The 98,416-nt window shown below is 62.6% G+C and carries 77 protein-coding genes, 3 tRNA genes and 2 pseudogenes (1 of these 82 only partly in view); 60 read left to right on the top strand and 22 right to left on the bottom strand.

The genetic code is table 11. The features are described from left to right. On the bottom strand, positions 1–5,159 hold a 5,159-nt coding region (locus RCO24_RS13535), incomplete at its 3' end, for a S8 family serine peptidase (RefSeq protein WP_308962801.1). 684 nt (positions 5,160–5,843) lie between these two features. On the opposite strand from RCO24_RS13535, the gene RCO24_RS13530 reads away from it, so the two are divergent. From RCO24_RS13530 to RCO24_RS13520, 3 genes are all read left to right on the top strand, one after another. Beyond that, on the top strand, positions 5,844–6,347 hold the full coding sequence (locus tag RCO24_RS13530; protein WP_308962799.1) for a sigma-70 family RNA polymerase sigma factor: 504 nt from the start codon (positions 5,844–5,846) through the stop codon (positions 6,345–6,347). A 95-nt stretch (positions 6,348–6,442) separates the two neighbouring features. Then, positions 6,443–7,396 carry a FecR domain-containing protein gene (locus tag RCO24_RS13525; RefSeq protein ID WP_308962798.1) on the top strand — a complete coding sequence of 318 codons (954 nt, stop codon included), beginning with the start codon at positions 6,443–6,445 and terminating at the stop codon, positions 7,394–7,396. A 182-nt stretch (positions 7,397–7,578) separates the two neighbouring features. Next, on the top strand, positions 7,579–10,242 hold the full coding sequence (locus tag RCO24_RS13520) for a TonB-dependent receptor domain-containing protein (protein WP_308962797.1): 2,664 nt from the start codon (positions 7,579–7,581) through the stop codon (positions 10,240–10,242). A 136-nt stretch (positions 10,243–10,378) separates the two neighbouring features. Here the strand turns inward: RCO24_RS13520 and RCO24_RS13515 are convergent, their stop codons facing one another. Next, positions 10,379–12,334, bottom strand: coding sequence for a hypothetical protein (locus tag RCO24_RS13515; protein WP_308962796.1), 1,956 nt, complete (start codon positions 12,332–12,334; stop codon positions 10,379–10,381). 271 nt (positions 12,335–12,605) lie between these two features. Beyond that, on the bottom strand, positions 12,606–13,631 hold the full coding sequence (locus RCO24_RS13510) for a transporter (RefSeq protein ID WP_308962794.1): 1,026 nt from the start codon (positions 13,629–13,631) through the stop codon (positions 12,606–12,608). A 1,025-nt stretch (positions 13,632–14,656) separates the two neighbouring features. Between RCO24_RS13510 and RCO24_RS13505 the strand changes: the two are divergent. The 4 genes and pseudogenes from RCO24_RS13505 to RCO24_RS13490 form a co-directional block, all read left to right on the top strand. Then, a pseudogene (locus RCO24_RS13505) lies at positions 14,657–15,565 on the top strand (formylglycine-generating enzyme family protein); the annotation flags it as partial. A 234-nt stretch (positions 15,566–15,799) separates the two neighbouring features. Then, on the top strand, positions 15,800–16,306 hold the full coding sequence (locus tag RCO24_RS13500) for a hypothetical protein (protein ID WP_308962793.1): 507 nt from the start codon (positions 15,800–15,802) through the stop codon (positions 16,304–16,306). Next, positions 16,303–16,782 (top strand): DUF202 domain-containing protein, encoded by a 480-nt coding sequence (locus RCO24_RS13495; protein WP_308962791.1) that lies wholly within the window; start codon positions 16,303–16,305, stop codon positions 16,780–16,782. Before RCO24_RS13500 ends, RCO24_RS13495 begins: the two co-directional genes overlap by 4 nt. Before the next feature lie 99 nt (positions 16,783–16,881). After that, positions 16,882–18,459, top strand: a complete 1,578-nt coding sequence (locus RCO24_RS13490; RefSeq protein ID WP_308962790.1) for an arylsulfatase — start codon at positions 16,882–16,884, stop codon at positions 18,457–18,459. 64 nt (positions 18,460–18,523) lie between these two features. Here the strand turns inward: RCO24_RS13490 and RCO24_RS13485 are convergent, their stop codons facing one another. After that, positions 18,524–18,742, bottom strand: a complete 219-nt coding sequence (locus tag RCO24_RS13485; protein ID WP_308962789.1) for a hypothetical protein — start codon at positions 18,740–18,742, stop codon at positions 18,524–18,526. Between the two features lie 145 nt (positions 18,743–18,887). Between RCO24_RS13485 and RCO24_RS13480 the strand changes: the two genes are divergently transcribed. The 11 genes from RCO24_RS13480 (at position 18,888) to RCO24_RS13430 (ending at position 30,142) form a co-directional block, all read left to right on the top strand. Further along, on the top strand, positions 18,888–19,832 hold the full coding sequence (locus RCO24_RS13480) for an HAD family hydrolase (RefSeq protein WP_308962788.1): 945 nt from the start codon (positions 18,888–18,890) through the stop codon (positions 19,830–19,832). Between the two features lie 10 nt (positions 19,833–19,842). Further along, a complete protein-coding gene (locus tag RCO24_RS13475; RefSeq protein ID WP_308962786.1) occupies positions 19,843–20,211 on the top strand; it encodes a DUF1622 domain-containing protein in 369 nt (122 codons plus the stop codon). A gap of 31 nt (positions 20,212–20,242) precedes the next feature. After that, positions 20,243–20,842 carry an HdeD family acid-resistance protein gene (locus RCO24_RS13470; protein WP_308962784.1) on the top strand — a complete coding sequence of 200 codons (600 nt, stop codon included), beginning with the start codon at positions 20,243–20,245 and terminating at the stop codon, positions 20,840–20,842. 270 nt (positions 20,843–21,112) lie between these two features. Then, positions 21,113–22,576 (top strand): DUF1254 domain-containing protein, encoded by a 1,464-nt coding sequence (locus RCO24_RS13465; protein WP_308962782.1) that lies wholly within the window; start codon positions 21,113–21,115, stop codon positions 22,574–22,576. Between the two features lie 37 nt (positions 22,577–22,613). Continuing rightward, positions 22,614–24,968: an arylsulfatase gene (locus RCO24_RS13460; RefSeq protein WP_308962780.1), complete on the top strand. Its 2,355-nt coding sequence runs from the start codon at positions 22,614–22,616 to the stop codon at positions 24,966–24,968. 51 nt (positions 24,969–25,019) lie between these two features. Continuing rightward, the gene (locus tag RCO24_RS13455) at positions 25,020–26,099 is read left to right on the top strand and encodes a DUF1254 domain-containing protein (protein WP_308962779.1); all 1,080 of its coding nucleotides are present in this window, start codon (positions 25,020–25,022) and stop codon (positions 26,097–26,099) included. 3 nt (positions 26,100–26,102) lie between these two features. Continuing rightward, on the top strand, positions 26,103–26,348 hold the full coding sequence (locus tag RCO24_RS13450) for a DUF3302 domain-containing protein (protein WP_308962778.1): 246 nt from the start codon (positions 26,103–26,105) through the stop codon (positions 26,346–26,348). Beyond that, on the top strand, positions 26,345–27,286 hold the full coding sequence (locus RCO24_RS13445; RefSeq protein WP_308962777.1) for an efflux RND transporter periplasmic adaptor subunit: 942 nt from the start codon (positions 26,345–26,347) through the stop codon (positions 27,284–27,286). The genes RCO24_RS13450 and RCO24_RS13445 overlap by 4 nt, the downstream gene beginning before the upstream one ends. A gap of 176 nt (positions 27,287–27,462) precedes the next feature. Beyond that, positions 27,463–28,584, top strand: a complete 1,122-nt coding sequence (locus RCO24_RS13440; protein ID WP_308962776.1) for a patatin-like phospholipase family protein — start codon at positions 27,463–27,465, stop codon at positions 28,582–28,584. A 26-nt stretch (positions 28,585–28,610) separates the two neighbouring features. Next, the gene (locus tag RCO24_RS13435) at positions 28,611–29,369 is read left to right on the top strand and encodes an acetoacetate decarboxylase (protein ID WP_308962775.1); all 759 of its coding nucleotides are present in this window, start codon (positions 28,611–28,613) and stop codon (positions 29,367–29,369) included. Continuing rightward, complete coding sequence (locus RCO24_RS13430; protein ID WP_308962774.1) at positions 29,366–30,142, top strand: 3-hydroxybutyrate dehydrogenase; 777 nt, start codon at positions 29,366–29,368, stop codon at positions 30,140–30,142. Before RCO24_RS13435 ends, RCO24_RS13430 begins: the two co-directional genes overlap by 4 nt. Before the next feature lie 21 nt (positions 30,143–30,163). Here the strand turns inward: RCO24_RS13430 and RCO24_RS13425 are convergent, their stop codons facing one another. Continuing rightward, the gene (locus RCO24_RS13425) at positions 30,164–30,847 is read right to left on the bottom strand and encodes a hypothetical protein (protein WP_308962772.1); all 684 of its coding nucleotides are present in this window, start codon (positions 30,845–30,847) and stop codon (positions 30,164–30,166) included. Between the two features lie 471 nt (positions 30,848–31,318). Here RCO24_RS13425 and sseA point away from each other — a divergent pair, with 471 nt between their 5' ends. Both sseA and RCO24_RS13415 read left to right on the top strand, forming a co-directional pair. After that, complete coding sequence (gene sseA, locus RCO24_RS13420; RefSeq protein WP_308962771.1) at positions 31,319–32,191, top strand: 3-mercaptopyruvate sulfurtransferase; 873 nt, start codon at positions 31,319–31,321, stop codon at positions 32,189–32,191. Positions 32,192–32,307: 116 nt separating this feature from the next. After that, positions 32,308–32,994 carry a VWA domain-containing protein gene (locus RCO24_RS13415; protein ID WP_308962770.1) on the top strand — a complete coding sequence of 229 codons (687 nt, stop codon included), beginning with the start codon at positions 32,308–32,310 and terminating at the stop codon, positions 32,992–32,994. A gap of 21 nt (positions 32,995–33,015) precedes the next feature. Here RCO24_RS13415 and RCO24_RS13410 read toward each other — a convergent pair whose 3' ends face one another. Continuing rightward, positions 33,016–34,569 (bottom strand): glucan biosynthesis protein, encoded by a 1,554-nt coding sequence (locus tag RCO24_RS13410; protein ID WP_308962769.1) that lies wholly within the window; start codon positions 34,567–34,569, stop codon positions 33,016–33,018. Between the two features lie 339 nt (positions 34,570–34,908). On the opposite strand from RCO24_RS13410, the gene RCO24_RS13405 reads away from it, so the two are divergent. The 22 genes from RCO24_RS13405 to RCO24_RS13300 all read left to right on the top strand — a co-directional run bounded on the left by RCO24_RS13405 (position 34,909) and on the right by RCO24_RS13300 (position 55,813). Then, positions 34,909–36,057 carry an efflux RND transporter periplasmic adaptor subunit gene (locus RCO24_RS13405; protein WP_308962767.1) on the top strand — a complete coding sequence of 383 codons (1,149 nt, stop codon included), beginning with the start codon at positions 34,909–34,911 and terminating at the stop codon, positions 36,055–36,057. A gap of 64 nt (positions 36,058–36,121) precedes the next feature. Beyond that, positions 36,122–39,307, top strand: a complete 3,186-nt coding sequence (locus RCO24_RS13400) for a multidrug efflux RND transporter permease subunit (protein WP_308962765.1) — start codon at positions 36,122–36,124, stop codon at positions 39,305–39,307. A gap of 330 nt (positions 39,308–39,637) precedes the next feature. Beyond that, a tRNA-Leu gene (locus tag RCO24_RS13395) sits at positions 39,638–39,722 on the top strand. A gap of 85 nt (positions 39,723–39,807) precedes the next feature. After that, entirely contained in the window at positions 39,808–41,163 is a 1,356-nt protein-coding gene (tig, locus tag RCO24_RS13390; protein WP_308962763.1) for a trigger factor, read from the top strand. A 243-nt stretch (positions 41,164–41,406) separates the two neighbouring features. Continuing rightward, positions 41,407–42,054: an ATP-dependent Clp protease proteolytic subunit gene (locus RCO24_RS13385; protein WP_308962762.1), complete on the top strand. Its 648-nt coding sequence runs from the start codon at positions 41,407–41,409 to the stop codon at positions 42,052–42,054. A gap of 419 nt (positions 42,055–42,473) precedes the next feature. Beyond that, positions 42,474–43,727, top strand: coding sequence for an ATP-dependent Clp protease ATP-binding subunit ClpX (gene clpX / locus RCO24_RS13380; RefSeq protein ID WP_308962761.1), 1,254 nt, complete (start codon positions 42,474–42,476; stop codon positions 43,725–43,727). Positions 43,728–44,017: 290 nt separating this feature from the next. Next, the gene (gene lon / locus RCO24_RS13375; protein ID WP_308962759.1) at positions 44,018–46,441 is read left to right on the top strand and encodes an endopeptidase La; all 2,424 of its coding nucleotides are present in this window, start codon (positions 44,018–44,020) and stop codon (positions 46,439–46,441) included. Positions 46,442–46,797: 356 nt separating this feature from the next. Next, on the top strand, positions 46,798–47,160 hold the full coding sequence (locus tag RCO24_RS13370) for an HU family DNA-binding protein (RefSeq protein WP_308962758.1): 363 nt from the start codon (positions 46,798–46,800) through the stop codon (positions 47,158–47,160). Between the two features lie 70 nt (positions 47,161–47,230). Further along, positions 47,231–47,992, top strand: coding sequence for a DUF4253 domain-containing protein (locus tag RCO24_RS13365; protein WP_308962756.1), 762 nt, complete (start codon positions 47,231–47,233; stop codon positions 47,990–47,992). A gap of 271 nt (positions 47,993–48,263) precedes the next feature. Next, positions 48,264–48,338: transfer RNA gene (locus RCO24_RS13360), tRNA-Val, on the top strand. 159 nt (positions 48,339–48,497) lie between these two features. Continuing rightward, a complete protein-coding gene (locus RCO24_RS13355; protein ID WP_308962755.1) occupies positions 48,498–49,013 on the top strand; it encodes a DUF1993 domain-containing protein in 516 nt (171 codons plus the stop codon). 53 nt (positions 49,014–49,066) lie between these two features. Next, positions 49,067–49,606, top strand: coding sequence for an AAA family ATPase (locus RCO24_RS13350; RefSeq protein WP_308962754.1), 540 nt, complete (start codon positions 49,067–49,069; stop codon positions 49,604–49,606). Between the two features lie 167 nt (positions 49,607–49,773). Next, positions 49,774–49,850, top strand: a tRNA-Asp gene (locus tag RCO24_RS13345). Positions 49,851–50,199: 349 nt separating this feature from the next. After that, positions 50,200–50,565 carry an NADH-quinone oxidoreductase subunit A gene (locus RCO24_RS13340; RefSeq protein WP_308962753.1) on the top strand — a complete coding sequence of 122 codons (366 nt, stop codon included), beginning with the start codon at positions 50,200–50,202 and terminating at the stop codon, positions 50,563–50,565. Beyond that, entirely contained in the window at positions 50,556–51,134 is a 579-nt protein-coding gene (locus tag RCO24_RS13335) for an NADH-quinone oxidoreductase subunit B family protein (protein ID WP_308962751.1), read from the top strand. The genes RCO24_RS13340 and RCO24_RS13335 overlap by 10 nt, the downstream gene beginning before the upstream one ends. Before the next feature lie 71 nt (positions 51,135–51,205). After that, positions 51,206–51,802 (top strand): NADH-quinone oxidoreductase subunit C, encoded by a 597-nt coding sequence (locus RCO24_RS13330; RefSeq protein ID WP_308962749.1) that lies wholly within the window; start codon positions 51,206–51,208, stop codon positions 51,800–51,802. Next, positions 51,799–52,233 (top strand): hypothetical protein, encoded by a 435-nt coding sequence (locus tag RCO24_RS13325; RefSeq protein WP_308962747.1) that lies wholly within the window; start codon positions 51,799–51,801, stop codon positions 52,231–52,233. Before RCO24_RS13330 ends, RCO24_RS13325 begins: the two co-directional genes overlap by 4 nt. Next, positions 52,230–52,685 carry a thioesterase family protein gene (locus RCO24_RS13320; RefSeq protein WP_308962746.1) on the top strand — a complete coding sequence of 152 codons (456 nt, stop codon included), beginning with the start codon at positions 52,230–52,232 and terminating at the stop codon, positions 52,683–52,685. The genes RCO24_RS13325 and RCO24_RS13320 overlap by 4 nt, the downstream gene beginning before the upstream one ends. A gap of 2 nt (positions 52,686–52,687) precedes the next feature. Then, on the top strand, positions 52,688–53,128 hold the full coding sequence (locus tag RCO24_RS13315; protein ID WP_308962744.1) for a GFA family protein: 441 nt from the start codon (positions 52,688–52,690) through the stop codon (positions 53,126–53,128). A gap of 2 nt (positions 53,129–53,130) precedes the next feature. Next, positions 53,131–53,562: a GFA family protein gene (locus tag RCO24_RS13310; protein ID WP_308962742.1), complete on the top strand. Its 432-nt coding sequence runs from the start codon at positions 53,131–53,133 to the stop codon at positions 53,560–53,562. Between the two features lie 11 nt (positions 53,563–53,573). After that, a complete protein-coding gene (locus RCO24_RS13305; protein WP_308962741.1) occupies positions 53,574–54,764 on the top strand; it encodes an NADH-quinone oxidoreductase subunit D in 1,191 nt (396 codons plus the stop codon). A gap of 194 nt (positions 54,765–54,958) precedes the next feature. Further along, a complete protein-coding gene (locus tag RCO24_RS13300) occupies positions 54,959–55,813 on the top strand; it encodes an EAL domain-containing protein (protein ID WP_308962740.1) in 855 nt (284 codons plus the stop codon). Between the two features lie 11 nt (positions 55,814–55,824). Here RCO24_RS13300 and RCO24_RS13295 read toward each other — a convergent pair whose 3' ends face one another. Together RCO24_RS13295 and RCO24_RS13290 are read right to left on the bottom strand one after the other, a co-directional pair. Then, entirely contained in the window at positions 55,825–56,586 is a 762-nt protein-coding gene (locus RCO24_RS13295) for a glycerophosphodiester phosphodiesterase family protein (protein ID WP_308962739.1), read from the bottom strand. A gap of 151 nt (positions 56,587–56,737) precedes the next feature. Continuing rightward, entirely contained in the window at positions 56,738–57,205 is a 468-nt protein-coding gene (locus tag RCO24_RS13290; protein WP_308962738.1) for a RidA family protein, read from the bottom strand. Positions 57,206–57,388: 183 nt separating this feature from the next. Here RCO24_RS13290 and RCO24_RS13285 point away from each other — a divergent pair, with 183 nt between their 5' ends. After that, on the top strand, positions 57,389–58,279 hold the full coding sequence (locus tag RCO24_RS13285; protein ID WP_308962736.1) for a cell envelope integrity EipB family protein: 891 nt from the start codon (positions 57,389–57,391) through the stop codon (positions 58,277–58,279). 18 nt (positions 58,280–58,297) lie between these two features. On the opposite strand, the gene RCO24_RS13280 is transcribed toward RCO24_RS13285, so the two are convergent. Then, positions 58,298–59,218: an ROK family protein gene (locus tag RCO24_RS13280; protein WP_308962734.1), complete on the bottom strand. Its 921-nt coding sequence runs from the start codon at positions 59,216–59,218 to the stop codon at positions 58,298–58,300. Continuing rightward, positions 59,211–59,516: a DUF3572 family protein gene (locus RCO24_RS13275; RefSeq protein ID WP_308962733.1), complete on the bottom strand. Its 306-nt coding sequence runs from the start codon at positions 59,514–59,516 to the stop codon at positions 59,211–59,213. The genes RCO24_RS13280 and RCO24_RS13275 overlap by 8 nt, the downstream gene beginning before the upstream one ends. 185 nt (positions 59,517–59,701) lie before the next feature. Between RCO24_RS13275 and RCO24_RS13270 the strand changes: the two genes are divergently transcribed. Then, positions 59,702–60,109: a response regulator gene (locus tag RCO24_RS13270; protein WP_308962732.1), complete on the top strand. Its 408-nt coding sequence runs from the start codon at positions 59,702–59,704 to the stop codon at positions 60,107–60,109. 50 nt (positions 60,110–60,159) lie between these two features. Next, complete coding sequence (locus tag RCO24_RS13265; protein ID WP_308962731.1) at positions 60,160–61,530, top strand: PleD family two-component system response regulator; 1,371 nt, start codon at positions 60,160–60,162, stop codon at positions 61,528–61,530. A 752-nt stretch (positions 61,531–62,282) separates the two neighbouring features. On the opposite strand, the gene rpmG is transcribed toward RCO24_RS13265, so the two are convergent. From rpmG to RCO24_RS13230, 7 genes are all read right to left on the bottom strand, one after another. Further along, positions 62,283–62,450, bottom strand: a complete 168-nt coding sequence (gene rpmG, locus RCO24_RS13260; RefSeq protein WP_020087301.1) for a 50S ribosomal protein L33 — start codon at positions 62,448–62,450, stop codon at positions 62,283–62,285. A 186-nt stretch (positions 62,451–62,636) separates the two neighbouring features. After that, positions 62,637–63,422: an NUDIX hydrolase gene (locus tag RCO24_RS13255; RefSeq protein WP_308962729.1), complete on the bottom strand. Its 786-nt coding sequence runs from the start codon at positions 63,420–63,422 to the stop codon at positions 62,637–62,639. Positions 63,423–63,442: 20 nt separating this feature from the next. Further along, positions 63,443–63,862, bottom strand: coding sequence for a DUF983 domain-containing protein (locus tag RCO24_RS13250; RefSeq protein ID WP_308962727.1), 420 nt, complete (start codon positions 63,860–63,862; stop codon positions 63,443–63,445). 127 nt (positions 63,863–63,989) lie between these two features. Next, complete coding sequence (rnr, locus tag RCO24_RS13245) at positions 63,990–66,317, bottom strand: ribonuclease R (protein ID WP_308962726.1); 2,328 nt, start codon at positions 66,315–66,317, stop codon at positions 63,990–63,992. Between the two features lie 3 nt (positions 66,318–66,320). Then, the gene (locus tag RCO24_RS13240; RefSeq protein ID WP_308962725.1) at positions 66,321–67,043 is read right to left on the bottom strand and encodes a hypothetical protein; all 723 of its coding nucleotides are present in this window, start codon (positions 67,041–67,043) and stop codon (positions 66,321–66,323) included. 96 nt (positions 67,044–67,139) lie between these two features. Beyond that, entirely contained in the window at positions 67,140–69,884 is a 2,745-nt protein-coding gene (topA, locus tag RCO24_RS13235; RefSeq protein ID WP_308962724.1) for a type I DNA topoisomerase, read from the bottom strand. Between the two features lie 364 nt (positions 69,885–70,248). Next, positions 70,249–70,515 carry a hypothetical protein gene (locus RCO24_RS13230; protein WP_308962723.1) on the bottom strand — a complete coding sequence of 89 codons (267 nt, stop codon included), beginning with the start codon at positions 70,513–70,515 and terminating at the stop codon, positions 70,249–70,251. A 436-nt stretch (positions 70,516–70,951) separates the two neighbouring features. Between RCO24_RS13230 and RCO24_RS13225 the strand changes: the two genes are divergently transcribed. Beyond that, positions 70,952–73,033, top strand: a complete 2,082-nt coding sequence (locus RCO24_RS13225) for a methyl-accepting chemotaxis protein (RefSeq protein WP_308962722.1) — start codon at positions 70,952–70,954, stop codon at positions 73,031–73,033. A gap of 65 nt (positions 73,034–73,098) precedes the next feature. Here the strand turns inward: RCO24_RS13225 and RCO24_RS13220 are convergent, their stop codons facing one another. Next, positions 73,099–73,785, bottom strand: coding sequence for an HAD family hydrolase (locus RCO24_RS13220; RefSeq protein ID WP_308962721.1), 687 nt, complete (start codon positions 73,783–73,785; stop codon positions 73,099–73,101). A gap of 154 nt (positions 73,786–73,939) precedes the next feature. Here RCO24_RS13220 and rpiA point away from each other — a divergent pair, with 154 nt between their 5' ends. The 3 genes from rpiA (at position 73,940) to RCO24_RS13205 (ending at position 76,973) form a co-directional block, all read left to right on the top strand. Further along, entirely contained in the window at positions 73,940–74,665 is a 726-nt protein-coding gene (gene rpiA, locus RCO24_RS13215; protein ID WP_308962719.1) for a ribose-5-phosphate isomerase RpiA, read from the top strand. A 101-nt stretch (positions 74,666–74,766) separates the two neighbouring features. Next, entirely contained in the window at positions 74,767–76,134 is a 1,368-nt protein-coding gene (gene gor, locus RCO24_RS13210) for a glutathione-disulfide reductase (RefSeq protein WP_308962717.1), read from the top strand. Positions 76,135–76,217: 83 nt separating this feature from the next. Further along, positions 76,218–76,973, top strand: a complete 756-nt coding sequence (locus tag RCO24_RS13205; RefSeq protein ID WP_308962715.1) for a glucose 1-dehydrogenase — start codon at positions 76,218–76,220, stop codon at positions 76,971–76,973. A gap of 39 nt (positions 76,974–77,012) precedes the next feature. Here the strand turns inward: RCO24_RS13205 and RCO24_RS13200 are convergent, their stop codons facing one another. Further along, the gene (locus tag RCO24_RS13200; RefSeq protein ID WP_308962714.1) at positions 77,013–77,207 is read right to left on the bottom strand and encodes a hypothetical protein; all 195 of its coding nucleotides are present in this window, start codon (positions 77,205–77,207) and stop codon (positions 77,013–77,015) included. Positions 77,208–77,682: 475 nt separating this feature from the next. On the opposite strand from RCO24_RS13200, the gene RCO24_RS13195 reads away from it, so the two are divergent. Further along, a complete protein-coding gene (locus RCO24_RS13195; RefSeq protein WP_308962712.1) occupies positions 77,683–78,687 on the top strand; it encodes a neutral zinc metallopeptidase in 1,005 nt (334 codons plus the stop codon). A 128-nt stretch (positions 78,688–78,815) separates the two neighbouring features. After that, positions 78,816–79,502, top strand: a complete 687-nt coding sequence (locus tag RCO24_RS13190; protein WP_308962711.1) for a class I SAM-dependent methyltransferase — start codon at positions 78,816–78,818, stop codon at positions 79,500–79,502. A gap of 84 nt (positions 79,503–79,586) precedes the next feature. On the opposite strand, the gene RCO24_RS13185 is transcribed toward RCO24_RS13190, so the two are convergent. Then, positions 79,587–80,069, bottom strand: a complete 483-nt coding sequence (locus RCO24_RS13185) for a cupin domain-containing protein (RefSeq protein ID WP_308962710.1) — start codon at positions 80,067–80,069, stop codon at positions 79,587–79,589. A 187-nt stretch (positions 80,070–80,256) separates the two neighbouring features. Beyond that, positions 80,257–81,162 (bottom strand): hypothetical protein, encoded by a 906-nt coding sequence (locus RCO24_RS13180; RefSeq protein ID WP_308962709.1) that lies wholly within the window; start codon positions 81,160–81,162, stop codon positions 80,257–80,259. 312 nt (positions 81,163–81,474) lie between these two features. On the opposite strand from RCO24_RS13180, the gene glmU reads away from it, so the two are divergent. The 4 genes from glmU to RCO24_RS13160 all read left to right on the top strand — a co-directional run bounded on the left by glmU (position 81,475) and on the right by RCO24_RS13160 (position 87,293). Further along, positions 81,475–82,830 carry a bifunctional UDP-N-acetylglucosamine diphosphorylase/glucosamine-1-phosphate N-acetyltransferase GlmU gene (gene glmU / locus RCO24_RS13175; protein ID WP_308962708.1) on the top strand — a complete coding sequence of 452 codons (1,356 nt, stop codon included), beginning with the start codon at positions 81,475–81,477 and terminating at the stop codon, positions 82,828–82,830. A 119-nt stretch (positions 82,831–82,949) separates the two neighbouring features. Then, on the top strand, positions 82,950–84,770 hold the full coding sequence (glmS, locus tag RCO24_RS13170) for a glutamine--fructose-6-phosphate transaminase (isomerizing) (RefSeq protein WP_308962707.1): 1,821 nt from the start codon (positions 82,950–82,952) through the stop codon (positions 84,768–84,770). A gap of 109 nt (positions 84,771–84,879) precedes the next feature. After that, positions 84,880–86,331: an SPOR domain-containing protein gene (locus RCO24_RS13165; protein WP_308962705.1), complete on the top strand. Its 1,452-nt coding sequence runs from the start codon at positions 84,880–84,882 to the stop codon at positions 86,329–86,331. Between the two features lie 152 nt (positions 86,332–86,483). Then, positions 86,484–87,293, top strand: a complete 810-nt coding sequence (locus RCO24_RS13160; RefSeq protein ID WP_308962704.1) for a DUF502 domain-containing protein — start codon at positions 86,484–86,486, stop codon at positions 87,291–87,293. Between the two features lie 4 nt (positions 87,294–87,297). On the opposite strand, the gene recG is transcribed toward RCO24_RS13160, so the two are convergent. After that, the gene (gene recG / locus RCO24_RS13155) at positions 87,298–89,412 is read right to left on the bottom strand and encodes an ATP-dependent DNA helicase RecG (protein ID WP_308962703.1); all 2,115 of its coding nucleotides are present in this window, start codon (positions 89,410–89,412) and stop codon (positions 87,298–87,300) included. 183 nt (positions 89,413–89,595) lie between these two features. Here recG and RCO24_RS13150 point away from each other — a divergent pair, with 183 nt between their 5' ends. The 5 genes and pseudogenes from RCO24_RS13150 to RCO24_RS13130 all read left to right on the top strand — a co-directional run. Beyond that, a complete protein-coding gene (locus tag RCO24_RS13150) occupies positions 89,596–89,865 on the top strand; it encodes a succinate dehydrogenase assembly factor 2 (protein WP_308962701.1) in 270 nt (89 codons plus the stop codon). Between the two features lie 67 nt (positions 89,866–89,932). After that, the gene (gene mfd, locus RCO24_RS13145) at positions 89,933–93,412 is read left to right on the top strand and encodes a transcription-repair coupling factor (RefSeq protein WP_308962700.1); all 3,480 of its coding nucleotides are present in this window, start codon (positions 89,933–89,935) and stop codon (positions 93,410–93,412) included. A gap of 195 nt (positions 93,413–93,607) precedes the next feature. Next, positions 93,608–95,131, top strand: a pseudogene (locus tag RCO24_RS13140) (arylsulfatase); the annotation flags it as partial. Between the two features lie 350 nt (positions 95,132–95,481). Continuing rightward, entirely contained in the window at positions 95,482–97,881 is a 2,400-nt protein-coding gene (locus tag RCO24_RS13135; RefSeq protein WP_308962698.1) for an arylsulfatase, read from the top strand. Between the two features lie 93 nt (positions 97,882–97,974). Next, positions 97,975–98,416 carry the beginning of a DUF4239 domain-containing protein gene (locus RCO24_RS13130; protein ID WP_308962697.1) on the top strand. 449 nt of this gene lie beyond the right edge of the window, so 442 of the gene's 891 nt are visible here — the first part of the coding sequence; the start codon lies at positions 97,975–97,977; its stop codon lies off the right edge, out of view.

Here is a 98,416-nt window from a genome sequence, read left to right as displayed (position 1 = left end):
TTGGTTCCCAACCCGTCGTCGGTCAGCACGATGTCCGCCACCTTGACGCGCGAGGCGGTCGAGGTGTTCTCCGCGATCGACAGGAGCGTGTTCGCAAGCGACACCGTCGGCGCGGTGTTGTCTACGAGCGCAAGGGTGATGTCAGAGAAGCGGGCCCACTCGATGTTGCGGATCGTATCGACGCTTCCGTCGCGGGTGTCGACCACTGAGATCTCGCCGTTCGCTCCTTCGGTGAGGGTGTAGTCAGTCGAGGCGCCAGAGAAGACAACGGTATCTGTCCCTTCTCCGCCGTCCAGAATATCGTTACCCGCGCCTCCGTCGAGCGTATCGTTTCCGGTGCCGCCCGTCAGTTCGTCGTCGCCGGCGCCTCCCGTGAAAGTCACGGACTGAGCGGTCTGCGCGATAGCCTTCACGCCACCAGCCGCGCCGTACCCGCTGACACCAGAGGCGTCCAGTCGAGTGACTTGTCCGATGTCTGTCCCTTCGACGGTAAAGTCCCAGCCGGTTTCACCCGAAAGCGTGACCGACGTTGCCGCATCGAGATCGAGCACCTGGTGGAAGGGCTTGGTCGGCTCCCACACCGGCAACGTGGCATCGGCGGTGTAGACATCCATATCCTTGGCGTCAGTGGCGATGTTCACCGTCGCGGCGTTTCGCACATTTATGGTGCCGGTGTCATAGCCATCCGCTTCGAGGCCGACGAATGAAATCGTCAACTCACCGCCACTCTCCTTGAGATCGAGGCGGACCGTTCCGAAGTCGTTCCCAAACGGCTCGTAGGCAGAATACATCTGGCTGGCACCGTTTACGACCAGGCGATCGGAGCCCATGCTACGGAAGGTGACAGTCGAGCCGTCGAGAATATTCACAACGGAATTTTGGCCCGCACCTGAGTCCGTTCCAGCGATGTCGATGCGCGAAAGATTGTCGAAGTGCGATACATCCGCCGACTGGCCGTCGAGTGACGTGATATCGAGCTGCAGAACTTCGAAGTTCGAGATGTGATCGGAGATGTTGCCAATTACGTTGGCGACACCGAACGTCATACGGATGACGTCCGCCTCGGTTTGCCAGGATTGCACCCCGATACCGCCATCGACTGTGCCACCCTGGAAGGCGCCGGATCCGAGCACGCGGACCTCGTCGACACCCTCACCCAGTCGGATAACACCTCTGAGCCCGAGCCCGGAATTCATGGATGCGTCGTCGCCAGACGTGCCATCATTCGATGCGTTGACGTCGCCGAGATTGCCGAAACGGACGATTTCGTTGCCGGCAGATCCGAAACCGTTCGATGGATCGATCGCGTCGGCCAGGAACTTGTACTCGGCCGATCCGCCTGCAATTGCGAAGAGTGCATCGTCGAGCGCGGTCTCGATCGCCAGCGTACCCTGATTGCCGCCGCGCGTGAGATGTGTCACCTCCTCGAACGCCTCAAAGTAGATGTTGATCGTCGTAGCGTTAGGCACATACCATTTGATGGTCATGTCGCCGATGTCTTTGAAGCGGATGGACGTCGCAGAATCGAAAGCAAGATTGTAATCGTCGGCAGCAGCGCCATTGAGCTGATAGATGCGCGACAGGTCTGTCGAGATCGACACAGACGTCGCCGTGCGATCGATAATCTTTCCGTCGGCACCGAGATCCGCAATGACGAACATGAGTTCGAGGTTGCGCTCGCCTGCAGCAGCGATGAGTTCCGCCGTTCCTTGGTAGGCTTCATAGACAAACTGGAATGTATCGTCCCAGTAACTCTTTCCGGGCGCCTGGAAAAATACAGTTGAGAGCGCGTCGCTGCGAACGGTGACGTCGCCTTCAACGTGCCCCAGGAAGACCGCTTGCAGTCGGTCCAATCCGCCGGTCTCGGCGCCAGTATCGGTGATGTCGACGGTATTGGCATAGTCGACCTGCACGCCCAGCTCGTAACCGCTCACCGTCACTTCGATATCCGACAGCTGCGCGAATGGGCTGCCTCCATCCGAGACGATGAGGGGCCGGTCGAGCGCAATCGTCCCGTCGGCGAATTCGAGATATTCGACGTCCTGCCAGCGGATCGCCGTGAATTCGCGATCATCACCCGTAGCATCGAGGCGCTCGAGCCAGATTTCGTTACTCGTCAGGAAATCCGCAGAGAAGAAGAAAAAGCGGTAATCCTCGATCTTGCCAGATAACACTGCAGTGTCGACGCCGGCGCCGCCCGAAATGATATTGCCAAGGCCGCTCCCGCCATAGAGGCGGTCATCGCCCGCGCCGCCGGTAATGGTATCCGCGCCCGTGCCGCCGTATATGATGTCGTTCCCGTCCCCACCATCCAGAATATCGTCGCCGCTCAAGCCAAAAATCTTGTCGTCGCCATCGCCGCCGAAGATGACGTCGCCGCGCGCGCCAAGATACCGCCAGGAACCGTTGTCCGGTTGCTCGCTTCCGGTGAGGATATCGTTGCCGTCCTCGCCGTAGATCGTATCGCCGTAACGTTCCGGAGAACCGCCGCCAACGACGATGTCGTTGCCGTCACCGGCCATGATGAGGTCGACATCTCCGCCACCATCGATGTAGTCATTGCCGGCTCCGGCAACGATAGTATCGATTCCGTCCATACCGAAGATCTGGTCGTCGCCATCCTTAGTGCGGATATCGTCGTTGGCGTCGGTGCCGAATATCGTCGTATCCCCGCCGAGCACCTGGTCGACATCCGTATATTCCACCACTGGAGGCGTTGAAGCTTCGCGATCTTCCACTGTTACGATAGGCGCTTGCGTTTGATCGACGACCACGAAGTCGTCGAACGAAAGATCGGCGACGCCGTTCAACGTCGCGAATTGGATTGCGGCATTTGCACCGCTTCCGTCGGCGTCGAAGTAGAGCGCACCGGTGGCTAAGTCATAGAGAATGCGATCGAGTGCGCTGAGCGGCCCGGAGCCGAACACGAAGAACGCATCGAAGTCGAGCTCACCGAACGCAAGCCCGGTGAAGATCGATGCATCGAGCCAGATCGTGTCGTCGATGTGCGAAAAATCGGTGATGGTGTCGACGTTCGTCAGGGCATTGAGGGCGCGATCGAACAGGAAAATGTCCGCTCCGGTGCCGCCCGTAAGAGTGTCGTTTCCGGTGCCGCCTGAAAGGAGGTCGTTGCCCGCTCCGCCATTGAGCGTATCGTTGCCGCGCATGCCGTAGAGCTTGTTGGCGAGATCGTTACCGGAGATCTGATCGTTGCCATCTCCCGATACTGCGTTCTCGATGTTGGCGGAACCGCCGAGTGTCAGGAACGCGGCGCCGTTGGAGGTCGATGTCGTGCCATTGACCAGTTTGACGACGAGGTTCCCCGTCATCGCGGCCATGTTCAGCCAGTCATTTCCGCCGCCATCTGTTAGACTCTGCCGCGAGCCATCACGAGCGAGCGTCACGAACACCTCGTCGGTGTAATGATAGACGTCGTCCTCAAGATTGACCTGACCTCCGTCGCGGCCATGAAGCGTGATCTTCGCCGTGTCGACGAACCCTTCGTCGCCGATCCACGCGTCGACGATCTTCAACGTCCACGTGCCGATGCCGTTCTCGCCACGAAAGCCTTGGGCGTTGAAATCTGAGAACCACCCAGCCGACGCGTCCTCGACCGCCTGATCGCGTGAAAAGTCGGCGAGCGTCATCTCGGTACCGTCCGGCGAGACGAGCACGATCTTGAGATCTGACAGATAGGTGTCGACGATGACAGGGTCGATGAAAGCGAAGCCACTCAGGGTAAACGAGACATCGACCGTATGTGATGAGTGTCTGAGACTGAGCGATATCCCGACGTTCTCGACATCGAACTCCGTACCGTCAAAGGTAAACTTGATCTCCGTGTTCTTTTGATCCTGGATGGCGATATCTGTCGCCGTGCTGGAGTACGAGGTTTCATTGGTGCTGGCTTGCGGCGCGTTAAATAGGCTCCAGACCTCGGCCATGCGCACGGCACTGAAAGCATCCACCGATCCGAAGCCGTAGTCCTCGGAATAATGAAGCCCGCCGCCATTCCAGTTGCGGGCGCCGTTGTAACGCCAATCGTGATCTTCGTCCGCGCGCCGCTCGCCACCGACTCCGCTGCCGACCTCGTGGGCCGAATAGGCGAGAATGTTCTGCACGTCGCGCCAGCCGAGGTTCTCGTTGGCATCTAGCATGAGAGCAATGACACCCGTGACGATTGGGGTCGCTGCCGACGTGCCGCCGAAGTCGTTCGTATAGTTGCCTTCGACCGGCACGCCCTGATCGTTGATCATGTCGTAACCATTCAGCGTGCCGACGATATCAGTCGTGACGACGCCGCGATTGTTTTCCGCGCCACTCGAAGGCGCGGACACGAGCAGATTGACGCCAAAGCTCGAATAGTATGCCGCATCTCCGTCGTCGTCGTATGCGCCGACGATGATCGTTGCGCGTGACGCGTTAGCGCCGTCGCCGCTCGCGTTCATATTGTGGTTGCCGGCTGCCTTGACCTGTATGGTGCCAAGGCCGCCACGACCCAAATCGAGCGCTTCTAGCCATTCGTCAATCAGCGCGCCATCATCGTCAAGAACGCCGCCCGTCTGCCAGAAGCCCGGGTAGCGGCCCCAGCTGTGATTGATGACGTCGAAATTTTCGGACTGGTCGACGGCCTGCAAAAAGCCTGCGAAATTTATATTCATATCGGCAGGGCCCTGGGAGAGCACTGCGACGCCGGTGATGGACGCGCCCCAGGCAACGCCGGTTGTCCCGAAACCGTTGTTGCTAGCAGCAATTAGCCCCGCAACGGATGTGCCGTGCGGGTGGCCTAAGTTGGCGTCATCGTCCGCATTGAGAATCTCGCCATCGATGATGATCTGTAGCGTGGTGTCGTAGTTTCCTTCGAGGTCGGGATGCGAAGCTTGAAGACCGTCATCGTAAATGCCGACGTGAACGCCCGAACCGTTGAATTCCTCCCAGATTTTTGCGATGTCGCCGATGAAATCAAAATGCCATTGGTCGCTGAAATACTCGCCATCCGGAACTGGCGTGTACGGCGGCGCCTGAGGCTCTGGGTTCGGCATCGTGCCAGCGTCCGGAGAGATTGATTGCAGCGTCGTCGTTTGATCGGGGAGATTGAGGGATTTTTCCCGCTCGCCATCGTTCAGCGCCGAGGCGCTGCTGGTCACGGTCGACGCCATGCAAATTCCTCCCCAGGAACATCTCGCTATGTGGGCAGGCAGCCTCCCTACAACGAAGGGGACCTACCTAGGGCGGCATTTTTTCCGCCTCCAATAGGATTTCTAGGGAGTGAAGATCTTTCCGCGCAATGAGGGTTTTTTCCCGATCTGGAGGGATCGCAGGGAGCAATTCCCGTCTTGGTCCGGCATTAATACACTTTGTCACCGAAGCTGCCGCCAGATCACCTAGGGTATCTCACGTCTGCTCGATATACGTGGCCGCGTCATCGCGAATAAGCCCGCCTCATCACACTATTCACGAAACTTGTTGCCGAAGCAGGCGTCAGCGATTGGTACACCTTACGTCGTGACGATGGGGCCGAGACATCTGCTCTGGATTGAAGAGCACGCGGACGCCGGATCAAAGCGCTTCGCGCTCGACGTTGCGGTCTAGCAACACAAATGCCGGAATGTGCCTGACGCCTTGCGTTCTGGGCTGCAGTTGGATCGGGCGAGGCAAGCCACTGAAATTAAACGGTAAGTATATTTTAAAAGTATAGTATATTGCGACGTCGGGACGGGCTCCCTGGATTCGATCTAAATTATTGCAGTTGCGGTATAATTTTGGCGGACATAGGTAGATTGGAGTTTCAATCTCCCTGCCATCGCGGGTCAGCGACAGGGATAAAAAAGTGGCCGTGAGCGTTGTCGTGGGATCTTCAAAAGCTGTTCGAGGCGCATGCAGGTGAAATCATGCGCTTTTTGCAGCGGCGCGGCTCATCCGCGGATCTCGCTGCCGACCTGACGCAAGATGCCTTCGTGCGGCTGATGACATCCTCGCCGTCGGGTCCGATCGAGAACTCCTCGGCTTATCTCTTCCGCGTGGCGCGCAACCTCGCGATCAACCATGATCGCCGCCAGCGCATCTTGTCTTTCGCGAGTGATCCCGAGGCCGCGCTGCTCGATCTGGCCGATGACGCGCCCTCGCCAGAGCGCGTGCTGATGTCGCGCCAGGAATTGGCGTTGGTGAAGTCGGTGCTCGACGAATTGCCGCCGCTGCAGCGCCAAGTGTTCATTCTCTCACGCATTGAAGGGCGCACCTTTGCAGATATCGGCCAGACCCTTGGCCTGTCGCCACAGACTGCGTTCGGGCACATGACCCGCATTCTGGTGCGCCTGAAGCTGCGCCTCGACGAGGCGCGCTCCTAAGGGCACAGTCTCAGAAATTATCGGATTTCGATTGTCATCCTCTAGTAGGAGGAGAAATTCCTCATCGCCGGATGGTCGACAGGAAAGCTCAACATATGGCGGATGCGCCCGACGACAATGACGCTGCGCGGCGCGAGCATGTTCGGATCGTGGAACAAGCCGCCGCTTGGTTCGCCAAGCTCAATGACGGCAAACCCAAGCGCCACCACCAGGCCGAGTTCGCCGCCTGGCTCGGCGCCGATCCGCGCCATCTCCCGGCGTATGAAGACATCCAGCGTCTCTGGAACAGTGCGGGTGACCTGCCCGAGCTCAAGCAGCACGAAGCCTCGATCACCGCGCGGAAAATCACGCGCCGTCAACTCGGGATCGGCGCCCTCGCGCTAGCCGGCGGCGTCGGGGCGCTTTATGCGACGAGGCGCCCACACGCCGACTACGAAACCTCAACAGCAGAGCGGCGGACGATCACGCTGCCGGACGGCTCGGTGGCCGACCTCTCAGCTCAGACGCGTATCACGCTCGACTACGAGCCCGCGGCAAGGCGCATCAACTTGCTCGAGGGCGAAGCTTTCTTCACGGTCGCAGCCGCTCCGGGGCGTCCTTTTGTGGTCGAGGCGGGAGCGGCCCGCGCGACGGCACTTGGAACCGCGTTTTCCGTTGCCAACAACGGATCGGCGGTGCGCCTGCTCGTGACCGAGCATACCGTGAGCTTGAGCGCGGGAGCCAGAACTGCGCGCATCGACGCCGGCAATCGCGTTCTCTACGACGGCCGTTCGATCGGGCCTGTCGAGCCGGCGGACAGCGCGGCCGATCTTGCTTGGCGCGATGGAAGACTTGTCTTCACTCACGCTCCCTTCAGCGAAGTGGTTGCGACGATCAATCGTTGGCGTCCCGGCCGTATCGTCGTGGTGGGAGAGGAACTCGCGCGCCGTCCCGTCACGGTGATCGCCGAGATCGAGCGCGTCGACGAGGTGGTGACCCAGCTCGATCAGATTCTTCCTGTCAGATTGCTTTCCCTCACGCCCTGGCTGACGCTCGCGCTCCCTGCATAAAAAATTTTAGGGCCGGCCTCAGAAATCCGATCGGCTGAGTTGTCTTATTCCTCGGGGAGCCAAGACATGCCTTGGCCACGAGTAGGGGTGAGTGCGTAATGATCGAGTGGGCGTACGGTCGGCAGGGACCGAAGAATTTTGTGCGAACTGTGCGGACTCGGCGGGCGCAGCTGCTCGCTACGGTGGCGCTGGCGGCCGTCGCGCCGGCGATGTCTGCATCGGCTCTGGCTCAGACAAGCACGCCGACAAACCAGAGTGCCGCGAACAAACACTACAGCTTCAAGATTCCAAGCCAGCCGCTCGGATCAGCTTTGGCGGCGTTCTCACGTGTGACGGGCCTCAGCGTATTGGCTGGGGGCAGCGTGCCGGGTAGCGTGGTGTCACCGGGAGTCACGGGCTCGCACAGCCCAGAGACAGCTCTTCAGCAGCTTCTCTCCGGAACGGGTCTAACTTACAGCGTCAGCGGCAGTACTGTGCACGTGGCGGGCCCAGGCGCCGGTGCCAACGATGGCGCGGCGACACTTCCCGGCGCGATCGCCCTCGACACGATCGACGTTGGCGGCAGTGCATCCGGCGCCGGCTTTCAGGGCACGCCGGACTGGGTGTACGAGACGCCATCTTCGGCCGGTGTGGTCACGCGGGAGGCCCTCAAGAACGTACCCGCGCGCAATACGCGCGATGCCATCACCACGGCACCGGGCGTGTATGCCGGCGAAGGCAACGGCAGCTTCCCGACCATTTCTCCGAACATCCGCGGTCTTCAGGATTCGGGGCGCATCGTGGTCTCCATTGACGGCGCGCGCCAGAACGCACAGCGCGGGTTTGGTTCCGGGGCGAGCGGTTATCAATCTAACTCCGGCCAAGCTTACGTCGACAGCGCATTTGTGCGCGAGGTCGACATCAGCAAGAACCCGGATGCGAAGGCCGGCAGCGCCGCGTCTCTCGGTGGCGGCGTGAACTTCCGCACGGTCGGCGCTGACGATTTGATCCCGGCAGGCGACACCTGGGGCATGGAAGCAGACATCACGCGCGGCACCAACGAGTACAACTTCCAGGGCTCGGCGCTCATGGCGACGCGCATCGGCGAGGCTTTGTCGCTGACTATGGGCGTGAGCAAGACCGAGCTTGGCGAGTACAAGCCGGGCCAAAATGGCGGCGAGGTTGCGTCTTCGGGCTCGTTCAAGGGACGCGATGCGTGGTCGTCGTTCCTCAAGCTGGAGGGGGCATTCGGAGACGTCAAGACGTCGCTCTCCTGGATGCATCAGGAGAATGAGTTCCAGTATGGGGCCAATGTTTATACGAACGACGAGGACGCGAGCAACGACAGCGTCACCGCGAAGGCGTCCTGGAACCCGGACAACCCGCTGATCGACGTAAATGCTAGCCTCTGGCTCAGCGACACCAACTTGATTGAGTTGCGCGCCGCGCGTACCGGATTTTATCCCGAGACGGAGATCGACAGCGGCTTTCTGAGTTTCGGCGGCGTGCTGGAGAATACGAGTCGCCTGGATACGGCTGTAGGTGCGCTCAAGCTCAATTATGGTGTCGAGGCATTTCGCGACAAGGGGACTGCGTCTGCCTGGAGTCCGCTCATCACGCAGAATCCCACCTGGGAAAGCGCATTCTTGTCCTTTACCCCGGAAGGTGAACGCGACGTGGCGAGCACATTCTTCAATGGCGAGATCAAGCCTGCTAGCTGGGTCACGATCTCCGGCGGTATCCGCTACGACTGGTCCAGGCTGAAAGGATCGCCCACATACTACGAACGTCGGCCTGCTACATTCACGAACGCCAAATGCCTGGGCAGCTACTATGACTATCTCGTCGTATACAACCCCGCAATCTTGAGCAGTGTGCCTCCCCCCTTGATCAACATTTTCAAAACGCGATGCGGTGAGATCTATGCCGGGAAATTCTATAATGCGGGCACTTCTATCGACGAGTTATCAACGCCCCAGCAAGACGTCGGCCACACCCTCGAAATAGACCGCACAGACAGCGCGTGGCTGCCGTCGGCGATGGTGGAGTTCAAGCCCGTTGAATGGTTCCGGCCCTTCGTCAGCTATGGGCACAGCTATCGCCCGCCGGGCGTGCTGGATGCCTTCTTCACCGGCAGCCTGCCCGGCAACGACCTCCCACAAGCGTTCGCACCCAATGTCCAACTCCAGGCAGAGCAGGCTCGCACGTGGGAGATCGGTGCCAACATCATTCGCGACGGTTTGCTGACTGAGACGGACAGCTTCCGCATGAAAGCGGTCGCCTTCCACCGCGAGATCGACGACTTTATCGTGCTCGGGCGGATCGCCACGGCCGAAGCGACGTCGCCAGACAAGACCTACACCAGCTTCGTCAATCTCGACGACGTGACCACCATGCGCGGCGTCGAAATTGAAGCCAACTATGATTTCCGTGTCGCCTGGATCGGTGCAGGCTTGAGCCTGCTCGATACGGAATGGCCGAAGCGAACGGACATCTTCTCCAACGGCGTAGTAACGACAGACGGGCAGGTTATCGCCGTGCCCGGCGCGGTGCCGCCGGAGTACAAGCTGACGCTGGACGGCGGCGTGCGTTTGCTCGACGAACGGTTGGTGCTTGGAGCGCGCTACACCCGCATGGGGCCGACCAACGTAAATACGGTCGATCTGAATGTCGGCGGCGATCTGGTGATTTCCGAAAACTCAAAGGCCTACAGCCTGATCGATCTCTACGGATCGTTTGCTTTCAGCGAGCACACGGCGTTGCGCTTCGCGGTCAACAACCTGATGGACATCAACTATGTGCCTGCCACGGCCGCTTACAACGCGCCGGGGCGAACGATGAGCGTCGGATTCCAGATCAAATATTGAAGTTGGGAGCGTCGCGTAGGAAGGCTTACAGACGGCGCATATGTGCACGGGGGCTTGCAAATGGCGCCGTCGTAATGTCCGCGCGGACAGCGAACAGAACCGCGACAATGTTTGTTCTTGGTGGGACAATCATGGTCTAGGGGCGTGGCGGGCGGCGCCGCTCGCGGAACCAAACGCGATAGTCGCCGTCCATTTTAGCGCGCTGGGCGGCGGATGCGCGCCGCTTGCAAGTTGCGCTCTCGTCGGTGCTGGCCGGAGCGCCCCAGCGAAGCTCGACGCAATCGTTGACGTTGTAGGCCATCTCCAAAGTTTCGGTGCGGTCGGTGACGTCCTTGAGGGTCAGCGTCCATGCGGAGCCGTCGGTGCGTGTGTAGGAGAACTTGCGCGCGGCGAGCTCGCTGGCGAGCACGCCTTCGAGCTGGGCTTTCACGTCGGCGACGCTCTTGTCCTTAGGCATCGCATAGCGCTCGGAGCGCCGGGCGACGCGATCCGGGAAACCGCGGACGACGTCGATGGCGATGAGGAGGCGCAGATCGCGCGAGGGGGTTGCGAAATCCTCCCAGGCGCCTGTTGTCTCGAAGATCGACGCGCCATCCGGGATCGCAACCTCGGCGCCGCTGCCAACCTGATATTTGCGTCCGTTCTCGACCGAGTTGACGCGGGTGTTGACCTGCTCCTCGAGTGAGGTGATCGCCTCTTTGATCGCGCGTTCGGGATCGAGCGGCGCCGGCGACATCACCTCGTCCATCCGGTCGTAGAACTCCTCCATGCCGAGCTTCGATTGATCGAGCGAGAAATCGCCGTACTCGGGATGCCGCGCGATCTCGGCGTTGGCGAGGCGCCGCAGGCTGCCCTTTTCACGCAAGACAGGCCGGAAGCGCTTGAAGCCAGGACTGCCGAGTGCCGGGTCCTGCGCGAACAGGAAATTGCCGCGCCAGAAGCGTTTGCGCGCCACGGTGCCGTCCGGCTGCCCGTCGACGGCGAGGAAGACGCCAGCGCCGGCTTCGGTCTGGGCTATGCGCCGGGTCAGGACGAGCAGGTGCCCGTAGGGATCGGCGTAGACCGTGCCGGGGCGGAGGGCGTCCTGCGTGAGCGGCACGGGATAGTAATCCGTGTCGTCGTCATCGGCCGCTGTGCGTCCGTTGCCGGAATGGACGGCGTTGGCGACGGTGGTGCGCAGGTAGTAGCCGAAGCCCGGTACGAGGCCTTGCGGCTTAGGCGGAAGTTTGAGCGCGGAGGGCGGGGCGGCCGGTGCATCGAAGATCCCGAACAGTCCACCGCCGGAGGCGACTTCCTGCGGAGGCGGCGCGGGCGGTGGCTCCTCCTTCTGGATATTCCACCATTGGGTGCACTTGGGCGCCTTGCCGCCGCTGCCACGGGTGCACTTCGTGTATCCGAACGGCAGACCCATCTTGAATGAGAAGTAGGCGCGGAGGAAATAGGGGAGGTCAGCGCAATCGGGGCGGATGATCAGCCCCTTCTCGTCCTCGCGCAGGCCGAGATAGTTGAACAGGAGATTGCGCGAGCGATCGCGGAGAACGTCATGCAGGGCGGGCCATGACAGCGCCTGCTCGACCGGCGCGTCGAACAGTTTCTCGATCCATGCGGAGTAGAGGTTCTCCGTCGTGCGGTTCCAGGCCAGGCGGATCGGCCACACGCTTCCGGCTGCCTGGCGCGGCGCGGCGGCTTGCGTGCGGCGCACTTCGATCTCGCGGGTGATCGCGCGGCATTCCGTGGGAGCCTGTTCGCGGGTGAGGGTTGCTTTCCATTTTCCGGCGGCGGGCTGCGCGACCTCGACGATCCAAGAATAGGGTGGGCCACCGAGTTGTTCGGTCGATTTGGCGGCGACGGTTCCGTCCGGTGCGATCAGCGACAGCTCACCCTTGTGCGCCTTGTCGGTTGCGACCAGCACGCGCAATGGCGCGCCTTTCCATGGCGCAAGGGGAGCGGACAGAACGGCGAGATCGGCCGCCAGCTCGCAGCCGTCGGAGGGATCTTTGGCTTGCGCGGTATCGATGGAGACGAAAGCGCTCCCCGCGGCCAGAAGAAGGAGGGCCGTGATAGCGGCAGCGGCTTGGCGCGCGTGAAGCAATCGAGCCCCCGATGGCCTTTGTTGGTCGGCGGAGCATAGCCCGGAAACGTCGGGCCAAAAGATGGCAAAATTCGTTTTAGGCAGCTCGCGGTGCAACAAAAGTGCGGCAGGCCGCGGATCGGCGCCGAGGCCTGCAAGGGGTGCGGCCAGATTTCCCGTCAGGGCGACGGTGGCTCTCGGTCACCAAGCAGGAGCCGGAGAGGATTATTAGGAGCGGCCGCGCGACTTTTGCGGGGCGACTGCGCTTCGGGCCAATTGGGCTGAAGGGTGATCAATGACCGATCGACAGGGGTATCGAGATGTTGAGCAGGCCCATGTCGCCCTCGGCGCGGTTTTTGACATCGAACTCGTGCATCCATTCGAGCTGGGTCGTGACCGGGATTTTTCCGCACTCGAAGGTGTAGGTCATGACCGGACCGATGGCGGTCACACGACCTTCGAAGTCGCCGAGCCTCGCGCCTGAGCCGCTGTCGCCGGTGACTTGCTGATAGTGGTAGCCGGAAATGCCGATCGTGAACGTCTTCGAGAGGTGCTGGATCAGCGCCCATTCGACGTGGAACTCGGTTCCCGTCCGATAGTCTGTCGCCGGGTTCTCCCAGTTGAACGTGAAGCCTGCGGCTACGGAGATCTCGTGGCCCTTGGCGGGATCGAGCCAGGTTACGGCGGCAGTGGTATCGAGACCCCAGTGATTGAATGAAAGATTGGTGATGCTGTCGGTGTCCCATTGGCCGATCGGCACGTTGAGGAGGGCACCGACCGTCCAATGCCAATTCCCCTGGTGCCAGCCGAGGAGCGCGTTGAGGAGCGGATCGCCGAACTTGGTCGAGGCGTCGTCGAAATCGAAGCTGCGGTTTGCGTCGATGACGGTGCCGTTCGGCAGCGTGATTTGCGCAAACGTGTCGAGGCCGATCTCGACCTTCTTGCGGCCGACGGGGACCATGACGCCGAAGCCGACGTTGCCTCCAAGGACTTTCTCAGGCGCGATCCACAGCGCGATCGGCGCATTGATGTAGGCCTGCGCGTCGATGCTGACGTCGGCCTGGATGTCGAGCAGTGCGCCGGTTTGGCGAAGCGCGATGCCGACGGCGGCCTGTCCGCCGGCGCTGCCGGAATAGTAGTAGTTGACGTCGGTGACATAGGTGCCCGGCGGGGGCACGTAGCCCGCCATCGCGGTTTTTGCGCCGAGAAGATAAATGCCAGCAGCGTTTTCTGCAGCAAAAGCCGTTTGTGAGCCCGAAGCGCCGGCGCACGCGGCGATCAATGTGAGAGCCAGACTCGATCTCAGCGATTTCAGCATGGAGATTTCTCCCGATCGATGGACTGGTTTCGGTTCGTCCTGAAACGGAACGTTGATTAGGGAGAGGGCCGGTGTGGGCTCATTTTTCGCGAGCTTGCGCGTGTGTATGGCGCGTGACGGCGCGTGCGGCGCAGCAAGGATGTTCGGTGTCGAGAGAAATTCCGGCGAATTCTGCATCGGCGCCCCGTTTTGACCGGCGAACGCGTTGTGTTGCAACTCTTATCAATGCCTAAAGAGCAACGATCGCTCGTCGCCAAAAATTCGCACCGAGAGAGCATACAAGATTCTTTCGCTCTATTTGTTGCAGTGCGGGCACATCCATTGAGATTAATGAATTGAGTTCTGCGCGATTAAATCCGTTTCTGACTTTCGGCGTATGCGCACAAATTTTTGTTGACTTAATATACTTACAGCCTCAGCTTCACATGGATTAGACGGGGCCGCAGCTACGCAAACCAGCGAATTGGAGCTGGCAAATGTGTGCTGTTCAAATTTCTTCCATTCCCGAGCGGGTCGGTGCCCGCGTGGAATGCGTGCCCATGAGTTGCGAGGTGTCTCCGCAGCTCACTCTTCCATCCCGCTCATCGTTTTTCCGCGAAAGACGCGCATTTCAACGCCCTATCGGCGTATCGAAACCAATTCCTCGCAGTGAGCCCGAAACCGTTGCCCTGACGAGCACAGGCGAGCCCGCGCGCGTGCACGCCCTCAAGACGATGGCGGTTTCCATCTGTCTTGCAGCGGTGGGGCCGATCGCAGTGCTTGGGTTGGCTTTTCTCTACATGATGGGATGAGAGAAACGCTGCATGAGCGGAACGACGTATAAATGGGATTTTAAGTTCAAGTTTGTCGTTCGCTTTCGCTCTGCGGGGGCAATTGCCATTCTGAGTTCTGACTAATCAATCGGTCGTTGTTTTTTTGAACGTCATTTTTCTTGCTGGTCCATGGAGAGTGAAATGGCAAGAGATTCGATCGATGCTGCCGTTTCGTGGGGCATTGCTACAAAGCGAAACGACGTTTTTAACGATATGAGGTTTCTTCCCGGCGGTACGTTCGCCATGGGGTCCGACAAGCACTATCCGGAGGAGGCGCCGGTTCACCGGGTGACGGTCGACGCGTTCTGGATCGATGCGGCGCCTGTGACGAACGCGGAGTTTCGCCGCTTCGTGGACGAGACCGGGTACGTCACCTTCGCTGAGATCGCGCCGAAAGCCGAAGATTATCCCGGCGCACTGCCTCACATGCTCAAGCCCGGATCGCTGGTGTTCAACCCGCCCGACGGCGCCGTGAACCTCAAGGACTGGGGGCAGTGGTGGGAGTTTCGCTTCGGTGCCAACTGGCGTCATCCCAATGGCCGTGGGAGCTGGATCAAGGGGCTCGATGACCACCCTGTCGTGCACGTGGCCTACAAGGATGCCGAAGCCTACGCGGCGTGGGCGGGAAAATCGCTGCCGACCGAAGCCGAATGGGAGTTTGCGGCGCGCGGCGGACTTGACGGCGCCGAGTTTGCCTGGGGCGACGAGCTCATGCCAGGCGGCCAACCGATGGCGAACACCTGGCAAGGCGAGTTCCCGCATGAAAACCTGAAGCTCGACGGCTATCTGCGCACGTCTCCCGTCCGGGCGTTTCCACCGAATGGCTACGGTATCTTCGACATGATCGGAAACGTATGGGAGTGGACGTCCGACTGGTATGTGCCCAAGCATCCGGCGGACGCGGCCAAGGCGTGTTGCATTCCAGAGAACCCGCGCGGGCCGCGCGAGGAGCAGAGCTACGATCCCTGCCAGCCGCAGATCCGTATTCCCCGCAAGGTGCTCAAGGGAGGCTCGCACCTGTGCGCGCCCAACTATTGCCGCCGCTACCGGCCAGCTGCGCGCCATCCCGAGCCCGTCGATACATCGACCAACCACGTCGGCTTCCGTTGCGTGCTGCGCAAGCATGAGACGGTTCGGCCGAACCGGTACGACGTCACTGACGCCGATCTGCGTCTGGTGAGCGGCGGGGGCTATGGATTGGAAGATCGCGTTGCTTCGTACACTCGGCACGCCGGCGGGTGGGCCGGCGTGCGTCCGCCCCCATCCCACTTGTCGAGGCGCCATCTTGCGAACTGGGGATCCGCTTTGCCGCGGTAGTCCCAAGGCTCCGAGAGTTCAACCGTGCGGGAGGCACGCGTGACGACGAACGAGCCACAACGAGCCAGCAGGCTCACGGTGATTGTCGGCTGCTTGGCCGCAATTTTCGTTGTGGTGGGTGCGCTTGTCTACGGTATCTCGACGGAGAGCCTGCAACGTCAGTGGGAGCATCTAACCGGGCGCGCCAGCGGACCGATGACGTTTCGCTTCTTCCTGCAGCCGGCAATGGCCGCCGTGGCAGCGCTGCATGACGGCGTGAAGGACGCGCGGCTCGGTCGCTCGCCCTATTTCTGGACAGTGCTGACGCAGTCCGGGAAACGGGGCGAGCGGATCAGCGAGGGGTTGAATGCGACCGCGCGGATCATCCTCATCGGTATCGGCATGGATCTCATCTATCAGCTCAAGGTGTTCGGAACGTTCTATCCGATGGAAGCGCTGCTTATCGCGCTCACGCTGGCGTTCGTTCCTTATCTTCTGCTCCGAGGCCCCGTGGCCCGCATCGCGCGCGTATGGCTTTTTCCCTCATCCGGAGGATCGACGCCATGACCAGAGACACGGAGCAGGGCACGCGTATATCGCGCGCATCGGACCCAGACCAGATCTCGGTGGAGCTGTCGTCGCGGCGCACGGGCATGAGCTTCCAGCGTACGCGCATGAGTGCGGATCGGACGTTGATGTCGGTGATCCGCACCTCGCTGTCGCTGATCTCGTTCGGTTTCACGATCTTTCAGGTGTTCGAGAAATTGCGCGATCACAGCGTCATCACGCACGCGGGGTCTGCGCGTAATTTCGGCGTCACGCTGGTGGCTCTCGGCATCCTGATGCTGATCGGCGGCATCATCTATCACGTGCAGTTCATGACGCATTTGCGCGAGCAGCGCGACGAGATGATCGTGGAAGGGATCGTGCATGGGCAAAGCCAATTTCCGGTCTCTCTTACCCTTATCACCGCGATCATCCTGCTGCTCATCGGCGTGGTTGCCATCGTCAGCATGATGTTTCGTGTCGGCCCGTTCGGCTGAGAAAAGAGGAGAGCCAATCATGCCTAGTCGATAGGGGAGCGAACTCGGGGACAGCACTTTAACGGGGGGGGACGGCAACGATATGAGCAGGAGTCTCCCATGGCCAAATCGCCGAAAAGTGGAAATGAAAAGAACGGGAAGCCAGGCAAGCCGAATATTCTCGTCATCTGGGGCGACGATATCGGCATATCGAACCTCAGTTGTTATTCGCATGGTGTGATGGGCTATCAGACGCCCAACATCGATCGCCTCGCCAAAGAAGGGATGATGTTCACCGATAGCTACGGCGAGCAATCCTGCACGGCAGGACGTTCTTCCTTCATCACCGGGCAAAGCGTGCTGCGCACCGGCTTGTCCAAGGTCGGCATTCCCGGCGCTCCGGTCGGCATGACCGAAAAGGCTATGACTATCGCCGGCGCATTGAAGAACCAGGGCTACGCGACTGGCCAGTTCGGCAAGAACCATCTCGGCGACTTGAACCATATGCTGCCGACTAATCACGGCTTCGACGAGTTCTTCGGCAACCTCTACCACCTCAACGCCGAGGAAGAGCCGGAGATGTATGACTATCCGCCGGAGAAGGACTTCCCGAACTATCGCAAGAACCTCGGACCGCGCGGCGTCATTCACTCTTGGGCAACCGATAAGGACGATCCGACTGAAGAGCCGAGGTGGGGCAAGGTCGGCAAGCAGAAAATCCAGGACACCGGTCCGCTTAATCGCAAACGCATGGAAACCTGCGACGACGAATTCGTTGCGGCTGCCAAGGATTTCATCAAGCGGTGCGAAGCAGACGGCAAACCGTGGTTTGTGTGGCTCAACACGACACACATGCATCTTTACACGCATACCAAGAAAGACAGCTTGGGCCAGGCGGGCCGCTGGCAGTCGCCCTATCACGACACCATGATCGATCACGACAAGAACGTCGGAGAAATGCTGGATTTCCTCGACGAACTCGGCATCGCCGACGACACGTTTGTCCAGTATTCGACCGACAACGGGCCGCACCGCAACACCTGGCCGGATGGCGGTACGACGCCGTTCCGCAGCGAGAAGAACACGAATTGGGAAGGCGCGTTCCGCATACCCCTGCTGGTGCGGTGGCCGGGCAAGATCAAGCCTGGGCAGATTTCAAAGGAGATTATCCAGCACCACGACTGGTTCCCGACGTTCCTCGCCATGGCCGGCGAACCGGACATCGTGGAAAAAGCAAAGAAGGGCTATCAGGCTTGCGGCCGTACCTACAAAAACCACATCGACGGCTACAATCTGCTGTCCTACCTGACGGGTAAGGAGAAGGAGAGCCCGCGGAAGCTGTTCGTCTATATCAGCGATGATGGGGACATCATGGCGCTGCGTTACGACAACTGGAAATGCGTGTTCATGGAACAGCGCTGCAAGGGCACGCTGCAGGTCTGGGCAGAGCCCTTCACTCGGCTTCGGCTTCCCAAACTCTATAATCTGCGAACGGACCCCTATGAGTTCGCGGACACCACGTCGAATACCTATTGGGAATGGTTCATGCGCCGCGACTACATCGTCCTAACGATCAACCTGATCGCAGCGAAGTGGGCGGACACCTTCAAGGACTTCCCGCCGATCCAGAAGCCGAACAGCTTCACGATCAGTGACGCAATGGAGAAGATGAAAGAAACGGCGGCAGGTGGCGGTTGACCACATGGGCGGGCAGCGGGTTGGACCGCTGCCCGTTCTCGTTTGGGAGGATCACATGATCCAGCTAAAACCGGCCGAACCAGTTCAGGCTCACGACGTGCGCGAGCGACTGAAACGGCTTGCCGCACGCCTCATGGTATTCGCCTGTCAGCCCGCGAAACCCATGCGGGTCGTTGTCGAAGTGGACGCGCACGCTGCGCTGGCTGCTCGTGATCGGCGCCTTGCAGCTCGCGCACCATGGCCCACGCGGCTCCTCGCCGCGAAACGCTCCATCAAGAGGCATCGGATCTTCCCCCGAGAATTCTCAAGTGCCTCTTCAAGCTCGCATGGGGCGAAACTCCATCCAAGGCTAATTTGGTCGCAGCTCCCAGGGAATTTGGCCGCGTGCGGCCGGGGTGTGCAACCGCGTATCAACAGGGAGATTGTTCATGCCTGATCCGCTAAGTGGTTGGAATACCGGGCCGGTCAAGTCCGCCATTCTCTCGTTCGTGGACAAAGTGGCGCTACCTGGTAGCGCCGAATTCGTCCCGGCGGCAGATCGGATCGCGGTGTTCGACAACGACGGCACGCTCTGGTGCGAGCAGCCGATGCCGGTGCAGGGCTTCTTTCTGTCGGACCGGGTCAAGCAATTGGCGCTGAAGGATCCGTCGCTCAAGGAGCGCCAGCCGTTCAAGGCTTTCATCGAAGGTGATCACAAGACGCTGCACGAGCTTGGCAAGCAGGCCTTGCAAGAGCTGATGTTCGCGACCCACGCCGGTATGACGGAGCGGGAGTTCGCGACCATTGCGCAGGGCTGGTTCGCTTCGGCAAAGCATCCGCAGCTAGGCGCCTTGTTCACCCAACTCACCTATCGACCGCAGATCGAGCTCATCGGCTATCTGCGGGACAACGGGTTCAAGATCTATGTCGTGTCGGGAGGCGGGGTCGATTTTATCCGCGCCTTCGCCGCCGAAGCTTACGGCATTCCGCCCGAACAGGTGATCGGCTCGAGCGCGAAGCTGAAGGCCGAGGTTCGCGACGGCCGCATCGATCTTCTCAAGGTCGCGGATCTTGGAAGCTTCGACGACCGGGAGGCGAAGGTCGAGAACATCGGGCTTCATATCGGCCGCCGCCCGATCCTTGCGTTCGGAAACTCGGACGGCGATCTGGCGATGCTTCGTTACACGAGGGAAGGGCGTGGGCCTCGGCTTGCCCTGCTGCTTCATCACGACGACCCGGAACGCGAGTTCGCCTACGACCGCGCATTCAAGATCAGTCCTCTCGCCGAAGCGCTCGACCACGCAGACGACTACGGCATCACGTGCGTCAGCATGCGGCGGGACTGGAATACCGTTTTCGCCGATCGGCGCGTGCGCCCGTCGGCGGCAGCGTGAGGAGCGACCCATGGAGGCGTGGCTGGTCGAAATTTCACGGGCGGCCATTCTCGTCATCGACACGATGGCGCTGATCATCATCGTGGCCGGAACGGTGGAAGCGTTCGTATCCGGCTTCGTTCTCATGCTGTCGTCGCGCACCGGACACGAGCGGCGGGATGTGTGGCTGCGTTATGCGCGCTGGCTCGTTGCCGGCCTCACCTTCCAGCTCGCGGCCGACATTATCGAGACGTCGATCACCTCCGGATGGGATGCGGTCATCCGGGTCGGCGCGATCGCTGCTATCCGCACGGCTCTCAACTACTTCCTCGAACGAGACATGGCCGAAGTGAGGGAGCGGAATCGCGAAAGACGCGATCCCGCTCCGGCGGCGGCCTGATGCAACACTGTTGGTGAAAAGGAGACTTCAAATGCCGAACGTCGCGATCTATCCCGGAGACCTCATCTCGCGGCCACTTCTCGCGGGCCTCGCAAAAAACTGGTGGCTCCTTCTCTTGAAGGGGATCTGTTCTGTCATCTTTGGCGTGCTGACGTTCGTCTGGCCGGGCGTGACGCTGGTGACGCTCATTCTTCTGTACGGAATTTTCGCGTTGGTGGACGGGGGCTTCGCGCTGCTGGCCGCCATCACCGGCGACAGAGGGGATTCGCAAGCGCCGCGCTGGTGGCTTGGGGTGATCGGTATCCTCGGTCTCTGCGCCGGCGTGCTGACGCTGATGTGGCCGGGCATGACCGCCATGGTGCTGCTGGTGTTCATCGCGGCTTGGTCGATCGCGACCGGCATCATGCAGATCGTTGGCGCGATCCGGTTGCGCAAGGAGATCGATGACGAGTGGCTGTTGATCGCATCCGGCGTGCTGTCGGTCGCGTTCGGACTTCTGCTGCTGGCCTGGCCGGGCGCCGGCGCGCTGGCGATGGTGCTCGTGATCGGCGCGTTCGCAATCCTCTACGGTCTCCTGACGATCTCGCTCTCGCTTCGCCTGCGCAAATTTGCGCCGGCACCTGCGTCGTAGGGCGGGGCTATGCGATGGCGCGGTGTCCGGCAAGCTTCTGGAGGCCGTCGTTGTTTGGTTGGTCGCGTTCGTACACGGCGGCGGGCCGAGGCGCGCGGTTCATGGGGCGCGTGTGTCACGACAACGTCGCGCGCGGGTGGCCTGCGACCGCGCGTCTCTTATCGGCAGGCTCGACACGGCGCACGACGGGGCGGCAGCGAAGCACCGGGCCGCGATCGGCATAAACCGGCAAACGGTGTTGCCGGACAAGGAGTAGTGGAGGAACATCCAATGAAATACGCACCCACGAGCAGGACATGCTGGCCGGCCCTGATTGCAGCGGCCAGTTTTGCAGCTTTCGCACTGCCGGAAACGCCGCGCGCCGAGAGCCTCTCGACCGAGGAAGCGCGCGCTATTGCGCAAGAGGCCTACGTCTACTTTTATCCTCTCGTCACTATGGACGTGACACGCCGCCAACTGACCAATATCGAAGCCGGGAAATCCGAATTCGGCGGCCCAGAGAATACCTTCGTCAATGTTCAGGCGTTTCCGTCCGCCGATATGAAGGCGGTGGTGCGCCCCAACTTCGACACGCTCTATTCCTCTGCCTGGCTCGATCTCACGACAGGGCCTCTGGTCGTCTCGGCGCCGGATACGAGCGGGCGCTTCTACCTCCTGCCGATGCTCGACATGTGGAGCGATGTCTTCGCCTCGCCCGGGTCGCGGACGACCGGAACCCAGGCCGGAAACTTCCTGATTGCGCCGCCGGGTTGGAGCGGAACAGTGCCGGCCGGCTTCGCGCGGATCGATGCGCCGACACCCTACGTGTGGATCATTGGCCGGACCAAGACGGATGGTCCTGCGGACTACGAGGCCGTTCACAAGATTCAGGCGGGCTACAGGATCACGCCTCTATCGGAGTGGGGCAAGACGCCGAAGCCCGTCGCGGTACAAATCGACCCGTCGGTCGACATGAAGACGCCGCCGAAAGTGCAAGTCGACACCATGCCGGCGGTGAAATATTTCGCCTACGCCGCTGAGCTGCTGAAGCTTCATCCGCCGCATGTCACCGACCAGCCGATTGTCGCACTCATGCAGCGCATCGGTATCGAGCCCGGCAAAACTTTCGATGTCGACGCACTCGATCCCGGTGTCAAGGACGTCCTCGAGAATGCCGCGACGGATGCCCGCGCGTTGATGGCGTGGAAGGTTCCAACGCTGGCCCGCGTCTCCAACGGCTGGTCGCTGAACACCGACACCATGGGCGTCTACGGAAACTACTATCTGAAGCGCGCCATCGTAGCTCAGGTCGGGTTGGGCGCCAATCTTCCGGAGGATGCGATCTATCCGCTCAACCTCGGCGATGAGGACGGCAAGCCGCTCGATGGCGCCAGCACCTACACGCTTCACTTCGACAAAGAGACCCTGCCTCCCGTGAGCGCGTTCTGGTCGATCACGTTGTACGACCCGGACGGATTCCAGGTCGCGAACAAGCTCAATCGCTTTGCGGTTTCGAGCTGGATGCCGTTCGAGACCAATGGGGATGGGTCACTCGATCTCTACTTCCAGAACGAAAGCCCAGGCGCGGAGAAGGAGGCCAACTGGCTGCCGGCGCCGAAAGGTCCGTTCACGCTGACGATGCGGCTTTACGGGCCGAAGTCTGATGCGTTGACCGGAAAATGGGTGCCTCCGCCCGTTATGCGTGGAGATGGCGCCGTCGTCGGCGCGGGTGCCGGGACAGAAGGACGTCAGTGATTTCCGATCGAGGTGCGCTCAAAGCGAGGATGTTGCCATGAAGACGAAAAACGCTGCTTCACCATCCGCGACAACAACACAGTCAGGTACTCCGGAAGTTCTTCCACGCGCCGATTTTCGTTTTCCCGGCGAGATCGGGCGCACCTATCTCGACTCCGATCCGGCGCAGTTTCCGAAGCCGGTCATGGCGCCCAAAGGCGCTCCCAACGTTGTTCTGATCCTGATCGACGATTGCGGCTTCGGACAGTTCGGAACATTCGGCGGGGGTATTCCCTCTCCGACGATGGACAAGCTGGCGGCGGAGGGCTTGCGCTACAACCATTTCCACACCACAGCGCTCTGCAGTCCGACGCGCGCGGCCCTGATTACCGGGCGCAATCACCATTCCGCTTCGTTTGCCGGTATCACGGAACTCGCGACCGGATACGACGGCTATACCTGCATCCTACCGCGGAGCTGCGGCACCATGGGAGAGGTTCTGCGGCAGAACGGATATATGACGGCGTGGATCGGCAAGAACCACAACACGCCGCCATGGGAGACGAGCGCGGCAGGGCCATTCGACCGCTGGGCCAACGGGCTCGGGTTCGACTATTTCTACGGCTTCAATGCCGGAGACATGAACCACTGGAATCCGATCCTGTATCAGAACCGGGATCTCGTTCCGGCCTCGACGGATCCGAACTACCACCTGACGACGGATCTGGCGGACAAGTCCATCGCGTGGGTGAGGCAGGTCAAGAGCATCTCTCCGGACCGTCCGTATTTCCTTTACGTTGCGACAGGCGCGACGCATGCGCCGCATCACACGCCAGAGGATTGGGTCGCGAAGTTCAAGGGCAAGTTCGACAGTGGTTGGGATGCCTATCGCGAGGAGACGCTGGCGCGGCAAAAGAAGCTCGGCGTCGTGCCCAAGGACACCAAGCTGACGACGCGTTCCAAGGGGCTGCCGTCCTGGGACTCGCTCAATGCCGATCAGAAGCGGCTTTACGCCCGGATGATGGAAGTTTTCGCCGGCTACGCCGCGCACTGCGACTACGAGCTCGGCCGCGTCGTCGAAGCCTGCAAGCAGCTGCCGGACGCCGATAACACGCTCATCATCTATATCGCCGGTGACAACGGCGCGAGCGCGGAAGGCGGTCTCGAGGGGTCGCTCTGCGAGAACATGTTCTTCAACGGATTTGCCGAGAAGTGGCAGGACAACATCAAGGTCATCGACGAACTGGGCGGCCCGAAGCACTTCAATCATTTTCCGTCTGCCTGGGCGCACGCGATGAACACGCCGTTCCAATGGACCAAGCAGGTGGCAAGCCACTTTGGCGGCACGCGCAACCCGATGATCATCTCGTGGCCGCAGCGCATCAAAGACAAAGGGGGATTGCGGACGCAGTTCCTGCATACGATCGATATCGTTCCGACGATCTACGAAGTGTGCGGCATCACGGCGCCGACCGAACTCAACGGCGTGCCGCAAAAGCCGATCGAGGGCGTGAGCTTCGCGTTCACGTTCGATGATGCGAAAGCCGAGAGCAAGCGCAAGACGCAGTATTTCGAGCTTGCATGCAACCGCGGCCTCTATCACGACGGATGGATGGCCTCGTCGCCTTCGTTCGTGCCGTGGGATCCGAACCGGCAGGACTGGGACCCGGACAAGGCGCCCTGGGAACTCTACAAGATCGATGAAGACTTCTCGCAGGCGAACGATCTCGCCAAGAAATATCCGGAGAAGCTGCGCCAGCTTCAGGACATGTGGTGGGTCGAAGCGGCGAAGTACCAGGTGCTGCCGCTGGATTGGCGCGGTACCATCCGCATGAACGCGGAGGCGATGGGGCGGCCGAGCCTCATCGGCCATCGCACGACGATGACCTACTATCCCGGAACCGTCGGCCTGCCCGACGCGGCTTCTCCGCCGATGTGCAACAAGTCGTGGACGATCACGGCGGAGATCGAGGTGCCCGACGGCAAGGCCGAGGGGATGATCGTCACCCATGGCGGGCTCGAAGGCGGCTACGGCCTCTATCTCCGGGCAGGCAAGCCGGTCTTCGTCTACAACTTCCTCAGTGTCGAGCGGACGACGTTCCAAGCCGAGAAGCCGCTGACGCCAGGGAAGGCGACGCTCTCCGTCGATTTCGCCTATGACGGCGGCGGCATGGGCAAAGGCGGCCTGATCACTCTCAGCGCCAACGGCAAGACGATTGCCAAGGGCAGACTTGAGCGGACGATTCCGATCCAGTTCTCCCTCGGCGAGGGGCTCGATATCGGAATGGATATCGGCTCACCGATCGACTTCACCTACACGCTGCCGTTCGCCTTCACCGGAAAAATCGAAAAGGTCACGATCGAGCTCAGGCCGGAGCAGGAGACGGCGGCCAAGCCGAAGAAGGCGGCGTGAAAACCGTCGGAGCGTGTTTTGGAAATCCGAGACACGAGACAGGAGTGTGTGATGCGTACGTATCCAGTAGCCTGTGCCACCTTGTTTCTTAGCCTGATTGCCGGCCTGGCCAGTGCCGGGCAGCAGCCATCGAATGCGTTCCAGCCGGTTACGGTCGACAACTTCGTCCGCGCCGAGTCCGACCTTTATCTTGGCGGGGTCATCAAGGACTACGGCTTCGGCAAGATCGGTCACAACCGCGAGCCGGCGTCGATCGACAACCAGACCGTCATACGGCTCAACCGCGACACGCTCTATTCCGGAGGAGTGTTCGACCTCGATGCGGGACCGGTGACGATCACGCTGCCCGAAGCGGGCGGGCGGTTCATGTCGATGCAAGTGATCAACGAGGACCACTATGTGGTCGGTGTGTACTACGGCGCCGGCACTCATACGTTCGACAAAAACAACGTCGGGACACGCTATGTCGTGACGGCGTTCCGGACGTTGGTCAATCCGAGCGATCCGGCGGACCTCGAGAAGGTGCACGCGCTGCAGGACAACATTGTGGTCACGCAGGCGCGCCCCGGTGCGTTCGAGGTGCCGAACTGGGATCCTGTCAGCCAGAAGCGGGTGCGCGACGCGCTGCTCATTCTCGGCTCGACGATGCCGGACTTCAAGAAAGCGTTCGGCGCGAAGGATCAGGTGGATCCGATCCGGCACCTGGTGGGAAGCGCTTCCGCCTGGGGCGGTAACCCCGACAAGGACGCGACCTATCTCAACATCACGCCGACGCAGAATGACGGCACCACGGTTTACAAGCTGACGGTCAAGGACGTGCCCGTCGACGGCTTCTGGTCGATCAGCCTCTACAACGCCAAAGGGTACTACGAGAAGAATCCCTACGATGCCTACACGCTCAACAACCTCACGGCCAAACGGAATGCGGATGGGACGATCGCCATCCAGTTCGGCGGCTGCGACGGCAAGATTGCGAACTGCCTGCCGACGATGCCGGGCTGGAACTACACGGTGCGTCTCTATCGTCCGCGCGCCGAGATCCTGAATGGAAGCTGGAGCTTCCCCGAGCCTCAGCCCATGACGCTCGCCGATCGGGCGGCGGAAGGCGCCAGCAGCGGCGAGGGGAGGTAAGGCGTGTCCTTTCTCGATGTCTTCGCGTGGTTCATCCTTGTGTTCCTGGCGGTGTTCGCCGTCGCGATCTTCGCGGCGATGGGGATGGCTCCCGGGCACATCGCGAAGTCGCGTAATCATCCTTGGGCCACGGCCGTCGAAGTCGCGGGATGGGTGACGCTCATCTGCGGGTTCGTCCTGTGGCCGCTCTCGCTGATCTGGGCGTTCGTTGATGCGCCGGCGCCATCGCGGCGGGAGGGCGCGCCGTGATCGTCTTCCTATTCAACGTCTACCTGCTGATCCTGTTTCTCCTGGTCTGGTTCAAGATCGTTCCGTTCAACCTGTTCTGGAAGGTGTCGCCGCTCATCGTGCTGCTGGCGCTGATGGTCGGCCTGTTCATTCCGATGGGGTGGGGCGCGCCTTCCGGCTCGCTGTTGGTCGGACGCCATTCGGTGCAGATCGTGCCGGATGTGTCCGGCGAGGTCCTGGAGGTGCCGGTTCAGCCGAACCTTCCGCTCAAGGCCGATGATGTGCTGTTCCGCATCGACCCGACGACTTACCAGGCACAGGTTGACGCGCTCGAATCCCAGCTCAAGTTTGCCGAGCTGCGCTACGGCCAGATGACCCAGCTGCAGCGCGGAGACGCGGGCCGCGCGTTCGACGTGCAGCAGCGAGAAGCGGAGGTCGAGCAGCTCAAAGCGCAGCTGGATGGCGCGAAGTGGAATCTCGAAAAGACCGTGGTGCGGGCGCCGAGCGACGGATACGTCACCAATCTCGCGCTCCGGAAAGGGGCGCGCGTCGCGTCGCTCCCGCTTTCGCCGGTGATGGCCTTCATCGATACCTCCGAGACCATCATTGCGGCCGAGATCCCGCAGATCAATGCGCGCTATGTGGAGGCAGGCCAGCCTGTCGAGCTGACATTCAAATACCTGCCGGGCAAGATCTTCACCGGCCGTGTCGAGACGGTGCTGCAAGCTGTCGCCACGGGTCAGGTCAAGCCGTCGGGGCTGGCGGTGATGCCGACAGAGGTGCAGTCCGCGCCGTTCGTCATACGGCTAAAGCTCGATGACGCGGATCTCGCGAAACGACTGCCGGCGGGTGCCACGGGCGTGGCTGCGATCTTCACCGAGCACGTCAAGGCGAGCCACGTCATTCGCCGCGTGATGCTGCGGATGCAGGCGATCTTGAATTACGTGAATCCGTTTTGACGTGATCCACGCGATCTGCCTGATGGATCCGAAGCGATCATCGGAAGGAAGTCTTAACCTTCATCGCATCGGTCCGACGATCGGGTGAGGCGGTGCGCCATCTTGCAGACGGGCATGAAACTTCTACATGTTGCCCAGTCGACGTGCCCGAATGCGTGCCTGGATTGAGAGCAACGATGGCAACGAGCGCAGGCCAGGAGAAGAAGGTGCTCGTGCTTCAGGGTGGGGGAGCGCTCGGCTCCTATCAGGCTGGAGCTTATGGAGCGCTTGCCGAGGCCGGCTGTGCGCCCGATTGGGTCGCTGGGATCTCGATCGGAGCTATCAATGCCTCAATCATCGCGGGCAATCCGCCCGAACGGCGCGTCGCGCGATTGCGCAAGTTCTGGGACATGGTTTCGAGCCGCCTTCTGCTGGAGCCGGTCGCCAGCGACACCAACTCGCGGAAGCTCTTCAATGAAATCAGCGCGGCATTCGTCGCGACGCTGGGGGTGCCGGGCTTCTTCGAGCCGCGTCTGCTGCCGCCGTTGCTCAATCCGCACGGGACGGTGGAGGCGATCAGCTTCTATGACACCAATCCCTTGCAGGCGACGCTGACGGATCTCGTCGACTTCGACTATCTCAACTCCGGAGCTGTGCGGCTCAGCGTTGGGGCAGTTCAAGTCCGTACCGGCAACATGAAGTACTTCGACACCGCCAACGAGGTCGTCGGCCCCGAGCACATCATGGCGAGCGGCGCGTTGCCGCCGGGATTTCCGCCGGTGATCATCGATGGGGAAGCCTACTGGGACGGCGGGCTCGTTTCCAATACGCCGCTACAGTACGTGCTCGACGGCGGCGGGCCTAGAACCGACATGTGCGTGTTTCAGCTCGACCTGTTCAGCGCCAAGGGGCCGATGCCGGAGACGCTGTTCGACATTACGCAGCGCGAGAAGGACATCCGCTATTCGAGCCGCACGCGCCTCAACACCGACGTGTTCCGCGAGCTGCAGACGATGCGGCGGGCGATTAGGCGCCTCGAATCCCGGATGCCGGCCGAGTTCAAGGAGAGCCTCGACTGGCACCTTCTTTCGTCCCTCGGTTGCAGCGCGGCGATCACCATCGTGCATCTCATTCATCGGCGGGCCGCCTATTCCACCCAATCCAACGACTACGAATTCTCGCGCTACACCGTCGAGGAGCATTGGCGCGACGGACGGGATGACGTGGAACGGACGCTTCGCCATCCCGCATGGATAAATCGAGAGCGGCCGACGACCGGTGTCGCGGTGCTCGATCTCACCAAGGAACTCGATCCCTAGCCGAGCAACCCGAAGCAGGTGACGCCATGAAGATCGCCGACGTTCGTAAGCGCGCTTTCGCGATGCCGCTGACCAGCCCCGCGTTCCCGCCCGGCCCCTATCGCTTCGTCGATCGCGAGTACCTGATCATCACCTACCGGACCGATCGCGCCGCACTCGAAGCGGTGGTGCCCGAGCCGCTGACGTTCGACGACCCGATCGTCAAATACGAATTCATACGCATGCCGAACTCGACCGGCTTCGGAGATTATACGGAATCCGGCCAGGTCATTCCCGTCAGCTTCAACGGCAAGAAGGGCGGCTATACGCTCGCCATGTTCCTCAACGACGGGCCACCGATCTACGGCGGGCGGGAGCTCTGGGGGTTTCCGAAGAAATACGCGCAACCTTCGCTTTCGGCCGACAAGGATACGCTGATCGGGACGCTCGACTACGGGCCGCTGCGGGTGGCAACGGGCACGATGGGCTTCAAGCACAAGGCGCTCGATCTCAAGGAGGTGGCCGCGTCGCTCGCGGTTCCGAACTATCTTCTCAAGATCATTCCGCACGTTGACGGCACGGCGCGCATCCTCGAACTCGTCGACTACCGGCTCGAAGACGTGACCGTGAAAGGCGCGTGGTCGGGGCCAGCAGCGCTCGATCTGCGCCCGCATGCGCTGGCGCCGGTTGCCGATCTGCCGGTGCGTGAAATCCTGTCGGCGACGCACATCCTCGCGGATCTCACGCTCGGTCTCGGCAAGGTCGTCTACGACTATCTCAAACCTGGAAAGGAAACGGCGTCATGAAGCTTGACGGCAAAGTGGCTCTCGTCACCGGAGCGGCGAGCGGAATTGGGCACGCCATTGCAAAGCGCTATGTGGCGGCAGGCGGGCGGGTCGCGATCGCCGACCTCAACCTAGATGCGGCGACGGCAGCGGCTAAGGAATTAGGCGATGCCAAAACCGCGATCGCGGTTGCGATGGACGTCGCGAACGAGGACCAGGTGAATGCCGGCGTCGAGAAGACGGTGCAGGCGTTCGGCACGGTGGATATCCTGGTCTCGAACGCGGGAATTCAGATCGTGCATCCGATCGAGGACTTTCCCTACGCCGATTGGAAGAAGCTGATGGCGATCCATCTGGACGGCGCGTTTCTCACCACCAAGGCCTGCGTCAAGCACATGTACAAGCAGGGCTCGGGCGCGCTGATCTACATGGGCTCGGTACATAGCCACGAGGCGTCGCCGTTGAAATCAGCGTACGTGGCGGCCAAGCACGGCATTCTCGGGCTTGCCCGTACGATGGCGAAAGAGGGTGCCAAGCACGGCGTGCGCGCCAATGTGATCTGCCCCGGCTTCGTGCGCACGCCGCTTGTCGACAAGCAGATCCCCGAGCAGGCGAAGGAACTCGGCATCACGGAAGAGCGGGTGATCAAAGAAGTGATGCTGGGCGAGACCGTCGACAAGGAGTTCACGATGGTCGAGGACATCGCCGAAGTGGCGCTTGTGCTGGCGGCGTTCAAGACCAATGCGCTTACCGGCGAAAGTATCATCGTGAGCCACGGCTGGCACATGAACTGACAGGCGCCGAAGCGGCGGAGCTCAATAGAGAGTGTCGCTGCTCGCGCGGGCATGATGGCGCGTGCGATTAGGTTCGGGCAGCCCGAGTCCTGTCGAGGGCATGTCGATGCCGTTTAGCGTGCGGCCGCAGACCGTCCGCCACAATGCTTTCGTCATGTGGACGTCGGGTTCCCACAGGGCCATGCAGTCGGCGAGCGTGGGGCCGCCGCCTTCGGTCGTCGGTGGGCTCGCGCCGCCGCTTTCTTCAATCAAAGGATCGCTGTTGGTTTGTGGTTCCGCGATCGCGGGAGAAGCGGGCGTCGGCGGAACGGCGGTCGGCGTGGGTGCGGTCCATGGCGCGGCTAGATCGCCGCCCGATGCTCTGAACTGGGCTTCCATCCGGGCTTCACAGTTGGCACCGACCTCGTTCTCGCAGCTTGCTGCGAACGACGGCGGGGGCGTCGGAAATGGGTCGGTCGCGGTGTTCGGTGTGGTGGTTTGGGCGCGCCCCGATCCGCCGTGCACAGTGCCGGGGGATGTGGGGGCAGCAGATTTCGAGAGCGGTGCCGACATCCCCGCGTGCGTGTGTGCTCCGGTGAGGGGTGAGGACGAGACGTGTGCGGGTGCCGCGCCGCTCGCGCCATGTGCCCAGGCTGCGCTCGTTGCGCTGATCAGAAACAGGCAAGCTGCCGATAGGGCCGCCTTTGAAGTGTTCTCATGTGCCATGGCCGACCTCGCTGGTTCATGCGGCCTTCCGTTTGCTGCTCATGGATGCGGCCAGCTTGCCGCCTTATTCGACACATGGAGGCACGGGGGCGCTCGACCAAGAGGTTCGCTGGAGTTGCCCGCCCCCGATCCGTTTACATTTGTGTAATGATCGTGAAGTTTTAGGGAGTTAGGGCCAGGAGATCCTGGGCGTATTCTCGGGCGTTCGGGTGGTAGCACCGTACGGAGGAAAAACCGGTTCCCACTTTTCCGGAAGCACTCTAGGGTACGCCGCAAACGTGTGGTTCAGGTGCGGTCAGGCTGGCCGAACCGCGTTGTTATCCCGTCGTTTTCGGGTTTGCCCCCACGGCCCAAGCTTGATTGGCCGAAGGGCAGCTTGTGGATGGCCGGGGCCAGCTAGCGAGGTGTTTCCGATCGGAGGATGGGCTGCCATCCAAGCGGAAGCATCGAGAGGTTTCCAAGGAGGATTTCGTGCCGGAGAGCGCAAAGAACTGGATTGTCGAGACGGATTGGCTTGCCGAGCATCTCGACGCGCCCGATCTCATCGTTTTCGACGGCTCCTGGCATTTGCCGAACTCGGGGCGGGACGCTAAGGCCGAGTACCTGGCCGAGCATATTCCGGGTGCGCTGTTCTTCGACATCGACGACCTCGTCGACGAGAAGTCGTCGTTGCCGCACATGCTGCCGCCGACGCCGAAGTTCGCCTCGCGCATGAAAAAGATGGGCGTGGGCGACGGCATGCGGATCGTGGTCTACGACAGCTACGGGCTGTTCTCGGCAGCGCGCGTGTGGTGGACATTCCGTGCCATGGGCCATCAGGATGTCGCGGTGCTGAACGGCGGCCTCAAGAAATGGAAGGCCGAGGGCCGTCCGCTCGAGGACATGGCGCCGGTGCCGCGCACGGCGCGTCACTTCACGCCGCTGCTCAACAACGAGCTGGTGCGCGATCTCGACGACATGAAGAGCTATGTCGCAAACGGCAAGACGCAGATCGTCGACGCGCGGCCCAAGGGGCGTTTTGAAGGCGCCGAAGCCGAGCCGCGTCCTGGGTTGCGCGCTGGGCACATCCCGGGTTCGAAGAGCGTTCCGTCGTCCACGATCGTGAATGCGGATGGTACCCTCAAGTCCAAGGACGAGCTGACGAAGATCTTCCGGGATGCCGGGATCGATCCGCAGCAGCCGGTGGTGACGACGTGCGGATCGGGCGTGACGGCTTCGATGCTGTCGCTCGCGCTCAGCGTGATCGGGCAAACCAATGCGGCGGTCTATGACGGTGCATGGGCGGAGTGGGGGCAAGAGGCGCTCGACACGCCGGTCGAAACCGGGCCTGCGAAGACGGGCTGACGCCGTTTCAAGTTCGGGCGGTTCTGATGATAGGATGGCGCGTGCGGGTTTCGGCCCGTGCGCGCCTTGCCGTTTTGCGGTGTTCGTTCCGCCTGCTCGAATTGGGGTGACGTCAGATGCGTTTCGTCTCGAGGATGATTGCGGGTTTTTGTGTCGCGCCGCTTCTTGCATGTGCGGCAACGGCTGCCGACGACGTGCGCTGTCTCGACGACGCCATGCTGGTGCTCGATGCGTCCGGCTCGATGGCAGGCACGGATATGAATGCCATGCGACCCCACATCGCCAAGGTGCGGGAGGCGCTGGCGGCGGTGGTGCCGGCGGTCGCGCCGAAACGCCATTTGGGGCTTATGGTCTATGGGCCAGGTTCGTTCGCGAAATGCGCGAACATCACCCTTCGGCTGCGGCCGGGACCGAATAGCGCCGAGACGATCATGGCCGAGGTCAACGGGGTCGTGCCGGCCGGGCAGACGCCGCTCACCAACTCCGTGCGGAAGGCTGCCGAGGAGCTGCGCTTTCGCTACAAGCCGGCAGTGGTCGTGCTGCTGACCGACGGGGAGGAGACTTGCGGCGAAGATCCGTGCCGCGCAGCGCGCGCACTCAAGGCGGAGGCCAGCGCGCTGACCATTCATGTCATCGGGTTCAAGGTTGCGGGTGCCGCAACGTGGCTTGCGCCGGGAACCGGCTCGGCCTGCATGGCGGCCGAAACCGGCGGGCTTGCGATTACCGCACACAACAAGGACGAATTGATCGACGCGCTGCGCAAGACGCTGACCTGCCCGCTCTACTCCGAGGCAGTTCGTTAGTGCTTCCGGACAAGTGCGACGTCAGGCGTCGGGGAAGTACTGGAAGACCCAGGTTTCGGTGAGCGCGCGGTTGCCCTGACGGAGATAGGCACGGAGGTCCACGGGCTCGTTGCCGGTTGCTTCGAGATCGAACAGCGCGCGCCAACGCTCGCGCTGATCCACCACCGGATGGCAGTAGGCATTGCTCAGGGTGCCGCGTGACGGCGTCACCACGATCTCGACGCCGTCGTCGCGTCCGAGGCCGCGGAACACGGCGCCCTGGAAGTCGATGACGAATTTTCTCACGCCCTCGGGCCGCTTGTGGCCAGGGCGACCGCCGAGACCGGTCCAGGTGGCAGTGGTCCTGGCGAGGTTTGCCGGGAACGGGATGTCGTCGAGCCAGCTCAGCCGGTAGTGAAAGCGGCGGCGCTCGCCGGCATTGAGCTTCTGTTTGGGGTACCAGTAGGCGGCGATGTTGTCGTGGATCTCGTCGTCGGTCGGGATTTCGAGAAGCTGGACCTCTCCTTCGCCGAACGGCTCCAGCGGTTCCACCCATACGGATGCGCGCCGCTCGTAGAACACGCTGTCGTCCAGATAGTGGACGAAGTCGCGATCGCGCTGGAGCAGGCCGAAGCCTCGGATGTTGTTGTCGACGAAGGCATTGCCCATGACGCGGGGCGGATTGTTCAACGGACGCCAAATGCGCTCGCCGGAGCCGGTCCAGATGGCGAGGCCGTCCGAGTCATGAATCTCGGGGCGCCAATCGACGACCTGGCGCCGGCTGGTCTCGCCGTACCAGTACATGCTGGAGAACGGGGCGACGCCGAGGCGGTTGATGTCGCGGCGGGCGAACAGCTCGGCCTCGATCTCCATGCCGATGCGGGCGATCTCGCGCTTGTCGAGGGAACGGCGGATCCGGAAGCGGTAGGCACCGGCGACGCTGGGGCTATCGAGGAGAGCGTAGAGGGTCATGCCCTCGTTTTCCGGCGTGTCGTTGTCGAGCCAGAAATCCGTAAAACGCGGGAATTCTTCCGGTGTTTGCAGTCCGGTGTCGATGGCGAGACCGCGCGCCGAGAGGCCGTACTGATTGTAAGGGCCGGCGGTGCGGAAATAGGAGGCGCCAAGGAACGCCAGCCAATCGGTCTTGAGGTCCGGGGCCATGACGCGAAACCCGGCAAAGCCGATCTCGGGCGGGAGCTTGCGGGCTGGATGATCGGCGGGCGTGTCGAACAGGTCGGGGCTATAGAGCACCTCATGGGCCTCTTCGCCGCGCACTAGGTGGACCTTGACGGTGTCGGGTGTCATGGCGCCGACATGAAAGAGCTGGACCGGCAATTTGCCGTCCTGGCCGATCCGCAGGCTCATGTCCGGGCGGAAGCGGATTTTCTGATAGGCGTCGTAATCAATCTGCGAAACGATTTCCGGGCTCACCTTCGGTGCCGGCTCGAAGGCGCGGGTGGCGGCCTCCTTGGCGCGATCCTGGAGCAGCGCGAACGAGAAGCGTTCGCCGGGCCCGAGCTTCAGGCCGCGTGTCATATTGCCGGCATTCGCCGCGGCGGCATGCGCCGAGCCGAGTACGCCGAGTTTTGTGGCCAATCCTGACGCCGTCATTCCGGCGAGGATTTGCCGCCGATCGAGCCCCGAGCCTTTCACTGTCGCACTTTCTTGTTTGTTTGATTTGCTGCTTGCGTTTCCCGCTCGTCCCCTAGCGCAGAATGGGATTTCTGGCCAGCGCGGGGCGCAAAATCGGGTCCTCCGGCGGAGCAGGTAGGCCGGGTTACCGGCTGCGGGAAAGTTCCCGTGCCACCCGCACCGCCGTTGGTGTGCAGAGGAAATGGATATTGCAACGCACTGTGCAATACCCTACCGATCTGTATATATATGAGGCCCATAAGGCTATTGGGACTGAAGGTCTGGGCGGAAACGAGGGGATTCATGCGCCGCTATTTCGATGTGCTCGGCATACTGTTGTTGCTGAGTGTGGCAAATTTCGTGTGTGTCCTCCCGGTTTCGGCGCAAGGACCGCCGGCTCCGGCCGTGACGGTCGCCCAACCGATCGCCAAACGGATCATCACCTGGGACGAATACTCGGGCCGTTTCGAGGCCGTCGAGACCGTCGAGGTGCGGCCTCGTGTTTCGGGCTTCGTCGACAAGGTTCATTTCAAGGACGGCCAGCTCGTCAAGGCGGGTGAACCGCTGTTCACCATCGATCCGCGGCCATTCGAAATCGCGGTGGAAAGCGCACGCGCCGAGATCGCGCGCGCAAAGGCGACGGTGGCATTGGCGCTGAGCGAGGTGGAGCGCGCCGCGCCGCTCGTGAAATCGGGGGCGGTGACCGAGCGCGACTTCACGCAGCGGAGTGCCAACCTCAGCGTGACGGAAGCACAGCTTCAGGTCGCGGAATCGAACCTCAAGACCGCAGAACTCAATCTCGAGTGGACGGTCGTCCAGGCGCCGATCTCTGGTCGCATTTCGGACCGGAAGGTCGATATCGGCAACCTCGTGATCGGCGGGGCGCAAGGCACGACGCTGCTCACCACCATCGTGTCGCTCGATCCGATCCACTTCATCTTCGATACGTCGGAAGCCGACTATCTGCGCTACAAGCGGCTCGGCCTCGCGGGCGCGCGCTCGGACTCGCAGGACGCGGCGAACCCGATCCGGCTCAAGCTTGCGGACGAGGCGGACTGGAGCCACGAGGGCCGCATGGACTTCCTCGACAACCAGTTCAATCCGCGCTCCGGCACCATGCGTGGACGCGCTATCCTTACCAACAAGGATCAGCTGTTCGCACCCGGGATCTTCGCGCGGCTTCGTCTGTTCGGCGGCGAGGTCGATGCACTTCTGATTCCCGACAGCGCGGTGGTGTCCGACCAGATGGCGAAGATCGTGTTCGTCGTCGGCGACGACGGGGTTGTGAAGGCGGTGCCGGTGACGCTGGGCCCGCTGTCGGAAGGACTGCGGGTCGTGCGGAGCGGGATCACGGCCAACGACAAGATCGTGCTCGACGGCCTTGCGAGCCCGTTCGTGCGGCCCGGCGCGAAGGTCGTGGCCCAGCCCGGCGAGATCAAACCCACACCGTGAGCGGATCAGCCGATCCGTTTAGGCGAAGAGATCACAGAAGGGCTTAGGCCCGCGGAAGAGTTTCATGCGCTTTTCACATTTCTTCATTGATCGACCGATCTTCGCCACCGTGCTGTCGGTGATCCTGACCATCGTCGGGGTGATCGCGGGCGCGTCGCTTCCGATCGCGGAATACCCTGAGATCGCGCCGCCGACCGTCAACATCACGGCGAACTATCCCGGCGCTTCGGCGTCAGTGATCGCCGAGACCGTCGCCGCGCCGATCGAGCAGGAGGTCAACGGCGTCGACAACATGCTCTACATCGTGTCGCAATCGACAGGTGACGGGCGGCTGTCGATCAGCGTGGTGTTCAAGCCGGGCACGGACATCGACCAGGCGCAGGTGCTGGTGCAGAACCGCGTCTCGATCGCGGAGCCGCGATTGCCGGAAGACGTGCGCCGTCTCGGCCTCACGGTGCTCAAGGCTTCGCCCGACCTGATGATGGTCGTGCATATGATCTCGCCTGACGGCTCGCGCGATCAGCAATACATCTCGAACTACGCGACACTCTACATCAAGGACCGGCTGGCGCGCATCGACGGCATCGGCGACAGCCGCGTGTTCGGCGCGCGCGACTACTCGATGCGCGTTTGGCTCGACCCGGCGAAGGTCGCCTCTCGCGATCTCACAGCTTCCGAGGTGGTGGCGGCGCTGCGCGCGGCCAACCTGCAGGTCGCGGCCGGCTCGATCAACCAGCCGCCTGCGTCCTCGCCGGGTGCGTTCACGCTCTCGGTTCATACGCTCGGCCGCCTGTCGACGGTGGAGCAGTTCGAGAACGTCGTCGTGAAGGCGGGTGAAGAAGGCGACGTGGTGCGCCTCAAGGATATCGCCCGCGTCGAGCTTGGCTCGCAGGACTACACCGTCAACGCCTATCTCTCGAACAAGGTCGCGACCGCCGTCGTGCTTTTCCAGCGGCCGGGCTCCAACGCGCTGGCAACGGCTGCGGCGGTGAAGGCCGAGATGCAGGAGCTGGCCAAGGGTTTCCCGTCGGGCGTCGGCTACACCATCGTCTACAACCCGACCGACTTCATCCGCTATTCGATCGACGCGGTGGTGGCGACCTTCATCGAGGCGCTGATCCTCGTCGTTCTGGTCGTCATCCTGTTCCTGCAGACGTGGCGTGCCGCGGTGATCCCGATTATCGCGATCCCGGTGTCGCTGGTCGGCTCGTTCGTGGTGATGGGGGCGCTCGGCATCTCGTTCAACTCGCTGTCGCTGTTCGGGCTGGTGCTCGCGATCGGCATCGTGGTGGACGACGCGATCGTCGTGGTCGAAAACGTCGAACGAAAGCTGTCCGAAGGGCTTGCGCCCAAGGAGGCCGCGCATCAGACCATGGACGAGGTCGGCGGCGCGCTGATCGCGATCACGGCGACGCTGATCGCGGTGTTCCTGCCGACGGCGTTCATCTCCGGCCTGCAGGGAACGTTCTACCGACAGTTCGCGATCACGATCGCGGCTTCGACGGCGATCTCGTGCTTCGTGTCGCTGACGCTGTCTCCGGCGCTCGCCGCGCTGCTGCTCAAGCCGCATGGCGATCATCATCAGAAGCAAAGCCTCGCCTCGCGCGTGATCGGGGCGCCGATCCGTCTCTTCTTCCGGGGGTTCAACAAGGCGTTCGACGGCCTCTCGCATGGATACGCCGGGCTCACCGGCCGCTTGATCCGGCTGCCGGTCATTCTGCTCGTGATCTACGGCGGGTTGCTGTTTCTCACCTTCGAGCGTCTGACCTCGACGCCGACCGGTCTCATTCCGCAGCTCGACCGCACCTACTTCATCACCGTGTTCCAGCTGCCGCCGGGCTCGACGCTCGATCGCACCGACGCAGTGGTGCGGAAGGCTTCCGACCTGATGCTCAAGCGTCCGGGCGTTTCGGATGCGGTGGCGTTCGCCGGCTTCGATGGCGCGACTTTCACAAACGCGCCGAATACGGCGGTGATCTTCGTGCGTCTCGCGAGCTTTGAGGATCGCATCAAGGCCGGCATCACCAAGGATCAGATCCTGAACGATCTGCGCGGGCAGATGGCGACGATCAAGGAAGCGTTCGCGTTCGTGATCGAGCCGCCTTCCGTGCCGGGTATCGGCACGGGCGGTGGTCTCAAGGGTTACGTGCAGGATCGCGGCGGGCGCGGGTATCCGGCGCTCGAAGGCGCGGCCTGGACGGTCGCGGGCGGCGCTGGGCAGGTTCCGGGTATCGTTCAGCCGTTCACGCTCTTCAATACGCGCACGCCGCAGATCTGGGCCGATATCGATCGCACCAAGGCCGAGCAGCTCGGCGTGCCGATCGGGCGCGTGTTCGATGCGCTTTCGATCTACATGGGCTCGTCGTTCGTCAACGACTTCAATATTCTGGGCCGCACGTACCGCGTGACGGCACAGGCCGACAATCCGTTCCGCGAAACGCTGCGGGATGTCGCCAACCTCAAGACACGCAGCGTCTCGGGCGACATGGTGCCGCTCGGGTCGGTGGCGACGTTCTCCGATACGACCGGTCCCTATCGCGTGCCGCGCTACAACCTGTTCCCGGCAGCGGAAGTTCAGGTTGGGCTCGCACGCGGGTTCTCGTCGGGACAGGGCATCGCCTCGATCGAGCACATCGTCGATACGGCGCTGCCGGCCGGGTTCGGGTTCGAATGGACCGAGATTGCGCTCCAGGAAAAGCTGGCCGGCAACACGGCGATCGTCGCGTTTGGGCTCGCGGTGGTGTTCGTGTTCCTGGTGCTGGCCGCGCTCTATGAGAGCTGGCTGCTGCCGCTTGCGGTCATCCTGATCGTGCCGATGTGTATTCTCGCAGCCATGCTCGGCGTCAACTACATGGGCCTCGACCGCAACATCCTGGTCGAGATCGGGCTCGTGGTGCTCGTCGGCCTCGCGGCCAAGAACGCCATTCTGATCGTCGAGTTCGCCAAGCAGGCGGAGGACAGTGGCATGAACCGCTTCGAGGCCGCCATCAGTGCGGCACGGACGCGTCTTCGGCCGATCCTCATGACGTCGCTCGCATTCATTCTGGGCGTGGTGCCGCTGGTGCTGGCAACGGGCGCGGGCGCGGAGATGCGTCAGTCGCTCGGCACGGCGGTGTTCTCGGGCATGCTTGGCGTGACGCTGTTCGGCCTGATCTTCACGCCGGTATTCTACGTGATCACCAGTGCGCTCGCGGGGCGGCGTGAGGCGGCGGCGACGGGGGAAGCCGATGCAACTCCGGCGGGACATTGAGGGACGGCAGCAGACAGCGGGCAACAGGCAGGCGCTCTTGAGTCCGTAGGGGAATGCCGTCTCTATGGACGCTGTCGTCTCGCGGCTTGCCCGCGCCGCTCCTCCTGTGGCGACGGAGAGCGGGGAATTCCTTGATCTTGGGGCGGAGGCCCCTGTATATGTGCCCATTCTGTCGCGGCCGTCTGGCCTCCGACCGGAGCCGGCATCCCTGATTTTGCTGGTCTGTCCGGGCTGGGCCGCGAAGTTCCCGGCGCTCGGTTGACGTGGGCTACGCTATTGATTTAGCGGATGTTTCGCGATCGGACTGCGGTCCGGCCGACGTGGCTCCAAGCGGGCGTGGCGGAATTGGTAGACGCACTGGATTTAGGTTCCAGCGGCGAAAGTCGTGGGGGTTCAAGTCCCTCCGCCCGCACCACGGACGGCATCGAGGAATTGAAGGTTTTAGGCGTCCGGAAAACGGGCGAACGGATTGAACGAGCTAGCGAAGGCAGCAGGACGTCATGCAGGTTACGGAAACGAGTTCGGAAGGCCTCAAGCGGAAGCTCAAGGTCGTGGTCGGAGCGGATGAGCTCGGCGAGCGCTTCACGGCGCATCTCGACAAGATCAAGGATCAGGTCCAGCTCAAGGGCTTCCGCAAGGGCAAGGTGCCGCTCGCGCACATCAAGAAGGTGTTCGGCCGTTCGGTCATGAACGACGTCCTGCAGGAGACGATCCGCGAGACCTCGAACAAGGCGATCGTCGACCGCAAGGAGCGCCCGGCGATGATGCCGGACATCGCGCTCGCGGAAGGCGCTTCCGGCATCGACAGCGTCGTCGACGGCAAGGCCGACCTCGCCTACGAGATGAGCTTCGAGGTGCTTCCCGAAGTCGAACTCGCCGATTTCAAGTCGCTCAAGCTCGAGCGACTGGTCGTCGACGTGGATGATGAGCAGCTCGACAAGGCACTTTCCGAGCTTGCCGACCGCAACCAGGCGTTCGAGGCCGAGGAAGGCCGCGCAGCCGGCGACGGCGATCGCGTGACTATCGATTTCACGGGCACCGTCGATGGCGTGGCCTTCGACCGCGGCTCGGGTGAGAACCTGCAGCTCGTGATCGGCAATGCCGGCTTCATTCCGGGCTTCGAGGAAGGCATCAAGGGCGCCAAGAAGGACGAAAGCCGCGACGTCAAGGCGACGTTCCCGGCCGAGTATCCGGTGGCCGATCTCGCCGGCAAGGACGCCGTGTTCGCGATCACCGTCAAGGAGGTCGAAAAGCCGGTCAAGGCCGAGATCAACGACGAGTTCGCCAAGTCGCTCGGCACTGAAGGGCTCGACAACCTGAAGAGCCTCGTCTCGGCCCAGATCAAGCGCGAGCTCGATCAGGCCTCGCGCCAGAAGATCAAGCGCGAGCTGCTCGATGCGCTGGAGACGGCGCATTCCTTCGAATTGCCGCCGACCCTTGTGGAGCGCGAATTCGAGGCCATATGGAAGCAGGTCACGGACGGCCTTCAGCGTGAGCAGAAGTCGTTCGCCGACGAGGGCAAGACCGAGGAAGAAGCCCGCGCCGAATACCGCAAGATTGCGGAGCGCCGCGTTCGTCTCGGTCTGGTGGTCGGAGAAATCGGCGACAAGAACAAGATCGAAGTCACCCAGGACGAGATGCGCCGCGCGCTCATGGAGCACGCCCGCCGCTTCCCCGGGCAGGAAAAGAACGTCTACGAATATTTCGAGAAGACGCCCGGTGCACTGCAGGAATTGCGCGCGCCGATCTTCGAGGACAAGGTCATCGACTTCGTACTCGAGCTTGCCAAGCCCGCCGAGAAGAAGGTTTCGCGGCAGGAGCTTCTGGACAGCCTCGAGAAGGTTGCCGAGGCATAGCGCTCGCGCATTTTCTGCGACGCACCAATGCGTGCGTCGCAGGGCAATGCGCTTCTCCCGCGGGTTTCGCGGCGGGGGGCTTGAAGTGGTGCGCGGCTATGCTGATGTGATGTGTCGCCGAGCTGCCGATTCGGGTGCTCAGCGCCTCGGCTTGTCCCGCGAGCGAGGCTAGTCGATAAGTTGATCGTGCTCCGGAAAGCGGTTTTGCACGTTTCCGGAAGCACACTGAGGAGCGAAGTCCACATGCGCGATCCCGTCGCCACAATCACCGGTTCCTTTTGGCCCATGGTCGTCGAACAGACGGCGCGTGGCGAGCGCGGCTACGATCTGCCGTCGCGGCTTCTGAAGGAACGCATCATCTTCGTGACGGGGCCGGTCGAAGATCAGATGGCTGCGTCGATTTGTATGCAGCTGCTCTTTCTCGAGGCGGAAAATCCGAAGAAAGAGATCTCCATGTACATCAACTCGCCCGGCGGCGTCGTGACTGCCGGCATGGCGATCTACGACACCATGCAGTTCGTGAAGCCGCCGATCGCCACTCTCTGCATCGGCCAGGCAGCCTCCATGGGTTCGCTGCTGCTTTGCGCTGGGCACAAGGACATGCGCTATGCGCTGCCGAACGCCCGCATCATGGTTCACCAGCCTTCGGGCGGGTTTTCGGGTCAGGCTTCCGATATCGAGCGGCATGCCGAAGATATCATTAAGATGAAGCGTCGTCTCAACGAGGTTTACGTCAAGCATACTGGCCAGCCGTATGAGATGATCGAGAAGACGCTCGATCGCGATTACTTCATGACTGCTGATCAGGCCAAGGATTTCGGGCTCATCGACCGCGTTTTGAACCAGCGCGAAGATGTCGATCCGAAGATCGGCGAAGCTAAGCCAGCGTAATATCTCAATATTATTACGCTTTGCGCGGCGGCGGTGTGCCCCACCGTCGCACCCGCCCCTGTTTTCGGTGGACTTGCCCAGACTTTGCTATGCTCCCTCTCCGAGCGGGGCAGTCGGGTCTGGGTGCCACGTTGGGGCCACGTAAGCTTGGCGAAATAGGGTCGCTCTCTTAATGCGCCTTGTCTGCTTGGCTTTCCGGCGTCAACACTGTGGTAATCAGGTCCGGATGATCGGATTGGGGGCGGGAGAGACGTTAATCGAATCTTGATCTCGGGAACGCTAGCGTGTTGAGATTGGGTGTAACAGTTTTGTGTGCTTCGCGGCGGGCTTGCGCCGAAGATGCTCCGAGAGGCCTTCGCAGGTCTCGAAATGCTCCGTGTTTCCGGGGCTTACTTCCTGACTGCGGGTGAGAGAACAGAATGGCTCAGGAAAAGAACACCCTTTACTGCTCTTTCTGCGGAAAAAGCCAGCATGAGGTCAGGAAGCTGATCGCCGGACCGACGGTATTCATCTGCGATGAATGCGTCGAGCTGTGCATGGATATCATCCGTGAAGAGAACAAGAATACGCTCGTCAAATCGCGTGATGGCGTGCCGACACCGCAGGAAATCTGCACGGTGCTCGACTCCTATGTGATCGGCCAGTTCCACGCCAAGCGCGTGCTGTCGGTGGCCGTCCATAATCATTACAAGCGGCTCAACCATGCCGCGAAGAACAACGACGTCGAACTCGCGAAGTCGAACATCCTGCTTGTCGGTCCTACGGGCTGCGGCAAGACGCTGCTCGCCCAGACGCTGGCGCGTATCCTCGATGTGCCGTTCACGATGGCGGACGCGACGACGCTCACGGAAGCCGGCTACGTCGGCGAGGACGTCGAGAACATCATCCTGAAGCTTCTGCAGAACGCCGACTACAACGTCGAGCGCGCACAGCGCGGCATCGTCTACATCGACGAGATCGACAAGATCAGCCGCAAGTCCGACAACCCGTCGATCACGCGGGATGTCTCGGGCGAAGGCGTGCAGCAGGCGCTGCTCAAGATCATGGAAGGCACGGTTGCCAGCGTTCCGCCGCAGGGCGGTCGCAAGCATCCGCAGCAGGAGTTCCTGCAGGTCGATACCTCGAACATCCTGTTCATCTGCGGCGGCGCGTTTGCCGGTCTCGAGAAGATCATCGCGCGCCGCGGCAAGGGCACGTCGATCGGCTTCGGCGCCCGCGTCATGGGCCCGGACGAGCGGCGCACCGGCGAGGTGTTGCGCGAGGTCGAGCCCGAGGATCTGCTGAAGTTCGGTCTGATTCCGGAGTTCATCGGCCGTCTGCCCGTGATCGCGACGCTCGAGGATCTCGACGAGGCTGCTCTCGTTCAGATCCTGTCGGAGCCGAAGAACGCGCTCGTCAAGCAGTACCAGCGGCTGTTCGAGATGGAAGACGTCAAGCTCACGCTGACGCAGGATGCGCTCAAGGGCATCGCCCGCAAGGCGATCGAGCGCAAGACCGGCGCCCGCGGCTTGAGGTCCATCATGGAAGGCATTCTGCTCGACACCATGTTCGATCTGCCGGCGCTCAAGGGCGTCGAGGAAGTCGTGATCGGACCTGAGGTCGTGGAAGGTGGCGCGCGGCCGCTCAGGATCTACTCCGACCGGGCCGAAGAGAAGGGCTCGACGGCTTCCTGAGGCGCGCTCTGAACCGGAGATTGCCTCTCCAAGAGGCATGCGTGAACGTGGGCACCGGAAGGTGCCCACAGCGCAGCGGGGAAGCGGGGCCCATTATTGATAAGGCCGGGGACCATCCCCATCTTTCCTCAGCGCCGCTATCCCGTGATCTTTCTCGGTCCCGGGGATCTCATACGAAAGATGCGACGTGGGTTTTCCGGATTCGGCCATATTACGGCGGGCCTCCGGGGCTAGACTGGGTTCGTGCGCTTCTTACGGTAGCGTAATGCAACGCTAAATGGGTGACGATGATGAGCGAAGAAAAGCAGTCAAAGGAAAAGCCGGGCGCCCGGGATCATTACCCCGTGCTGCCGCTGCGCGACATTGTCGTGTTCCCCTACATGATCGTGCCGTTGTTCGTCGGCCGCGAGAAATCGATCAACGCGCTCGAGGAAGTGATGCGCGCCGACAAGCATATCCTGCTTGCCGCGCAGAAGAACGCTGGCGACGACGATCCGGCGACGGATGCGATCTATCAGGTCGGCACGCTTGCCTCCGTGCTGCAGCTCCTCAAGCTGCCGGACGGCACCGTCAAGGTGCTCGTCGAGGGCACGGCGCGCGCCAAGGTGCTGCGCTACACCGACAACGCCAATTATTTCGAAGCCGAGGTCGAGCGGATCTCGGAGCAGATCGGCACCAAGGCCGAGATCGAGGCGCTTGCGCGCTCGGCCGTGTCGCAGTTCGAAAACTACGTCAAGCTCAACAAGAAGATCTCGCCTGAAGTGCTCGGCACCGTCGCGCAGATCGAAGATTATTCGAAGCTCGCCGACACCATCGCCTCGCATCTCGCGGTGAAGATCGCGGACAAGCAGGACGTGCTCGAGACGACGACGGTCTCCGACCGGCTCGAGAAGGTCTACACGCTCATGGAGAGCGAGATCTCCGTGCTGCAGGTGGAGCGCAAGATCCGTTCGCGCGTGAAGCGCCAGATGGAGAAGACGCAGCGCGAGTACTATCTGAATGAGCAGATGAAGGCCATTCAGAAGGAACTCGGCGACACCGAAGAGCGCGATGATATCGCCGAGTTCGAGGAGAAGATCGACAACACCAAGCTGTCGAAGGAAGCCAAGGACAAGGCCACTGCCGAGCTCAAGAAGCTCAAGCAGATGAGCCCGATGTCGGCTGAAGCGACGGTGGTGCGCAACTACCTCGACTGGCTGCTCTCTATCCCGTGGGGGATCAAGGGCAAGGTCAAGAAGGATCTGGAAGAGGCGCAGCTGGTGCTCGACGCCGAGCACTACGGCCTCGAGAAGGTCAAGGAGCGCATCCTCGAGTATCTGGCGGTGCAGGCGCGCACCAACAAGCTCAAGGGCCCGATCCTGTGCCTCGTCGGTCCGCCCGGCGTCGGCAAGACTTCGCTCGGCAAATCGATCGCCAACGCAACGGGCCGCGAGTTCGTGCGCATGAGCCTCGGTGGCGTGCGCGACGAAGCGGAAATCCGTGGACACCGCCGCACCTACATCGGCTCGATGCCCGGCAAGGTCATCCAGTCGATGAAGAAGGCGAAGCGGACCAATCCGCTGTTCCTCTTGGACGAGATCGACAAGATGGGCCAGGACTTCCGCGGCGACCCCGCGGCGGCGCTGCTCGAGGTTTTGGATCCGGAGCAGAACGGTAGCTTCAACGATCACTATCTCGAGGTCGACTACGATCTCTCGAACGTGATGTTCGTGACCACGGCCAACACGCTCAACATTCCGCCGGCCCTCATGGACCGCATGGAGATCATCCGTCTCGCCGGTTACACGGAAGACGAGAAGGTCGAGATCGCGAAGCGCCATCTGCTCACCGAGCAGCAGCAGGCGCACGGGCTCGAGACTGGCGAGTGGGTGGTCGAGGACGGCGCGTTGCTGGAATTGATCCGCCGCTATACGCGTGAAGCCGGCGTGCGCTCGCTCGAGCGTGAAGTCGCCAAGCTCGCGCGCAAGGCGGTGAAGGAGATCCTGACCTCCGACAAGAAGAAGGTCGTCGTCACGGCTGAGAACGTCAGCGATTACCTCGGCGTTCCGAAGTACCGCTACGGCGAGGCCGAACTCGAGGACCAGATCGGCATCGTGACGGGTCTCGCGTGGACGGAAGTCGGCGGCGAGCTGCTCACCATCGAAGGCGTCATGATGCCCGGCAAGGGTCGCATGACGGTGACCGGCAACCTGCGCGACGTGATGAAGGAATCGATCCAGGCCGCGAATGCCTATGTGCGCTCGCGCTCGGTCGAGTTCGGCATTCCGCCGAGCCTGTTCGAGAAGAAGGACATCCACGTGCACGTGCCGGAAGGCGCGACGCCGAAGGACGGTCCCTCGGCCGGTGTCGCAATGGCGACGGCGATCATCTCGGTTCTCACCGGCATCCCGGTCCGCAAGGACGTGGCGATGACAGGCGAGATCACGCTGCGCGGCCGCGTGTTGCCGATCGGCGGCTTGAAGGAGAAGCTGCTCGCAGCGCTGCGCGGCGGCATCAAGACGGTGCTGATCCCCGAGGACAACGTCAAGGATCTCGCCGAGATCCCGGAAGAGGTGAAGAAGAAGCTCGAACTGGTTCCGGTTGCGCGCATGGAAGACGTGGTCAAGACCGCGCTCGTGCGTGTGCCGGAAGCGATCCAGTGGGACGAGCAGGCTGAAGCTGCGGCTGTGAAGGCCGACGGAGATCCTGCGAGCTCGCGCGTAACCGCTCACTAGCTTTGATTTGTCGAACGTGCTTCCGGAGACCCATGTTTCCGGAAGCGCGCACGGCGAACACCAACCTAGTCGTGTGCCGTGTTGCTCCGAGTGAGGATAATCTCACGCGCGCGGACGTGCCCCGAGAAAAATCTTTCTGATTGAACGACGTGTGGGTGGCTTTTGCGGATTTTATACCGCGAAAAAGGCCGCCCGAATTTGCATGGTTAATTCTCTGTGTGCGTCTGAGTAGTTTCAAGGCGGCGTGATGCTCGGATAGGCCGATTTTTAAGGCTTAAAGGGGCTTTTTGCCCCTTGACGAGCCCCGTCTTTAGGGGCTTTTGTGCGCCCACACTCACCGATGAAGGGTGCTTCCAATGCGAAGTGCGTGTCGGTGTGCGCGCCAGGAGCGCGATCTCCAGCCACCCTGGACGTCAGAATTTTATTCCAGTCACGAGGACGGAAAAATGAGCAAGAAAGATTTGATCGACGCCGTTGCCAAGGAAACCGAGCTTACGAAGGAAAAGGCTGGGGTCGCCGTCGATGCAGCGCTCGCGCACATCAGAAACTCGCTGAAGAACGGCGATGAAGTGCGCATTCCCGATTTCGGTACCTTCAAGGTCACGAGCCGCAAGGCGCGTGAGGGCCGTAACCCGGCGACCGGCGCGACGATCAAGATCCCGGCTTCGAAGGTTCCCAAGTTCACGCCGTCCAAGGGCCTCAAGGATGCGCTGAACTAAGCGCTTCCGCCTCTTCACGGGCAGTCAAAGAGGGGCTTTACGCCCCTCTTATTTTTTGGGGACAGCACAGATGTCGTTCGACATAAAGCCCGCCGGGCATGAGTTGGCGTACGGACATGCGCCGTTTCCGTTCGTCGCCGTCGATGGAGCCAGCGCAATGGCGACGTACGCCGGGCTCCGGGCCGGATGGCAGGACGCAAGCCCCGTCATCTGGGGCACCAGCGAGGAAGCCTCGCGCCTGTTCGAGCTTTACGGCGAGGAGCCGGAGAATACCGCCGAAGCGAGCTTGGCCGCCGCCAAGGGAAAATCCGCAGCGGAGCTGATGGACGCCCATTCTGCGGCCCGGTACGCGAGCCTCGCGGCCTGGTACGCGAAGCGCGGCGAGACCGCACCGAAAGTCGAGGACGAGCTGCCGCCGCGGGGCGCTTGGCCGCAAGATGCCTATCCGCATCAGGTTCCGCTGAGCTTGATCGACGTGGTGACGGGCCGGCCCAAGGAGGAGGTGCTGATCGGACTCGTTCCGACGGTGCGCACTTGGGAAATTCCGGCGTTTCATGGTTTCGGCGACTGGAATGCGTGTCCGTCTCCCTCCATTCACGTGGCGATCGCGCGGGAGTGGGCGGAACGCTACGGGGCGCGCCTGATCGCGAATACGTCCGACGTCATCGAGTTCGAGGTGGAGCGCCCGATCGCGTCGCGGGACGAGGCGCTCGCGGTTGCGGAGCTGCAGTACCGCTATTGCGGCGATATCGTTCATCAGGGAACCGGGACCATCGAGGCTTTGGCCGCGAGCCTGATCGGTGCGAAATACTGGTTTTTCTGGTGGGACTAGAGCGAGAACCCCGACGATTCACGCTTTGGACTCTTCCGGTGCTGCCGATTCACGCCGCGTCCGGTAGGGGACGCGACGATCGGAGCGCGTGGGTCCAAAGCGATCGTGGTAGCCTCTTGTGAGACCGACGATTCACGTTTCAGGCTGATAGGGCCTGAAACGATCGTGGTCTAAACGCTTGCGCAGCGTGCGAGAGGCCGCTAATCGTGGCGCTTCGTTTTGCTCGCAAGCGGTTTGGTCGATGGACCAAGAGACGTAGGACGAGTTTTACGGGCGGTTAGCTCAGTGGTAGAGCGCTTCGTTTACACCGAAGATGTCGGGAGTTCGACCCTCTCACCGCCCACCATTTTTTCAGTGACACAAGCTGTGAGAAGCTTCGATCAAGCTGCCTTGTGCTCTGTGGATGACCGGCGCAGTCCATGCGGAGCATGGCTTCGCCATGACCGCCGGGTCGCCTTGCTCCCCGACCCGTTGGGTCGAAGATACGTTCCAGTAGGGAAATCTCATGTCCATCACGATGTACGAGATCGCGGTTCCGAGCTTCACCAAGCATCTCGAGGCGCTCGATGCGATCCTCGACAAGGCCGCGGCCTACGCCGAAGCCAAGAAGATCGATCCCGAGACGTTGCTGACGGCGCGCCTTTACCCGGACATGTACACGTTCAGGAAGCAGGTGCAGTCGGCGTGCGATTTTGCGAAGCTTTCAGTCGCTCGTCTCGCCGGGCTTACGCCGCCGGTGCACGACGACAGCGAGAAGAGCTTCGACGATCTCAAGGGGCGCATCGCCGAGACGCTGGCGGTGCTGGCGGAGGCCAAGCCCGGGGTGATGGAAGCTGCGGCGGATCGCGAGATCGCGATCAAGGCCGGCCCGCGCGAACTCAAATTCACGGGACGGGAGTATCTCCTGCACTTCGCGCTGCCCAACTTCTATTTCCATTGCGCAACCGCGTACGGGATCCTGCGCCATAACGGCCTCGATATCGGGAAGCGCGATTTCATGCGTCGCATGCCTCCGGCATGACATGCGCCGCATGCCTCCGACATGACGCGAGGCATCAGGCAGCAGGCAGGGAATTGGGGTTTGAGCGCTTCATCGTTGTGACCGGCGGGCCGGGCTCAGGCAAGAGCACGCTGATCGAAGCGCTGGCCAAGACCGGCCTCGCCCGCATGCCTGAAGCGGGCCGAGCCATCATTCAGGATCAGGTTTCGATTGGCGGTACGGCGCTTCCTTGGGGAGATCGGCTCGCGTTCGCCGAGCTGATGCTTGGTTGGGAGCTGCGTTCCTATCGAGAGGCGGAAGCCCACGTCGGCCCTGTGCTGTTCGATCGGGGCATCCCGGATGTCGTCGGCTATCTCGAGTTGTCGGGATTGCCGGTCGGTGCGCATGTCGCGCGGGCCGCCGATCGCTATCGCTACAGGCGGGAGGTGTTCATCGCGCCTCCCTGGCCGGACATCTTCACCCAGGACGCCGAGCGGAAGCAGACGATCGAAGAGGCCGAGGCGACCTATCACGCTCTGGTTCGGGTCTACTCAGACCGTGGGTACGATCTCGTGCCTTTGCCGTTGGCGCCGGTGTCGGAGCGGGTGGCCTTCATGCAGGCCAGGATCAGCTAACGCTTGGTTTTTCAGGCTCCTCGCACCCCTGACTATGAGGATTTGGACAAAAGGGTAAAATCAGCAAAAATAGGCGTTCGGGGTCGCTTGACTTAGCGCCCGCGAACACGTATTTCGACGCTTCGCTTTTGCGTCGGCCCGCCGTTTTCGGCGCCCCGACGTGGATTGCGGGAGTAGCTCAGTTGGTTAGAGCGCCGCCCTGTCACGGCGGAGGCCGCGGGTTCAAGTCCCGTCTCTCGCGCCACTTTTTCTCAATGACTCAAGCTGAGAGAAGCTTCGCTCAATGGGCGGGGTGGCTCTGTGGATGGCCGGCGCAGTCCATGCTGAGCATGGCTTCGCCATGACCGCCGCGGGCGCAGTCGCGCCCCGCAGTCCAAACTGCACGAAGCAGCCTGGACTGAAACAGGGCGGTGTTTGGGCTTGGGACGCGAGTCTCAAGTCGTTCATCTGACTGCAAGAGTCGGATATTGACCGCTGCACAACGTAGCGGATTTGTTCGTTGGTATCTGTTGCGTGCCCGCGCCCCGATGGGTTAACACCGGAGCAGCGATATCGCGTTGCGATAAGTCCTCGTTCCCGAATGGGTGGACTTGATGAACGACCTGCTCACCGACTATCTGCCGCTTGCCGTTTTCATCGGCGTGGCTCTCGCCATTGGCGGGGCCCTCATGATCGCGCCGTTCCTGGTGGCGGTTCGAAATCCGGACCCCGAAAAGGTTTCGGCCTACGAATGCGGCTTCAATGCCTTCGACGACGCGCGCATGAAATTCGACGTGCGCTTCTACCTCGTCTCGATCCTCTTCATCATCTTCGACCTCGAGATTGCCTTCCTGTTTCCGTGGGCGGTGGCCTTCGGTGACATCGGCCTCTACGGCTTCTGGTCGATGATGCTGTTCCTCGGCGTGCTCACAGTGGGCTTCATCTACGAGTGGAGAACGGGAGCGCTCGAATGGGATTGATCGTTCCGCCAGAATTTGCGTTCGACAAGGTCAAGGAAGGCGCCGGCGGCGCCTCGGGCTCGCTGGTGAAGCCTGGCGATCCGTTCTTTACGGATCTCTCGAACGAGCTTGGCGACAAGGGCTTTCTCGTCACCTCGACCGACGACCTGATCAACTGGGCGCGCACCGGCTCGCTGATGTGGATGACGTTCGGGCTCGCGTGCTGCGCCGTCGAGATGATGCAGGCGTCGATGCCGCGCTATGATCTCGAGCGCTTCGGTTTTGCGCCGCGCGCTTCGCCTCGCCAGTCGGACGTGATGATCGTCGCCGGCACGCTGACCAACAAGATGGCGCCTGCTTTGCGCAAGGTCTACGACCAGATGCCGGAGCCGCGCTACGTCATTTCGATGGGCAGCTGTGCCAACGGCGGCGGCTACTACCACTATTCCTACGCTGTCGTGCGTGGTTGCGATCGCATCGTGCCGGTGGATGTCTATGTGCCGGGTTGCCCGCCGACGGCGGAAGCGCTGGTCTATGGCGTGCTGCTCCTGCAGCGGAAGATCCGGCGCACCGGAACGATCGAGAGATAGGCAACGGGCAGCAGGCAGGCAGCCTGTTGTCGACCTGCCCGTTGCCAGCTGCCTGCTGCCAGGACCAAAACATGCTGACCGAACTCGAAGCGCACATCACGTCCAAGCTCAGAGACAAGGTTCTCGACCGGCGCATTGCGGTCGGCGAGCTGACGATCACGGTGCCCGTGGCGGATATTTCCGACGTGCTGACGTTCCTGCGCGACGACAAGGCCTGCCGCTTCGAGGTGCTGATCGACCTCTGCGGCGTCGACTGGCCGGCGCGGGCGCTTCGCTTCGACGTCGTCTATCACCTGCTTTCGCCGCGTAAAAATCAACGCATCCGGGTGAAAGTTCATACCGACGAGGAGACGCCGGTTCCGAGCGTCATCGACGTGTTCCCGGCCGCCAACTGGTACGAGCGCGAAGCCTTCGACATGTACGGCATCCTGTTCTCGGGACATCCGGATCTGCGCCGGCTGCTGACGGATTACGGCTTCCAGGGCTATCCGCTGCGCAAGGATTTCCCGCTCACGGGATACGTTGAGGTTCGCTACGACGACGGCGCCAAGCGCGTCGTCTACGAGCCAGTGAAGCTGGTGCAGGAATTCCGTTCGTTCGATTTCGAAAGCCCCTGGGAAGGGTCGAACTACGGCTTGCCGGGAGATGAGAAGGCGGGGCCGTCATGAGCCTCGATGCCGAGCGTCTCGCGCAGATCAACGCGAACGTCGAGTTCGCCTTGCAGGAGTTTCGCGAGCTTGCCGACAAGGATGTCACGCTCGATGCGGAGTCGGTTGCGTGGGTCGAGGGGTTCGTCGAAAGCGCGCGCGGGCGCTATCTCGGCGTCGACGGCGGCGTGCCGGAGGGTCTGATCGGATTGATCGGCAGCTATCTCGGTGAAGCGATCATCGCCGAAACCGGTGGGCAGTGGACGGAGGACGACGCGGGCGGGCTCGGCGTCGCATTTCCAAACGGCGATGCGGTCTATCCGTTCACCAAAGTCCGGAAACAGTTCGAGCAGGGTGTCGCGGGCGGCGAGTCGATCCTGAGCTTCTACACGGTAGCGGTCAGCTACATTGCGGTCGGCGGGTTACGCGAATCTGCTGGTGGCATATCATGAAAGCGACGCTCGAGCCCGGCGCCAAGACCCAGCTGGTGTTCGTCGTTCCCGTCGAAAAGACGGTGCCGCGCCTCTATCCGGAATCGGCTGATTTCCGCGCCATGCCGGACGTGTTCGCGACCGGCTTCATGGTCGGCCTGATGGAGTGGGCGTGCCTCGAGGTGCTGAAGCCGTATCTCGACATCGGCGAGGGCTCGCTGGGCATTCACGTCAACGTTTCGCACGGCGCGGCGACGGTACCCGGGCAGACTGTCACGGTCGATGCCGAGTGCACCGGCGTGCAGGGGCGGCGGGTTGCCTTCAAAGTGACGGCGCACGATGGCGTCGAGGTGATCGGCGCGGGCACCCACGAGCGCATGATTGTGCCGTGGGACCGCTTTGTCGCGCGCGTCAACGAAAAGGCTAAACAGGCGGGCGTTGCGCCGATTCCGAGCCTGGACGCGGGAGCGTGAGCATGGCAACGGCGGGCCGGACGATCAGCGGAAGATGTCTTTGCGGCGCGGTGGCGTTCAGGGCCGAAGGTGCCAAACGCGAGATCGATGTCTGCCATTGCTCGATGTGCCGGCGCTGGGGTTCGGGGCCTTTCATCGGCCTCGGCTATGACGGCGACGTGAGCTTTACGGGCGCGGAGAACATCGGCGTCTACAAGTCGTCGGAATGGGCGGAGCGGGCGTTCTGCAAAACGTGCGGGGCGTCGCTTTATTGGCATTTCGCGGGCAGCGATCACTATTCGTTTGCAGTGGGAACGCTCGATGACGATGCCGGGCTCACGCTGACGCTCCAGATTTTCATCGACGAAAAGCCCGCCTACTACGATCTGGCGAACGATACGCCGAAGCTGACAGGTGCGGAGGCCATGGCGGCGTTCACGGCCGGCAGCGGCGCGGAGCAATAGCGATGGCGGAGACCTTCGATGTGTCCGGTCATTGCCTCTGTGGCGCCGTTTCCTATACGGCCAAAGCGGCAACGCATGATGTGAGCGTCTGCCATTGCGGCATGTGCCGGCGCTGGACCGGCGGGCCGCTCATGTACTTCGACGTGGAGGGTGCGCCGTCGTTCACGGGGCGCGACGAGATCGGCGTCTACCGCTCGTCCGACACAGGCGAGCGCGGTTTTTGCAAGCGCTGCGGCTCGGTGCTGTTCTGGAAGGTGGCGGGCGAGGAGCGTTACACATTCACGGCGGGGTCGCTCGATACGCCGTCTGGGCTCGCGCTCACCAAGGAAATCTTTATCGAGGACAAGCCCGCGTTCTACGATTTCGCCAATCCGACCGAGAAACTTCGTGGCTCGGATGCGATGTCGGCCTATACCGGCGATGAACTCAAGTGAGATGATGCATTATGGCTGAGACCGAGATCCGCCCGTTCAACATCAACTTCGGCCCGCAGCATCCGGCGGCGCACGGCGTGCTCCGTCTCGTGCTCGAGCTCGACGGCGAGGTGGTCGAGCGCGTCGATCCGCACGTGGGGCTTCTGCATCGCGGCACCGAAAAGCTGATCGAGGCCAAAACGTATCTGCAGGCCATCGGTTATTTCGACCGGCTCGACTACGTGGCGCCGATGAACCAGGAGCACGCGTTCTGCCTCGCGGCGGAACGTCTGCTCGGCATCGAGGTGCCGAAACGCGCGCAGCTCATCCGCGTGCTGTTCTCGGAGATCGGCCGCCATCTCTCGCATCTTCTCAATGTCACGACGCAGGCCATGGACGTCGGTGCGCTGACGCCGCCGCTGTGGGGCTTCGAGGAACGCGAGAAGCTGATGGTGTTCTACGAGCGCGCCTCGGGCAGCCGGATGCACGCCAAGTATTTCCGTATCGGCGGCGTGCATCAGGATCTGCCGCCGGCGCTGATCGACGACATTGCGGCCTGGTGCGAAACGTTTCCGAAAGTGCTCGACGATATCGAGTCCCTGCTGACGGAAAACCGCATCTTCAAGCAGCGCAACGTCGATATCGGCGTGGTGAGCCTCGAGGACGCGTTCGCGTGGGGCTTCTCGGGCGTGATGGTGCGCGGCTCGGGCGCGGCTTGGGACCTCCGCAAGGCGCAGCCCTACGAGTGCTACTCGGAGCTCGATTTCGACATTCCGATCGGCAAGAACGGCGACTGCTACGACCGCTATCTGATCCGCGTTCTCGAAATGCGCGAGAGCATCAAGATCATGAAGCAGTGCTGCGCGAAGCTGAAGAGTGCCGAAGGCGCCGGGCCGGTGACGGCCGCCAACTCCAAAGTGGTGCCGCCGCGGCGGGGCGAGATGAAGCGTTCGATGGAAGCGCTGATCCATCATTTCAAGCTTTACACGGAAGGTTTCCACGTGCCGCCCGGCGAAATCTATGCTGCGGTGGAAGCACCCAAGGGCGAGTTCGGCGTTTATCTGGTGGCCGACGGCTCGAACAAGCCGTACCGCTGTAAGATTCGCGCACCGGGTTTCCCGCATCTCGCGGCGATGGACTTCATGAACCGCGGCCACATGCTGGCCGACGTCTCGGCGATCCTCGGCTCGCTCGACATCGTGTTCGGTGAGATCGATCGGTAGGTTGCGCGCGAGAACGCCGGGATACGGCGTTCTTGTCATATGCATTGAATCGATTGGAATTATCGGCATGTAAACGCATGCCCGGTAGGGTGGCGGTTGAATAAAAATGCGCCGTGCCGATCGGGTCGACCATGTCTGGGATCTTAGCTCAAGCGTCTGATGTGCCCTTCAGGGCCGGGCGGGAGCTGCCTCAGGTGGTTCAGGCAGATGCGCTTGCTTATGTGCCTCGCACGCGTTCGCCCTTTCAGTCTCAGGCCGGGGAAACCCAAGCCGACTTCCTGAATCGTCAGTTGGGGCGCCTAGCGCTCGGCCCGTGCCGCGCGGGGCCTGAGAGGCTGCTGTCGTGTGATTTCGCGGGCTTTGCGCTGTCGTCGGCGTTCCAGCCGATCCTGGATGCGCGGAACCGGACGACCTATGCTCATGAAGCTCTGCTGCGCGCCCGCGACGGCGTGGAGCAGGCGGTCTCGCCGGTCGAGATCTTCGAGCGGATTTCCGGGGCCGAGGACGGCCGCAGACTCGATCGGGCCGCGCGTTTGATCCACGTCGCGAACTTCTATGCGCAGACGGAGCCGCAGTCGCGGCTCTTCCTCAACGTGCACGGCCGGCATATCGAGAAGCGGGACGTCGCGCACGGCGAGTTCTTTGCGGCGGCGCTCGCCGGCCAGGGGCTCAGCGCAAGCGCGATCACGATCGAGATCCTCGAATCCTCAATCGAGGATTTCGATGCACTTGGATCGGCGGTGGAAAGCTACAAGGCCTTCGGGTTTCGCGTCGCGATCGACGACTTCGGTGCGCGGCATTCGAATTTCGACCGTGTCTGGCGGCTCAATCCGGATTACGTGAAGATCGATCGCGGGCTCGTCGTCGAGGCGGCGACCAATGCACGAGCCCGCCGCGTGCTGCCGAAGATCATCGAGATCGTGCACGATCTCGATGCGCGCGTGGTGTGCGAAGGCATCGAGCAGGAGATCCACGAGCAGGTTGCCATCGACAGTGGCGCGGACTTCCTGCAGGGCTATCTCTACGGCCGTCCGAACGCGGCGGTTTGAACGCGCCTCGCTTAAGGCGTGAATCCCTCGAAGATGGGAGCATCGGCGTGCTGGGCCGCGATGCGGCGGTCCTGCTCGGTGCGGACTGTCCAGGTGAGCAGAGGGATCCCTTGGCGGCGCGCGCGCTGGGTGGCAGCCGTCGGCAGCGCGCCAACCTCGTAGGCATAGAACGACGGGTCGGCCTGGCCGCTTTCCAGTAGGCTGGCGAGGGCCTGGCGCCGCGCGTCGGTCAGCGCGCTATCGGGCCACCAGCCTTTGCCGTCGTCATCGAAGTAAGAGCCTGAGACGATGCCGCGCGGAAGCTCGGGGGCGAGCCGCTTGATGGCGGCCACGACGGCGGGATCGAACGACATCAGTGCGAGTGGGCGGCGGTAGAGCTTGCCTGCGCGGGCGATTTCCGACAGGAAGCCGAGATCGGGCGGCGCCCATTCGCTCTTGATCTCCGCGAAGATCGGGACGCGGCCGGCGACTAGGGTGAGCAGCTCGGCAAAGGTGAGAATGCCGGTGAGCTTCGTGTCTTTGAACGGAAGCTTCGCCGCGCAGGCCGGCTGCAATTCGGTGATCAGCCCGGTGCCTGCGGTCAGGCGGTCCAGTTCGAGATCGTGAAAGACGAGGGGCGTGCCGTCGGCGGCCGGCTGGAGATCGCATTCGATGCCGTAGCCGGCCTTGATGGCCGCTTCGAATGCGGGGGCGGTGTTCTCGATCAGGCCTTTCGCGGCATCATGCAGCCCGCGATGGGCGATGGGGCGGAGGAATTTCTCGCGGTCGAGCATGGGCGTCAGCGTGCTTTCGCGGTGAATCGCTCAAACACATTATCGCCTTTCGAGGCGACAGGCGCGATCCTTCAAACCCGATGCCGTGAGGATGTCTGGATCCCAGGCACAAGGCCTGGGATGACAGTGTTGGTGGGCGCGCACTGCGGTGTCAGCCGGCGATGGCGATGATGGCGTCGACCTCCACGGCGGAGTTCAGCGGCAAGCCCGAAACGCCGACGGCGGCGCGCGTGTGGCGGCCCTTGTCACCCAGCACGTCGACCATGAGATCCGATGCGCCGTTCACCACTTTCGGATGGTCGGCGAAGTCGGCGGTGGCGTTGACGAACCCGGTGAGCTTCAGCACCTGGCCGATGCGCTCGAGGCTGCCGAGCGCGGATTTGGCCTGCGCGAGGATATTGAGGGCGCAGAGCCGCGCGGCGGCCTGGCCTTGCTCGATGTCAACGTCGCGGCCGAGCGCGCCCGTCACGATGGAGCCGTCCGCGGCCTTCGAGATCTGGCCGGAAATGTAGAGCAGGTTGCCGGAGACGAGGAAAGGCACGTAGTTGGCGACCGGATTGGGGGCCGCGGGAAGGGTGAGCCCAAGCTCGGCGATGCGGGCCTCGATGGTGCCGGTCATGTTCAGGTCTCCAGGCGGTTGGGGCCGTTCCCCCCACGTTCTTTTCGGGGCGGCCGCAGAATGGTCGGGGTTTGTTGTTACCGCTTCGAACGGACTTTGCAACGGCCTGACAGTACCCTAGATTCAAGGATATGGATGCGGTGCGGCTTGATCGGCGCCGTATGGATGAACAGGATCAGCAGCATGAACATTCGGGCAAATGGCTTGGCGATCGGGGCCGTCGCGGCAATGGGGCTGACGGCGATCTCGGCCTTGCCGTATGCCATTGCGGAAGCGCGGGCTCAGGTCTCGCCCAAGGAGGTCGTGTTCGCGCCGCATCGGGCCGTCTACGATCTCTCGCTCGATACGACGAAGTCGGGATCGGGCGTTGCAGGCGTCAACGGGCGCATCGTTTACGAACTCAGTGGAAATGCCTGCGAAGGTTATGCCCAGAGCATGCGTTTCGTGACCCAGACCCTCAACCAGGAGGGCGAGATTCAGACGACCGATCTTCGGACGTCGAGCTGGGAGGAAGTTCCGGCCAAGCGGCTTCGTTTCAGCACGAGCACGTTCCAAAACGACATCCCCGCCGAGCAGACGCAAGGCATGGCCAAGCGGGCGCAGGGGACAGGGGCCGCCAAGGTCGATCTGGTGCGTCCCCAGAAGCGGGAAGCACAGCTTCCCGGCAACGTCTATTTTCCGATCCAGCATTCGATGGCGATCGTGCAGGCGGCGCGCGCCGGGCAGACGATTTTCGCGGCGGACCTCTTCGACGGTTCGGAGACCGGCGACAAGATCTATGCGACCTCGACCGCCATCGGGCATCAGACCAAGCCTGGCGCAGGGCCGGTTCTCTCGCTCGCCAAGGGCGTGGACGGTCTCGACCGGGTGCCGTCGTGGCCGATCTCGGTCAGCTATTTCGCGTCGAACCAGGGGCCGGGCGATGCGGTTCCGCTCTATGAAATGAGCTACCGGTTCCACGACAACGGCGTCACCAGCAGCCTGCGCATCAATCACGGCGATTTCGCCATCAGTGGTGAGCTCAAGGAGCTGACCTACTTCGAGGCGTCGCCCTGCAAGGCACCGGCGCCGTGAGTTGAGCGCTGGCGCGGCTCAATCGTTCCAGAGCCACGCCGCGCCGCGCACGCCGCTGGCATCGCCCCATTTCGGCGGGCGGATGTCGATTTTCACCGTGTCGGAGAACACGTAGGGCGCCGCGAGACGCGGCAGCACGTCGTAAAGGTGGGGCAGCTTCGACAGCCCGCCGCCTAGTACGATCACTTCCGGATCGATGATGTTGATGATGTTGGCAAGGCCACGCGCGAGGCGCGAGGCATGGCGGTCGAGGCTTGTGCGCGCGGCCGGCTCGCCGAGGTTGGCCCGCGCGACGATCTCGTGGCCCGATACCAGCTCGCCGGTTCTTGTCTTGTAGTCGGCAGAGAGCCCGGTCCCGGACGCCCACATCTCCATGCAGCCTTTGCGACCGCACCAGCAGGTTGGGCCTGGGTGTTCCTCCGCATCGGACCAGGGCAGGGGAATATGGCCCCATTCGCCGCCGATGCCGCGGGCACCTTCGAGCACGTGTCCGTCGATGACGATGCCGCCGCCGCAGCCGGTGCCGATGATGACGCCGAATACGCTCTTCGCGCCGGCTGCCGCTCCGTCGACCGCTTCCGAGAGCGCAAAGCAATTGGCGTCGTTGGCCATGCGAAGGGGAAGGCCGAGGATGTTTTCGAGGTCCTCGCGCAAGGGGTGGCCGTTGAGCCATGTCGAGTTGGCGTTGCGAACGAGGCCCGTCGTCGGGGACAGGGAACCGGGCATGCCGATGCCGACGGTTGCCTCGTTGCCGGATGCCGATCTCAGATCGCGTATGATGTCGACCAGGGCCGCAACCGTTTCGTCGTAGTTGCCTTGAGGCGCCAGGATGCGCTTGCGGGCGATCTCGTCGCCGGCGGAGGAAAGGACGCGGCCTTCGATCTTGGTGCCGCCGAGGTCGATGCCGATACGGGGCTTGCCGTGTCCGCGCTCAGTCATAGGCGGTCTCGATGCCGACCGAATGGGCAAGTGCCACGCGCGCGGGAAAGACAGTATCCGGGGCAACTCCGTTCGACGCGGTAAATACAAGCAGAAGAGACTCGTCACCGAGGAAGTAATCGAGCACGGCCAGCAGCGTTTCGGGGGCATCGGCTGCCGCGCGGAGCTGGTCGGGGTCGATTCCGGTCAGGGCCAGGAAACGGCCCAGGCGGGGGCCGTCTTCGGCCAGGAATGCGAGGGCCGTGAGAGCCAGTGTCGTCGCGGTTTCAGCGGTGGGTTTCTGGGCGCGTGTCGCCATTTCGGCGCATCCTCCTTTTTTCTTTTCTTCTCAGGGTCTTGAGTTCGAATTAATCCTCGATCCCCATGTTTCAACAGTTGCTTAAGCTAAGGCAGGCACACTGGTTCCATATGGCCCCCAGAATCGGTGCAGTTAAAGGCGGGGCAGAGCAAAGACCTTCGACGATGACCTATCAGGAGACGAGAATGGCCGTCGAGGGCCAGACGCAGGGCGTTTCCCGCGCGGCGAAAACCGTGCTCATCGTGGAAGACAACGAGCTCAACATGAAGCTCTTCCACGATCTGCTCGATGCCTACGGGTATCTCACCGTGCAAACCCGCAACGGGCTCGATGCGCTGACGCTCGCCCGCGTGCACCGGCCAGATCTCATTCTTATGGACATCCAGCTGCCGGAGGTTTCGGGGCTCGAGGTGACCAAGTGGCTTAAAGAGGACGAAGAACTGCGCGACATCCCCGTCGTCGCGGTCACGGCCTTTGCGATGAAGGGCGATGAAGAGAGAATCCGGTCCGGGGGGTGCGAGGCTTACGTTTCGAAGCCGATCTCGGTCGCAGTGTTTCTCGATACCGTCCGCCGTTTTGTGGGGGACGCCTGATCCTGCGCGTTGTTTGCGGGACGGGTGTCTGTGTGCGTTGAGAGTCTGTCATGACCGCTAGAGTTCTCGTCGTCGACGACATCCTTGCGAATATCAAGCTTCTTCAGGCGCGGCTCGAGGCCGAATACTTCGAGGTTGTGACGGCGACCAACGGGCGCGATGCCCTCGATATCTGCCAGCGCGAGCGCGTCGATGTCGTGCTGCTCGATGTCATGATGCCGGGCATGGATGGCTTCGAAGTTGCCCGCGCGCTCAAGGCCTCTGCGCAAACGCTGCACATTCCCATCGTGATGGTGACCGCCCTGGACCAGGTGTCGGACAAAATCCAGGGGCTCGATAGCGGCGCCGACGATTTTCTGACCAAGCCTGTCGACGACATCGCGCTCGTCACGCGCGTCAAAAGTCTCGCGCGTCTCAAGATGCTCAATGACGAAATGCTGATGCGCGTCACGACGAGCCGGCAAATGGGGCTCTCGGACGACGATGCGCTGTCACGCGTGCTGATGGACCGGCCGGGCCGCGTACTGGTGGTCGACGATCATCCGCGCTCTTCGTCGCGGGTGATGTCAGCGCTGGCCAAGACGCACGACGCCTACATCGAAAGCGATCCGCAAGCCGCGCTGCTGCATCTCACGCATCAGCCGTTCGATCTCTTGATCGTCGCGCTCAATCTCCAGCATTCCGACGGGCTGAGGCTCTGCTCGCAGGTGCGCTCGCTCGACCGCACGCGGCATCTTCCGATCCTGATCATGGTGGATCCCGGCGACGAAGCGCGTCTTCTGCGCGGGCTCGATATGGGCGTGAACGACTATCTGATGCGGCCCGTTGAGCGGCACGAGCTGCTGGCGCGGGTCAAGACGCAGATCCGGCGGAAGCGCTTCTCCGACTATCTCCGCAATCAGATCCGCGAGAGCGTGGAGCTTTCAGTTACGGATCCGCTGACGGGGCTGCACAACCGGCGTTACATGGAGCGCCATCTCAAGACGCTGATCACCGACGCACAGCGGAGCGGCCGCTCGCTCTCGGTGCTGATCGCGGATATCGATCATTTCAAGCACGTGAACGACACCTACGGCCACGACGCGGGCGATCTGGTGCTCAAGGAATTCGCCGAGCGCTTCCGGCGCTATACGCGTGGCGTGGACTTCGCCTGCCGCCTTGGAGGCGAGGAATTCCTGATCATCATGCCCGATACCGATCAGGAATTGGCTTGGCAGGTCGGTGAACGGGTGCGTGAGTGTGTCGCAGTTCAGCCCTTCCAAATTGGGCAAAATCAAGAAATCCGGGTTACGGCGAGCGTCGGGCTTGCAACCTGGGAGGGAGAAAACGACACCTCCGAAGCTCTGTTCAAGCGCGCGGACAACGCGCTGTACGTTGCCAAACGGCAGGGTCGGAACCAGGTTGTTGCTGCCGCGGCTTAGGAGGCTAACGGAGTAACCCCTTTAAAAAATTTCATAAAATTTTTTCGTGATGCACTTGCACGAATGTTCCGTACGCGGCCGCAACATGAGCAGCCTGCGGATCATCGGCTGCTATCTCGATTTGTGCTCAGGGAAATTAACTGTCGACTCGATCGAGGCGTGCCTGCCACGCAATGGTCAAGCTCTAAACTTGCAATCGCCGATCTGTTCTGACAAACTTGAGCTTAGTAGAGGGAGATCACACGATATTGACCTGAAACGGATCGGTTGCCCGATAGTTTTTGCCGATATTTCGGGTCAGCTAGGTTCCCGCGGCCCATCGGGTCCGCCGCATCTCCTGATGGAGCGGGAATTTGTAGTGGGTCCGCGACGGCTGGAGTTACCTCCTAGAGTTTCCGTTTCTGGTCCAACTACGACACCAGGTGATACGTCAACGCCCTCTTTGACGCCATCTGGTCACTAGGCCAGGGTCCGTGGCTATCTCGGAATGCTTACCCCGCTGCCGAGCGGTTACGGACCCTGGTTGAGGGCCTCACCAATTCAAGCCTACGAATCCTGCAATCTTTGATCGATGCGCCTCGCAATTTCGCTGAGGCGTTTCGTAATGGCCGTGGCTGTTTTCACCACGCAACGAGGACTTCGTTCCTCAAAAAAACTCACTTGAAAAAATAACTCGGGGCCGACCACCACCCGGGGACGCATACGCAGAGTTTCGTGCGCTGTGTCGCTCCGGGCCGTCGCCGGCAAAATGGTTACTTGATCTTGGTTTCCTTGAACTCGACGTGCTTGCGCACGACGGGATCATAGCGCTTGAACACGAGCTTCTCGGTCGAGGTGCGCGGGTTCTTCTTGGTCACGTAGAAAAAGCCGGTGCCCGCGGTGGAGAGCAGCTTGATCTTCTGGGTAATCTGCTTGGCCATTGGTCTTCAGACCTCAAAGTGTCGATTGGATTAACCGAGGAGCCACACTTCGGGCCGCTGGGGCAGAAGCGATCATCTCAGTCTTGAATTCGGATTGGGCACCATACTGAGCGCGCCTTTGGTGTCAAGCTGAGAGCGACTTTTTCTCGCTCTTTTTGATTGAACGTGGGTTTCGATCCTGCTCGCTCAGGTTGGGTCCATCGCAGGGTGAACGCGCGGTAATATCTGCCGTTCGAAACGGCCATAGCGATGGACGTAAAACGGGATCTCGGAGCCCACGCGCTCGTGCGACTCGCGGGCCAAGAGGGTCGCAACATCGTCGAGCACATGCCGTGTGATGGACGGCACTTTCAACGCGCGCGCCTGATCGAGCGTGAACCAATCGATGTCCAGCAATTCGCCATCGCTGTGCGCGGCGCGGTGCGCGATTTCGGATGCGTCGACCAGGAAAAAGCGGGTGTCATAACGGCGGGGCCGACCGGGCGGCGTGATGGCGCGCGCGAAGAAGGCGAGCCTTTCAAGCCTGGGCTGAAAACCTTCGGCACGAAACGCCTGCCAGCCGCCGGGATGATCGCCGCGTTCGTCGCGCGCCGTTTCGCCGACGACGATGCCGGTTTCCTCATAGGTCTCGCGGATGGCGGCGAGTGCAAGAGCAGCGGCGCGCGTGTTGGACGCGCGGCCGCGCATGGCGATCTTCAGGCATTCGCTATCGATGGGGGCAAGCGTGTGATGGCGCGCGATTGCACGGTCGGCTGCTTCGACGCGGCCGCCGGGAAAAACGAACGTGTTCGGAAGAAACACTTGGTCTGGCCGGCGGCGCCCCATCAGGATGCGCGGCGCCGGAGACGTGCTGTCGACGATGACGAGAGTGGCGGCGTCGCGTGGTCGGCGCGCAGGTTGCGACGCGCGCTCGGCGGATGACGCTGCTTCGCTGCGCTCTTGCCTCAGGGGCGATGCTTTTGCTGAAGTCATTGTCTTGCTTCTGCCGTCGATCACGACTGGGGCGGATCGAGGGGCGGTGGCTCATCAGCCATCCCCCCGAAGCCGTGCATCCGGAGCGCCCATTGCAGGCCAATCAGGGCGCCCTTTACGCGTGGCAGCAGCCATAGGCTCATGATCACGACCATGGGCAGCCAGATCGTGAGGTGAACCCAGCTCGGTGGCGCATAAGCCTGCTCGAGCAAGAGGACGCCGGCAACAACGACGTGAGCCACGATGACCATGGTGAAATAGGGTGGGGCGTCATCGGCGCGCTGATGATGCAGTTCCTCGCCGCAGGCGGGGCAAAGGTCGGCGACCTTCAGGTACTTTTTATAGAGCGCGCCGCGGCCGCAGGCTGGGCACTTCTGCTTGAGGCCGTTCAGGATCGCAGCCGGTACCTCGCGTCGTGGCGCGGTTTCGATTTCGATCATGGCGCGATCTCCTCGGATCGGGGCGAGGGCCTCGCTGATGGGGCCCGGTGCTGCTTCTGGACTTAAGCGCGATCGGGTGCCGGCTCAACGTGGCATGATCCCGGGGCGCTTTGTTCGTGGCGTTTGGTTATCGGCGCCGGCCGGGGCGGCGGCGGAATTTGTGGGCGCCCTTGAGGTGAGCGAAGCTGCCCTTCTTGCCCGGCGTCAGCATCTCGAAGCGAAGCGCGCCCGCGGTCGGGATCGCCTCGACCAGGCGGACGGTCACGGCATCGCCGAGCTGGTAAGTCTCGCCGGTGCGGCTGCCCGAGAGCGCGTGGGCTTCCTCGATGTAGGTGTAGAAATCCTGTCCGAGCGTCGAGACCGGGATGAAGCCGTCGGCGCCGGTTTCCTTGAGCTTCACGAATAGCCCCGAACGCGTGACGCCGGCGATGCGGCCTTCGAACGTTGCGCTGAGGCGATCCGCGAGGTGGGCCGCGATCAGCCGATCCGTCGTCTCGCGCTCGGCGGCCATGGCGCGGCGCTCGGCGTCGGAAATCTCCTTCGCGGTGTCGGTGAGGCGCAGAGCCTCCTGATCCTCGAGGCCGCCTGCGCCGAGCTTCAAGGCGCGGATCAACGCGCGATGCACGATGAGATCGGCATAGCGCCGGATCGGCGAGGTGAAGTGCGCGTACTTCGCGAGGTTCAGTCCGAAGTGGCCGATGTTGCCGGGCGTGTATTCGGCCTGAGCTTGCGAACGCAAGATGACTTCGTTGACGAGCTCGGGCACCGGCAGCGTCTTGGCGCGCGCCAGGATCTTGTTGAAGGCCTCGGGCCTGAGGCCCGTGCTCGCGGGCAACTTGAAATCCAAGGTTTCGAGGAAATCGCGCAGCGCCTTGAGCTTCTCCTTCGACGGCTCGTCGTGGGTTCGGTAGACGAGGGGCGTCTTCGACTGCTCCAGCGTTTCGGCAGCGGCGACGTTGGCCTGGATCATGAACTCTTCGATCAGCCGGTGCGCGTCGAGGCGTTCGGGAACGACGACGCGGTCGACGCGCCCTTCCTTGTCGAGCAGGATCTTGCGTTCCGGCAGATCGAGATCGAGCGGCTGGCGCACGTCGCGGGCGCGTGAGAGAGCGGCATAAGCCTGCCAGAGCGGACGGAGCGCGTGGTTCATCAACGGAGCGCACTTTTCGCTGACGTTGCCGTCGATGGCAGCCTGGGCTTCCTGATAGCTGAGCTTGGCCGGGCTTCTCATCACGGCGCGCATGAACGCGTGGCGGCGCTTTTCGCCGGCGGCATTGAAAATCATGCGCACGGCGAGGCAGGGGCGTTCTTCGCCTTCACGCAGCGAGCAGAGATTGTTCGAGATGCGTTCGGGCAGCATCGGGACGACGCGATCGGGGAAGTAGACCGAGTTGCCGCGGAGCTGGGCTTCCTTGTCGAGGCGGCTACCCGAGCGCACGTAATGGGCGACGTCGGCGATGGCGACGATGACGATGAAGCCGCCGCTGTTTCTCGGATCGGTATCGGGTTCGGCGAAGACGGCGTCGTCGTGGTCGCGGGCGTCGATGGGGTCGATGGTCAGCAGGGGAATGGCGCGCAGGTCGGTGCGGCCATCATCGGAGTTGAATGCGTACGGTTCGAGCGCCTCGCTTTCCGCGACGACGGGCGCGGGGAAGTCGTCCGGGATGCCGTGTGCGTGGACGGCAATAAGGCTGATCTTGCGCTGATCATGCGGGTTGCCGAGGCTTTCGAGCACGCGGGCTTCGGAAACCGACTGGCGATTGCGGGCCGAGAGATCGAAGCGGACGAGGTCGCCGTCCTTGGCGTTGCCGTCGTTGCCGGTGCGGACCTGCCAGGCGCGAAGCTCGCGGCGATCGACGGGCTCGATGGTTCCGCCGCCACCGCTGCGGGCGCGATAGATGCCGAGCATGCGCCGCTTGTCGCGCGGGAGCACTTTGATGGCTTCGGCCTCGTAGCGATGGCCTTCGACGTCCGGCTCTTCAAGGCGGGTGATGCGGGCGAGGATACGGTCGCCGACACCGATTGCGGCGTCGCGCTCTTCGCCGCGGGCGCGGTGGGTGAGGACGAGGATGCTGGGTGCTTCGCCGTCGTCGGCGCTCCAGACGGCCGGATGCGCAATGAGGTCGCCGTCGTTGTCGCGGCCTGTAACCTCGAGCACGGTGACGGGCGGCAGCTTGCCGGCCTCGCGCAGATCTTTCCGCGAGCCCGAGAGCGAGCCTTCCTCGGCCATCTCGGACAGCAGACGCTTCAGGGCAACGCGCGCGTCGCCCTTGATGTTGAAGGCGCGTGCGATCTCGCGCTTGCCGGCGGTGCCGTCGCTTTCACGCAGGAATTTCAGGATTTCCTCGCGGGAGGGGAGCGCGTCGTCTCTCCCTCGGCGCGGCGCGGACTTCATGCGGAAGCCTTTTCTCGCTCCCTTGGCCGGCGGCCGCTTCGCTTTCGGTTTCTTGCCCATGGCTTAGTGGCTCTCTGCGGGGTGCATGGCAACGGGTGTTTCCGACAGCGCGACGCGGGCCGCGATGACATCGAGCAGCCCGGTGCCGTTCTCGATCGTGGAGGCGATAAGCGGGACGACCGTCGCCGGCTCCTCTCGCGTTGACAGTAGCATGCGGGTGCAGACGCTCTCGGCGTCTTTCGGCTCGTCGACGTCTAGCCCCACGATGAGCCAATCCGCCCACGGGGCCTGCAGCGTGCGGGTGGTGACGGGGATGAACAGGCCGTGATCGTTGGCGATAATGTTGAAGGCCTCCCGCGGCAGGATGGCCGCAGACGCCATCCATTGGCGCACGCGGCGGCGTTGATTAAAGAAGATCGCAGCGAGGATGATCGCCAGAATGATCGCCGCTGCCGCGAAATAGCCCGCCATCTCCGCCCAGTTGCCCATCAGCAGCGCAAGAACGGCGTAGTTGGCGGCGAACACGATGAGCGTCGTTTTCAGCACTTGGCGATAACCCGCAAGCTCGCGGCGCTCGTAGCCGGAGAGGCCGTCGCTCGCCCATGTGCGCGGCAGCTTGGCGGCGCGGCCGCGGGCCGCCATCCGTGAGTGGCAGGCGCGCCTTACGTTTGCGCGCCGGCGCCGTTCGGCCGGAGCGAGGAGGCGCGTCAGAAGATAAACGATGCCGGCAGCGGCGCCCAGGGAGAGCGCGGCGCCAAGGATCAGCGTTGCGATATCTTGGCCCATGCGCCGGCGGTCATGACGTTGGCTTGCCTTTTTCTTCCTAATCTACCGGCGCGGCAGGACCAACAGAAACCGCAGATGCACATTCCGTGGTGCAGCTTAGCCTTCCGCGTCGACCTTGGCTGCGCCTTTCTTCGATTTTGCAGCGGGCTTCTTGCTCGCTGCGGATTTCGGCTTGGCTTTTGCCGCGGCCTTCGCGGGCTTTGCGTCGTCCTCGCCGTCGTCAGACTTGGACTTCGCTTTGGGTTTGGCCGCCGCCTTTTTCGCGGGTTTCTTGCCGCCGCCCTTGGCGATGCGCTCCTGGAGGAGACGCACGGCGTCGTCGATGGTGAGCGTCGCCGGTTCCATGCCCTTCGGCACGGTGGCGTTGACTTTGTTCCAGCTCACATACGGGCCGTACTTGCCGTCCAAAACCTGGATCTTGCCGTCGCCGCCCGGATGCTCGCCGAGATCCTTCAGCACGGTCTTCACCGCGGCGCGGCCGAAGCGGCCGCCAGCCTTGCCGGCCCGCTTCTCGGCGAGCACGGTGACGGCGCGGTTGAGGCCGATCGTGAAGACGTCCTCGATGCTGTCGACGTTGGCGTAGGTGCCGTCATGCAGGATGAACGGACCATAGCGGCCGAGGCCGGCGGTGATCGGCGTGCCGGTTTCGGGATGAATGCCGACCTCGCGCGGAAGCGAAAGCAGCTGCATGGCCTTTTCGAAATCGATGGTGGCGGCGTCGATGCCCTTGGGAATCGACGAGCGCTTCGGCTTCTCGTCGCCTTCGCCCTCGCCGAGCTGCAGGTAGGGACCGAAGCGGCCGCTCTTGACCAGCACCGGCAGGCCGGTGTCGGGATCGAAGCCAAGCTCGCGATCGCCGCCCGCGCCGGTCGCTTCGCCGGTGAGCTGGCGGGTGTACTTGCAGTCCGGGTAGTTGCCGCAGCCGATGAAGGCGCCGTTCTTACCGGAGATCTTCAGCGAGAGGCGGCCGGTGCCGCACTTGGGGCAGGCGCGCGGATCCGATCCGTCTTCCTTTGCCGGGAAGATATGCGGGCCAAGCATCTCGTTCAGCGCTTCGAGCACATCGCCGACGCGCAGATCCTTGATGCCGTCGATGGCGCCGGTGAAATCCCGCCAGAAATCGCGCAGCACCTCTTTGTACTCCATCTCGCCGGATGAAATGAGATCGAGCTTCTCTTCGAGAGCGGCGGTGAAATCGAATTCGACGTACTTGCGGAAAAAGCTTTCGAGGAAGGCGATGACGAGGCGGCCCTTGTCCTCGGGGATCAGGCGCTTCTTGTCGATCTTGACGTAGTCGCGCTCCTGGAGAACGGCGAGCGTCGAGGCGTAGGTGGAGGGACGACCGATGCCGAGCTCTTCCATCTTCTTGACGAGGGTGGCTTCCGAATAGCGCGGCGGCGGCTGCGTGAAGTGCTGCTCGGCTTCGATGGCGCGATCGGAAACGGCATCGCCGGCCGCAAGCGACGGCAGGCGGCGGCTGGTATCCTCGTCGTCGGAGGTGTCGTCCTTGCCCTTCTCGAGCGTGCGGACGCGATCGTCACGGCCTTCGTCATAGACCTTGAGGAAGCCGTCGAACTGAACCACGGAGCCAGTGGCGCGCAGCGTGTAGGTCTTGCCGTCGCGGCCCTTGACCTCGATGTCGGCTGTCGTCTGCTTGAACTCGGCGGACGCCATCTGGCTCGCGACGGCGCGCTTCCAGATCAGCTCGTAAAGACGGGCCTGATCCTTGTCGAGATAACGGGCGACGGATTGAGGGGTGCGCGAGACGTCGGTCGGGCGGATGGCTTCGTGCGCTTCCTGGGCGTTCTTCGCCTTGGTCTTGTACTCGCGCACGAAGGGGCAGACGTAGCGCTGGGAGTAGTCGCGCGCGATGAGGCCGCGGATCGAGCTGATTGCCTCCGGAATGATGGTGACGCCGTCGGTTCGCATGTAGGTGATGAGGCCTACGGTTTCGCCGCCGACATCGATGCCTTCATACAGGCGCTGGGCGACCTGCATGGTCTGCTTGGCGGAGAAGCCGAGCTTGCGGGAGGCGTCCATCTGCAAGGTGGAGGTCGCGAACGGCGCATAAGGGTTGCGTTTCACGTCGCGGCTTTCGACCGAGACGACGCGGAACTGGCCCTTCTCGATGGAACGCTTGATGGCGAAGGCGTCAGCCTCGTTCTTGATGTCGAGCTTTTTGAGCGCGGTCCCTTCCACAGCCTGGAGGCGAGCGGGGAACTCCTCGTTGCCCTTGGTCGCGAGGGTCGCTTCGATGCTCCAATACTCGTCGGTCCTGAAGGCCTCGATCTCGGCCTCGCGATCGCAGACGAGGCGGAGCGCCACGGACTGCACGCGGCCGGCGGACTTGGCGCCGGGCAGCTTGCGCCAGAGCACCGGCGAAAGCGTGAAGCCCACGAGATAATCGAGGGCGCGGCGGGCGAGGTAGGCGTCCACCAGCGGCTCGTCGATCTGGCGGGGGGCCGCGATGGCGGCGAGGATCGCCTGCTTGGTGACGGCGTTGAAGGCGACGCGCTCGATGGCGAGCCCCTTCTTGATGGCTTTCTTCTGGGTAAGGATCTCCAAAAGATGCCAGGAAATGGCTTCTCCCTCGCGATCAGGGTCGGTCGCGAGAATGAGCTTGTCGGCGTTCTTTACCGCTTCGGTGATCTCACGCAGGATCTTCTGGGAGCCGCTGTCGATCTCCCAAGTCATCTCGAAGTCTTTGTCGGGGGCAACGGAGCCGTCCTTCGACGGCAGATCGCGAACGTGGCCGAACGACGCCAGCACTTTATAGTTGCTGCCGAGGTACTTGTTGATGGTTTTGGCCTTTGCGGCCGATTCCACGATAACGACGTTCATATATGTGGGCCTTGAACGTTCCGGGATCCGGCACGAACGCCGATATCCACCTCAGGTTGTCCCGAACGCGGGTTGCGCGGGACGGTTCAGTGGGCGAAATTAGAGTGCGATGGCTTTTGATTGAGTGAATCAACCGCCGAATCGCGCTCCAGGACATTCATTTAGATCATGATTCATGCCCAGATTGTCGGGGCGACGCGATCACGGTCAGCGCCGGGAACATGGGAGAGGAACGGTCGCCTGTCAAACGACCTACCGTCTCATGGGCCCCGGGATCTTGGAATCAGAAGAGAGCGGCGCTGGGGCCGCTCTCTTGAATTTGTTAGCTTTTTGTCGGCCGCTCGCGGCGGTTCCGCACGCCGGGCTACTTGCCGGTGATGACGCCCTCGATCTCGGTCGAGACGCTGGCTGCTTCCGGGAACTGCTTGTTCTCGCAATGGCCTTCGAGCTTGGTCAAAAGATCCTCGATCTTGGCGAGCTTGTCGTCGGGCAGCTTCTTCTCCTCGGCGGATTCGGCCAAGTCGATGGCCTTCTTCAGACATTCGTCGGAGTCCTTCGGTGCATCCGCGGCGAATGAGGAGGTGGCCAGGGCGCCCGCGATGGCGAGGGCTGCGATGAACGATTTCAGCATGTCGTTGTCCTTTGGCGTTGTTTTGGTGCGTCGCCCACTCGGGGCTTGGCCATGTTCCTCGGCGCCGTCCGTCCTAGGGGTGCCATCGGGTAATTTTGTGGCTTCGTGGCGGCGCAGGCCGTGACTCATCGGGATGCCGGCGCCGCGGCATGCCGCCGGGCAGGGCTTCGCTGCGTCCGGGGTTCGGGACTTGAGCTGCTGCGGCCATTTGCGGACCATTGCAAATGCGCTTGGGAAAGTTGCCGACAAAACATGTCTTGAGAAAGGTGTATTGAAAACATTCTCAGGGGAGATTCAAAATAATTTGCCGTCTGACGTATTTCATTTTCATTCAAATAAATTACATCAAGCGAAAAATACGCTGTCTATTTTTTAAGCATTTTCCCTCTTATTAGTCATGACAAAATTCTACCCATTTCTGTTCGGGGTCTCCGTCATGCGCTTCAATTCGCTCTCCACGAAAATCGCTCTCGTCGCCGGTGCGGCCATCGCCACGGTTTTTGGAGTCGGCACCTATTTTCTCGCGCGTAATGCGGGCGAGGTGATCGACAGGCAGAACAAAGAAATCCAGAATAATATCTCCTACAACCAGGCCCTCGACGCGAGCAAGCGGCTGGACCTCGCAGCGCGCGTTGCGCAGGATATCTCGACGGTCAGCGCCGCGCTCAAATCCAAGGGTATGGGCGATCGCGCGGTTTTCGACGAAGTTCTGAAAAGCCTTCTTGAAAAGAATGCCGATCTGCTCGGCGTGTGGACGGGCTGGGAGCCTAACGCGCTTGACGGAAAAGATTCCGAATTCGTAAATGCTGCCGGTCACGATGCGACGGGCCGTTATTTGCCGTATTGGAACCGCCCCGCAGACAAGCTCGTTCGGGAAGTTCTCGTCGATTACGACAAGCCGGGTGCCGGCGAATACTATCTCAGCCCGATGAAACTCAATCGCGCGGTTGCGATCGAGCCTTATCTTTATCCGATTGCCGGAAAAGAGACGCTTATCTCGTCGTTCAGCGTGCCTATCGTGCTCGACGGAAAGACGATCGGCGTGGGTGGCGTGGACATCAGCCTCGGAAGCCTCAACGCGGCGCTTCACCAGATCAAGCCGTTCGAGACCGGGTTTGTGGCGCTCGTATCCCAGGCCGGCGTCGCCGTCGCGCATCCCGATGATGCCGCTATCGGCAAGCCGCTCGCCGACAAGGACGCTCCGTCGGCTGCGGCCGCCAAGCAGGCAATCGATACCAAGGCGGTCGTATCCGTCGACGGAGTTGGCGCCGATGGTCAGGCGTGGCGCTATCTCGCGACGCCGATCGCGGCGGGCGCTACGCAGGATTCCTGGGCCCTCGTGGTCGCGGTTCCGGTCGCTACGCTCGAAGCTACTGTGAACGAGACGCGCACGACGATGTATGCGCTGTCGGCAGTTTGCGTTCTGATCGCCGCCGGGCTTCTGTTTGCGGCCCTCAGCGTGCTTGTCGGCAAGCCTTTGATGACGCTTGCGCGTTCGTTCGACCGCATGGCGGAAGGCGACCTCGAAGCTCCCATTCCTGGCGCCGAGCGTACCGACGAGGTCGGCGATATCGGCAAGGCCGTGATGCGGGTGCGCGACAGCCTGCAAGACAAGGCACGTCGCGAAGCCAGCGAGAAGGCCGAGCGTGAGGAGGCACTCGCTGCCGAGCGCAAGGTCGAGATGCGCCGTCTTGCCGACGCGTTCCAGCGGGCGGTTGGCGGCATCGTCGAGACGGTATCCTCGACGGCGAGCCAGCTCGAATTCGCTGCAAGCTCGCTGACGCGGACGGCGGAGACGACCCAGCAGCTCTCGAGTGGCGCAGCGGCCGCTTCTGAGCAGACGTCGGCAAACGTGGACGGTGTTGCGGCTGCTTCGGAGCAGCTTGCGGCGACCGTTACCGAAATCAGTCGGCAGGTTCAGGAAAGCAGCGTGATCGCGAGCCAGGCCGTTGGCCAGGCCGCACGCACCAACGATCAGGTCAATGCGCTGTCGCACTCTGCAGACCGTATCGGCGACGTGGTCAGTCTGATCAGCAACATTGCCGGCCAAACCAACCTGCTCGCTCTCAACGCCACCATCGAGGCGGCGCGCGCGGGCGAGGCGGGCAAGGGCTTCGCTGTGGTTGCACAAGAGGTCAAGGCGCTTGCGGCGCAGACCTCCAAGGCGACCCACGAAATCGGGTCGCAGATTGCAGGCATGCAGTCGGCGACCGGCGAAGCGGTCATCGCGATCCGCGAGATCACGACCACCATCAACAAGATCTCGGAGATCTCAGGTGCCATCGCTGCGGCCGTGGAGGAGCAGAACGCTACCACCAAGGAGATCAGCCGCAACGTGATGGAAGCGGCGAAGGGAACTTCGGAAGTGGCCAGCAGCATCACCGACGTGAGCGCGGGTGCGGCTCAGACAGGATCGGCGTCGTCGCAGGTGCTGTCGTCGGCAAAGCAGCTGGCAGGCGAAAGCCAGAACCTGCATCGCGAGGTCGAGAAATTCCTCGGCACGGTTCGCGCGGCGTAAGAAAGCACGTCACAGGCAAATACAAATGGAGCCCCGGCGAGGTACCTCGCCGGGGGCTTTTTCGTTCAGGAAACGGCTTGCGACTTCGCGAGCAGCGTTGCTGCGGCGGCTTCCAGCTCCGAGTAGTGGGAGATCACGGCGTCCGGGGCCAGGGTGTCGATCGGGGCTTCCGAATAACCGAACGTGCAACCGATGACGGGGATGCCGGCGGCGCGTGCGGCCGCGATGTCGATCCCGGTGTCGCCGATCATCAGTGACGTTGCGAGGTCGCCGCCCGCCATGCGTACTGTGCCCGTCAGATGATCGGGGTGGGGCTTGTGGACCGGGAAGCTGTCGCGCCCGGCGACGGCGACGAACAGGCCGTCGATTTCAAGCTCCTTCAGAAGGCGCTCGGCCAAGTTGAGGCGCTTGTTGGTGCAGACGGCAAGGCGAGCGCCTTTCGCGCGCAGGCGCTCGAGCACCACGATCGCCCCGTCGAAGGGGCGGCTTTCGCGGGCGAGGTTGGGCTCGTAGTAATCGAGGAAGCGGACCAGCAGGCTGTCGATGTCCGGCTCGGACAGCGTGACGCCGGTGTGCCGGAGACCATCGACGATCATGCGCCGCGCGCCGAACCCGATGGCCTGGCGCAGCGTTTCGGCAGGGACGAGCGGCAGGCCCAGGGCTGCCAGCGCGTGATTGGTGGCGGCGACCAGGTCGGGGGCGGTATCGACAAGGGTGCCGTCGAGGTCGAAAACGAGTGTCGCATTCTGCATGGCCCTCGTTTATGCGCTTCCCTTGACGCTCGCAAGGCTGCCGCCTGCCGCATCGGGATTGCGGAAGGTTCCCTACGGCCACACTTTCTTGTCCATTGAAGCTTGCTCTCGGGCCGAACGGCTGGCAGACAAAGGATATTTGGAAGGACATGGAATGTCGGTTGATAGCTTCAAGCTGGCCGCGGCGCGGCGCGCGCTCGGTTTCGTAGAGCCCAAGATGCGTCTCGGGCTCGGGACCGGCTCGACCGCTTCCTTGTTCGTCGAGCTGTTGGGCGAGGAGGTTCGCAAGGGGCTCAGCGTGCTCTGCGTGCCGACCTCCGAAGATACCCGCCTCAAGGCCGCCAAGTTCGGCATCCCTCTTACGACGCTGGACGAGACGCCGCTGCTCGATCTCACGATCGACGGGGCGGACGAACTCGACGGCGAGCTTCGGTTGATCAAGGGTGGCGGCGGCGCACTGCTGCGGGAAAAGATCGTCGCGACGGCCTCCGACCGCATGATCGTGATCACCGACGTTTCGAAGCGGGTCGACAAGCTCGGTGCATTTCCGTTGCCGGTCGAGGTCGTACGCTTCGGGGTGACGGCGACGCGCAACATGATCGAAATGCTGGCCGCGGATGCCGGCTGCCATGGCGAGATCAAGCTGAGGATCGGCCGCGATGGCGAGCCGTTCGTGACCGACGGCGGCAACTACATCTTCGATTGCGCCTTCGGGCGGCTCGACGATCCGGAATCCCTCGACGAAGCGCTGAAGTTCATTCCCGGCGTGGTGGAGAACGGACTGTTTCTCGGGATCGCGGACGCGGCCATCATCGGCGGCCCGGAGGGCGTGTCGGTGATCGAAGCCAGCTACGGCGAAAACCAGGAAGAAGCCGTCTAGGCTGATCCCGGCCAGCTTTCCGCGCCGAAGCGGTTGCGCGGGCGGCGCAGTTCCTCCAGGGTGTCGCCGGTTTACGTTTCAGCACGCGCGAGCCTCTCATCATGACAGCGACGGACTACGATCTTTTCGTCATCGGCGGCGGGTCCGGCGGTGTTCGCGCGGCCCGTATCGCGGCCGGCTACGGCGCCAAGGTGGCGCTCGCCGAGGAGGATCGCTACGGCGGCACGTGCGTCATTCGCGGGTGCGTGCCGAAGAAGCTTTTCGTCTACGCGTCGCGCTTCGGTGACGAGTTCGAGGATGCACGCGGGTTCGGTTGGACGGCCGGCGACGTGTCGTTCGATTGGGCCACCCTCAAGGCCAACAAGGATCGCGAGATCCTCCGGATCTCACAGGTTTACGAGGGCAATCTCAAAGCCAAGGGCGTGACGACGCTCGATACGCGCGCGGTGATCGACGGGGCGGGGGCGGTGAAGCTCGCCGATGGCCGGCGCGTGACCGCGCGCACGATCCTGATCGCGACCGGCGGGCGACCGTCCCGGTATGGCGATATTCCGGGCGCGGCCCACATCATTACCTCCAACGAGGCGTTCGAACTCGAAAAGCTGCCGCGGCGCATCCTGGTTTGTGGCGGCGGCTATATCGCGGTCGAGTTCGCGTCGATCTTCGCGGGGCTCGGTGTCGAGACGACGCTGATCCATCGGCGCGATAAAGTTCTGCGCGGGTTCGACGAGGATCTGCGCGATGCACTGATGGAGGCGCTGGCTCAACGCGGCATCAAGCTTGTGATGAACGAGGCCCTTACCGGGGTCGCGCGGGACGGCGACAGTTTTCACGTGGCGCTGCGTGGTGGCGGTTCGCTCGAAACGGACCTCGTGTTGTCGGCGATCGGGCGGGAACCGGCGACGCACGGTCTCGGGCTCGAAACGGCGGGCGTGCGCACAGGCGCCAAGGGCGAGATCATCGTCGACAGCTTCTCGCAGACGACGGCGCCGGGGATTTTCGCAGTCGGCGACGTGACGGACCGGGTGAACCTCACGCCAGTCGCGATCCGCGAAGGCCACGCTTTTGCCGACAGCGTGTTCGGCAACAAGCGGGTGCAGGTCGATCATTCGCAGGTGCCGACGGCGGTGTTCACGACGCCCGAGCTTGCGACCGTCGGGCTTTCGGAGGAGGCTGCGCGGGCGCTGGGGCATACGCTCGATATCTACAAGGCGCGCTTCAGGCCGCTGCGCAATACCGTTTCGGGACGCGCCGAGCGGATGCTGATGAAGCTCGTGGTGGATCGCGACACCGATCGCGTGCTCGGCTGCCATGTGCTCGGGCCGGATGCGGCCGAGATCGTGCAGATGGCGGCGGTGGCGTTGCAGCTCGGTGCGCGGAAAGCCGATTTCGACGCGACCGTAGCGTTGCATCCGTCGGTGGCCGAAGAGTTGGTTACGATGCGCGAAAAATGGGTTCCTGCTTCGTAGATTCAGCACGTCGCGCGATTGTTTCCTACCCTCCGTTTAGGACCTGTAAGGGGTGGGGAAGTTTCAGAATAGAAGAGAAGTCCATGGATCGACTGAAAGACAAGGTTGCGGTGGTGACCGGATCCGGCGCCGGCATCGGTCGCGCCATTGCGCAATTGTTCGCGGCCGAAGGCGCGCACGTTTTCGTGACGGACGTCAACGGCGAAAGCGCGAGCGCGGTTGCCGATAGCCTCAAAGGCGAAGGCCTCAAAGCCACCGCCATGACCGTTGATGTATCCCGCGGGCAGGACGTGTCTGCGCTGTTTCGCGAGGTCGAGCGCGCGTTCGGGCGGGCCGACGTGGTCGTCAACAATGCCGGGCTCAATGTACGGAGCGACTTCCGCCATCTGTCGGACGCCGACTGGGTCAAGATCCGCGAAGTGAACCTCGACGGCGTGGTGCGGATCGCGCGCGATGCCTTCGAACTGCTCAAGGCGTCGGGAGCGGGGTCGCTCGTCAACGTGTCGTCGATCATGGGACAGCGCGGCTTGCGGCAGCTCGCCGGCTACTCGGCGACCAAGGGGGCCGTCACCGCACTGACGAAGGCGCTGGCGGTGGAGTATGCGTCCTACAACATCCGCGTGAACTCGGTCGCGCCGGGCTACATCGACACGGCCTTGACCGAGCGCTTCCTCAAGAACCCATTCGTCAGCAAGGCGCTGCTCGACAAGACGCCGATGCGACGCTTCGGGACGCCGGAGGAGATCGCACGGGCGACGCTGTTCTTTGCGAGCGACGATTCCGCCTATGTGACCGGCGCGGAGCTGGCCGTGGACGGCGGTATGACGGCCGGGCTTTAACGCGCTCCTAATCCGTCGGCTGCTGAAAGCACGTAATCCTTACACGGGATTGATTGCCGGGCGGCTCAGGATCCGGAGCGGCGGCGCGGCAGCCAGGCGGGCAAGCTTGATGGGATGGCGCCGCGCTTTCACCTTGATGGGAGCGGTGTCCTTGCGGGCATCCGCCGTGGCGCGTTTTGGCGACAAAGTCTTTCTTGCGGGCTTGGCGCGGAACGGTGGAAGGGGACGCAGCAAATTTGCCTCCATCGTGGTGGGTTGGCGGGCGCAGGATGGGCCGAGAAGCCCGCCGATCTAGCATCCGATGCCGGAGATCGGCAATCGGCGAGGTGCCCCGCCGACGTCACCGCCGCTTACGGGGCGATGCTGAAGCGATACTCAGCAATCGTCATGCCAAGGCTTGGAACTTCAAAAAGCGCTGCAACGTCAGAGGTGTGTGTGGCATCCTCGGTGGGTGCCCCGGCCCCTCTGCAGTCACCGGATCAAAGTTTCGGCGGCGTGTGCCTAGCCGAGCGGCACAATGTGCGTTTGCGAGATCGAAAGTTCGGGTGGGGGACTTGTCCCGCACCTGCGGCTATGATCTCAAACTAAGGCTTGAAGCGGCGGCACTTTTTATTGAACAGCCGCGATAGCCTCGATATTTGAATAGTCATGCTTCCGACCGGAAAATCAGGTCACATATTTCGGAAAGCAGTCCAATAAGGGTGCCTCCATGCGCTACGAAGATGAAGATCGCCAGAGCAACAATGTCGACGACCGGCGTGGGCAGGGCGGCGGTGGCGGTTTCCGCTTTCCGGGTGGTGGCGGCGGACGGGGCATTCAGATCCCGATCGGCGGCCGGGGCGGCATGAGCCTCACGTCGCTGCTCATCCTCGGCGCCATCATGCTGTTCTTCGGCATCAACCCGCTCGACGTGCTTCTCGGCGGCGGGCAGGGCTTCCCTGATATCCAGCAGATGCCTCAGCAGCAGCAGGTGCCGCGCCGCACGGCCGAACGCAACAATCCGTTCGAGATCCCCGGCCTGCCCGGATCAACGGAGCCAGCGAGCCAGCAGAAGCCTGTGCCGCAGGCTCAGGACGAGATGAAGGTGTTCATCTCGCGCGTACTCGCCGACACCGAGGACGTCTGGAACAAGGTGTTCGAGAGCTTCGGGCGGAAATATAAAGAGCCGCAGCTCGTGCTGTTCTCGGGGGGAACCCAGACCGCATGCGGAACCGGCGTCTCGGCGATGGGGCCGTTCTATTGCCCGCTCGATCAGAAGGTCTACGTGGATCTCGTGTTCTACGACGAGCTGAAGCGCCGCTTCAGTGCGCCGGGTGATTTCGCACAGGCTTACGTCATCGCGCACGAGGTCGGCCATCACGTGCAGACGCTGCTCGGCATCTCGGATCAGGTGCAGCGCGCGAAGTCGCGCGTGAGCGAGCGCGAGGGCAATCGCATTCAGGTGATGATGGAGCTGCAGGCGGATTGCCTCGCAGGCGTGTGGGCGAACCTCAACGATCAGCTCAAGAAGCGGCTCGAGCATGGCGACATTGAAGAGGGCCTCAACGCGGCCAGCCAGATCGGCGACGATATGATCCAGAAGAAGATGCAGGGCCGCGTGGTGCCGGATGCCTTTACGCATGGCACGTCCGAGCAGCGGGTGCGCTGGTTCCAGCGCGGCTTCGACGCCGGCGAGATGAAGCAGTGTGACACCTTCAAGGCGGATGATCTTTAATCGCTAGCCCTCTCCTCATCGGTTCGATGGTGAGAGGGAATTCCGCATAAGCATTTCGAAATCTCATGTTTGGCGTCGCCCATTGGCGATGCCACACTCTGCGGTTTCGATGGGCAAGCGGATTGAAGATGACGAAGCTGAAGGAAGCGCTCGAAGAGCAGCAGCGCTATTACGACGATCGTGCTCCCGAGTACGACGATTGGTGGTTCCGCAGAGGAATGTTCGACGAGGGGCCTGCCGCGAACGCCCGATGGTTTGCGGAAGCAGGTGTCGTGAGCGATGCGCTTCAGGCGCTGGATCTCGACGGCGACGTGCTGGAGCTGGCAGCCGGAACCGGAATTTGGAGCGGGCTTCTTGTCCCGCGCGCCCGCACCCTGACGCTCGTCGACGGCTCGGCTCAGATGCTGGCGCACAATCCCGCCGCCCGCGATGGCAAAGTCCGCACCGTGATTGCGGATTTGTTCCAGTGGCGGCCCGATCGCTCATTCGATGTCGTGGTGTTCGCGTTCTGGATTTCCCACGTTCCGAGCGAGCTTCTGGCGGACTTTCTGGCCGACGTCGCGGCCTGGTTGAACCCGGGCGGGTCGGTGTTTTTCGTCGACAACCTCGGCAAGCCCGAGGAGACGGCGCCTCATGTGCTCGGGAAGGATGGCCAGTTCACACGGCGCCGGCTTGCGGACGGCCGGCAGGCGACTGTCGTGAAGAATTATTATTCGCGGACGGATTTGCAGGCCAAGTGCTTGGCTGCGGGGCTTACCGTGGAGGTGTTGGAAACGCCAACGCTGTTCCAGTACGGCATCGGCCGCAAGACCTGAGAGCCCATCCGGCTATAGCGGAACGCGGGAGCGAGGCGGGCTTTAGAGCTACGTTGAATCCGGCCTAGCTCGGGGCGCCACTGCTCAGGGCTTCTCGCGATCGTAATAGTCGACGGTGTTTTCGGCGCGGAAGATCTTGCGCAGGCCGCGCTCGCCGCGGTTGCCGGAGACGATCGAGACCTTTCCAGAGTCCGGATACTCGCAAGCGTCGACATCGACGAGGTTCGAGAGCGCCAGATAGCGCATCGTCGTCGTGCCCGTATTGATGATCTGGTGCGCCACTTCAGGGCCGCCGGGCGGGCAGGCGATGACATCGTGCTTGCGGATCGGGTAGCGCTTGTCTCCAAACCGCAGCTCGCCCTCACCCTCGAGGATCAGGAACATTTCTTCTTCGCCATGGTGGGAATGGAAGGGGCACTGGACCTTGCCGGGTGGCAGGACGGTCAGATTGTAGCCCAGCTTTTTCGCGCCGATGTGGTCGCTGATCTGGCCGCGGCTCGACGTGTAGATGCCGTTTTCCTCGACGTCGTCGAATTCGACCTCATCGAGGTTCATGAAGGGCTTCATGGCGCGGTGCTCCTCGCGACGGGTTGGAGGTCGGCGAAATCGTGATCCAAAGGTGTGGCCGTCGTGTGCCCGCGAACGCGTGGCGCTTCAGGCTGCAGATATTCCGCAAAAAATCTTCCAAGCAAAAGCCCTCTCCCCGTGGACGGGGAGAGGGCTTTTGGTTTTCGCGAGGTGTTTCGCCGGAAAACTAGAGCGCGTCGCCGGTGAAGCGGCTGATGGTGCAGGGCGTGGCCTTCATAGCCAGCTCCTGGCAGAGGCGGCGCGCTTCGTCCGTGCTTGCCAAAGGCCCGACGACGAGGTCGTAGGTCTGCTCGGAGCCGGACATTTCGGTCGTGTAGCGGGGCTCGAGCGACCGGAAGCTATCGCCGTGACGTTCGTTGAGCAGAGTCCAGCTCAAGCGCAGGCTGTCGACCGACGGGCCGGTCGCGATCTGCACGCCGATGAGCTTGCCCGCGCTCGGGGCCGGCGGGAGTGCGGCCGGCGTCGGGGTGACTGTCGGCGGGCCGAAGGTGATGGCCGCTCCGGCGGCCGGCTGCGCAACACTGCCGGTTTCGATGCCGGGTGCCTTGGCAGTTTTCTTGGCGTCGCCGGCGGCCTTCTCGGCTGCAAGCTTCTGGGCGGCTTCCGCCTTGTGCGCGGCGGCTTCGGCGGCCTTGGCTGCCTTGACCTGGGCGGCGTTCTTGGCGGTTGCGTCCTTGGCGAGGCGCTGCAGCTCGGTGGGATCGGTTTCAAGCGTTGCGATGCGGTTTGCGACTTCGCGCGTCGCGTCGCCCTGGTTCGTTACCTGGGCGCGGATCTCGATCAGCTCGCTGCGGAACTGGTCGAGCGTGTCACGCAGCGTGCGAACCTCTGCCACGGCCTCGCCGAGCGCCTGCTTGTGAGCGGCATCTTCCTCGGCGTTTGCCGTCTGCTGTTGTGGAGCAGCGCCCAGCACGCCCGCAACCATCGCCGGTTGGGCCGCCAACAGTCCGAGATAGACCAGCGATAGGGTCGCAAGGCCGGCCCAGATCAGCACATACGGGGTGAACGTGCGGCCTCGGGCGGTGTTCGCGCTCGAGGACGAAGCCGGTTGCGGGAGGCTTTTTTCCGTCATGATCTCTCTTCCGGACCCTAAACTTTCAGTTCGAGGCGTTTCCGTGCGTCGCAGCCGGTCGTGAGATTGGGCCAATCCATTCCGGGCAACGCGGCCTCTGCCATGGAATGTTGGTGTCTGAGTCGGCCCCCGGGGGTCAACGCAACGGGGTGATGCAACTGTGGACGATTTGGGGATAATGCGGTCCGATCCGGGATGGCTCGGAAACGAGCACAAATGCTGGGCTCGGACGGTCCGCGGGCGGGGGCATTTGCGCCCGCCGGTGGGGAGGGATAGCTTGCAGCCGATTCTGTCAGCCTTCAGGATTTCAGCATGAGCCGATCGTTGCTCACCGTGATACTTGCCGCCGGCAAGGGAACGCGCATGCGCTCTCAGACGCCGAAGGTCCTGCATCGCATCGCGGGCCGCTCGATGCTCGGGCACGTGCTGGCGCTGGCAAAGGGCGTGGGCGGCGAGAAGCTGGCGGTCGTCGTCGGTCCCGGCATGGACGACGTGCGATCGGAAGCGCTGGCGGCGGCCTCGGGGGCCGCCGTGTTCGTTCAGGAAAACCAACTCGGTACGGCGGACGCGGTGCTGGCCGCGCGGGAGGCCATTGCGCAGCACACGGGCGATCTTCTGGTGTTGTTCGCGGATACGCCGCTCATCACGCAAGAGACCGTTTCGGCGCTGATCGGCGAACTGGATCGCGGCGCGCAGGTTGCCGTGCTCGGGTTCGAGGCGCGCGATCCGGGCAGCTACGGCCGCCTCGTTACCGACGCGAGTGGCGCGCTGGTTGCGATCCGCGAGGCCAAGGATGCGAGTGCGGACGAACTCGCCATTCGTCTCTGCAACTCGGGAGTGATGGCGTTCCGGCTGGATCGGCCGCTCGCGGTGCTCGACAAAATCGGCAACGCCAACGCCAAGGGCGAGTTCTATCTCACCGATGCGATTGCGCTGGTGCGGGACGCGGGCGGGCGCGCGGGCGTCGTCGTTTGCGAGGAGGACGAGGTTCTGGGCGTCAATTCGCGCCGCGAGCTGTCAGTGGCGGAAGCCATCTGGCAGCGCCGGGCGCGCGATCGGGCGATGACGGACGGCGCGACCCTGATTGCGCCCGAGACCGTCTGGTTCTCTTTTGATACGGCGCTGGGCCGCGACGTTCTGGTCGAGCCCAACGTGTTCTTCGGGCCTGGCGTTACGGTCGGCGACGAGGTGGAGATCAAGGCCAATTCCTATCTCGAAGGCGCGCAGGTCGGAGATGGCGCGCGGATTGGACCCTATGCGCGGCTGAGGCCCGGTGCGGTGCTTGGACGCGACGTGCACATCGGAAATTTCGTCGAGGTCAAGAACGTGGCGCTGGGCGATGGGGCGAAAGCCAACCATCTCGCCTATCTCGGCGATGGAACGGTCGGCGCCAAGGCAAACATCGGCGCCGGTACGATTTTCTGCAACTACGACGGCTTCTTCAAGCACAAGACCGAGATCGGGGAGGGCGCGTTCGTCGGCTCGAACTCGGCGCTGGTGGCGCCGCTCAAGATCGGGGCCGGGGCCTACGTCGGCTCGGGCAGCGTCATTACCAAGGACGTTCCGGCAGGTGCGCTCGCGCTCGAGCGCAGCGAACAGGACGTGCGGCCAGGGTGGGCGGAGAAGTTCCGCTCCATGATGGCGCGGCGGAAGGCCGCCGGAAAATAGCTTAAGTTAAGAATCGACATATTGTTTGATTTGATCAGGCGGCCTCTCCTCTCGTACGGCATTTCGGGCGTGTTCTCGCGTTCGGATCTCATTCCAGCAATGCAGCGAAAGGCTCACCGATGTGTGGCATTGTCGGCATTCTCGGCAACAAGCCCGTGGCGACGGATCTTGTCGATGCTTTGCGGCGGCTCGAGTATCGCGGCTATGACAGCGCCGGCGTCGCGACCGTCGAGAACGGACATCTCGAGCGGCGGCGCGCGGAAGGCAAGCTGCGCAATCTGGAAACGCGCCTGCTGACAGAGCCGTTGTCGGGGCACACGGGCATCGGGCATACGCGCTGGGCCACGCACGGGCGGCCGACCGAGCGCAACGCGCATCCGCACATGAGCGCGAAGGTATCGGTGGTCCACAACGGCATCATCGAGAATTTCCGCGAGCTCAAGACCGAGCTCAGCGCCAAGGGCCACACCTTCGAGACCGACACCGATACGGAAGCCGTCGTCCATCTCGTCACCGACGAAATGCAGCAAGGCGCGGGGCCGGTCGAGGCCGTCAAGCAAGCGCTCAAGAAGCTCAAGGGCGCGTTCGCGCTCGGCATCATCTTCGCGGGTGAGGACGATCTGATGATCGCGGCGCGGCAGGGAAGCCCGCTCGCGATCGGACATGGGCGCGGCGAGATGTATCTCGGGAGCGATGCCATCGCGCTGGCCCCGTTCACCGATGCGATCACCTACCTCGAAGAAGGCGACTGGGCCGTCATGCGGCGCGCGGGCGTCGAGGTGTTCGACCGGGATGGCGCGCCCGTGAAGCGGCCGCTGATCAAGTCGGTCGCGAGCTCGCTGCTCGTCGACAAGGGCAATCACCGCCATTTCATGGCGAAGGAAATCCACGAGCAGCCGGACGTGATCAGCCACACGCTGTCGAACTATCTCGACATGGCGAACGGCAAGGTCAACTTTCCGGATCTCGGCATCGATCTCACCAAGATCTCGCGCGTGACGATCTCGGCTTGCGGAACGGCCTACTATGCGGGGCTGGTCGGTAAATACTGGATCGAGCGCTATGCGCGCTTGCCGGTCGAGATCGACGTCGCTTCGGAATTGCGTTACCGCGAGGCGCCGTTGCCGCCGGGCGGATTGGCTCTCTTCGTCTCGCAATCCGGCGAGACCGCCGACACGCTGGCGACGCTGCGCTACGCGAAAGCCAACGGGCAGCGCATCGCGTCGATCGTCAACGTGCGGACCTCTACCATCGCGCGCGAATCGGATGCGGTGCTGCCGACGCTGGCGGGGCCGGAGATCGGCGTTGCTTCGACCAAGGCCTTCACCTGCCAGCTTGCAGCGCTCGCGTGCCTCGCGATCGCGCTTGGTCGCGCGCGGGGGACTGTTTCGGACGCGCTCGAGCAGGAGCTGGTTACGGCGCTGGTCGAGGTTCCGCGGCTCATTTCCACGATGCTGCGCAACGAGGATCAGTTCATCGAGCTGGCCCAGGGGCTCTCGAAGGCGAGGGATGTGCTCTATCTCGGGCGCGGCTCCAGCTATCCGCTGGCGCTCGAAGGGGCGCTCAAGCTCAAGGAAATCTCCTACATCCACGCTGAAGGTTATGCGGCGGGCGAGCTCAAGCACGGGCCGATCGCGCTGATCGACGAGCGGGTGCCGGTGATCGTGGTGGCGCCAGAGGATGATCTCCTCGAAAAGACCATCTCGAACGTGCAGGAAGTGGCTGCGCGCGGTGGGCAGATCATATTGATTTCGAATGCAAATCCAGAAAAAATCGGATGTGCGCTGGCGGCCCATATCTCGACGCCGACGGCACACGCGTTGACCAACCCGTTGATCTACGCGGTGCCGGTGCAGCTGCTCGCCTATCATACGGCGGTGTTCATGGGGACTGACGTCGATCAGCCGCGCAATCTGGCGAAGTCGGTCACGGTGGAATGAGGGGATAAGGATCGTCACCGTACTGCCCCGGATTTGCCTCTTAGGTCTGCTTGACCTAAACGTTTCACGGGGTTGTGCGTCTCTACGGACGGCAGGGAACAAAAAGCGCATGGTAAATGCTGCTCATCGTTGGACGGGCGCCGGGAGGCTGCCGTGGCTCGCCGCTGCATGCCTGGCAGTCGGGCTTGCGGGGTTGCCGCTGAATGCCGATGCCGCTGGCGAAACCAAGAAGGCCGGCAAGAGCGCAAAGGCCGCCAAGGAAAAGTCCGAAGGCGACGCCCAGAGAGATCCAGCCGCTACGCAGCGTGCTTACGCCGCCGGGCTCAAGGCGTTCGAGGCCGGCGATATGGCCGGCGCCGAGCAGAACCTGAGTTCTGCGCTCGCGAGCGGCGGTTTGCCGAACGGGCAGATGGCGCGGGCGCTTTACTATCGCGGCACGGCCTACCGCAAGCAGGGCCGCCCCGCGCAGGCGATTTCCGATCTCACCACGGCGGTCTGGCTCAAGGGCGGCCTGCCGGATGATCTCAAGAAGAAGGCGACCGAGGAACGCCAGCTCGCTTATCGCGAAGCGGGGTTGGGCGACAACCCGCCGACAATCGGCGCGGCGCCGCTCGATCAAGGGACGGCTTCGGCGCCTGGGGCAAAGTCCGGTGCACAGGTCGTCAATGCTTCGCAGCAGTCGTCGTTCTGGAATTTCCTGCCGACGCTGCCTTCGCTGACGGGTTCCTCTCAGACGGCTCAGACACAACCGGCCGCCGCGCCGACGACGTTGCCGGGGACGGTCGCTCAGGCTCCGGCCGCGCCGCAGGCCAGTGCCTTCGGGCCGTCTTCGGATGGCGCGCCTGCAGTGGCTCAGGGCTCTTCTTGGGAAACGCAAACGGATGCGGCAGCCGCGCAAGCCGCAGCTCCACCGCAGCAGGTCGCCGCCGCGACGGGTTACGCGCCCGCCCCGGAAACGAACGGCATCAATCCGATGGGCTCGGCACCGGCCGCGTCTTCGTCCGCCGGAACATCGAACCCGCTTGCGGGCGCCGGCTCCGCAGTCAGCGGCTTCTTCGGCAATATTTTCGGATCGGGTACCTCCAGCTCGCAGGCGGCTTCGACTGATGGTTCGACCGCAGTTACGACCGGCTCCACCCCGCAATCCCTCGGCTGGGGGCAGGAGACGACGGTTTCGACCGCGCAGACATCGTCGATGGTCCAGCGTGGCCCAGAAAGCCCGACGGAGCTGCCTTGGGCGGGTCCGCAGTCGGCAGCCGCTCCTCCTCCGGTCGCGGCCAAGACCAAGACAGCGTCCGCCGGTCCGACAGGCGGCGCCTACAAGCTGCAGGTCGCTGCGGTCCGCTCGCGCGACGAGGCGGAGCGCCTTGCGCGATCGCTCGACGCCTATCCGGGCGTTCAGAGCGGGGCGGTGTCGTCCGAGATCGACGAGGCCGTCATCGGCAGCATGGGGACCTTCTATCGCGTGCGGCTTGGGCCTTACGCGGATGCGAAGGAGCCGACGCAGCTTTGCAAGACGCTGCGGCCGCAGGGCTTCGACTGTCTCGTCGTAACTCAATAAAAGTGAAGCTTTCGCCGCTCCTTTGGAGGGCCGGTTTCGTTTTCCTGCCGCGTTTTGGGTCGGGCGACGATGGTGGCGCGGAGCGGTGGACACAACACGCTTCAGTGGCGGGTGTTGACGAGAGGCACTCCGAGACCCCACGATAGCCCGCGATGACGGACAATCCCAAAAGCAAGAAGCCTCAAAGCGGCGACGACGGCGGTCTTTCTGCCGGGATTCAGCTTTTGGCGGCAGACGATGGGGCGCCGCTTCGGATTGGTGCGCGGCTGCGCAACTACTTCCTCACGGGTCTGATCATTGTCGGCCCGGTGACGCTCACGATCTACATCATCTGGTGGGTGATCAACGTCACCGACGCGTGGCTCAAGCCGTTCGTGCCGACGGCCTATCTGCCGGATACCTACCTTCCGTTTGCGGTGCCCGGCATCGGGCTTCTGTTCGGTATCCTGTTTCTCACGATCACAGGCGCGCTTACCGCCAACCTGCTCGGCCGCTCGCTGATTTCGTTTGGCGAGATGGCGCTCGACCGGATGCCGATCGTGCGCAACGTGTACCGGGCGCTGAAGCAGTTCTTCGAGTCGCTGGTCTCGGCGACCGCGACGGGTCAGCAGCAAGGCTTTCAGAAAGTCGGCCTGATCGAGTTTCCCTCGAAAGGGCTGTGGTCGATCGTGTTCGTGACGGGCGAGACGAAGGGCGAGATCTCGATCACGCAGCCGGGCGGCGAGGAAGATCTGCTGACCGTGTTCATGCCGACCGGCATCGTGCCGCCGACCGGCTTCATCTGCTTCGTGCCCCGGCGCGACGTGACGTTCCTCAAGATGAGCGTCGAGGATGCGGCGAAGATCGTGATCTCTGCGGGCATGGTGGTGCCGGACTACGAGGCCCGCCTGAAGTTGCTCGCGGAACGCGGCGTCAAGACCGAGACGCGGCGGCCACCACCGCCTGAGGCAGGGACGCCGTAGAGCATCACGCCGCGCGGAAGAGGCGGATGGCTTCGTCGCATTCGAACAGGTAGAGCAGGCGGCGAAGCGCCTGTCCGCGCTCCGACAAGAGATCCGGGTCGGCCTGATAGATCAAGCGGGCGTCATCGTGGGCCGCCTGCAGCATTTCCGAAAAGTTCACGCCGCCGGCGACCCGGAATTCTGCTTCGCCGCTCTGGCGCGCGCCGAGTACCTCGCCGCCGCCGCGCAGTTCGAGGTCCTTCTCGGCAATCAGGAAGCCATCTTCCGTATCTTCCATCATCTTGAGGCGCTGCTCGGCGGTCTTGCTCAGCGGTTCCTGATAAAGCAGCATGCAGAAGCTCTCGCGGCTGCCGCGCCCGACGCGTCCGCGCAGCTGATGAAGCTGAGCGAGGCCGAAGCGCTCGGCGTGCTCGATGACCATGATGTTGGCGTTCGGCACGTTGACGCCAACCTCGATCACGGTGGTGGCGACGAGCACCTTGAGATTGCCGTCGGCGAAGGCCGCCATCGTCGCGTCCTTGGCCGTCGCGTTCATGCCGCCATGGAGCAGTCCGACGCCTTCGCCCAGGATTTGCGTCAGGTGCGCGTGGCGTTCCTCGGCAGCGGCGAGATCGGACACGTCGGAGCTTTCGATCAGGGGGCAGACCCAGTAAACCTGCGCGCCTTCGGCGAGCTGCACCTTGATGCGGGCGATGAGCTTTTCGAGGCTCGCTTTGGGGATTTGCTTGGTCGTGATCGGTTTGCGGCCAGCGGGCTTTTCGTTCAAGCGCGAAACTTCGAGATCGCCGTAGTGGGTCATCAACAGCGTGCGCGGGATCGGCGTCGCCGTCATCACCAGCATGTTGGCGCCGCCCTGGCCGCCTTTGGTCTGCAACGCGAGGCGCTGGTGCACGCCGAAGCGATGCTGCTCGTCGATCACCGCGAACGCGAGATCGCGAAACACCACGTCATCCTGGAACAGAGCGTGGGTGCCGACGAGGATATCGATCTCGCCGGACGCAAGGCGGTTCAAAAGCTCGTCGCGAGCGCGGCCTTTCTCGCGGCCGGTCAGGAGGCCGAGGCGGAGACCCGCTGCGTCGGCCAGCGGCGCGATGGTCTCGGCGTGCTGGCGTGCGAGCACTTCGGTCGGGGCCATGAGAGCTGCTTGGGCACCCGCTTCGACTGCGGTTGCCATCGCCATCAAGGCGACAACGGTTTTACCGGAGCCGACGTCGCCTTGCAGCAAGCGCAGCATGCGGCGCGGCGAGCCCATGTCGTCGCCGATTTCCTTCAAGGCGGAGACTTGCGAGTTCGTCAGCTTGAACGGCAGGGCCGCTTCGATCTTCGCGCGCAGGCGTCCGTTGCCCGAGACGGGGCGGCCGCGCTGGGCCTTGAAGCTTTCGCGGACGATGGCGAGGGCGAGCTGGTTGGCAAGCAGCTCGTCGTAGGCCAGCCGCTGGAGGGGCGCGCTGCCGAGCGACACATCGGCCGCGTCATCGGGATGATGGAGCCGTTTCAGGGCTTCGCCGAATGAGGGCCAGCCGCGCTGCTTCAGCCAGGCGGGATCCTGCCATTCGGCGAACGCGGGGGCTTTGCCGAGGGCTTGCCGTTCGGCCTTCAGCATGACTTTTCCGGAGAGGCCGCCGGTCAACGGATAGACGGGCTCCAGCAGCGGGAGATCGTCGCGCGCTTCCGGTGCCACGATGTAATCCGGATGCGCCATCTGCAATGTTTCGCCGTAGCGCTCGACACGGCCCGAGACGTAACGTTCCTCGCCGACCGGCAGCTGGCGCTCGATGAAGGAACGCTCGGCGCGGAAGAAGATCAGGTCCAGACGGCCGGTTTCGTCCTCGGTTGCGATCTTGTAGGGGGCCTTGTTGTTGCCGCGCGGCGGCGCCTTGTGCTTCAGGACCCGCACCTTGAGGGTGGCGATCGTCCCGGGGATCGCGGCCACGACGGTCGGCTCGGCGCGCCGGTCGATGATGCCGGTCGGCAGGTGCCATAAAAGGTCGATGATGCGGGGCTGGATGACGCCGGGCGGGAGCTTCAGGGCCTTCTTGAGCAGTGTCAGCACATGGGGGCCGACGCCCTTAAGGGTGTCGGCAGACGCGAACAGGGGGGAAAGCTCGTTGGGCCGCATGGCGTCCGGCAGGACCTACTTTGTTCGCCTCGATCGGCCGATTTAGGCACGAAAACCAGCCTGCGGCGACACGGGCCGGCGCAGGCCGTCTCCATGGGCTGACAGGCCCCGGAGAGGGCGCTATATGACACCTCGGAGCGGGCGAAGCAAAGCGGGCCCGGCGCGCAAACGGTTTTTCTCACCATGAGCGACGATATCGAGGTGCGGCGGCGGCGCGCAGCGTGGCGCGCCGGTCATCGGGGCACCAAGGAACTCGACCTGCTTGTCGGCCGGTTTGCCGAGGAGCGCCTGCCGGGCATGTCGGGGACCGATCTCGACCGTTTCGAGCGTTTTCTGGCGGAGAACGATCCGGAAATCCAGGGTTGGCTACTCGGACCGGTGCCGCCTTTGGACGCGACGGGCGAGTTTGCCGATCTGGTTGCCGACATCCGCCGGTTTCACGGGCTCGCCTAGCGGCGCGCCCTCTCGGCTGCGCGTTGGATGCGCTGGCCGATCCTAGAACAAGGGACTGCACGAGACCATGAGCGAGCGGGCGGATCTGATTTTTACGGGCGTGCCGGAAGGTCTCGACGCGCTCGTGCTCGCGCGCCTGGTCGAGGAAGGCGCGGACGGGGAGCGGCAAGGCATCGTCGTGCACGTGACGCGCGACGACCGGCGCCTCGAAGCGCTGGAAGGTCAGTTGCGCTTCTTCGCGCCGAAAGTGCGCGTGGTGCCGTTCCCGGCCTGGGATACGGTGCCTTACGATCGCGTCGGGCCGAACGCCGAAATCGTGGCCAAGCGCGTGACCGCGCTGTCGCGTCTGGCGCTTGGAAGCCGCAGCGAGCCGTTGATCGTGCTTACGACGGTGAACGCGATTTTGCAGCGCGTGCCGCCGAAATCCTTCATCCGCAACGCCATGAAGAGCGTGGCGCCGGGCCAGCGTGTCGATCTCAACCGTTTCGTCGCGCGGCTTTCTCTGGCGGGGTATACCCGCACCGGCACGGTGATGGAGCAGGGCGAGTTCGCGGTGCGCGGTGGTATCCTGGATCTCTTTCCGCCGGGCCGGCAGAACCCGGTGCGGCTCGATTTCTTCGGCGATACGCTGGAGTCCATCAAGGTGTTCGATGCGGAAACGCAGCGCACCTCGAAAACGCTGCGCAAGCTCATCCTGATGCCGGTTTCGGAAGTGGCGTTCGGCGAGGCGGCGACCGCGCTGTTCCGTACGCGTTACGTGGAACTGTTCGGCGGCGCGACCGGCGACGATCCCCTGTATGAGGCCGTCAGTGCCGGCAGCCGCTACAGCGGACAGGAGCACTGGCTGCCGTTCTTCCACGACAAGCTCGATACGTTGCTCGACTATGTGGACGGCGCGACGCTGAGCTTCGATCACCTGGTGGACGATGCCGTCAAGAGCCGGTTCGATCAGGTGAACGAGCATTATCTGGCCCGCACCGAAGGGCTCGAAGCGGAGCGGTTTGGTGCGCCGCCCTACAAGCCGGTGCCGCCGGATCGCATGTTCCTCGACGCAGCCGGATGGGCGAAAGCGCTGGCGCCGCACAAGGTGGTGCGGCTGACGCCGTTCGAGATCGCGGATGGGCCCGGCGTGCGGCCATGGCGCGGTCGCGCGGGGCGATCGTTCGCGCCGGAGCGTCAGAATCCGGATGCCAACGTGTTCGATGCGGTTGTCGCGCATCTGAAGCGCGTGCACGCCGAGCATCGTCGCGTGATCGTCGCGGCGTGGACGCCGGGAGCGCGCGAGCGGCTTTCGTCGCTGCTGTCCGATCACGGGCTCAAGGCGCAAACCAAGGTCGAAGGGTATTCGGACGCGCTGGCGCTCGATACGAACGTGACGGGTCTAGCCGTACTCGGCCTCGAGCAGGGCTTCGAGACACCCGAGCTGGTGGTCGTCGCCGAGCAGGATATTCTGGGTGACCGGCTTGTGAGGCCGCGGCGGAAAGCCAAACGCGCGGCCGATGTTTTGACCGAGGCGACGAGCCTTTCGGTCGGCGATCTCGTCGTGCACGCCGACCATGGTATCGGCCGGTTCCATGGTCTCAAGACGATCACGGCGCTGGGCGCTCCGCATGACTGTCTCGAGCTGAAATACGCGGGTGGCGATACGCTCTATCTGCCGGTCGAGAACATCGAGCTGCTGTCGCGGTTCGGCTCGGACGAGGGCAACACGCAGCTCGACAAGCTCGGCGGCGTGGCATGGCAGTCGCGCAAGGCCAAGCTCAAGAAGCGGCTGCGCGAGATGGCGGCTGAGCTGATCAAGATCGCGGCGCTTAGGCAGCTGCGCGAGGCGCCGGCATTGGCACCGCCTCAGGGCGCGTACGACGAGTTCGTCGCGCGGTTCCCGTACGAAGAGACGGAAGATCAAGCCGCGAGCATCGAAGCGGTGCTCGGCGATCTGCAGGCGGGCCGTCCGATGGACCGGCTGGTGTGCGGCGACGTCGGCTTCGGCAAGACGGAGGTGGCGCTGCGTGCGGCGTTCGTCGCGGCCATGAACGGCTTGCAGGTTGCGATCGTGGTGCCGACGACGCTTCTCGCGCGGCAGCATTCGCGCACGGTTCTGGAGCGGTTCAAGAACCTGCCGCTCAAGATCGGCCAGGCTTCGCGGCTCGTGTCCGGGAAAGATCTGACCGAGGTCAAGGACGGGCTCAAGAACGGCACCCTCGATATCGTGGTCGGCACGCACGCGCTGCTCGGCAAGCAGATCGAGTTCCAACGGCTTGGTCTTCTGGTGATCGACGAGGAGCAGCATTTCGGCGTTTCGCACAAGGAACGACTGAAGCAGCTGCGCGAGGACGTGCATGTGCTGACGCTGTCGGCGACGCCCATTCCGCGCACGCTGCAATTGGCGCTGACCGGCGTGCGGGAACTGTCGCTGATCACGACGCCGCCGGTGGATCGTCTTGCCGTGCGCACCTACATCTCTCAGTTCGATCCTGTAATCCTGATCGATGCCCTGAAGCGCGAGCGGGACCGCGGCGGGCAGACCTACTACGTCGCTCCGCGCATCTCCGATCTCGACGATGTGGCGGAATTCCTGCGGGAAGCGGTGCCGCATCTTAAGGTCGCCCGCGCGCACGGGCAGCTTGCGCCGAGCGAGCTGGAAGACGTGATGACGGCGTTCTACGAAGGGCAGTACGACGTGCTGCTGTCGACGGCCATCGTCGAGTCCGGTCTCGACGTGCCGAACGCGAACACGCTGATCGTGCATCGCGCCGACATGTTCGGGCTCGCCGCGCTCTATCAGTTGCGCGGGCGCGTCGGTCGCTCGAAGCGGCGCGCGTATGCCTACTTCACCACGCCGCCGGGGCAGAAGCTCACCGAGGGTGCGGAGAAGCGGCTCAAGGTGCTGCAGTCGCTCGATACGCTTGGCGCGGGTTTCTCGCTTGCGTCCCACGATCTCGACATTCGCGGTGCCGGCAACCTGCTCGGCGAAGAGCAGTCGGGGCACATCCGCGAGGTCGGCTTCGAGCTCTACCAGTCGATGCTGGAAGAGGCGGTCGCGGCCATGAAGGGCGGCGATTTCGGCGATGCCGAAGAGAAGTGGAGCCCGGAGATCGCAATCGGTCTTTCGGTGCTGATCCCCGAGACGTACGTCGCCGATCTGCAACTTCGGCTGGGTCTCTATCGGCGTCTTTCGGCGCTCGAAACGCGGGCCGAGATCGATTCCTTCGCGGCGGAGCTGGTGGACCGGTTCGGCGAGCTGCCGGCGGAAGTCGATCATTTGCTCGACGTCATGGAGATCAAGGGGCTGTGCCGTTCGGCGGGGATCGCAAAGGTCGATGCGGGTCCGAAGGGCGCGGTCATTACATTCCATCGCAATGCGTTCGCTAATGCGCAGGGGCTCGCGCAATTCCTGCAGGGCTCGCGCGGGCTTGCCAAGCTGCAGCCGGATCACAAGCTGATCTTCAAGGGCGATTGGGACCAGCCGCAGGTGCGCTTCAAGGGCGTGCGCAAGCTGGTGTCGGCGCTGGCCGAGATCGCGGCCAAGGGCCAGAAGGCGGCTTGAGGCGGGGCTGTACTTGAATTGTCGATCGTCAGCTTCGCGCCGGAAGCGGACATTTACTGAACGCGAAACGTTTGTGGACTGACATCGACTTTTGGATCAGTCTCGGCCGGCGGATCTACTTCGTCCAAGATCTCCACGTTACGGGGCACTGCACCAAGAGGGCATCCAAGGGGGAGCGCTTAACAGTCGCGAACCGGGAGCAGTGCCATGGCACGGTCAAAGAAGCCCAACATTCTGTTCATTATGGCCGACGATATCGGCTGGTATAATTCCAGTTGCTACAATCTTGGGGTCATGGGCTATCGAACGCCCAACATCGACCGCATCGCGCGTGAAGGCGCGATGTTCACGGACTTCTACGGACAGCAGAGCTGCACTGCCGGCCGCGCCGCCTTCATCACGGGGCAATCGCCGATCCGCACCGGATTGACCAAGGTCGGCATGCCGGGCGCCACGCTGGGTCTGAGTGCCGAGGACCCGTCCATTGGGCAGTTCATGAAGAGCTTCGGCTACGCTACCGGCCAATTCGGGAAGAACCACCTCGGCGACCGCAACGAGCACCTGCCGACCGTTCACGGCTTCGATGAGTTCTTTGGCAACCTCTATCACCTCAATGCTGAAGAGGAGCCCGAATACCCGAACTATCCGAAGGATCCGGCTTTCCGTAAGAAATATGGACCGCGCGGCGTGCTCAAGTGCACGGCCACCAGCAAGGACGACGCGACGGTAGACCAGCAGTTCGGCAAAGTCGGCAAGCAAGTGATCGAGAACACCGGTCCACTCACGCGCAAGCGGATGGAAACGGTGGACGAGGAGTTTCTCGCTGCCGCGCTCGACTTTATCGATCGGAAGACGAAGGAGGGTGCTCCGTGGTTCTGCTACTTCAATCCGACACGCATGCACGTCTTCACGCATCTGAAACCGTCATCGATCGGAAAGACTGGCCTCGGCCTCTATCCTGACGGCATGGTCGAGCTCGACGGTTACGTGGGCCAACTCCTTGAAAAACTCGACGACCTCGGCAGCGCCGACAACACGATTGTCGTCTTCACTACCGACAACGGCGCCGAGGTGATGACTTGGCCGGACGGCGGGTCGACGCCATTCCGCGGCGAGAAGGACACCAATTGGGAAGGCGGCTGGCGCGTGCCTTGCGTCGTACGATGGCCCGGTGTGATAGAGCCTGGCCGTGTCGTCAATGATGTCTGCTCTCTGCAGGACTTCATACCGACGTTCGCGGCAGCAAACGGCGAGCCCGACCTCGTCGAGAAGGTGAAGAAGGGCTACGATATCGATGGCAAGACCTTCAAGGTCCATCTCGATGGCTACAACTTGATGCCATTTCTTTCCGGCAAGGAAGAGAAGTCTCCGCGCGAGGGCTTTATCTACTGGAGCGATGACGGCGACTGCATGGCGATGCGCATGGGACGGTTCAAGATCGTCTTTGCCGAACAGAGGGCCACAGGCATTGATGTTTGGCGCGAACCCTTGTCGCCGATGCGCATTCCCAAGTTTTTCGATCTGCGTGCCGATCCGTTCGAGCGCGGCGAAGAGAGCATCAAGTACAATGACTGGTTCCTCGAACAGAACTTTCTGATGTATGCGGCGCCGCCGCTCCTCATGCAGTGGCTGCAGAGCTTTAAGGAGTTTCCACCGCGCGCTCGTTCCGCGAGCTTCAGCGTCGATCAGGTGGTCGAGAAGCTGATGCCGAAGATGTGACATCACGGCCGCTCTCGCTGGCCATAGCGCGTCGCGTCGCGTAGCGAGAGCGGCCGCCTATCGCTCCGTATGAGGAGCCCCAGGAGCCGAAGTTAACCAGATACGTTTTGGCGCTTTTCTAAAATTCACATTGTGGATACGGTTAGTCTACGGACGGGGGGCTTCTGGAGAAGAAGCCAATGGTTCGGCGGAGTTGTTCGAATTTCCAGGCTTTACGGCGGGAATTTCACCGCGATCAAGCTCGTGCCCCGTCTCCCGGCCTCTCTCATCTCAAATTACATTTGATTGTTGCTCGTGCTGCCTTCAGCGCGAGCACTGCTTCGTTGGTGGATGCTTGTCAGGAGTGACAAATGCAGAAGCGTGGCAAAACGAACGGCAAAAAAACGAATGGCGCCGGCAACAGCTCATTTCCGCTAAACCTCGATCGGAACCATCTGCCCGAGCCGCCCTGGGAATTTCCGAACGCACATATCGAGATGTATGCGACGGAATCGACGCCTGACTTTCCCCCAAACAAGCAGGCACCCAAAGGCTCGCCCAATATCCTGCTCGTTCTGCTCGACGATGTCGGTTTCGGCTGGCCAAGCGTGAACGGTGGACTGGTGCGCATGCCTACGGCCGAAAGGCTTGCCAAGCGCGGCCTGTTCTACAATCAGTTCCATACGACCGCGCTGTGTTCGCCGACGCGCGCGGCGATGCTCACGGGACGTAACCATCATTCCGTCGCCACAGGCGTGATCGCCGAAATGGCGACGGGCTATCCGGGCTATTGCGGCATCATTCCGAAGAGTTGCGCTACCTTCGCCGAATTGCTCAAGCAGTCCGGCTACACCTGCTCCTGGTTCGGCAAGAACCACAACGTGCCCGACAATCAGACCAGCGCCGCCGGTCCGTTCGACAACTGGCCGACAAATCAGGGCTTCGACTATTTCTATGGTTTCATTTCCGGCGAGACCGACCAGTTCTATCCCTCACTGATCCGCAACACCGATCCAGTTCAACCGCCGAAGCGGCCCGAGGAAGGCTATCAGCTCACTCGCGATCTGGCCGACGAGTGCGTCGGATGGATCAGGAAGCAGAAGGCGATCGCACCCGAGCGGCCCTTCATGGCGTACTTTTCCACCGGTGCCGCCCATGCCCCTCATCAGCCGCCGCTCGACTGGCGCGGCAGAAACAAGGGCCGGTTCGACATGGGTTGGGACAAATACCGGGAGATCGTTCACAAGAACCAGATCAAGGCCGGCATCATTCCGAAGGGTAGCAAGCTCACGCCGCGTCCGAAGCAGATTCCTTCCTGGGCCAGCCAACCCAAGGAACACCAAAAGCTGTTTGCGGTGCAGGCGGAGAACTACGCCGATTTCCTCGAACACGCGGACTATGAGGTTGGCCGCGTCGTCGATGCCATCGAGGCCATGGGAGAAGGCGACAACACGCTGATCGTCTACATCATCGGGGACAATGGATCGAGCGCGGAAGGCTCGCTTGTTGGAACGCCCAATGAGATCATGAGCCTCAACGGACGCCAGCCCTCGATGGAGGAGGCGATCGGGTTCATGGACAAATGGGGTATGCCGGGCACCTCGCCGCATTACGCCGTCGGCTGGGCCTTGGCGGGCGATACGCCCTTCCAATGGACGAAGCAGGTGGCCAGCCACTTCGGCGGCACTCGCAACAGCATGATCGTTTCGTGGCCGGATCGGATAAAGGATAAAGGCAAAGTGCGTTCGCAGTTTCACCACTGCATCGATGTGATGCCCACCATCATGGAGGTCGTGGGCATCAAGGAGCCCAAGGAGGTCAACGGCTATATTCAGCGGCCGATCGAGGGCACGAGCTTCGCCTATACGTTCGATGCCAAGAACGCCGACGCACCGACCACGCATACGGTTCAGTATTTCGAGATGCTCGGCAACCGCGCCATCTACAGCAACGGCTGGATCGCGTGTTGCCGGCACGGCCGTCTGCCGTGGGAAACATCAGGCTCGGCAAGTTGGGATAACGACAAGTGGGAACTCTACAATCTCGAAGAGGACTTCACGCAAGCGACCGATCTCGCGAAGAAGGAGCCAGCGAAGCTGCGCGAGCTGCAGGATCTCTTCATGGCCGAGGCCGCGAAATACAACGTGCTGCCGCTTGACGACAGTTTTGCCGAACGCCTCGACGTGACACTCAGGCCCAGCTTCTTCGCCGGCCGCGACGTGATTACCTTTTATCCAGGGATGACGCGCCTTCCTGAAGGCAGCGGACCGAAACTCGTCGGTGTGCCATTCCGGATGAAGGCTCCGATCGAGATCCCGAAGACTGGTGCGGAGGGCGTGATCTTCGCCCTTGGCGGCGATGCAGCCGGCTGGTGTCTTTTTCTATGGGAGGGCAAGCTGCGCTTCCACTACAACTTCTTCGGCATCCGCCGCTACGATGTGGTCTCACCGGAAAAACTCTCGCCTGGCAAACACGTGGTCGAGATCGAATTCACGCCGGACTCAAAGAAGCCCGGCGCGCCGGCTAACATCGTGATGTCGATCGAAGGCAAGAAGGTCGCCAAGGGTCGCATCGATGAACAGGTGCCACAGCGCTGCGGCACCGAATGCATGGACGTCGGGATGGATTCGGTGTCGCCAGTCTGCACCGACTATGAGGACAAAGGTGTCTTCCCATTCACGGGCCGCATTGATTCCGTCACGTTCACATTCGGTTCCAGCAAACAGCCGACTGGCATGGAGCGCCTGAAGCTCGCGACCCGCATGGATTGAAAAGTGCAAGTCTGTGATGTCCGCTTTGGGCCAGAAGCAGAAGCCGGGTGAGTGTTATTGGCAGGCGCACTGGCTCCGCAACCCACCTGGTAAATGTCTGCCGACGTCGCCCTCTTCGGCGGGGCCAGCAGCTGCCGCCAGTGTGCAATGGCGTTGCTACCCAATCAGGAAGGCAAATCGATCATGGTCGACTGGTTGCTCAATCTACCCTTGCCGGGAATGGCGCTGCTTGTTTTTCTCGCGACCTATCTCGTCGCGGGCAGCGTGTATTGGGTCGTGATGAAGTTCGCGGCGACTGAGTGGGCGCGAGCATTCAAGGCAGTGTCGCCTGGGATGTTGTCTCCACTGGGCATTTTGTTCGCACTATTGATTGGCTTCATCGCCGTCGAGGTCTGGAGCAGTTTCGATAAAGCGAAGGCCGCGGTGACCGCTGAGGCGAGCGCCCTTCGTTCCGCTGTCCTGCTGGCCGAAACCTTCCCGCAAGAACAAAAGGCCCGCCTTTATGGTCTGATCAGCCGCCACGTCGAGGTCGCTG

The sequence above is a fragment of the Hyphomicrobium sp. LHD-15 genome, from assembly GCF_031157355.1.
Taxonomy (GTDB): domain Bacteria; phylum Pseudomonadota; class Alphaproteobacteria; order Rhizobiales; family Hyphomicrobiaceae; genus Hyphomicrobium_C.
Note: the sequence above shows the minus strand (reverse complement) of the source record. Positions and strands in the feature narration are given on the sequence as shown.

Bases quoted from the DNA above. Each gene is read 5' to 3' on its own strand.
- RCO24_RS13525 (WP_308962798.1), top strand. From the start codon at position 6,443: ATGGCGGATGCGCCCGACGACAATGACGCTGCGCGGCGCGAGCATGTT.
- RCO24_RS13510 (WP_308962794.1), bottom strand. From the start codon at position 13,631: ATGCTGAAATCGCTGAGATCGAGTCTGGCTCTCACATTGATCGCCGCG.
- RCO24_RS13495 (WP_308962791.1), top strand. From the start codon at position 16,303: ATGACCAGAGACACGGAGCAGGGCACGCGTATATCGCGCGCATCGGAC.
- RCO24_RS13490 (WP_308962790.1), top strand. From the start codon at position 16,882: ATGGCCAAATCGCCGAAAAGTGGAAATGAAAAGAACGGGAAGCCAGGC.
- RCO24_RS13485 (WP_308962789.1), bottom strand. From the start codon at position 18,742: ATGCCTCTTGATGGAGCGTTTCGCGGCGAGGAGCCGCGTGGGCCATGG.
- RCO24_RS13480 (WP_308962788.1), top strand. From the start codon at position 18,888: ATGCCTGATCCGCTAAGTGGTTGGAATACCGGGCCGGTCAAGTCCGCC.
- RCO24_RS13475 (WP_308962786.1), top strand. From the start codon at position 19,843: ATGGAGGCGTGGCTGGTCGAAATTTCACGGGCGGCCATTCTCGTCATC.
- RCO24_RS13470 (WP_308962784.1), top strand. From the start codon at position 20,243: ATGCCGAACGTCGCGATCTATCCCGGAGACCTCATCTCGCGGCCACTT.
- RCO24_RS13465 (WP_308962782.1), top strand. From the start codon at position 21,113: ATGAAATACGCACCCACGAGCAGGACATGCTGGCCGGCCCTGATTGCA.
- RCO24_RS13460 (WP_308962780.1), top strand. From the start codon at position 22,614: ATGAAGACGAAAAACGCTGCTTCACCATCCGCGACAACAACACAGTCA.
- RCO24_RS13455 (WP_308962779.1), top strand. From the start codon at position 25,020: ATGCGTACGTATCCAGTAGCCTGTGCCACCTTGTTTCTTAGCCTGATT.
- RCO24_RS13440 (WP_308962776.1), top strand. From the start codon at position 27,463: ATGGCAACGAGCGCAGGCCAGGAGAAGAAGGTGCTCGTGCTTCAGGGT.
- RCO24_RS13435 (WP_308962775.1), top strand. From the start codon at position 28,611: ATGAAGATCGCCGACGTTCGTAAGCGCGCTTTCGCGATGCCGCTGACC.
- RCO24_RS13430 (WP_308962774.1), top strand. From the start codon at position 29,366: ATGAAGCTTGACGGCAAAGTGGCTCTCGTCACCGGAGCGGCGAGCGGA.
- RCO24_RS13425 (WP_308962772.1), bottom strand. From the start codon at position 30,847: ATGGCACATGAGAACACTTCAAAGGCGGCCCTATCGGCAGCTTGCCTG.
- RCO24_RS13415 (WP_308962770.1), top strand. From the start codon at position 32,308: ATGCGTTTCGTCTCGAGGATGATTGCGGGTTTTTGTGTCGCGCCGCTT.
- RCO24_RS13405 (WP_308962767.1), top strand. From the start codon at position 34,909: ATGCGCCGCTATTTCGATGTGCTCGGCATACTGTTGTTGCTGAGTGTG.
- RCO24_RS13400 (WP_308962765.1), top strand. From the start codon at position 36,122: ATGCGCTTTTCACATTTCTTCATTGATCGACCGATCTTCGCCACCGTG.
- tig (WP_308962763.1), top strand. From the start codon at position 39,808: ATGCAGGTTACGGAAACGAGTTCGGAAGGCCTCAAGCGGAAGCTCAAG.
- RCO24_RS13385 (WP_308962762.1), top strand. From the start codon at position 41,407: ATGCGCGATCCCGTCGCCACAATCACCGGTTCCTTTTGGCCCATGGTC.
- clpX (WP_308962761.1), top strand. From the start codon at position 42,474: ATGGCTCAGGAAAAGAACACCCTTTACTGCTCTTTCTGCGGAAAAAGC.
- lon (WP_308962759.1), top strand. From the start codon at position 44,018: ATGAGCGAAGAAAAGCAGTCAAAGGAAAAGCCGGGCGCCCGGGATCAT.
- RCO24_RS13370 (WP_308962758.1), top strand. From the start codon at position 46,798: ATGCGAAGTGCGTGTCGGTGTGCGCGCCAGGAGCGCGATCTCCAGCCA.
- RCO24_RS13365 (WP_308962756.1), top strand. From the start codon at position 47,231: ATGTCGTTCGACATAAAGCCCGCCGGGCATGAGTTGGCGTACGGACAT.
- RCO24_RS13355 (WP_308962755.1), top strand. From the start codon at position 48,498: ATGTCCATCACGATGTACGAGATCGCGGTTCCGAGCTTCACCAAGCAT.
- RCO24_RS13340 (WP_308962753.1), top strand. From the start codon at position 50,200: ATGAACGACCTGCTCACCGACTATCTGCCGCTTGCCGTTTTCATCGGC.
- RCO24_RS13335 (WP_308962751.1), top strand. From the start codon at position 50,556: ATGGGATTGATCGTTCCGCCAGAATTTGCGTTCGACAAGGTCAAGGAA.
- RCO24_RS13330 (WP_308962749.1), top strand. From the start codon at position 51,206: ATGCTGACCGAACTCGAAGCGCACATCACGTCCAAGCTCAGAGACAAG.
- RCO24_RS13325 (WP_308962747.1), top strand. From the start codon at position 51,799: ATGAGCCTCGATGCCGAGCGTCTCGCGCAGATCAACGCGAACGTCGAG.
- RCO24_RS13320 (WP_308962746.1), top strand. From the start codon at position 52,230: ATGAAAGCGACGCTCGAGCCCGGCGCCAAGACCCAGCTGGTGTTCGTC.
- RCO24_RS13315 (WP_308962744.1), top strand. From the start codon at position 52,688: ATGGCAACGGCGGGCCGGACGATCAGCGGAAGATGTCTTTGCGGCGCG.
- RCO24_RS13310 (WP_308962742.1), top strand. From the start codon at position 53,131: ATGGCGGAGACCTTCGATGTGTCCGGTCATTGCCTCTGTGGCGCCGTT.
- RCO24_RS13305 (WP_308962741.1), top strand. From the start codon at position 53,574: ATGGCTGAGACCGAGATCCGCCCGTTCAACATCAACTTCGGCCCGCAG.
- RCO24_RS13295 (WP_308962739.1), bottom strand. From the start codon at position 56,586: ATGCTCGACCGCGAGAAATTCCTCCGCCCCATCGCCCATCGCGGGCTG.
- RCO24_RS13290 (WP_308962738.1), bottom strand. From the start codon at position 57,205: ATGACCGGCACCATCGAGGCCCGCATCGCCGAGCTTGGGCTCACCCTT.
- RCO24_RS13285 (WP_308962736.1), top strand. From the start codon at position 57,389: ATGAACATTCGGGCAAATGGCTTGGCGATCGGGGCCGTCGCGGCAATG.
- RCO24_RS13280 (WP_308962734.1), bottom strand. From the start codon at position 59,218: ATGACTGAGCGCGGACACGGCAAGCCCCGTATCGGCATCGACCTCGGC.
- RCO24_RS13275 (WP_308962733.1), bottom strand. From the start codon at position 59,516: ATGGCGACACGCGCCCAGAAACCCACCGCTGAAACCGCGACGACACTG.
- RCO24_RS13270 (WP_308962732.1), top strand. From the start codon at position 59,702: ATGGCCGTCGAGGGCCAGACGCAGGGCGTTTCCCGCGCGGCGAAAACC.
- RCO24_RS13265 (WP_308962731.1), top strand. From the start codon at position 60,160: ATGACCGCTAGAGTTCTCGTCGTCGACGACATCCTTGCGAATATCAAG.
- rpmG (WP_020087301.1), bottom strand. From the start codon at position 62,450: ATGGCCAAGCAGATTACCCAGAAGATCAAGCTGCTCTCCACCGCGGGC.
- RCO24_RS13255 (WP_308962729.1), bottom strand. From the start codon at position 63,422: ATGACTTCAGCAAAAGCATCGCCCCTGAGGCAAGAGCGCAGCGAAGCA.
- RCO24_RS13250 (WP_308962727.1), bottom strand. From the start codon at position 63,862: ATGATCGAAATCGAAACCGCGCCACGACGCGAGGTACCGGCTGCGATC.
- rnr (WP_308962726.1), bottom strand. From the start codon at position 66,317: ATGGGCAAGAAACCGAAAGCGAAGCGGCCGCCGGCCAAGGGAGCGAGA.
- RCO24_RS13240 (WP_308962725.1), bottom strand. From the start codon at position 67,043: ATGGGCCAAGATATCGCAACGCTGATCCTTGGCGCCGCGCTCTCCCTG.
- topA (WP_308962724.1), bottom strand. From the start codon at position 69,884: ATGAACGTCGTTATCGTGGAATCGGCCGCAAAGGCCAAAACCATCAAC.
- RCO24_RS13230 (WP_308962723.1), bottom strand. From the start codon at position 70,515: ATGCTGAAATCGTTCATCGCAGCCCTCGCCATCGCGGGCGCCCTGGCC.
- RCO24_RS13225 (WP_308962722.1), top strand. From the start codon at position 70,952: ATGCGCTTCAATTCGCTCTCCACGAAAATCGCTCTCGTCGCCGGTGCG.
- RCO24_RS13220 (WP_308962721.1), bottom strand. From the start codon at position 73,785: ATGCAGAATGCGACACTCGTTTTCGACCTCGACGGCACCCTTGTCGAT.
- rpiA (WP_308962719.1), top strand. From the start codon at position 73,940: ATGTCGGTTGATAGCTTCAAGCTGGCCGCGGCGCGGCGCGCGCTCGGT.
- gor (WP_308962717.1), top strand. From the start codon at position 74,767: ATGACAGCGACGGACTACGATCTTTTCGTCATCGGCGGCGGGTCCGGC.
- RCO24_RS13205 (WP_308962715.1), top strand. From the start codon at position 76,218: ATGGATCGACTGAAAGACAAGGTTGCGGTGGTGACCGGATCCGGCGCC.
- RCO24_RS13195 (WP_308962712.1), top strand. From the start codon at position 77,683: ATGCGCTACGAAGATGAAGATCGCCAGAGCAACAATGTCGACGACCGG.
- RCO24_RS13190 (WP_308962711.1), top strand. From the start codon at position 78,816: ATGACGAAGCTGAAGGAAGCGCTCGAAGAGCAGCAGCGCTATTACGAC.
- RCO24_RS13185 (WP_308962710.1), bottom strand. From the start codon at position 80,069: ATGAAGCCCTTCATGAACCTCGATGAGGTCGAATTCGACGACGTCGAG.
- RCO24_RS13180 (WP_308962709.1), bottom strand. From the start codon at position 81,162: ATGACGGAAAAAAGCCTCCCGCAACCGGCTTCGTCCTCGAGCGCGAAC.
- glmU (WP_308962708.1), top strand. From the start codon at position 81,475: ATGAGCCGATCGTTGCTCACCGTGATACTTGCCGCCGGCAAGGGAACG.
- glmS (WP_308962707.1), top strand. From the start codon at position 82,950: ATGTGTGGCATTGTCGGCATTCTCGGCAACAAGCCCGTGGCGACGGAT.
- RCO24_RS13165 (WP_308962705.1), top strand. From the start codon at position 84,880: ATGGTAAATGCTGCTCATCGTTGGACGGGCGCCGGGAGGCTGCCGTGG.
- RCO24_RS13160 (WP_308962704.1), top strand. From the start codon at position 86,484: ATGACGGACAATCCCAAAAGCAAGAAGCCTCAAAGCGGCGACGACGGC.
- recG (WP_308962703.1), bottom strand. From the start codon at position 89,412: ATGCGGCCCAACGAGCTTTCCCCCCTGTTCGCGTCTGCCGACACCCTT.
- RCO24_RS13150 (WP_308962701.1), top strand. From the start codon at position 89,596: ATGAGCGACGATATCGAGGTGCGGCGGCGGCGCGCAGCGTGGCGCGCC.
- mfd (WP_308962700.1), top strand. From the start codon at position 89,933: ATGAGCGAGCGGGCGGATCTGATTTTTACGGGCGTGCCGGAAGGTCTC.
- RCO24_RS13135 (WP_308962698.1), top strand. From the start codon at position 95,482: ATGCAGAAGCGTGGCAAAACGAACGGCAAAAAAACGAATGGCGCCGGC.